Genomic DNA, 89,730 nt, shown 5'->3' on the forward strand with positions numbered 1-89,730 from the left:
TGAGAGTAGCACACTGCCAGGCTTATAATTCATTAAACATAAGAAAAACTAGAAATTACCCAGTTTTTCCTGATGACGATAGCATTGTGGCACCACCTGATCCATTTCGAACTCAGAAGTGAAACACAATAGCGGCGATGGTAGTGTGGGGTTTCCCATGTGAGAGTAGCACATTATCAGGTCCATATTAATAACCCAGCCCATTGGCTGGGTTTTTCATTGGCTGGGTTTTTTGTATATATAGCTGAAATTCCATTTGGAAGTGTATCGATGCACAACCGTGTTTCCCAAGATCCTATTTGGTATGTCTACATGATACGAGCAGACGATAATGATCTAACTTAAGATAAATAACCAATAAATTTGCGAAAAATTGCGGGAATATGTGAAATTAAGTGGGATTGCGTGTGACATAATATAATTAAAAAATAAAATACGTAACCATTGAAGGGCTGGCTAATTACCAGCCCTTTTTTGATTTTTGAGCTTGTTGAAGTGTTCTTGTTGTTGAGCTGCTAATTCAGCAGCAGTGTATTGGCGAGTAGTGGCTTGAATAGAGCCGACAGTTGATTGCGTTACACTGTGATAGTCATTTTTTCGAGTCTCTATCACGCTTTTTAAATAAGCGTGGTCTTTTAATGGTTTTGCACTTCCTTCGACGCGTTTAGCTCGTATTTGCTGTACCGTGGCGTCACACGATTCTGATAAGAGTTTGCGGTGTGGGTGCATCATTAATACCTCTTGTAAAAGCTTTAATGCTCTAGCGTTGTTTAAATCGCTTTTAGCTGGTTTAAATAACGAGAGATAGGACAGCAATGAGGGAGCTGCCCAACCTTCAAGCTTTGCCACTTCAATTAATAGATCTCGTCCCGCCTGGTCTTCAACTAGTGACAGCAAATCAATGTGGGTGTGGCATACAGGGCAACGAGCAAGTTTCATGCGTCCCCCTGATAGAACATATCAGCTTGTGGCAAGTCGTTATGCTCGCGTTTATGCTGCAAAATTTGTTTATAAATGCGGTAAATATGTTGGATAGAATAACCGTATTTTTTAGCCAGCTCTGCTTGGTTGTTGCCAGTAAACTCTTCAAAAATTTTCATTTGTTGCAGCACAGCGTCCAAGTTTTTGCCTTTTGGGATATATAACACCAAACCACCATGCTGTTTACGCACATAATCAACCGCATCCCACGCACATTTATTGGCCGTTTCTTCACTGACGCCAGCCTTTATTAAAGACTCAGCCAGCTGAGCAGACATACACATTAAAAACTCAGAACCTTGTTTTTCTTTTACGACAGAATCAGCCATTTGCAACCTCTTGCATGCGTCTTTTTTGCCATTTTTTAAGGCGGTTAACGATAGGATGAATGCATTTAGTTGGTATGTTGTTGAGTGTGCGTGGTTTAGCAACTTTCTCTGGCCAGTTGTCTTTTAATTGATTCCAAGTGTAATTAAAAATTGCTTCCTCAGAGCGAGACTCTATAAAACCAGCATCGCACATTTCAAACCAAACAGAACGTAGCTTGTCATGAACAGTTCCGCGACCTTTAGGGCTGAAATAGCCAGCAGGCTTTTTGCTAGTACGTTTTTTAGAGGTTGCTTTAAACCCAAGGTTTTTCAAATGTTCTAAGTAATTAGCCAATTCAAGCCGAGTCATTTTGGTTGTAGAATTGGTTCGGTTGCTGGAAAAATGCAAACAGTTCACGCGATGAACATCATCGTCAATTTTAAGCTGCGACTTGGCAATATGAATTAATTGTATATACTGGCTTTGTTGCTTCAAAAATGTCTTCATAAAATCCTGCCCTCAATCAGTTAACCGATGTAAATTAAATTTGTTTTTTGAAATGTGCCCAGTCTAGTTCTTTGATTTGCTCAACTATTTGGGCTATTGAATTAAGTTTTTTGTACGCACGAACAAAGTTTTGCTGCTGTACGTTATTGATATGAGCTGCATGGCTGGCCTTAAACCCTCTAACCAAGTGGTCATGCAAAGCTGCTTTTATATCCTCACTCTCAATTTTAGTGAGCTTTAAAAGCAACTCTAAACGTGCTGCAGATTCATTGCCTTGTACTAAATAGTTCATTGAAGTTCCAATGCCCCCGAAGGGGCAAAATTAAGATTAAGAATTCACCGCGTCTTTTAAGTTTTTGCCAGGCTTAAACTTGGGCAATCTAGCCGCTGGAATAGTGATGGCTGCACCTGTTGAAGGGTTGCGGCCTTGGCGTTCTGCACGTTCTGACACACTAAAGGTACCAAAGCCAATCAGTTCGACTTTGCCGCCGCTGGCCAATTCAGTTTGAACCGTTTCAATAATTGAGTTTAAAGCACGTGTTGCACTGGCTTTAGAAATATCAGCACCTTCAGCGATAGCAGTGATTAATTGAGATTTATTCATAATAGATTTCCTATTTTTGGTTTATGTAAAAGATTTAAAATTTAAGCTGGCACTTACGCGCCAGCCAGGTCTAACGAAATTGGTACATACTGCTGGCTGTCGCCAACACGTTTGTACAAACGTATGTAACTTTTGCTGCCAACAACTTGCAAAGCTTCAGACACAGCGGTCATTGCAGTTAACCAGCGTTTGTCTTTAATATCTAAACGACGTAACCCCAAAACACGAGCCGTATTAATTTTGCCTTCTTTGTCTACATCAAAGGCGCGATCAATAATGGCTTTAAGCTCTGGCACACTGTCTTTTGTCCATTCTTTAAGGCACTCGTCAATCAATTCGCGAGCTGCTTGTAAGCGTTCATCAAAGGCGATGTGTTCTTGTATTGCGCGAACAATTTTGAATTGACCATCAAAGCTGTGCAAAGTCACGTTGCCTTTTTTACCACCCAACTTAACGTCATATTGTTCAGCAGATAGCTCAACAAAAGCGTCAATATCCGCAAACGTTGAGGCTCTAAATTTAATTAGAGCCTCTTGCAACTCTAAAGCTTTGCTAACAACTTCTAAAACTAAATCATTGCGTGCTTTATCTATGGGTTTAACCATGTTTTCGGGTACAAGCGAACCCTTAGCGTCTTGCCAGTAACCGTCAGGTATTTCTTTTTTATCTAACATCTGAGTCCTCACGCTTTTTATTTTGATCTTCACCGTCACCGCAGCAGCTCGGGCAAGTTAACTCATTATCAACAATAACCAACTCGCCTGTAACACCGTGCCAGCCGCACAAATCACATTGCAGTTTCTCTTGAATAACACTCATGTTTGCCTCCCAAAGCGGCCTAAGCCGCGCCTCTACATTTACGAATAATTGCAGCCGACACCAAAGGTTCAGACACTCTAGCGGCTATATTCATAGCTTCATTACATAAATTGTTAACGTGCAGCTGATAAGTCATATCAACAATTGAATTGCTACGGTTAATGCCGTTGCTGCGTGAGCCACACAAACGCTGTTTTATTGCGGCAATAGCATCATCTGAAAACACATCACCAAACGACTTACGAGCGCGGCTTAATTTAAACTCAATATAAGCTTGGGTTTCGTCACCCAGGGCGCGGGTTTCCATACGCTTACAGCGCCAGCTGAATTCGCGAGTGTTACTGCCGCTCAAAGTTTCGTGTAGCTCAGGTTGGCCCAGCAAAATAACCCCAATCACCTTAGTTAAATTACCCGCGGCCTCGCGCAAACATTTAAGCTGTTTGATCACTGAATAATGCAGGGCATGCGCTTCATCCACTAAAAACACAAAGCGCTTACCTTCTTTGGCTAGCTTCTTAACTTCACGGCGAATTAACCGATCGCGTTGTTCAATAGACTGAGGCACCGAATCAATATGCAAAGCTTCAAAAACCGCAGCAGTTACCGAGCTAGTGGTAATGCGGTGTCTGTCTAAAGTAGCAGGCTCAATAATGTCACAATACGGATGCTCAATTTCCAACTCCTCAACAAACAACTCCTTTAAAATCGACTTACCGCTGCCGCACTCACCAATAATGCTGATCATGCCACCCGTTGTTGCAGCGCTTAGCATGGCTTCTTTATTCATTAATAAGCTTTGGTTTAAGTAAATGTCCTCTAAACAATTGATCTCGTTATCAAACGGCTGACCAGCTAAACCAAAATGTTTAAGTGTGTTTTGCTCCAGCATTTCATTCTCCGGTGCTATAAATTCAGTGGAAGGTGCCTCGGCTTGAGCCTTGGTTCGTTTCATATGCATGGCTTCGTGTACTTCAGTTACGGTTACGCCGCCTTTGGTATCTTCAGCCCAAATATCGCTAATGTTTTCAGCGGAGCACTCAAGCTTTTCAATAGCAAAAAGCTCACATGCATTTTTAATTTGAGCGCAAAAATTCTCACGTTTTGGCCATTCGTTGTTCTTAATAATGCGGTTAATAACCGCAGGGCTAACTTGAACCCCTATAGTTTTGGCAAACGAGCAAATATCTTTTTGATTAATGCCTCGTGCAGCCAATAGTCGCCCAAGCTTTAAATGCCAGGTCTTAGGTATTGCGGACATCTAGTGGTCTCCAACTACTTTTAGTTGAGGTCGCGATAACGCGCCCGATTTAACATACTGTGCAATTTCGTTTAATTTCGATGGGTAAACCTCCTGGTCGTTAATCCACTCTGCCTCGGCAACACTGAGTGGTCGGTCGATAATTTCGCTAATTTGCATACGAGCATCTAAAGCATCTAAGCGTTTTTCACCTTTTTCAGGTATAAACATTTCAGGTACATCAATTTCATGCCCCTTAGTTGCAAAAGCGGCTGTGTGCTGAATATCTTTTAAATGACTATGCGCATTTATCTCGCCGTTAAATGGTGTGTCATGTTTTTTGCGGGCTTTCTCTGCATCTTCTTGGCTCAAGCCAGCGTAAGCCAACGCATTGGCGGCTTTCTTATTGCCGTCAATTTGGTCATCTGCTAAAGCCGCGTAACCCTCACCAATCACACTGCCAGCTAAACTAAAGCCAAACTCGTCTCGTTCGTCTACTTGCACCTGGTGCACAATCTCTTTGCCAGACAAAGGATCTTTAGTGAAAACTAAAATGTCGGTAGAGCCGTCCAAAATAATCGGCGCAACTCTGACCTTTTCACCAATTAACACCCCGAGCAAACCCTCCAACAAATAAGGTACGCTTGTGCCAATAGCCGGGTGAACAAAGGTGATCACATAATTGTTTTTAACCTTTCGCTCAACTGGTTCGTAGCTCAACATATAGCGGCAAATTTGCTCAGGTGGGCAAATACGCAAATGCTTGCTGTAAGCTGCAGTATGAATTGTGCGCCATACATCTAGGCGGCTTTTATTGGTTCTACTTAGTTTGGCGTCGTAGTTAGGAATAAGGTCTGCGTTGTAAGCGTTTTGCCAAGCAAATACAGCATCGTTCATTTCATCTACCGATTTAACTGGCTCTAGCAGCAAACGGCTCTCGAAGAGTTTTTCAACAATATTGTTGGCATTTTCAACCTGACCTTTTGCGCGTGAGTTACCAGTGTCATGCGTTCGCAGGTCAACATTCAGCGAATCACACAAACGCTTAACTGGTTTAGCAATATTGGCCGTGCCTCGGTCTACATATAAAATGTACGGCAAACCATGTGCTTCACGTTCTTGCTGTTTAATCCAACACCATAGGATAAAGTCAGCAACAAGCTGCATACTTTCGCCCGCCGCGCTGTAATACTTAACCCATATATGCCCGCTGGTGTGGTCAGTACACACATAACGCCATACACGTAATTTGGCTGTTTTACTAAATGAATCAGGCTTATTCTTATAAAAAGCAGATTCATCCGCCAAGTTTTGAAATACGTTTGAACCTTTCACCTTTTTGCTTTCAGGATCGTAGTAAATCACACAGAGCGAAGGGTCAATTTGATGCACATGATTTGGATGCAAACTGCGCAACTGGGTAGCAGCTGAATCGCGCTGCATTGCCTTAGCATTCATATTACGTTCACGCAGCAGCCTATTCACAGTGCTTTTACTCATAAAGTTGTAACCGTTTTGGCTAAGAATAGAAATAGCATTAGGTACTTCCATCATCTGTTTACCGTTGCTTCTACTGCCTGTATGCAAAGTCGCGGCAACCATTTCCAGTGCGGTTTCGTCTTGAGCCGTTTTGCCCTTGTCGCTTCTGGTTTTACGCTTGCTGTATTTCAGCCCATGTTTATCCATTTCTCGGTACAGCTTGTGGTGATTCGACCAGCCAAAATAAGCAAGCGCATCACTAATGATGCTTTGTTTTGTGCCGTGGGCAGCTTTTTCTAACTTCAAAGCAAAGTTGCGTAAGGCATCAAAATATTCATGGTTTAAAGTGGCTGACATGGTGGCTCCTTACTCAGCATTTACAGGCGTAGCTAACTGTTTAATTAATTCCCAGTTTGCTTTCGGTTGGTTGGCAAAGTTACCCATGCTGTGATCAAACTCGTCAAACAAGGCAGCAGCTCGTTGCAGAGCTTCAAAAAAAGCAGTGTGCGCTTGTGGTATGGCAATCTCTAACGCTCGTTCAAAAGCGGCCTCTTGTACTGGGTTATTGCATTCCATCAGCTTGGTGTTTAGCTGTAGCGCTAAATCCGACATTTGCATACCAGCCTCAACCACTCTTAACGCAGCTTTTTTGGCTATTTCTTCAATGTCTTTGGTCAACTGCGAATAGTCGTTAGGCTTGAGGCGCTTTTCTTCTAACTTAATTCTTAGTGCTTCAGATTCTTGCTGGGCCTTACTATACAAATCGCGGTTGGCATTAAGGTTGGCTTTTAAACTGTCTATTTCTTTAGATTTATTCGCCAGTTCAGACTCTTTATCGTCTAACACCTTTTGGTGTTTTTCGTCCAAATCATTTATAAGCTGTTGGACGTCTTCTTTAGTCACTTCTGGTTTAGACGTATATTCAGCCACAATCGCTTGTTCGTCTTCTGGCAGTTTGCGAGCTAGGCGCAGAGTTTTGGTAGAAACTCCTATACGTTCGAACGTTTCCGCAGCTTCAATGCCAAACTGATTGGCGTTTTGTAGACGTTCATTTACTGTATTTTTGTGTGTGCCAATGAGTAAACAAAATTCATCAAAAGAACCGACCATCGGCCGTTTCTCGCCGTCAATGTCAACAATTCTTCCCTTTAAAGCCTTGTAAAGCTTATGTTCTTTGATGTATTGCAATTTTTGCAAAGAGACGACGTCGGTCATTTTTGAAAACGCCTCGGCCATTTGAATCTGGCCGATAAGCTGGTTTATTTCATCTCGGCCTTCACCATAACCATCGTTTAATTTTTGGTACAAAGCCGCTTCTTCGGCCGTGGTCATTTCCATTACATCTTTGTTATCTGTAGTCATTATTACCCCCTAAAAGCCAGCGTATGTAGACGCATCCTGGCGCAATTGCTCACGTGCAACACGCAGCGAATGTTCAACTTTATGTGAAAGACCACCCACTCTAGGGGTTAAACGATATAAACGATTATTGTGAGGGGTTTTCTCTGCCCACTCGGCTTGCATAAGGTTGGCAAGAATGCGGCCAGCCTCGGTGCTTTGTACGCCTAAAGCTCTGGCCAATTCAGCTTGGCTAATGCCGTGGCAAATATGCTCAGCTAAAAGTTCGATAGCAGATAAGGTTCTAATTATTTGATTGCTAGCCATTGTGATCTCCTAACAAGCTAGGTTGCTTAAAATGTTCTAGTTCAGACTTGTGGTAAGCTAAATCTTGCAGCGCAGCCATAATCATGTTGGTTGTTTCGTCAACGCTGCATTCACCGTTGTAAAAGTTAATAATTTGGCTGCCTACTTGAGCCAGTGCGACTTGTAGCTCAGCCAGCTCTTTGGCTTCGGCTTTACGCCCTGTAGGGATTTTTACCAACATAAACCCCTGCGAAGCAGCGCTATACTTAGTAAACAAAGGAATGCCACAAGTTTGCTCAAACGCTATCAAACGGTTTACCGGTAATTTTGCATCCGCTAGGTAGCCATACATCTGCGACTTACTAGCCATTCCGAGCCTGTCCATAATGCGTTCTACGCTTAAATTGTGTTTCTCTTTGGCGTGCTGTAGGCATTTGTCTAATGCATCTACCGGGTCGTGGCCTGATACATACTTCCAATTGCGTCTAGGCATGTTTGCCTCCAGACATACTAATAACTGTTCGTCCGTTATCGTTGCGCTCACGCACAAAAACAAATTCGCAAATGTCCTGTTTCGATGTCACCAAACTGTTGCTTAAATTAGCTGCATACACATACAACGAAAGAGCATCAAAATGGCTACCCGAATCGAAAAACCAACACAACTTCAACGTGAGCAAATTGGCTGGCCGAGTCAGCTTGGCTTTGTAAGGTTTACACAAACTCGCAATGTGTTCATCAGTGGCAAGCAAATTAGCGAAGTTAGGTGTTTGCTCAATACTTTGCTGAGTTACGCGCCACAGCAACGTGTGCTCTGTGTTCAATTGGGTTTGAGCGCTAGGTGCAATGTAATGCTTGCGTTGCAAACTTTGGTTTGGCGTAAGTGGTGTACAAATAGCGCTAGCCATATTTCACCTCCGTGTTGGTGCAGCTACTTACTAGCGCCAATCGAACTGACGGAAAACACACAGCGGTTTTTTGTCGGCTCTCTAAGCAATGCGGAGGCGTAACCATGCCAAGTGATTCAAGCTTGCGTCGTAACTCGCGGCAGTACCTTTTGCTTACGCCAAGGGCGGCGGCCATGTCTTTAAACTTCATGTCGGTTTGGCAAAGTTTGGTTAAATTTCGCATTAAGCGGCGGTGCTCTGTGCTAATACGTTTTGCCAAAATTAGCGAGTGGCATGCTTGCAACTGTTGCCGTTGCTGGTTGCATAAATTAATCAACTCAGCGTGGCTTAAATTATTTAAGTCGGTCATTGGGGGCGTCCTTGTGGTTAGCTGGCTTGTGCGAATAATTCGCGCAATTCTGCAACTTTGGCTTTGCGGGCTTTGCCTACGCAGCGTTTTGAATTGGCAATGGCGGGAAATACTTCTTCCAGTGGCTTTTCAATTATTTTGCAAACGGCTTCTGCAATGGTGCGAGACTTGTTATGGCCACCAATTAAACCAGACACAGAGCCTAAGCTTACGTCTAACGCATCGGCGATCATGGACAAGGTGTAGCCTTTATCACTAATGGCTTGTTTGATTTCTTCGGAATTCATAGTAAATTACCTCTTTGGTTTACCCTGTTGCGTGGTTTTGGCGAACGGTTGCAGCAGGGTTTGATAAAGTTCGAGATAAATATAGGGTGCATATTTGCACCTGTCAATATAAAAAGGTGCAAATATGCAATCTTTTTTGTTGTCTGAGAGAGAACGTCTCGGTTTAAAACAGAAAGACGTTTTTGAATTTATAGGTGTAAATAAGGCGACTTATTACCGCTGGGAGTCTGGTAATCCAATTCCCTCAGACAAATTAAATGAATTGTCAAAGCTAGGCTTTGATGTGAATTACGTGGTAACAGGCCAGCGTGATTCGGTGGCTATAAACAAACAAAACTACGACAGAGCAATGCGTATAGTGATGTTGTACGTCATTAAATCAGGCCGAGAAGTGGCCGACCCAGACATGTTTGTGCAAGTGGTAAACGAGGTATATCAAGTTATTGAGTTTTGCGAACAAAATAACAAAGAAATTGATCAAGTCGAAATTGGGGCAAAGGTAATAAATTTATTCGCAGCATAACGGAAAAGGAGCAGTAATGGACAACGATAATAAGATTGTTGAGGAGTTATTAAAAAACAACAACGTTCTATCGTTTGAAAAAATGTTGAAGCAAAAAAGGGCTAGCGGTGAGCGTTCGGGTACAACCATAGGCAACGGCAATATCATTGCCGGAGGTAGTATTTCCATTAACCAGCCGCCAGCTATTCAACAGATTATGGTAACGCCAGGCGAGCAACATATAACAGATGCTCAAGCGTATGAAATAAAAGAGTTGGTGCGTCAAATAGTTGTACTCGAAGCGCACGTAAAAGAAAAGCCCCGCGGCTATGCCGCTGTATGGGCTAGCTTTAAGCGCAAATTTAAATGCACTAAATACCAGCTATTAACGCAAGAGCAATTCGACCCTGCCATTAGTTATTTACGCCAAACAATTGGCCGTTTAAGTCGCTCTGTAAAAGCCAAGCAGTCGCCAGAATGGCGAAAGCGTAAGTATTCGTTTATTCATACCAATGTTAAAAAGTTAGGCATTGAGCAAGAACGAAAAGATTACATGGCCATTAACTTTGGAGCCGAGTCGATGAAAGAGCTGAGCGATAGAGAATTGGAACAGCTGTACAATTGGGTTGCTAAGTTGAAGTGAACTGAGTTTTACGTTTATAAATTACAAGGATTAAACATGGCCGTTAAAGTAATAGAGTGCCCTGAATGTGGTAAAAAAAATGTCGCTAAGGCAGCAGAATGCATTAAATGCGGAACAGTATTAAATGAGAATACGTATCAAAATAGGTTTAAACGCAACAAGCAAGGAAATGGAGTTTTTGCCAAATTGATACTTGGTGTTTGTGTACTTGCTGTAAGTGTTATGGCTGGGTTTATTTCAAATAAAATTTTCAGCTCTAATATATCGTTTTTCTCGGGTGAATATCAGCCGCTCGCTGAAATTGTGCAAATGTATTTGAAAGATCCTTCAAGTTACAAGCACTTGGAAACTCAAATTGTTGAATTAACGGAATATAAAATTTTAGTTACACTCACATACAGTGCCACTAATTCATTCGGTGCGCGGTTGAAAAGTTCTGCCAAGGCTACTTTTAACCTGAATGGAACGCTGATTGAATACCAAGAATCCCCGTTTTTTTGTAATTTGGATTTGTTGGATTGTCAGAATAATTATTAAGGGGTATAAAGTAATTACATTTTCAATTAGCAGCATTGGAAAGTGCTGAGAGATTAAACGATAACTAACGGCTGTTTTATATGGTTTAACAATTGATATGAGGGTACGGTAGTGACTAATCTTTTGAAAAATCTTCTACCCCAACAGGGTGAAATTTTAACAATCAAGGAATTGCTAAAGCACTTCGAAGACAACAATATTGTTGTATACAAGAAAAAAGGGCACGAAGTGGTTTTTGATGATTCATTTAGAAAGGATTTGGAAAGTTTATTGGAGAGCCAGTGCATCACGAATTTACAAGGCCAAGCATCAATGCAGGAAATTGGTCTAAGAATTGGTGTCAAAGGGTCTTTAGTTATTGAGGATAATACACAGGTTCAAATTAATTAGGTTTAATTTAATCAGCTCAAAAGGGCAAGAGCCACGTGGTATAGGCAACGCAAAAGGTTTGTATGAATAGTAAAGGGCTATTAATTTTTTTGGTTTCATCAGGAATAGTGTACTTTCTTTTTGCAATTATGAAAATCTCGCAATGTGTATCGGTTGAATTAATGCAGTCGTTTGTCACTAGCTTGGCTGTTGGTATGCTTGCGTTGGGGGGGATTGTATATGCTCAATGGCAATTTAATATCCGCCAGGAGAAGCAGTTTGCAATGGACCACCAGCAAAAACTTGATGATGAGTTAAGGAGGCATTTGTATACGCTGTATAAGGCTTTGGGTGAATTGGAAATTGTTATTTCTGACCAATGTGATATTGGTTTATCCAATCCAAACGTTACTGCTAAGGTTGCCAATAAAGTCGATGCTGCTAGGCGTGTACTGGAAACACAATTATTAGAATGCGAGAGTATAATAACAATTTTATGTTTTGATGAAAGGGCGCTCGGCTTACACAATTATATTGACGAACTTCGGACTATGGCCTCCTCTTATGTTAATTTATACGCAAGAAGCAGTAATAATAATTCGTTTTATGCTTTTGTTGGTAGCGCGTATACCACGATGCTATTTCGTTGGCAATCTACCTGCTACGCAACCTTAACAGACATAAGGCTAAGTATTGTGAGTACTGGGCGAAATATAAACGAATTTAAGCGCTGATTTTTATTTTATAAACTCAGTCGGACATAAAAACACTGTTACATAGTAAAAACCTTTAACCCAAGTTACATGACCAAAATTAGCTAGCTATTCCATTCTATAGCCACGTTTTTAAACAAACTCCGTGGCTATAATGAATCCCCCAAAAAAACACCAAATTTTACAAGCTGAAAACCCAGGGTTTGATATTTCAAACTATCGGTTTTTAATGCAATACCCTAGTGCGTTTGTTGACGCAATACTCTTTGTATTGGTTGTTGAAGGCGCTTTAAAAAGTAATGGTGGCCAAACCAACCAGCATAACGACAAAGGCGGTTTAACTCGCTTTGGCCTTAGCCAAAAATATAACCACGAAATTGACGTAACCAAGCTCACGTTAGAAAGCGCAGTGGCGCACTATCACAAAAAATATTACCTATACCCACGCATAAACCTACTACCTGTTTACCTGCAGCCGTCTGTATTTGGCGCATACGTTAATGCGGGTGTAGATGAGTCGATTAAATTTTTGCAAATAAGCTGCGGTGCCGCGGCTGATGGTGTTATTGGCCCTCAAACCGTTAGCCATGCCAGCGGGCGAACGCCAAGCGCTTTACTGGCCGATTTTTTAAGCCGTCGGGGGGCGGATTATAGCCTGACTGCTGCGAGCGATTGCAGCCAGTCGGGCTATTTACGTGGTTGGTTACGCCGTACCTATTTGCAGTTGCAATACTCCATTGCCATTAGCGAAGAACAGGAGGCCACCCATGGCTAAAGTATTTCGCGCTGTACTTATTGCGGTATTAGAAAAACTACTTATGGCCGCCATTACCGTTGATGTGTTGCTGCCATTGGCTATCAAGCTATTACGTAAAGCCGCAAAACTTTCTACCAACAAAGTGGATGACCAATGGGTTGATGGCATTGAAAACAAGTTAATTGAAAACGGTGATTTACCACCCAAACCACACACCAAGGACACGCCAAATGGATAACGCCGACAGAGCGCAAGACTTAATAGAAATGCGTACAAACCATGCCTTGCAAGCCAATAAAGCTAAATTTAAAGGCGCGGATATAGACGAACCCTACTGCCTAGCGTGCGGCATTGAAATACCCCAAGCAAGACGCAAGGCCGTACATAACTGCGAATACTGCATTGACTGCCAGCAAGAACAAGAGCTGCGCCGTCGCCAGCAACTCGGGGGCTAACATGGACTTTATTATGGAATGGTGGAAAGCCTTTATTGCCATAGCCTGCGCCATTGTTGGAGCAGGCGCACTGGCTTGGCTGCGTAGCACCTTTGTTAGCAAAAAAGAATTTGAGCAGCACAAGCAGCGTTTAACGGATATTGAAAAAACCATTGAAGACCTGCCCAGCTCAGAAGATTTACACGAACTGGACAAGCGCTTAATTGAAGTGGGCGGCAAAATAGACTCGCTCACCCCGCAATTAAACGACGTTAAAAAACTAACTGATTTACTAATGGAAAACGAATTAAGAGGTGCGCGCAATGGCGATTAACCAAATTAAGTCTGAGCATGTTCGGCTTAGCATTTTAATTGCATTAAGCGAAGACGCTGGCTATCAACTTAACAGCAGCATGATTGGCGACATACTCAAACACTATCACTTAAAAAGTAGTCGTGACGAAGTGCATACCGAGCTAGCTTGGTTAGAGCGCAATGGCTATGTAAAGCTTGAAAAACTCAGTGCCAACACATGGCTTGCAACTATTAGCCAGTCAGGTGTTGATGTGGTTGAAGGTTCAATTGTCGTGCCTGGTATAAAACGCCCAAGCCCGCGGAGCTAACCATGACCGAATCAGTGCGCCGCGGTAAACCTAGCAAAGTAGATTTACTGCCAGAAGATATTAAAAAGCGGCTAGACGAAATGCTGCGCGACAAGCGTTTTAGCCAAAGCGAAATATTAGAAGAAGTAAACCAGTTAATTATTCAATCGGGCCTTGACGATGGCGCAACCATTAGCCGCAGCGGATTAAGCCGCCATGCGCAAAAAACCGAAGCCATAGGCCAAAAGCTGCGCGAACTGCGTGAGTCTACCAAAGCATTAACTGCAGAGCTGGGCGACAAACCCACAGGCGATACAACAAAGCTGATCCTTGAAATGGGACGGTCTCAATTGTTTAAAGCCATGCAAAAGCAATTAATGAACCCAGATGATGACGATGATGTAGACATCGGCATGATTAAAGATGCCATGCTGGCTGCACAACGACTAGAAGCAACCGCAATGGCCGCGCATAAACGCCAGCAAGAAATTGAAAAAGCCTATGCCGAAAAACTAGCCCAAGAGCTAGATGAAAAAACCAGCAACGAGTTTGTGCCGCAGTCGCGTGAAGAAATGCTGGCGTTCTTTAAGCACGACATTTTGGGTTTAAAACATGACTGAGCAAGCCCCACTTTCTAAAATTGCGGGTTCGTTAGCAATTGCGCTGCAATCAGACATTTTATTTGGCTACCAAAAAGAGTGGATGCAAGACAAATCCGTTATCAAAATAGCGGATAAATCACGCCGAACAGGTTTAACCTTTGCTGAAGCTTGTGATGATGTAATGTGTGCATCGCAGCCGGTTAACGCGCAAAACACTTACTACCTTGGCTCAGATAAAGAAATGGCCAAAGAGTTTATCGATGCCTGTGCTTTTTGGGCGCGTAAACTCAATATGGTTATGACCGAAATTGAAGAAAGTATCTTTGAAGACGAAGATGAAGACGGCAATAAAAAAAGCATTAAGTCGTTTGAAATTAAGTTTCCACACACGGGTAAAAAAATACTCGCGCTAAGTTCAAACCCGCGCAACTTGCGTGGCCGCCAAGGCAATGTGGTTATTGACGAAGCGGCATTCCACGACAGATTAGACGAAGTATTAAAAGCCGCCATGGCTCTCACTATGTGGGGCGGCAAGCTGCGTATTATCTCAACCCATAATGGCGTTGATAACCTGTTTAATACACTTATCACCCAAGCCCGTCGTGGCGAGAAAAACTACTCGGTACACCATATACCCATTGATAAAGCCCTCAAACATGGGCTGTATAAGCGTATATGTTTAATTAGCGGTCAAGAATGGTCGCAGCAAAAAGAAGATACCTGGCTAAAAGAGCAAGTTAACTTTTACCCAACCGAAGAAGCCGCCAACGAAGAGCTGTTTTGTGTACCCAGCCAAGGTGCAGGGCAGTATTTAAGCCGTAGAGTACGTGAGCGTGCATTATCCGAACATTGCAAAGTTGTGCGCTATACAGCACCACAAGACTTTGAAATATGGACAGAGGAGCAGCGCGTAATCGATGTACAAAAATGGTGTGAAGAGCAGCTGCTACCATTGCTGGAAAAACTCAGCCCTGATTTAAGCCACGCATTTGGTGAAGACTTTGCGCGTAAAGGCGATTTGTCTGTATTCAGTATTGGTGAGATTAAACAGGACACCAAGCTTGAAGTGCCCATTATGGTTGAACTGCGTAATGTAACTTACGACCAGCAGCGGCAAATTATGTTTTACATAACCGAGCGTTTACCTCGTTTACGTGGTTTGGCTTTTGACGCCACAGGTAATGGCGGCTATTTAGCTGAAGCGGCCATGCTGAAATACGGTACAGAATTGGTTGATTGTGTTCACCTTTCGCAAAACTGGTACCGCGAATGGATGCCAAAAGTTAAAGACTACTTTGATATGAACAATATTGTTCTACCCAAAGATCAGGATGTGTTAGACGACCTTGGCCAAATCAAACTTAAAAACGGTATAGCGCAAGTTGATAAGGGCAAAAACGAAGGTAGTGATGGCAATAAGCGCCATGGCGATGCCGCGATATCTATAGCCATGTTAGTACGTGCCGCTGAAATGGACGGCAGTGCAATTGAATACACCAGTCTACCCGGCAAAGGCGGTTTGTACGGCCAAAATGATGACGATGATTTAGACGACCTACCAGCAACAGGCTCAGATGGCTGTTACTAAAGCAACAGGAACCCACCATGAAAACCAGCAAAATAGTAGATAAATGGGGCAACCCCATTAACCTTGAATTAGAAGAGGTTCAAACCGAATCTAGTGCCAAGCTCGCGCAATTACATAATCATTATGGCGATCACCCAAGCGGCGGTTTAACCCCAGCTAAAGCTAACCCCAGCTAAAGCCGCCAGTATTTTACGCGAAGCCGAACGAGGCCAATTAATTGCTCAGTGTGAATTAGCCGAAGACATAGAAGAAAAAGACGCGCATGTACAATCAGAGCTAGGCAAACGCCGTTTAGCCATGCAGTCAGTGCCGTGGAATATAGTGCCGCCCCCTAATGCCAGCGCAGCAGAACAACGCGACGCACAAATGATAGAAGAACTCCTACGCAATGCCACCTGGTTAGACGAAGCCATATTTGATGCAGGCGATGGCATTTTAAAAGGCTTTAGCAACCAAGAGCTGGTATGGGACTTTTACGACAACACCCATATTATTGAGGCGTGTGAATATCGCGACCCATCTTGGTTCCAGGTTAACCCAAATAACCGCAACGAGATAACTTTGCGCGACGGTTCGCATGAGGGTGAAGCCCTGCGGCCGTTCGGTTGGTTGGCACATCAACATAAATCAAAATCGGGTTACGTATCGCGGCATGGTTTAATTCGGGTGCTTGTGTGGCCATTCTTATTTAAAAATTATTCAGTGCGCGATTTAGCCGAGTTTTTAGAGATTTATGGTTTACCGCTGCGCCTGGGTAAATACCCAGCAGGTGCCAGCGAAAAAGAAAAACTGACATTGCTGCGTGCAGTTATGAGCATAGGCCATAACGCAGGCGGTATTATACCCCAAGGCATGGCACTTGAATTTGAAAAAGCGGCAGACGGTGCAAGCGACCCTTTTATGGCTATGGTCAATTGGTGTGAAAAATCGCAGAGTAAAGCCATATTAGGCGGCACACTGACCAGCCAAGCTGACGGTAAAACCAGCACAAATGCGTTGGGTAATGTACACAACGAAGTGCGTACAGAAATACGCGATGCCGATTTAAAACAACTGCAAAACACCTTAACACGCGATATTGTTTACCCGCTGTATGCACTGAATGGTAAGTCGTTTAACGGCCCAAGACGCCACCCACGCTTTGAATTTGACACAACAGAGCCAGAAGAAATAGCGCAATTAGCTGAGCCACTGGCTAAGTTTGTTGAAATGGGCATGCGTATACCCACCCAATGGTTACACGAAAAAACCAAAATACCAGAGGCAGGCAAAAACGAAGCCGTATTAAGTTTTAACAGCGGCTTTAACAATGCAAAGCCAGCAATAGACCCTGCACAACTCAAAGGCTTTGCCGCTTTGCGCCGCGAAAGCATAGAGCCGTTTGCCGACCAATTGGCGATAGAGCAAGCGTTAGATAGTTTAAGCGCAGGCGAATTTGACCAGCAAATGCTGGGTATTTTAAAACCCTTATTTGATGCAGCAGAGCAAAACCCCGAAAGCTTAAAAGCGCAGTTAAGCCAGGTATGGCCAGCAATGGACGATGCCGAGTTTACCCAACGTTTAGCGCAAGTGTTATTTGTGGGCGAGCTGTGGGGGCAAATAAATGCCGACAGTTGATTTGCAAACAGCGTTTAAACAACCGCCAAAAGATGCGGTGGCTTATTTTCGCTCAAAAGGTTTTACCGTATCGGACAACTGGTGGGAAGTATGGCAAGGCGCACATGCTAAAGCTTTCACTGTGGCTAAAGCCATGCGAATGGATGTGCTAGAAGATATACGCAAAGGGTTAGATCAAGCACTCGCGCAAGGTAAAACCGCAAAACAGTTTACTGATGAGCTTGCACCGCTTTTAAAAAACAAAGGTTGGTGGGGCAAACAAATATGGGCGGATAGCGAGGGCAATGCGCGTGAAGTGCAACTGGGCAGCTACCACCGCTTACGCAATATTTACCGCATTAATTTACAAACTGCGTATATGTCAGGCCGTTATCGTCGCCAATTGGAAGGCGCTAAAACTCGCCCATACTGGATGTATGTTGCCATATTAGACGGCCAAACCCGCCCAACGCACCGCACCCTAAACGGTAAAGTGTTTAGGTTTGATGACCCAATATGGCAAGTAATATACCCACCTAATGGCTGGGGCTGTCGTTGCCGCGTTCGTGCCTTAACCGAGGCGCAAGTTAAACGCATGGGCCTACAAGTTGAACAAGGCGAGCAATACATACAAGACATTCAAGCTGAAGCAGGCACAGACAAAACCACAGGCGAAGTGATAGAGGTTGACCACAAACAAATAAACTTACCCAACGGCAAAAGTATGCGCCCTGATGTGGGGTGGGCACATAACCCAGGAGAAGCCGCCTTTGGAACAGACATGGCCATAGCGCAAAAAATTGGCCGTGTGCAAGATATTGATTTACGTAGCCAAACCATACAGGCGTTAAATAATAGCCCTGAGCGCGAGGCAGTGTTTAGGCAATGGGTGTCACAAAAATTACAGAAAATAGAAAAGCATCAAGAGCTGCAAGCAGCCAGAGAGTTTGATCGTTTGCGTGAAATAGGCATGACACCAGAAGCCTCTGCAGTAGTGGGCTTTTTGCCCGATGATGTATTTAATTATTTAGCTGATAAAAAGGTAAATGCATCACGAGTTGTGATGATAAGTGAGCGACAATTAGCTCATGCAAATAGACCTAAGCACAAGCGTGATGATGTTGATGTGCCATTGCATGAATACGAAAACCTTGTTGACTGGATAAACAACAGCAATGCACAAATTTTGTTTGAACCTGCAGGTAAAGCGTTAATTTATGTAATTGATAAGGGAGATGAGGCAATTAAAGTGGTTGTTAGTTTTAATGCAAAAAACAGCAAAGGTTTAGACATGTTTATTACAACGTATCGTACGCCAATGGATTCGGTAAAAAGTGACATATTAGGTGGAAAGCTTGAGGTTATACGGTAGGGTGAGACTCGAACTCACATCACAGCGCCAAAGGCACTGCCCCTTTCCCATCGGGGAACACTACCGCTTTAGTAATTATAGTTTAAATTTTAGGAGCTAACAATTGATACGTGTATACAAAAGAGATGTAATATGTGCGGTGGACAGGAATTGAACCTGCCTACGCTAGCAATGCTAGCCCCATCACCAGGTTTAGGCACACACCGCACAATTACAAAGTATCGGTAGTGCAGGAATCGAACCTACATCAATACATGGCCTCGTCAGGCTTGTACCCCGTTACCAGTCCGGGCAACTACCGCGTGGATAAATCATAGTTTAAAAAGTAGGCTTTAACAATATGAGCAATCAAATACAGGTAGAACACAATAGCACAGCCGTTATTGATGTATTACAGCAAATAGCCGACAAAATGGACGACTTAACCCCAGCTATGCAAGAAGCAGCAGCAACGTTGGAAGATGCTGCCGAGCAAGCTTTTTCCGATGAACGCGCACCCACAGGCGAGCCTTGGGAAGCGTTAAGCGACAATTACTTAAAACAAAATCCCAAACGTGTGGGTGGTCAAATACTGCAGGTATCGGCTGGCGGCTTAGCTGCAAGCATAGAATCAGACTATGGCGATACCTGGGCCAGTATTGGCAGTAACAAAGTATATGCGGCTATTCATCAGTTTGGTGGAACGCCTGAAATGCCAGCTGGCCCACGCAATATTCCAGCTCGCCCTTACCTTGGTTTAGATAGTCAGTCAGAAAATGATTTATTAGAAATATTAGGCGGTTTTTTACTAGATTGATAAAATGCGCTAAAACGCCCTAAATCGCCTTTTAAGCGCACCATTTATTTTTTGCTTGTCATTGAGTGTTTTAAGATGAAACAATAGCTCAGAAATCGACAGAAATTAAACCAGCAATATTCCCGCAGCCAATTTTTACCAAACCCCGCAAAAATTACAAAATACCCATTAAAAAACCTTTAACTCAGGTTATATGACCTAATCAGCTTTAGCCCATTAACCTACAGCTCAATCGAATTGATTTTGTTTAATCAACTTGGAGCTGAACCATGTTTGAAAACCCGCTTGCCATATTAACCGCAACTCAAATGCCAGGTATGGCTGTATTAACCAGTGAGTTAAATACAGCAGATAACGACGGCTGGGTGCAGTTGTTACCAGATGGCGAGTTTAGTGCAATTGATGGCCGCCCACATGATGTGCCCAATAAAAAATGGAAGCTCACACCAGAGCGCGCACAGCAGCTTATTAGCCAAGCGCAATTACGCGCAAACGACTTAGTAATTGACTACGAACACCAAACCTTGCAAGCCGACAAAAACGGCAACCCAGCGCCCGCCAGTGGCTTTTTTAAAGATATGGAATATCGCCCAGGCAAAGGTTTGTACATAAAACCTAAATGGACAGAGCGCGCACAGGCTTTTTTAAAAAATGGTGAGTATCGCTATATCTCGGCGGTTTTTCCCTACGACAAACAAACAGGTGAGCCAACAGAAATACGCATGGCCGCGCTAACCAATTACCCAGGACTTGACGGCATGGATGCTATTGCTGCGCTGGCGGCTGAAAAATTTACCCAACACCCATCCAACACGGGAGCACCCGAAATGAACCAACACTTAAAAAACTTACTGGCCAAACTTGGTATTGAAGTTGGCGATGAAATGACAGACGAACAAGGTCTGGCCGCGTTAACTGCGTTAGCAGGTTTGCAAGCTAAAGCCAAACAAGCAGATGAGTTAACCGACCAAGTTGCTGCGTTAAAAGCCAGCCCAGGTAATGTCGATTTAGCCCAATATGTGCCTATTGCAACTTACAACGCAGTGGTTGGTGAATTGGCGGTATTGCGCCAAGACTCAAACACCCAATCAATTGAAAGCTTAATTGCTGACGCTCAAGCCGAAGGCAAAATTGTAGCTGCCGAAACTGACTATTTAACCAAGCTAGGCAAAGAAAACGGTGTGGCCGTTTTAAAAGGTGTATTAGATGCCCGCCCAGCTATTGCAGCGTTAAAAGGCAAACAAACCACACAAACCAAACCGCCTCAAGATGATAACGCCAAGGGCAATTTAACCGCTGAAGATTTAGCTGTACTTAAAGCAACTGGTTTAAGTGAAGACGAATTTTTAGCCGCACGCAAAGCTCAGGCGTAAGCGCGGGTTTTGTTTCATTAACTTAATTTAAAGGTTTAAAAAAATGCCAGCAAAACGATTAAGCGGGAAACGCGCCTACCCAGTAAAAGCAGGTGCAGTGTTAACAGGTAATCGCCCCGTGTTATTGGCCGCAGGTTTGGCTATTGCGGTAACGGATAACAACTCGGCGTTAAGCGCAGGTGTTGCAACCATGCTTGCAGACAATGCCAATGGCGCAGATAGCGCAATTATGGTGGAAGTAGACACAGGCGAGCATAAGTTTGTATCGGCGGATATCACTATCGATGACGTTGGCAGTGATGCCTATTTTGTTGACGATTTGAATGTGTCGATAGACAGCGATACCGATGGTCGTGCCAAAGCCGGAAAGATTACCCAAGTCGACTCTGACGGCGTTTGGGTTGAGTTAGGCGTTTAACCGCTTAACTAAAACTGTAACCAAATTTACAAATTTAGGAGCCAGCAATGGACATTACTAAACAAACCTTATCGTCACTTTATACTGCAGTAAACGCCGCTTTTGCGCGTGGTATTGCTATGCACTCACCGCAGTGGGAGCGTATTGCAACCGAAATGCCAAGCTCAACCAGTCAAGAAAATTACGAATGGCTGGGGGAGTTTTCTGCACTTAAAAAATGGATTGGTGAACGTCAAATCAACAAAGCCAAAGCGCACAGCTATGCCATTAAAAACGAAAAGTACGAAGGCACCGAAGGTATCCCAGCCGACTACATTGAAGATAACCGCTACCCAGCGTTAATGAAAAAGTTTGAAGATATGGGTTATGCGGCACAAACCCATCCTGATCAGTTGGTGTTTGCTTTGCTGGCCAATGGATTTACCCAAACTTGTTACGACGGCCAATACTTTTTTGACACTGACCACCCTGTTGGTAAAGAAGGCCAAGAACAGTCTGTTTCAAACATGCAAGCAGGTTCAAACGCCGCATGGTTTTTGTTAGACACGCGCCGCCCATTAAAACCACTCATTTTTCAAAAACGCCGCGACTATCGCCTACAAGCTAAAACCGATGCAGGCAATTCAGATCATGTGTTTATGACAGATGAATACTTATACGGTGTTGATGCGCGGGTAAACGCTGGCTTTGGTTTTTGGCAATTAGCCTTTGGCTCAAAAGCTACGCTTGACGAAAGCAACTTTAACAGCGCAATGGAAACCATGATGGGCTACGAGTCAGACCAAGGCCGCAAGCTGGGTGTAATGCCTAACTTGCTTGTAGTTGGCCCTAAAAATCGTGCTAAAGCAAAAGCTGTGATTGAAGCCGAAAACAAAGCCCAGGGCGAGAGCAACACCAACTTTAAAGCCGTTGACGTGTTAGTTGTGCCTTGGCTTGATTAATACCCTGTGCTCGCAAGGATGAACCTTGGGCAAGGCAGCCCATTTTTATTAATACCTATCATTTTGTACAAACCTAACTAGGGGAAACCATGAGATGGCGAAGAAAATTATTGTTATTAGCGGCGCACACGCTGGCTATCGTCGGGCGGGCGTTAAGCTCAATCAAGGTCGTAACGAGTTTGATGAAAGCTGGTTCTCAGCGCAGCAACTGGCACAGCTTAAAGCAGATGAAAAACTTAGCGTATCTGAAGTTGAAGATAAACCAGATTCAAGTACAGATACGTCGGGGAAGCTGGACGCTAACCCATCACCAACCGGTGTAACTGGTAAGTCTAAGGCGAAAGCGGAGTAACACACTATGTATGCGACTTTAGTGGATATGGTGGCGCGTTTTGGTGAAGACGAGCTAATGCTATTGGCTCAGCGCGACGACAGCAGCGTTGAATTTAACGAAGTTGTTGACCAGGCATTACAAGACGCAACCGCCGAAATAAACGGCTATATCGCGGGTCGCTATACATTGCCATTGGCCAATACACCTGAAGTTTTAAAGCGCAATTGTTGCGACATAGCGCGCTATTTGTTAAGTGACGACCGTGCACCTGAGCAAGTCGAAAAACGCTATAACGCAACCATTAGCTTTTTACGCTCTGTTGGTAAAGGCGAGTTAAGTTTAGGGCTTGCCAATAACCAACCTAGCGAAAGTGTTGGCACTGTGGCTGTGATGATGTCAGACGGCCACACCTTTAGCCGCCAAAAGAGCAAAGGGTTTATCTAATGTTGGATATTGGCGACGACTACTTAGCCGCAGAGCCGCATTTAATCAGCGTGCTTGAAAAGGTTGAAGGCTTTAAAGATGTTTGTTCAACAAACGACTTAGCCGAAGTTGAAGAACGCAGCCAAAAAGCACCTTGTGCCCATGTTATTTATTTTGGCGACCGTGTACCCGATGTTTCAAATGGCGGTATACAAACCCAGGTCATGCAAATTTGGCTTGTGGTAATAGCGGTTCGCCAAGGTCGTGACACCAATGCAGAGGCTGGAAAGTTAATACGTGCAACGTTAAAGCAACTGCAAAAAGACAGTTTTGTGCCAAATGTTGGCGCACTTAACCGAATTAATTCACCCGCAAGACCACGATATACCAAAGGTTTTGCATATTACCCACTGGCGTTTAGCGTCAATTTTAGACTAAGAGGATAACCACATGAATGGTTTATTATTATCAGGCGACATCTTTATTGATCGTTTAAGCGACACGGGTGTAAGCCAGGGCAAAATTGGTCCGATTAACGTGACTCAGTTAGCAATTAATACGCCTAGCGAGCAAATGACTCGAACATCAAAGAAAAAGCGACATTTGGCCAAGCGCTTGATTCGGTTTCAATTGCTCAGCCGTCAACCGTGTCAATTTCAATTGATGACCAGCCAGCAGAGTTATTAGCAATGGCCTTACTTGGTGATATTGCAACGGTAAACGAAGGTAGTGGTAATGTAACCGATGGTGCGGTAACTATTTTACCCGGTGGTCGTTGGACTCAACTGCCGAACAAAAACTTAGCTGCAGCAGGTATTAGCGCGAAATTAGCCAGTGATGACAGCCCAATCACCGAAGCAAATTACGAAGTTAACTATGCGTTAGGTTTAATTCGTGCAACCGCAGGCGGCTCGTTGGAAGCTGGAGCGGATATTAAATTAACCTACCAATACAACGCAGTAACCGGCACAAAAGTTAAAGGCGGTATTAAAAGCCAAATTCGAATGAACATCACTGGAGATATGAAAAACCTAGCAACGGGTAAACCAGGTCGTTTAGAGATTTTTGAAGCGACGGTGGCACCAACTGATGCGGTTGATTTTATGGCCAGTGAATTTGTTAGCACAACTTTGTCAGGTAACTGCAAATTGGTGTCCGGTAAAGACTCACCATTTGAATATACCGACATTACCCCGTCTGAGTAACACATTTAATTTTTAAAATAAATATGTAACTAATGAAGGGCTTTTGCCCTTCATCTATTCCGTTAAAACTTGCGCAGGGTGAACTATGGCTAAAAATCTAGCGTTAGAAATTGCAATTAAAGCTAAAAACTTAGCAAGCACTGCATTTGATAAGGTTAAACAATCATTAGAAAACACCTCTAGCACAGCAGATAAAACTGAAAAATCGTTAGACGATTTAAGTAAAACTCTTGATGGCATTGGTGAAAACTCTGCCGCGATAGATGAATTTAAACAACTTAATACTGAAATAGAAAACTCAGAAAAAACCACTAAAGAATTAAAGGCGGAACTGGCCGAATATGAAAAACAAGCGGCTGAATCTGGCAACGACACCGCTGAGTTTAAGCAAGAAATTACTCACCTAAAAACCGAAATTGAAAAAGTTGAAGCAGCAATAAAAGGCAAGCGTGTTGAACTGGATAAAACCGTTAAATCGCTTAAAAATGCTGATGTAAACACAGATGAACTCAAGCGTGCTGAAAAAGAATTAGCAGCTGAAGCCAAAGATGTACGCCAACAAATAGCGGCAAAAAATAAAGCTTTAGGCGAGCAAACACGCGCTTTAACAGGAGCAAACGGCGGCATTGCCAGCTTAACCAAAACCGTTGTGGGTTTAGGCGCAGCTTATGTTGGCTTAGATAAAGTACGTGATAGTTTGGTGGGTATTTTGGGCGCTGGTGATAAAGCGCAGGCTTTTGCCAGCCAAATGACAGCATTAATGGGCAGTATTGAAAAAGGCGACCAAGCAACCAAATGGATTACTGATTTTGCAAATAACACGGGGACCAGGTTAGAAAATGCCCGCGAAGCTTTTACCAGTTTAAAAACCTTTGGGTTAGATCCAATGAATGGCTCTATGCAATCATTGGTAGATTACAACGCCAAATTAGGTGGCAGCCAAGAAAAGTTAAACGGCATTATATTAGCAGCTGGCCAAGCCTGGGCTAAACAAAAGCTGCAAGGTGAAGAAATATTGCAAATGGTTGAGCGTGGCGTACCCGTGTGGGACTTGCTCGCCAAAGTAACAGGTAAAAACACGGTTGAGCTGCAAAAAATGTCGGAAAGCGGCGAACTCGGCCGCGAGACAATGCAAAAACTGTTTGACGAAATGGGCAAACAAGCCGAAGGACAAGCCGCAAAAAGCCTAGATAGACTCAGTGGCCAAATTGCGTTAATCAGCAATAAGTGGGAAGGTTTTAAAGTAAAGATGGCTGATGCGGGTGTTTATAAAGTTGCTATCGACTTTATGAAACAACTGAATCAAACATTTGACTCATTAGTTAAAGACGGAACTATAGACCGCGCAGCCAAAAAAGTGAGTGACTTTTTTTCAGGTATGGTTGCAAACGGCGGCCAAGGCATTAAAGCCCTGCTTGATAACATTAATGCGTTTTTAACAGGTGCTGAGCGCATAGTTGCGGGTTTTAAATTTGTTTTTAATAGCTTTACCGCGGGCTTAAAAGGCATTGCCCAAGCCTCTACCTTGTTAATTAGTGAAGTATTGGCAGGTTGGGCAAAAGTATTTGAGTTTATGGGCGCAGATACTTTAGCGCAAAAAGCTCAGCAACAATCAAAAGCTTTGCTTGCTGTTTCTAACGCGTTTAAAACCGAACTTGAAAAAGATATTCAAGACGTACACACAGCCTGGGAAACCATTACCCAAAGCAGTAACGAAACTGTTACTAAAAATTACCAACAAACGGCTGAGCAACTTAAAAAAACAACAGAAGCTCAAAAACAAAGCATTGAAACCGTTGACGAGACAGCTAAAAAATCAGTTGAAGATTTAAGCTTGGTTATGAGCAAAGCAGGCATTGTGACCACTAAATCCTTACAAGACACCGAAGCAAAAGCAAAAGAAACCTATGAGCAAATTAACAAAGCTCACAAAAACGGTGAAGTTGGCGTATACGAGTTAGAACAAGCATATAAAAAGTGGGAAGAAGCTGCCAATGCAACAGCCAAAGCAACCAAAGGAATTGTTGACCCAGCATTAAAAGCTGCGCGTGCAAATTTAAACTTAAAAGATTCAAATGAACAAGGTGCAGACTCTGCCAGCGCAAACGCCAAAGAAATTGCAAGGTTGCGAGAGGAACTGCGTTTACTTCAACTGCAATTGCAACAAACCAACGGTGGTTTGCAGCAGCAATTAGATATACAAACCCAGCTAAACAACCAACGCAGACAATACAGCGCCGAAAATAGCCGCAATAACTTAACCGAGTCGCGCACCTTAACAACAACCAGTGGCGAGTCAGTTGACATTGAAAAGCTCAGTGCTCGTGAATTATCAGACTTACGTGCTCAGTACAATAAGTCGGCATCTACCACTAAATTTGCCCATATGCGTGACCACTACGCCAAGCAAATTGCCATTGTAGACGAACAATACAACAAGGTTACCGATGCCGCACGCAAACAGCGCACAAACAGTAATTCCAACAATAGTTCAAGCGCTAGCAGCTCAAATAACCAAAGTTCAAACGCAAATTCAAACAACAGTGCCCGTGTTGTTGGTGCAGATAGCAGCACAATAACAGACAACACCCGCGCATTGCGCCAGCTTACTGAATCACTTGATTTATTGCGTTTTAGCATGGAAGGCCAGTCAGATTTTATCAGCGAGTTAGAAAGAATTAAGAGCACATCATGATCATCATAGACGGCACTATAAATTTACCCGAATTCGTTTGGCAAAACCGCTACGGTTATAGCCCAGTAAACGCGCAAAACACCTATGCAACCGATGGCGCTTTATTTGTTGAACAGTCGCAAGTGCTAGCTGGTCGACCCATTATTTTAACCAGTGATAGCGAGCCAACGACGGTGTTTAACCAGTTAGAAAACCATGCCGCGGCGAATGCTGCAAGCGAATTTACCCTCAGCATTAATGGCACCAACTACAACGTAATGTATGACTTTAGCCAGCAAGCTGTTAGCGGTAGCCCAGACATTAATTTTGCAGATGCAGAGCCTGATTACATAAACAACATTATTCTAAGATTTATTGAGGTTTAACCATGACGATTACGCGCTCAGACATCAAGCTAGCCAAGTCACAAAAAATGACGGATGAAACCGACGCGGGCGGATTTCGCACAAGCAATATAGTTGAAGACGGTAAGCTTAATGAGATATTTGATAACGTTGGCACAATAGATCACGCTGCGGGTAATGTGAGTTTTCGCAAAGTATTTGCAACGGTTGATACTGCAAACACATCTACCTATGGCAACGCCCACATCATTATCGCTAAACCACCAGAAGATAACCGAGTTTCAGTAATGGCTTTTGTTGGCAGCACGGAAGCCGAGCAAAACTCAGGTGCAAAAGAACGAGCCGAGGGGTATGCAGGCCGTACCTTGGTGATTACCGATTCGCAAACATTAGACGACCAGTTCGCCAACGCAACCGCACTGTATTTAACAACGGGTTATGATTTTGAGATAGACCAGGTTTACTACATTGGCATTGAGTACAGCCAACCAGAGGCAAACAACTTACCCAAGGGGGGGCAGTATTTTAAAGTAACTAAAGTCACAAACTTTGGCACATATCAGCAAGTTGAAATTGACCCACCACTCAATAAGGATTACCCCAAAACAGCCAATGTGTTTGACCCAACCGTTGGCCAAGCTGGTGCTATGGTTGAAATTCAGCCGACGGTATTGCGCCAAACATCCGAGCTGGTAGACAACGCACAATATGCAGGCGTGACTATTTTAGCCGACGACATAACCGCGGGTGATGATGTTATTACGGTGAACGATACCCAAACTCAGTTGGTGCCTTTTATTAAGGGTGTATTTACTGAAGATTCAGCGGTTAGTGTGGAAACGTCTGATGCGTACAAACCGTTAAATGATGATGGCACGGGTAAAGTGCGAACCGCGAGTATTGTTGAAACCGTGTTTGCACAAACTAAAAACGTTACAGTTGAAATAGCCGACGTACCTAAGCTAGGTAGCATTACAGCCGTTGCAACTTGGTCTGAAACTTATAGTGGTTTTTTGGGGTCGAGCACACACAAATTTATTTTAAAAGTAAACGAAGAAGGCACGAGTAACGGCACGGTTAGCTATACAAACGGCCAGCTTAAAGCTGTTTTTAGTAACAATGTACCAGGCAATGCAAAAGTTACATTTAACTATATAAGCCAGAGTGCCTACCCGCCGACAACAACCGACGACGTAACACCAGATGCCAACGACGCCAATTTGTATAATTACGACTTGCCAGCAGACACCGCCATTGTTGAAGGTAGTTTGTTGTTTGAACAAGTCACCTCGGCAACATCTACCAGCAAAACCATAGAACGTTTATACGATAAAGCAGGCGATATTTTGAAAAAATCGACTGTGCAAAACTTTGGTACCTACTTTAGTCAAACCACAACTTTAACCAATGTGGGCAGTATAGATTACCAATCGGGTGATATTCGCTGGACTGAAAATAACACCAGTTTGCCGCTTGAGTTGTTTAACAATATGTACTTAAAAAACTTGTTAGCAACAACCAGCAACTTAACGTTCAACATTACAACCGATGAATTTAAGCGTGAATCACTTAATATTCGTGCGACTTTGCCGAATGACAATTTAGTTAGTTTATCGGCTGATGCGAATGGCGACATTACAGGTACTGGCGGCTCGGGCACCGTGTCGCTAGATGGTTTGGTCAGTGTTACTTTTGATTCGCCTGTGTTGGCTGAGTCTATCCAATACGATTATGTTTTTTATAAAGATACGGCGGTACCAGAAGCATTAACTGGAATTGATCCTGTTCGTTTGCCGACAAATGGTCGTGTGCCTTTTATCCGTCAGTTTGATGTGATCGTTATTCACAACACTCAAGAACAAGCATTAGCCACGCCAGCCATTAACGATACCATTGATTTAGGCCGTATTAATGTCGGCTGGGTAGATATTGTGGATGCAAACGGCATTAGTTTATATACCGCCGACGATCAGCATTATTCACTCGACCAAGCCACAGGTATTGTAACTGTTAATACTGATTGGTTAGCCCAAGGTTTCACCGCTCCGTTTACCGCCTTTGACATGATAGAAGAAACTGTTTTAGTCAGCGGTGTGCAAGGCAACCGAGTGTATACCGCATTGCCGATTAGCCGCAATTATACCGCTGGTGATACCTATATTAGTACCGCACTGCAGCTTGGTGATTTATTCGCTCAGGTTAAACATGTATTTGACCAAAATGTTTGGCTAGGTAACTGGACGAATGACGTTTCAGGCGAACCAGCCGACGCGGGTTTTGACAACATCAATAATCCAATCACGGTAAATAACCGCAGCGCAATAACAGAGCGTTGGCGCATTGAGTTTTTAGATTCTGATAATTTTGAACTGTATGGCGAGCAGCTTGGTTTAGTTGGCACTGGTAATAAAACGGTCGACTTTAGCCCAATAAACCCACAAACCAGCTTGCCATATTTTACAGTGCCCAGCGCTGGTTGGTCAGGCGGCTGGAGTATCGGCAATATTCTGCGGTTTAACACAATTGGTGCAGCCAAACCCATATGGTTTGTACGCTCGGTGTTGCCAAGTATTGCATCTATTGAACAAGACGATATCCGCGTGCAGATACGCGGCAATATTACACAAGCTTAATTGGGGAGTTTTTACGTATGGCTTTAGATACAACAAAGTTTTTGGGCGGTGATGGCTCAGCGGTTAATCCTTACATTATTCATAATGAAGATGCGTTGTTAGCTTTGATTGGTGATGAGCATTCGGATGGTAGTGCACAGAGTAAGTATTTTGAAGTTGTTGCAGATATAGACATAACCTATCTTTCTATTTTTACGCTGAAAATCGCTAGCATTGATGGCAGTGTGATTAATGGTAACGGACATAGCCTATATTTTCCGATACTGCATTCAAATAGCGGATTTGACTGTTTATTTATAGGGGTAAATACAGCTGAGATTTACAACCTGCATATAGACGTTGAAGGAAAATCCGGTGTATCGTCTTATGGCCCAGTTCGTCGTTGTAAGTTATACAATTGCATGTTAACCGGAAATTATGGTGACATTCGAGGGGCTACGCTTGATACGCCACCTCAAAATTTACAAAATTGTTTGTTCAATTTGCAAGGGTCTACGCTTGATAAATTATCAACGAGTTCAAGCTATTCGAGTGTTACGTCATATTATGTTGAAGGCTCGGCACCTATTACGTCAACAGCCTCAGAAGGACTTGTTTTAAATGCAGATAAATTGTTAGCTGCATCTTACCCAAATCTAGCTCCAGAACACTGGAACGTTGTTGACGGAGCATTACCCACATTAAAAATAAAACCATACAGTGGTTTACCAGTCACCCGAGTTGCAGGCATATCTAAATTAGACGGCGTACCTGCCAAACGCCGAATTACAGTGCAAGACTTCAATGGTGGTCGTATTGCTCGCACTTATAGTGACGAGTTAACAGGCGAATTTAGTATTCAAACCAGTCCTTACAAAACAGGCGTCACTGTAATTGTTGACGATGAAATTGGCACTGAAATTCAATCTAGTAAAGCTTACACAGTCGGTCAAATTGTTCACCACGCGGACTATGCAGGCATTGCTTATGTTTGCACGACAGCTGGTACAACAGGTGCAACATTGCCAGAAACCAACACTTACCCTGAAAGCGGCACCGTTACCATTGGCACAGCCGTATTTGCTGCCAAGCCAATAAACAAGCCGCAAATATTTAGCCCTGTTAAACCTGAAGTTATTTTGGAGTAAACATGGGCTTTAAGTACTTATACAACCCGCAAAGCTTAGACTCAGATAGCACAGAGCGAGCATTTAGTTTAACTGGGTGCATTGAGTTTCTAGGTGAGGCCGCGGAGGACTTACGTGAGCCATACAATCCAAGTGCAAGCCAACTCGAAAGTGATAACAGCGCTATTACCGAATTATTTACCAGTGTTGAATCAAACGTTATTGGCTCAGGCGAACCCGCTTTATATTTACTTGGTGGTCAAACACAAGAGCAAAACCAAAACGTATCGCGGCCAATTGTGGTTAATCAGTATTTAAACGGCAATATTACGCAGGTTGGCGCTGGACAAAGTCGTTCGGGCGATGGTGGTTTTACCATAGGTTTATACACAACGTCGGCAACACATTTAATTGCGACAAGTTGGCAGCAGTTTGGTGATGTATTTGGGGCGTTAAAATTGGTGATAGTTGGTGAGGTTGTTCGGCCAAGTATCGCCAACGGGTTTGTTTACCATGTTTTGAATAATGGCAGTTTGGGCGCAGTAGAGCCGAACTGGCCAACACAAGCAGATGAACAAATTACCAGTGGCAGTGTGACGCTCAAAGCGGTTGTGTATTTTCAGCCTGTTGCACATGCGCCATTAACAGCTGAAAAGAATTATGCATCAGGTGCGTTTCCTGCCGAGGTTCGACAAGCTGACTCATGCCCTGTGTTTGATCCTGATAGTTTTGAGCTATCAGCCGATGTACGGGCGATGTTCGCATGATATTTAATTTCACTAATCTCAGCTATCAACCACCTATACCTTTGTTATTTAACTTTGGTGTGGATGATGTTGTGGTTATTGAACCAGCAGCGCCACCACCCAATACAATTACCCCTTTGCTATTTAGTTATAAACAAAACCAAGGTATTGATGCTGATTTAAACGTGCAATATTTGCAGCCAATGGAGCAAGCAAACGATTTGGTAAATACTTTTTGGCAAGAAATTGCGCCTGCTATTGTCTATTTAGGGACTGACTTTTTACACATTGAGCAGACCAATTCAACAGCGGTAAAAATGCAGTGGAGCCATAAAGCCGATGACGCAACCGATTTAACTTCTATATATAGAGAAGTAGACGCATTGGTAAATGGCGTTGTATCTTTGTTTAAACATAGCAAGGTACTCGCTGCTAAATTACAAACCACTTATCAGCTACCACCCAAATTTGAAACCGCATTTAAATTTGGGTACCAGGATTTAAAAGCACAAAGTGTTCACTATAACGCACGCTTTAATCATGTAGAGCAAGTAACCGACACCACCACAATTTTGTGGGGGCCTGTACCGTACTTTCATATCTGCCATTATGAATATATTCCTCCAGGGCCAAGCCAGGTTAAATTCAACTTTTGGGATAACTCATTGTCATCACTCACATTTAACTTTGATGGCCAGCAAAACCCGAAAGTCTGTGTAACGGGTGGTAGCTATTTTGTGCCAACCACATCAGTACCCACAATAGACAAGCCAATCATAACAACGGTTTATCGCAGGAGAGTTCACAAAGTGATCCACTCATTAAAATGTTTTAGAGATTCTGATAATGCGCCTGTGCATATCACTTCTTTCAATATGAATACCAGCCGTGACCAGTGGGGCTTTAGTTTTGCAATGCAATGCGCCAGCAAAGGCGAAGCAGCTAAACTTGCCCACGTAAATGGCGAACCTGTGGACGTTCGCATTGAGTTAAACGGCCATGTTATTCGCGGCATTGCTGAAAATATAAGCCGCAGCAAAGCATTTGGCAGCAACAAGTTTAGCGTTTCTGGTCGTTCTATTGTTGCAAGGCTCGCGCAGCCTTTTGAAATTCCAACCGCTTATGCGAACTCAAGCGCAATGAATGCAACGCAAATTATTAATGACGTGCTTACTGGTACGGGTTGGACGTACACATTTGATTTAACCGATTGGCTTATCCCCGCAGGCGCATTAAACCTACAATCAGCATCAACCATTGATGTTATCACTACTATCGCAAAAGCCGCAGGCGGCATAGTAATCGCCGATACTGACTTTAAAGACATTCAGTTATTGCCGCGAAATAAAGCACCGTACTGGACACTTGGCCAAGCAACCGAAGACCACCAGATTAATGATTCAGTGATATTTAGCCAGAGCGACAACCCAGCCAATACACCCTTATATAACGCGGTTTTTGTACGTGGTGAGCAGCAAGGCGTATCAACCAAAATTAAACGTAATGGCACATTGGGCGACAAATTGGCCACGGATGTTGTTGACTCACTCATTACCCATATAGATGCCGCAAGACAGCGCGGTACCAGTGAGTTAGCCGAAGCTGGCAAAGGCGCAAATTTTAGCTACACAACCACCATTATGGATGGCTTGCCCATTATTAAACCAGGTGCGCTGATTGCGGTGGACGAGTCAGCCGAGCAATACAAAGTTATTTGTGATGCGGTGAGTGTATCGGCCCAAGTTTCTAACAAAGGGCTGTTAACCGTGCGCCAATCAATTACAGGGTATCGAAGTTATGAGCAATAACTTACAGCGCTTAACCGCCCTAGTTGGCGATAACCAAAGTAAAACGGTTGCGACTGTAACCGCGGTAAATGCTGATGGTACCTGCAAAGTGCAGCTAAACAGTGGCGTGGCAATAACTGTATTTGGCGAAGGTTACGCCGTATCAGACAAGGTTTATATAGAAGCTGGCAGAGTGTTGGCGAAAGCCGCCGATTTGCCTTATACCGAGATAGAGATATGAAAGTTGATTATGAGTTTGAAGAGATTGGCCATTTTGTTCGACTTAACCTAGACAGTGATACATTCAATGGCACGCTATTAGTCCAGTACGGCATATATGATGAAGCAACGATTAAAGGCCTATCATGCCAAGGCTTAACAATCAGCTTACTACGCCCATTAATCAAGTTCCTAGCCCAACGCGGCATCAAAACAATCCACTACGAACGCCGAAAGCACGGCAAGACAATCAAAAAATCACAATCGATAGAGTTTTTTATAAAACGGTTTAAAAAGATAGGCAGTTAAGTTATGTTGTTCTGTCTTAACTTTTGTAAAGGACAGTAAATTAATACTGCTATTGATTCTAATGACTCTAACACCCTCAGACGTAACCGCTATATGCGCAACTTTTATAGCTTTATTAGCACTAGTTGTATCTCTTGTTCAACTTAAAATACAGAGAAAGCATAATCAGCTTTCTTTGAGACCGTACTTAAATTGCAATTTTAGGTTTGATACTGCTAAGCCAATATCCTTTCGGGTTGAAAATAAAGGCCAAGGGGTAGCTATAATCAAGGCGCTTGTTATGGTTAATTTAGGTAAGAGGAAAATAATAAAGAATCACTTCGATATGGAAAGTGCTTTTCTTGAAGCAGGCATTGATCTTAATAAAGTTTCTTTTTCAGGTTCTATTCCCGCTCGAGAGGGCTATCTAATGCCTGGAGATAGCCTTACTTTGATAGAGTTTCATGAATCAGCAAAGGATACCGGTTTGTATAAATTTTTAAATGAGAAGTTAGACCCTGTCCATTTTGAAATTGAGTATGAATGTGTGTATCAAAAACGGTATAGTACCCATTGATTTTGTTTTGCGAGTATTTTTCTAGTTACATATGTTACTTTTTGATGATATTTTGATTTTTTAAATTTTCGCACTTATCGCAGTTTAAAGGTTGTTTTTTCGCGGCTTGCATCACGATAACAGCCTATATACAGGCGTTACAACCAATGTTGAACGCCGTTTTCAAGAACACATGTCCCAAGCTAAACCTGCTGCTAAATACTTCAGAGCTAGAAAGGCGATTTCAGTTGAACTATCGCATGCCTGTATATCCAAAAGACAAGCTTATCAACTTGAATACAAAATAAAACGTTTAAATAAATGCTTGAAAGAACAACTGGTGAGAGGTTTATTAGATATAAACCAGTTATTGTAACCACGTTAATCGTTAGCTGTTTCGCTCTCTTTTATTATCAATTGTTGGCTCACAGCCTTGTAACAATCTTTTGATATTTGGAATATGTCTAATAATGATTAAAGCAGTTAACATACACACAGCGTAAGTATATTTAGGTTTTAGCAACCATACAAACAGAGGTGCAAGTGACACTGCAACAATAGATGCAATAGAAGAGTAGCGTGTTTTATAAGCAGTCACTATCCAAGTTAATGCCAAAGCGACTCCAAGCTCCAAACCTATAGGTAGTAATACTCCAAAGGCTGTCGCTACGGCTTTTCCTCCTCTAAATTTGTGATAGATTGGGAATATATGGCCAATACAGCAACTGATCGCGATTAAACCTAATTCCAATGGTTGGAAGCCTAAAAAATAAGCGCCCCACAATGGGATAGTCCCTTTAAATACGTCAATAGTGAAAGTACAGATAGCAGGTTTAAAACCAGCTATTCGATACATATTGGTCGCTCCTGGGTTTTTTGAACCGTGTTCAATTGGACTAGATGTATTGAATAGGCGGGATGTTATGCGAGCGCCAGACATCGAACCGATTAAATAGGCAGCAACTAGCATAATTAATAGGGATGTTGACATAGAGTTAGGTTTTTTCCAAAGATAAAACAGGGTAAACTGCACAAGCTTAGAGCTTACAATATTTCTTAACTCAATTCACCAAGCTGTCATAATTAATTTAGGTGCAAAAATGAAGGACATTGTGTTTATTCACAATTTGACCATAGAAACCATTATCGGGGTTTTTAATTGGGAGCATAAAATTAAACAAAGTTTAATACTTGATTTAGATATTCAGTGGGATAATTCAGCACCTGCTGCTAACGATGATTTATCATTAGCACTTGACTATTCAGCAGTTGCCGACTTTACACAAATCTATTGTAGTGCTCGTCAATTTGAGTTGATAGAAACCTTAGGTGAAAAGTTGTGTCAGGTCTTGTTCAAAAAATTTCCAATAGAAGAGATCAGGTTAAAAATAACTAAGCCGGATGCGCTTGAAAACGCTCGTGTAGGAATAGTAATTGAGCGGGCGCGTTAATGACATTAGTAGCAGTTAGCCTAGGCACAAACAAGCAAACTGAATTTCATCTAAAAAAAGCAATCTTCTTGCTTCGGCCTTTTATTGAAGATATGTCTATATCTCCAGTATATGAGAGCGAGCCGGTGAAATTCGGCGGAGAGAATTTTAACAACATCGTTTTTGGTGGTAATACTGAATTGACTCTAAACCAATTGGTAAGATTACTAAAATCGGTAGAGAATCAATATGGACGTAACCGGAGTGCGCAAAACAAATCTGAGATCACCTTAGATTTAGATTTATTGTTTTACGGGAATGAAGTCACAGAGCAACCTTTGAGTCTACCAAGAGGCGAAATAACAGAAAATGCATTTGTTTTATTTCCACTGTGTGATATTTACCCTAGTCAACTTCACCCTAAACTGAATAAAACTTATAGTCAGTTAAAGGCTGAGTATAACAACCCACAACAAAAACTTTGGACTATTAACTTTCATTGGGATTGATAGATGTCGATTATAGAAATTATTGTTTTAGCATTAATACAGGGACTCACCGAGTTTTTACCCATATCAAGCTCAGCGCATTTGATTTTACCTTCACAAATTTTAGGGTGGCATGACCAAGGGTTAGCGTTTGATGTAGCTGTTCATGTTGGCTCTCTTGCCGCGGTTGTTATTTATTTTAGAAAAGAAGTAAAAACTATATTGGCAGCCATGCTACGGCAACTAACGAATAAAACATCTTCAGCGGATGCTAAACTTGGCTGGTTAGTCGCGCTGGCGACAATTCCTGCTTTATTATTTGGACTCGCTTTTAAAGATATAATAGAGGTTTACGCTCGCTCTACCGCTGTTATTGCAACCACAACTATAGTATTTGGTTTATTACTTTGGTGGGCTGATGCAAAAGCAAAACAAACACTATCAATGAATCTGTTAAGTTGGCAAAAGGCTTTAATTATTGGCATTGCTCAAGCGATTGCGATGATACCTGGAACATCTCGTTCCGGCATAACTATAACGGCTGGATTATTGCTAGGGCTAAGCCGCAGTGAAGCGGCAAAATTTTCTTTTTTGATGTCGATTCCAATTATTTTAATTGCTGGTTCTTATCAGACACTCAAATTAGCCACAGGGACTGAGCTTGTAGATTGGAATGCTATTATTTGGGGAACTTCTTTATCTTTTGTTAGTGCTTATGCATGTATTTACTTTTTCTTGTCGGTAATCGAAAAGATGGGCATGTTGCCTTTTGTGGTATATAGACTGATTTTGGGTGGGATACTAATAGCGCTCATGTTCTAGTAGCGCTATTAGCTGGTTAATGCAATTGTTGTTTGGTTATTGCTCTTTACGACAAAAAACAGGCTTGATGTCCGTAGAGAGCTCTGGGCTATACTGATAACCTGCCATTTCAAATTTGCGTAATCCATCGAGCGTTTCAATTTCGTTTTCAATTAGGTATCGAGCCATCAACCCCCGAGCTTTTTTAGCAAAAAAGCTGATAGTTTTGTACTGTCCATTTTTCCAATCTTTAAATTCTGGGCTAATAATTTTTCCGTTAAACTCTTTAGCTTTTACTGATTTAAAATATTCATTCGAAGCTAGATTTACCAAGGTTTTTCCGTTTACTTCATCAGCTAACTCATTTAGCTTATTAGTAATAATATTGCCCCAGAATTGATACAGATTTCGCCCGCGCGGGTTTTCAAGTTTAGTCCCCATCTCTAAACGATAAGGCATCATTAAATCGAGTGGTTTTAGCAGGCCATACAATCCAGATAATATCCTTAAGTGTTGCTGAGCATATTCAATTGCAACAGGTTTTAAGTTGTATGCATCTAACCCCGTATAGACATCACCATTAAACGCAAACAGAGCTTGTTTGGCATTGTCTAAGGTAAAAGTATCGGTCCAGTCGGCAAAGCGAGCAGCATTCAAACCTGCTAATTTGTCGCTAATGCCCATTAGGTTTGACAAATCAAGCGGTGTTAACTTTTTGCATACATCAGCAAGGTCTTTACTGTCGGCTAATAGCTCAGGCTGAGTATATTCTGATGTGGGCACATCTGTTTCGTAATCTAAATTTTTAGCTGGAGAGATAACTATAATCATAAAACAACTAGACTTTAATAAACTAAAGTCTAAGTGTAACTCGAAATACCGTTAGTTTACAGAGGCTTTCGACTTAGAATTCGTCGGGGTTTAGTTCTCGTATAGTGGTAAATAATTCATAATTTTCCAACATGATATCAACGAGTCTGGGCTCAAATTTTTTCCCAGATTCTTCTTTTAATAATGCTTTAATTCTGTCATCACTCCATGGCTCTTTGTAGCTGCGCCTTGAGCCTAATGCATCAAACACGTCGGCTATTGCGACTATTCTGGCTTCAAGTGGGATTTTCTCCCCAATGAGTCCATCTGGGTATCCAGTTCCATCCCAATTTTCATGATGATGCCTGGCAATTTTTGCGCCCGCTTTGGTTATTGGTTTGCGAGAGTTTTTCAGTAAATCACCTCCTATTTCTGCATGCCTGAGCATAATGCTCCATTCCTTTGCATCTAACTTGCCGGGTTTATGCAGAATTTGCTCTGGTATCGCAATTTTACCAACATCATGCAGTGGCGCTGCGTGGGTTAGAGTGCTAACAAATTTTTCATCGCAGCCATACAAACTCGCTAGTTCATGGCAAATTAAAGAAACGCGTTTAACATGTGCGCCAGTTTCTTTACTGCGCATCTCAATAGCATCGCCTAGTATATATATCAATTCAGCTTGTGTAGTTGTCAGGTCTTCTCGGTAGGTTACATTTTCGAAAACGAGCGCTATATTGGTCGCGTAGATTTCTAATAAACGAATATGGAATTCATCAACTGGCTGTGTAAATTGTGCCAAAAGTACTGACTCAGTTAGATCAGCTGTTTGATAGTAGCCAACATAAATATTCTCATCTATGTACGTTTTTTTATTGGCGAACGCACTGTCTATAAGCGCTTTAGATTTATCCGAAATATTGATACTGCTGTAGTTGTGACCGTAGCCAACGTAATTACCTGTTGCACCGAGTATGATTTTATCGTCGTCGGTATATTTGTCAGTTGAAGTGTGAGCGACATACAGTGATGAGCATTCAATTTCTAATAAATCGAAAAGTTGTATAAGTGAAGCGGAACCAAATTCGATTATAGAGTGCGTTTTTAGAATGTTAGTTGACGCTGACACTAGCCGTTGGAACCCGTTTAGACTCTTTTCTATGGTGACTATGTCTCTGTAAGACCTTATGCCTGAAAAAACACATGTTGCAAGTTTGCGAGCGGTTAGCTCTGTTTTTTCCTTGTAATCGTTAATGTCGTAATCTCTAATAACTTGCTCTTCAGGGGCTGTTCCTGCTTGGCCGGTGCGTAAGATAAGGCGGATAGATTTGTTTTGTAATTCGGTTCTTATCCAATGGACTAAGTCTAATCCGGCGTGATCGGTTTCCATGACAACATCAACAAAAGCCAGTGCGATATCTTGCTCTTGTTGTAAGATTGCTTTAGCTTCCGAGCCGCTATATGCGTTGAGTAACTGGAGCTTTCTTCCTTCGATTTCCAGATCGTTTAACACTAACCCTGTAACCTGATGAATAAAGTTATCATCGTCAACCACTAATATTTTCCAATATTGTGTTTCTTTTTGTTCAGTAATCGTGTCTTCGGCAAACTCAAATAAGTCGTTATCACTCATGTTTAACAAGTGTCAATTATTAAAACTTATTAAAAGTGTAGACCAATTTATTAAGATGCGACTGTAAATCAATAGATTTAATTAAGGCCAGATAGACACTGGCCTTAGATTGGAGAGTTGAAAACTAGAGGAGGTTTTTAATGAAATCGAAAACTTGATCAATTTCAAGTGACTGTTTTTCACCAGTCATACGGTTTTTATATTCAACTTTGCCTTCATCTAGGTTGCGTTCACCAATAACAACCACATGTGGTACACCCACTAGTTCCATATCAGCAAACATAACACCTGGGCGCTCCTTTCTATCATCGAATAAAACATCTATACCCGCATCTTGAAATGCTTGGTATAACTTATTTGCAACTTCAGGAATACGATGCGATTTGTGCATGTTCATTGGTAATATACCCACTTGGAAAGGGGCTATTGCAGCAGGCCATTTTATTCCATATTTATCGTGGTTTTGCTCGATCGCTGCGGCAACTATGCGTGAAACACCTATACCGTAACAACCCATAGTCAGTGTTTCATGTTTACCTGATTCAGTTAAAACACCGGCTTTCATAGCTTCGCTGTATTTGGTGCCCAATTGGAATATGTGTCCAACTTCAATCCCTCGTTTAATACTGAGTGTCCCTTGGCCACATGGGCTTGGGTCACCTTCAACAATATTGCGAATGTCTGCTGTTTTATAGTTATTGATATCTCTATCCCAGTTTGCGCCAGTTAAGTGAAAACCTGTTTCATTTGCACCGCAAACAAAGTCTGCTAAATGCGCAGCGCTATAGTCAACAATAACAGGGACACTTAAACCTACAGGGCCGATAGAACCCGCATCACAATTAGCTGTTTGTTTAATTTGTTCTTCGGCAGCAAAGGTTAATGGAGCAAAAACTTCTGGGAACTTTTCTGCTTTAACTTCGTTTAACTCGTGATCACCACGCAGTACTAATGCAACAACACCTTCAGCTTCACCTTCGTCATTTGCTCCAACAACTAATAGCGTTTTAACGGTTTGTTTATGGTCGACTTTTAATAATTCGCTTACTTCTGCAATACTATGGGCATTTGGCGTTGCTACTTTGTTTAATTGTTCGTTTGCTTGTGGACGTTCACCTTCAGGTGCCAGTGCCTCGGCTTTTTCTATGTTGGCTGCATAGTCGCTGCCATTACTGAAGACGATGGCATCTTCACCTGACTCGGCTAAAACATGGAATTCGTGTGATGTACTTCCACCAATTGAACCTGTGTCAGCTAGCACTGGCCGATACTCTAAACCTAAACGGTCAAAAATATTACAGTATGCTTGATGCATTGTTTGGTAAGTTTTTTCTAAACAATCGCTGTCTAGATGGAATGAATAAGCATCTTTCATTAAAAACTCACGTGAACGCATAACCCCAAAACGAGGGCGAACTTCATCACGGAATTTAGTTTGCACTTGATACAGATTAATCGGCAGTTGTTTGTAACTGCTTATTTCCTTACGAACTAATTCGGTAATAACCTCTTCGTGAGTCGGGCCTAATAAAAAAGGTCGTTGATGTCTGTCTTGTATACGAAGTAACTCTGGCCCAAATTTATCCCATCGTCCTGATTCTTCCCACAGATCTGCAGGCTGCACAACTGGCATCAAAACCTCGATGGCTCCAGCTTTGTTCATTTCTTCGCGGACGATGTTTTCGACTTTGCGTAAAACTTTTAACCCCGAAGGTAGCCAAGTGTATAAACCTGATGCAAGTTTGCGGATCATACCCGCTCTAAGCATAAGCTGATGGCTGATTACCTCAGCATCGGAAGGGGTTTCTTTTTGTGTAGCTAATAAATATTGAGTAGTGCGCATTTAAGCAAATTCCATGAATAAAACGAAAAATGAGTATCTATATCTGTTAGGTGTATATTTTATGCCAGTAAATCTATTTGTCATCTAAATACTGTTCGTCGTAAAAGGTCCTTACCCAAGAAGGGGCATAAATTATCCCAATTGTCATGGTCATACCATTTAAAAGTGCTTCAGGGAAAGCGAGCAAAACCAGTAAAATAAGGTAATTGTCGAATACAAGTTCCCAGCTATATTGGCCTGTTAGTGCCAATATGCCAGAAATACTGAGCATTTTTAAACAAATCGATAAGGCACCAGCAAAAAATCCACAAATAAATACATAGATAAAAAAGTGCCGCGGCAATTTATGATAGCTAATAACATAAACCAGGTAGGTTGTTAGTGCCGGAATACATACACCACAGATTAGTTGCATATAGGCATTATCCCATTGATAGCTGCCGAGCATGCAATTGATTAATGTTGCAATAAAACCTGCATAAATAGCTAATCGGGGGCCAAGAAACAATGTGCAGGCCGACATCCACAAAAAGTGAACTTCTAAGCCATCATAGATACTCGCTTGAATTGACCATAATATGGTAAGCAATGCTGTATAACCGAAAAGAAGGTGTTGTTTGTTTTTCTCTGTCATTAAAAGCCGAAGTGTACTTTTATCAAAAGCTAAGTAAGCGACAGCAAAAAATACCAAGAGGTTTAACAGCATCATTTTACCTTATTTAAAAGTTGTCCAAATTGGCGCGTGGTCAGAGGGTTTTTCGATACCACGCAACTCGTAGTCAATGTCACTTTCAACCGCTCTCGCACTCAATGCTGGAGTGGCTAATACTAGGTCAATTCGCAGGCCTCTGTTGTCGTCAAATCCTCTAGAGCGATAGTCAAACCAGCTATATCTCTCAGTCGTTTGTGGATGTAAGTTTCTGTATGTGTCAGTAAAGCCCCAAGCTAATAAAGTATTCAACCATGCTCTTTCTTCAGGTAAAAATGAACACTTACCAGTCTTTAACCATCTTTTGGCGTTGGCTTCACCAATACCTATGTCTAAGTCTGTATGTGAAATGTTCATGTCTCCAATTATGGCAATGTTTTGCTCTGGTGAATAATTGTTATTAAGCTCAGCCATTAAATCTTGATAAAATTTTTCTTTTGCTGGAAATTTTATTGGATGATCGCGATTTTCACCTTGTGGGAAATAACCGTTAAATACAGTCACATCTTGTCCTTGCTCGTCTTGGTACGTAGCAATGATCATTCTTCTTTGCGCATCTTCATCGTCGGTTTTAAAGCCTTTTTGCACAAAAGTTGGTTTTTGCTTAGACACTAAAGCTACGCCATAATGTGCTTTTTGACCGAAAAATTCGACGTGATAGCCCATGTCTAAAATTGCTTGCAAAGGAAAAGCATCGTCATGGACTTTTATTTCCTGCAGTCCAATCACATCTGGTTGATGTTTATCTATTACTGCTTGTAATTGGTGTAAGCGAGCTCTTAAGCCGTTTATGTTGAATGAGATAATTTTCATAAAATGCATTAATTAAATTTAGTTTGTGTGAAGTTTAGGGATTTGTTTTTGCCTTGGCAAACTTAAGGCGAGTCAATTTGTTCGAAAAAACGGCAAACGTAAGGTTATTTTTAATTTATTTGGCATTTGTGGCTTGAAAAGGCTAAATGCAGCCTTACTTATAGGTCAAGGCTATAAAGCAGACGACTTTTAGCAACAAATTTTTTTTAGTATGGGTATTGAATACTGAATAGAAAGACCCCACTAAAAAAGCAGGTTTTTAACACATTTAATTTATTCGGAGATTTTCCAAATGGGCAAAATCATCGGTATTGACTTAGGTACTACCAATTCATGTGTTGCTGTTTTAGACGGCGACAAAGCAAAAGTTATTGAAAATGCAGAGGGTGATCGCACAACTCCTTCAATTATTGCATATACAGAAGATGGCGAAACTTTAGTAGGTCAGCCTGCTAAGCGCCAAGCTGTAACGAATCCTCAAAATACGTTATTCGCGATTAAGCGTCTAATTGGTCGCCGTTTTACAGATAAAGAAGTGCAACGCGACGTAGATATTATGCCATTCAAAATTACTCAAGCAGACAATGGTGATGCTTGGGTTGAGGTGAAAGGCGAGAAAATGGCACCACCTCAGGTTTCTGCAGAAGTTTTGAAAAAAATGAAAAAAACTGCAGAAGACTATTTAGGTGAAAAAGTAACTGGTGCAGTAATCACTGTTCCTGCTTACTTTAATGATGCACAACGCCAAGCAACTAAAGATGCTGGTCGAATTGCAGGTTTAGAAGTTAAGCGTATTATCAACGAACCAACTGCTGCTGCGTTAGCGTACGGCATGGACAAAAAGTCTGGCGATAACGTTATTGCTGTATACGATTTAGGTGGTGGTACGTTTGATATTTCAATCATCGAAATTGACGAAGTAGACGGCGAGCATACGTTCGAAGTATTAGCGACTAATGGTGATACTCATTTAGGTGGTGAAGACTTTGATAATCGCTTAATTAACTACTTAGTTGATCAGTTTAAAGCTGACCAAGGTTTTGATTTACGCAAAGACCCATTAGCTATGCAGCGTTTAAAAGAAGCTGCTGAAAAAGCTAAAATTGAGTTGTCTTCTGCGCAACAAACTGAAGTGAACTTGCCATACATTACAGCTGATGCATCAGGTCCTAAGCATTTAAATATTAAAGTAACTCGTTCCAAATTAGAGTCTTTAGTTGAAGATATGGTTAAAGCATCATTAGAGCCAGTTAAGCAAGCACTTAAAGATGCAGACTTATCTGTAAGCGACGTAAATGACGTGATTCTAGTGGGTGGTCAAACACGTATGCCACTAGTTCAAAAAACGGTTACTGAGTTCTTCGGTAAAGAACCTCGTAAAGACGTTAACCCTGATGAAGCTGTTGCCGTAGGTGCTGCTGTCCAAGGTGGTGTGCTTTCTGGTGATGTTACTGACGTATTATTGTTAGACGTAACGCCATTGTCTCTAGGTATTGAGACTATGGGTGGTGTGATGACAGCGTTAATCGAGAAAAACACGACTATCCCAACTAAGAAGTCGCAAACTTTCTCAACTGCTGATGATAATCAATCTGCGGTAACGGTTCACGTTATCCAAGGTGAGCGTAAACAAGCGAGTGCGAACAAATCTCTAGGTCAATTTAACTTAGAAGGTATTCGTCCTGCACCACGTGGCGTACCACAAATTGAAGTTACATTTGATATTGATGCGGATGGTATCTTACACGTATCTGCTAAAGATAAAGATACTGGTACAGAGCAGAAGATTACCATTAAAGCTTCTTCTGGTTTATCAGATGAAGAAGTGGAAAAGATGGTACGAGAAGCAGAAGCTAATGCCGATGCTGATAAGAAATTTGAAGAGTTAGTGCAAGCTCGTAACCAAGCTGACGGTTTAGTGCATGCAACTAAGAAACAAGTTGAAGAAGCGGGTGCAGAATTAGCTGCTAATGATAAAGAAGCTATTGAATCAGCTATTGCTGATTTAGAAACTGCGCTTAAAGGTTCAGACAAAGATGAGATTGACGCTAAGTCGCAAGCTTTAGTTCAGGCTTCGCAAAAATTAGTTGAAATTGCACAAGCAAAAGCGCAAGCACAGGGCGGTGATGCAGGTGCTCAAGCTGGAGCAGAGCAACCACAATCTCAAGCAGCAGATGATGTTGTTGATGCTGAATTTGAAGAAGTTAAAGACGATAACAAGTAATTTGTAGTCGAGTCTTTACGTATGGAAACGGGTGCATGCACCCGTTTTGTACGTTTAGCCGTAAACATAACCTAGGCGAGATATATGTCTAAACGCGATTATTATGAAGTTCTGGGACTAGAAAGAAGTGCCAGCGAAAGAGATATCAAAAAAGCCTACAAGCGCTTGGCGATGAAATATCACCCAGACAGAACAAAGGGTGATAAAGATTTTGAAGAAAAATTTAGAGAAATTAAAGAAGCGTATGAAGTTTTAACTAACGCCGAATTAAAAGCCCGTTATGATCAATATGGTCATGCAGGTGTGGATCCGCAAATGGGCGGTGGTGGCGGTGGCCATCAGGACTTTTCTGATATCTTTGGCGATGTTTTTGGCGACATATTTGGCGGTGGTGGCCGCAGACAGTCTAGAGCGCAACGAGGTTCAGACTTAAGATATAACTTAGAACTTAGCCTTGAAGAAGCTGTTAAAGGCAAAAACGTCGAAATTAAAGTACCAACTTGGGTTAGTTGTGAGACGTGCGATGGTTCGGGTGCAAAACCGGGTAGCAAACCACAAGTTTGTTCTACTTGTCATGGCCAAGGCCAAGTACAAATGCGCCAGGGCTTCTTTGCGGTACAACAGACTTGTCCGACATGTCATGGCCAAGGCAAAATTATTAGTGATCCTTGTAGTAGCTGTGGTGGACAAGGTCGAGTTCAGAAGAATAAAACCTTATCGGTTAAAATTCCAGCTGGAGTGGATACTGGCGACAGAATTCGTTTAGCTGGTGAGGGTGAAGCTGGCGCTCATGGCGCACCAGCAGGTGATTTATATGTACAAGTACATGTAAAAGAACATGCTATCTTCGAGCGTGATGGCAGTAATTTATATTGTGAAGTGCCAATTGGCTTTGCGACTGCTGCATTAGGCGGTGAAATACACGTACCAACTTTAGATGGTAAAGTTAAACTGAAAATACCATCAGAAACGCAGACAGGCCGCATGTTTAGAATGCGTGGTAAAGGTGTGCGTTCTGTTAGAGGTGGTATTGAAGGCGATTTAATTTGTAAAGTTGTGGTAGAAACACCAGTTAACCTAACCGATTCACAAAAAGAGCTACTTCGCCAACTAGACAGTGAAATGGAAGAGGGCAGTGCCAAGCATAGACCAAAAGAAACTGGATTTTTTGACGGAGTGAAGCGATTCTTTGACGACCTTCGCAGTTAAATTGTTTATGATTAAAGCCACTTTTTAGTGGCTTTTTTATTTACATCTATCCAAGGGACAGTTGGCCCTTGATCTACAAACTTTGCTAGAATACAAAAAGTAACTCTCTTCAGCTATTAAGGGAAATTTTAAATGAAATTTGTTCGCTTGTTATCTTTGTGCCTGATTACCACTGTGTTATTTAGTTGTGCTAAATCACCAACTGGGCGTAGCCAATTTATCATGTTTGATGCTGACAAAATGTCGAAAATGGGGATTGATAGTTTTGAAGCCATCAAGCAAGAGCAAAAAATTTCTACCGATAAACAAACCAATCAATATGTCGACTGCGTTGCTGACGCTATCATTCGTGTTTTACCATCTGACTGGCAGCATGGGTGGGAAGTGGTTGTATTTGAAAGCGAGCAAGTAAATGCATTTGCATTACCAGGACGAAAAATCGGTGTATATACCGGCATATTGGGAGTCGCAGAGAATGCTGACCAATTGGCCGCTATTATGGGACATGAGGTAGGGCATGTTATAGCAAATCATGGCGGTGAGCGAGTTTCTCAAAATACCGCTGCAAATGTGGTGCTGCAAGGTGCGGCTGTTATGACACAAGGCTCAGAATACCAACAAGCGACTATGTCAGTGTTGGGCTTAGGTGCACAATACGGAGTTTTATTACCTTATAGTCGTACTCATGAGTCAGAGGCCGATGTTATTGGTTTGAAGTACATGATTGAAGCTGGCTTTAAGCCAGAAGCATCAATGAAGCTTTGGGAGAATATGAATAAGTTGGGTGGCAATAAGCCAATGGAGATTTTATCTACGCACCCTGCACCAGAAACACGAATTGATAACCTAGCTGAGCATATTCAGAAGTTCCGTAGCAATGGTGTAAAGCCTTTGCATGCAAGACCAAGCTGTTAGTGATATGCTCAATAGCAGTCGAACATATAAATTAATTCGCATTGTAACTTGGTCGGTTGGCATAACGTCACTGGCCATTTTTTACGTATGGTTTGAGTATTTACGTCCGTCAACTGTGGCTGACTTAAACCAAGGTATGGTTGAATCTAGCTTTAATCCTTTTGTATGGGCAAAAGGCCGTGCCGACTATTCAACAACAAATCCAAGACAAGCCTTGTATATAGATGTGTTGCGCAACCACATTGCAACTGGTTTGAGCGTAGAGCAAGTCGAAGCAAAATTGGGTTTGCCAGATTCTACCTCACAGCCCAGACAGCACAATTACCTACTGTCTTTTGATATAAATACAGGCATATACCAGTATTTAGTGATTCAGTTCGATGCGAATCAAAAAGTTGTTTTGTATTATCGCTATGAGGTCAATCACGCAATAAAGTAATGGCGCTGATGTTCGATTGCAGTGCTTTTCTGATTACTTTTGCTGAACCTTTAATCAATATTGCAGAGTCATTGCGCACGCCATCATTTTGTTTTGAAGCGGTTAAGTTCACCATGCCTCTTTCTCCGCCTGGTGCAAAGAGCTCTGACATTTCTTCCAATACGTCATCAAATGTTAAAGATTCAATCCACTGGCATATTTCTCGAGTGCGCCTAAAACTGTGATCTTTTAAACCGATAGACATCCAAAGTCTCTGAGCGCTTGCTCGCAAACTATTATCTTTTTCGTTTAACTGGTGGATTAAACCTTTCTGGATGTTTTGCCACTGATCTTCGTCTAACTGGCTTAGATAAGACGGTATTGACTGATAAAAATGTTCTAGTTGTTCTAATATGCTTGTTTCATTATGGTTGTCTGACTGAACATAAATGACAACGCCAGGCACAATGTTAATTGGAAAATAAGCACTACCAACTAAATAGCCCAATTGCTTTTGTTTTCTAAGGTCATGAAACACAATCGGTGACAATAATTGGTTAATCAGCATAAAGCAGGCTGTGGCTTTGGCGGAACTATCGTTTGCTTGAAAGTAATGAACTACAGCTGTGTCTTTGTTGTCAATCGGCAAGGTTAGGTGGCAATCAAATTTGTGTTCATTTAGCTGAAACACTTTGCGCGCCACTTCGGCAGAAGGTTTACTGCGCTGAAATATTATTTTTTTGATGCCTTCACCTAACTGCAGTGCTTGGGTTAAATCCCAATCACCATAAGCAAAAGCCTCTACATTCACTCTGTCAAACAACTGCACACTAAATTCGGCGTATTCACCATATTCAATGTCTTTTAATTGTTCTACCAACGACTCAGCAGGATATTGGTTGTTTTGCAAGCTTTGTGTGAGCAGGTTAAATGCTTGATTAGCTGGTTTGATTTTGCTTTGGTTGTACCATGCATTTAATAATTTAATTTTAGTTTGATTAAAATCTCGCTCGGTCACAGCACGCAGTCGAAGTTGACCGAGTAAATTTAGTACAAACTTTTGTTGTTTTTCAGAGTAGCCTTGGACATGCAATGTTAAGCCGCCTTGGTGAGGCGTAATGGTATAGCTCAAACCGGCTGTTTCTGCTTGATAATTCTCACCGAGGATATTGTCCAACACCAGTTCAACATAAAGTCGAGTGAGTGCCTGCTTTTTTGCACTACCTTGGCTATTGGGTAAATCTAACCCTATGTACACATGAGCGTGTGGTAATTTAAACACTTGGTCTTGTTTAAACCACAAGGTCATGCCTTTATCATTAATTATCTTCTGTGGGGTTGAGTCTATGTGTGAAGATTCAAGGGCCGTTGTACGCTCAGGAATATAAGGGTTTGGTGTTGGTAAAGTTAAACTGGTTAATTGATACGACTTTAATTGGGCCTGACGGTCAGACGAAATTTTTTCAGTTCGGTATGGCGCTTGGTACCATTGAGATAAATAATCGAAAGAGTGGTTTGGGTTTAATATAACCAATCTTAATTTTGAAGGGCAGAAGCAGGCTAATGCTTGATTTAGCCAGTCAGTATTGATGCCCGTCATGATAAAGTCACCAGATATTACGTCTTCAGCATCGTACACTTGAAGTTTTAGTGCAAGCTCGGCAACCCACTCAATGGTTTTCTTGGGTTCAAGATGCTCAAATGCTAACTGGTTCATCTTTGCTTTTTCAGCATAAATATATTCTACAAAGTCCGTTGTTTTTAACGCATTTAGGTAAGAAAAGATCACCTCAGAGATTTTTTTTGTGCACTCAACACCAGCCGGTGTCAGCTGTAAGCTAATGTTAAAGTCAATTGTTTGACCGTCGTCTATACCGCAACCAGCGGTTAAATTAACAATCAGCCCTTGTGACTTCAACAACGCAAATAAACTACCATGGCTTTCGTCACCTAAAATTGCTGACAAATAATGAACTGTTTTACTTTTGTAATCAGCCCCTTCACTTGGGAGTACAAAGGTGTAAATGGCTCTATATATCTGCTTAAGTGGTTTGACTTGAATGGTCAGTGCAAGATCTTGCGGTCGATACAAAGGTGGATAGTCAATTCTGTTGCGACTGGTTGTTGGGATCTGTGCAAAATATTGTTGAGCTTGCTGTTCGACAACTTCGGCTGCAAATGGAGAGGCAATTACTAGCTTCATTTTATCGGCGCTAAAACAATGATTAAAATGTTGCATTAAAGCGTCTTTGAGGGCGTTTAGATCTGAAGTTAAAAACGTTTGTTTGTTGCCGACACTAAATTTGCTAAATGGATGTTCTGGATTGCTAGTTTCTTTATGTACTTCATTGAGTCTACGTAATTCATCACGAACTTTTAATTTAAACTCCGCATCAATCGCATTTACTTCTTTTTCGAGTTTATTCAGCGCAAATTCAGGACAAATAAAAAATTGACTAAATTGATGTAGACTATTTTCAAAGGCACTTGCATGAGCATCATAATAGAAGTTCATTAATTCGCCACTTGTCCAAGCGTTTGCTTTACCGCCATATTGAGCAAGCATTTGACTGAAGTCTACTTGTTCGCTTGGAAAGGTTTGTGTGCCTTGAAATAGCATGTGTTCTAATAAATGAGTGAGCCCAGGGTATTCTTTAGGGTCGTCAAATTGGCCAGCGGCAATCGACATTGCAGCGGCAATCCGATTACTGTTTGGTACATGGACATGTAAAAGAGGTAAGCCGTTTGCAAGTGTGAACATTTGATACTGATAGGTATCTTGTTTACCTGTTTTAATCACTATAGTAGCCCCGTGAAATACGCTGAAAATTTATCTCAAATAATAAAACCATACCTAGGTATTATAAAAAAGTGTAATACGGACTACTCAGCTAGGTATGTTATTAAAATCCTGCTGTTTTTTATTGTAGCACCGAATTTTTCTTAAGTTTTACTATATTTTTTTATCTAACTGTTTTATTTTATCTACATAGCAGTTGTGTGTTGCAGATTGGTAATATACGTAAGTTGTATTAATTAGCAACCAGACTGACCCATGTTTGTATATGTTTTGGTCAGATAGAGTAGGGTATGCAGTTATTTATCGTTCGTCACGGGGAAGCTGACCTTATCGCATCGTCAGATAGCGTTCGCCAACTTAATGAAAATGGAGCACTTGAAAGTGCACAAATCGGTCAATGGATTGCGCATCAATGTAAGCAATTTGATTATGTATTGGTTAGCCCATACGACCGAGCAGTGCAAACTTGGCAAGCCATTGAAAAGCAAGGTATTGTTGCAAAAGAATTGCTTCAGTTGTCAGAGCTAGAGCCTGAAGCAGATGTGCAGAATTGTATCAATTTAATGCACGGTTATTGTTCTGAGGCTAATTCAGTATTGGTTGTGTCGCATTTGCCGCTTGTGTGCCATTTAGTCGATGGGTTAGTAGCGGAAACCTGCCCATTATTTGTTACAGGTGGCGCGGTTGAAATTGAATTGAATGACAATCTGGTTAGAGGTCATTTAAAATCAGTGGTTTCACCCGACCAAGCTGTAAACTTGTGTGCTTAGCTTAAATCTATCAGCACCAGTAAAGCGCCTTTTCCACCCCATTCTAAAGAAGCCTGGTGGATTGCCAATACGCTAGGGTGTTGCACTAGCCAAGCTGGTGTTTTTTGTTTGAGCACACCACTACCAAGCCCATGGACGATACAAACACATTCGACCTGCTGCTTGATCGCTTCTTTAATCAGCGCTGCAATTTCTATTTTAGCTTGTTGCTGAGTTAACCCGTGAAGATCCAAAATTAGATCTGGGTAATAGTGACCTTTTCTAAGTTGTTTTGCCAAATCTTTGGCATGCCCTGGTTGTACATAACTAATGCTATTTGGATCAGAAAAATGAGGGGCGTATTGATCCGAAAAGTAAAAGTTAGCTTCTCGACTGGCGTTTTTCTGTTCTAAAACCAGTTTATCTTTTTTTACTTTTTTAGACGACAACACAACCGTATCTTGTTTAAGCGGCTTTACTCCGCGCATTTGTTCAGCAAAGTTGTCGTTATCTTCTTCTGGGGAGTGTGATTTTTCCGTCATAAAACAAAAATCTAGTGTACAATAGCGCGCTATTATTCATAAGTTAGTGCGTTATTTCAATGTTAGAGTCTCAAGCGGCTGAACAAGCCTGTAAACAGTTGAATACAGTGTTCGATTTTGTCCGTTGGTTAGTGTCACAATTTAATCAGTCAGATGTTTATTTCGGCCATGGTACCGACAACCCATGGGACGAGGCATATAGCTTAGTATATCAAGCGATTGGGTTGCCTGTAGATCCAAAAGATAAAATAGATCAATGCAACTTAACCGATACTGAAAAACAAACGATCGTCGCTTGGGCCGAGCAGCGTATTAATCAACAAGTACCGTTAGCCTATTTAACTAATACCGCGTGGTTTTGTGGTAAAGCATATTACGTAGACGAGCGCGTTTTGGTGCCTCGTTCCCCCATAGGTGAGCTGATTCAGAATCAATTTGATGGTCTTATTCCTCAAGCACCCCAACGAATTTTAGATTTGTGTACTGGCAGTGGTTGTATTGCTATTGCATGTGCATATGCTTTCCCGCAAGCTGAAGTAGACGCAGTTGATATCAGTTCAGATGCGCTTGAAGTCTGTGAAATGAATATTGAGCATCATGGCATGTGGCAGCAAGTTATACCGATTCAGTCTGACGTATTTAGTGGTGTTGCAGAACAAAAATATGATGTGATAGTTTCAAATCCACCCTATGTTGATGCTGAAGATATGGCCGATTTACCCAGCGAGTTTCACCATGAACCTGAACTCGGATTAGCTGCGGGGGTTGATGGCTTATCAATTGTAAACACTATATTAAGTGAAGCTGCTGAGCATTTATCCGAAAATGGTGTACTAATTGTTGAAGTTGGAAATAGTCTAGTTCACATGGAACAAGCGTTTCCTGGTGTAGAATTTAATTGGATCGAATTTAAACATGGTGGTATTGGGGTATTTATGTTTACCCGCAGTCAATTACTGCAGTATCGCGATGCATTTGTGCAAGAATAAAAACAGAGGTTAAGATGTCTGGTAACTCTATTGGTAAATTGTTTAGTGTTTCAACGTTTGGTGAAAGCCATGGTAAGGCTTTGGGCTGTATTGTTGATGGTTGCCCTCCAGGAATTGAGATTACAGAAGAAGAGATTCAGTTAGAATTAGATCGCCGAAAGCCAGGTACTTCACGTTACACAACCCAAAGGCGTGAACCTGACCAAGTGCAAATTTTATCGGGGATCTTTGAAGGTAAAACCACCGGCACTTCCATTGGTATGATAATTCAAAATACTGATCAGCGAAGTAAAGACTACTCAAATATTATGGATTTATTTCGCCCGGGCCATGCCGATTATACTTACCATCAAAAATACGGTATCAGAGATTATCGTGGTGGTGGCCGTTCTTCAGCTCGGGAAACTGCAATGCGCGTAGCTGCAGGGGCTGTTGCTAAAAAATACCTGTTGCAAAAGTTTGGTATTGAAGTACGCGGTTATTTGTCGCAATTGGGCCCAATCAAAGCTGAAAATCTTGATTGGTCACAAGTCAACCAAAATCCATTCTTTTTCCCAGACGAGTCTAAGTTAGATGATTTAGACCAATATATGCGTGATCTGAAAAAAGAAGGCGACTCAATTGGCGCTAAAGTAACCGTATGTGCATCCAATGTGCCTGTTGGTTTAGGTGAGCCAGTATTTGATAGATTGGATGCAGAAATCGCTCACTCGCTGATGAGTATCAACGCTGTTAAAGGCGTTGAAATTGGCGCGGGGTTCGATTGTGTTGAGCAGAAAGGTTCGCAGCACAGAGATTTAATGACGCCAAATGGATTTACTTCAAACAATGCTGGTGGCATTTTAGGTGGCATTTCAACTGGCCAAGAAATCATTGCAAGTATTGCGTTAAAACCAACGTCTAGTATTTCCGTACCAGGCGAATCTATTAACACGAAAGGCGAAACGGCTGAAGTGGTCACCAAGGGTCGCCACGATCCATGCGTTGGTATTCGTGCTGTCCCTATTGCTGAAGCAATGCTGGCATTAACACTTATGGATCATGTTTTACGTCACCGCGCACAAAACATCGATGTGCAAACTGAGACTCCGGATATTGCACGTAAATAACTTTAATGTTTGCTAACTCTACCAAAGCGAGACTATCCCAAATATACTTTAGTTATTTCACGATTATTGGGGTGGTCTCTCATTATTTAGGTTTATATCTAGACTCTCTTCAGTTACCCGCAACGACTATTGGCAGCATATTAGCTGTCATGACTATTGGTCGCATCCTTGGTCCGAGCACATGGGCACACCTCAGTTGGCTAAATAAAAACACTCATTTACGTATTCAACTAGGTTGTTTATTCGCGTTACTATTTTTTAGTTTGCTGTTATTTAAACACAACACCCTATTTATCTATTTAGCTTTAGGGGGCTTTGCATTTTTTTGGTCGGCTGTGTTGCCGCAAATCGAAACCTTAACCCAAGCAAAGTTAGAGGGCGATGCGAGTGCGTACAGCCTAGTTCGAATGTGGGGTAGTATAAGTTTTATTTTATTTGTGATCATCGCAGGTTGGTCTTTTGAACATTTTGGTGTAACCCAAAGTGTTGAGTATATGACCATGGTTTTGCTTGTTATTCTTTTGTTTAACAGTGTACGTTTACCGCAACCTCAAGTGAAGCACAGTGCGGTTGTTTCTTCTTCAAAACTATCATTTCAAAAGCGACTAAAACAAAAACATGTCGTCGCATTTTTAGTTTGTTCAATGTTGATGCAGTTTAGTTTTGCACCATATTATGGATTCTTTTCCATTTATATGCAGGACATTGGCTATACAGGGTACCAAACAGGAATGTTTATTTCTGTGGGGGTTGTGGCTGAAATAGTGATCTTTTTCTATGCCGGCAAGCTTGTTAAACAGTTTGCGCTTAATTACCTAATTGCATTTTGCTTGGCACTAACAGCTTTGCGCTGGTTTACTTTAAACAGTTTTGCTGAACATGTATTACTGCTGATCTTGATTCAAACCATACACGCTTTCAGCTATGGGTTGTTTCATGTCTGCGCGCAAAAATTCATGCACAATGAGTTTGTTGGTGATGCATTATCAAAAGGGCAGGCATTTTATTTGTCGGTATCTTTCGGTATAGGTGGAGCGTTGGGCGCGTGGTGCGCCGGTTGGGGTTGGCACCTTATTTACGATGCTACTTACTATTTTGCAGCTGCTTTTGCACTGTTAGGGGCGGTTATTGGACTGCAAGCAAAAAGCATTGAGTCTAGTGCAACTACTCGGTAATTGCATCTAAACTCAGGCTAAACCCAGGTTCGAACATATTTAGAAAAAATTCGACTTCGGGCATTTCAAGTGCTTGTAAATTTTCTTGTAAACGCAGTTGAGCGCGACTAAATTCATGATTTCCCGCATTCAGCTCTTCTATGGTCTTTAAGTACGCGGATAAAATATCTGCGGCTTTCACAAGCTTATATTCTTCCGGATTGTGGTGTTCAGAACAAACTAATGGTTGGTAATATTTTTGCAATCGCTCTGGCAACAATCCAACTAATTTATCTTCGGCAATTTTTTCTATTTTTTTATATTCTTTGGCGATTTCGGCATTAAAGTATTTAACTGGGTTGGGTAAATCACCAGTTAAGACTTCAGAGGCATCATGGAATATCGCTAATGTTGCTATACGTTCAGGATTGGCATTTCCTTGATAGTATTCATTGCGAATGACTGCAAGCGCATGGGCAATCATAGCAACTTGCAAGCTATGCTCTTGTACATTTTCAATTTGGGTGTTTCGCATTAGTGGCCATCGATTTATTAATTTCATTCTGGCCATGTATGCGAAAAAGTGACTAGGGTTTATCGATTCATCCTTCATCTTATTTACACCTTATTGTCTATATCTTTTTAAGAAGCGCTCTAGCTTATCCAATGCAATTTCTAACTGCTCGATATGCGGTAACGTTACAATTCTGAAGTGATCAGGTTTGTGCCAATTAAATCCGCTGCCGTGAACCATTAAAATCTTTTCTTGGCGGAGAAAATCTAAGATAAATTTTTGATCGTCGGTTATATTAAATTTTTCAGTGTCGATTTTTGGAAATACGTACATAGCGCCTTTTGGTTTAACACAAGACAAACCTTCAATTTCATTAATTCTGCGCCAAGCGAACATGGTTTGTTCGTACAAACGACCACCTTCACCGATTAATTCGTTAATACTTTGATATCCACCCAATGCTGTTTGAATTGCATATTGGCAGGGTACATTGGCACATAACCGCATGGATGCAAGCATATCAAGCCCTTCTATATAGTTTTCGGCTAAATGCTTGGCACCGCTTAACATCATCCAGCCCGCTCTAAACCCTGCAATACGGTAGTTTTTTGACAAACCACCAAAAGTGACAGTTAGAATGTCGTTGCTAAAGCAAGCGGTTGGTTTGTGGGTGACATTTTCATAGAGCACTTTGTCGTAGATTTCATCACTAAACAAAATTAGTTCATGCTCTCTGGCCACTTGAACTAGTTGTTGTAAAATATCATCAGAATAAACGGCACCAGTTGGATTGTTGGGATTAATTAAGACAATGCCTTTGGTTTTGTCTGTTATTTTGCTACGAATATCTTGAATATTTGGGTTCCAGTCGTCCTGTTCGTCGCATTGGTAGTGAACCGGCGTACCACCTGACAATGCAACAGCAGCAGTCCAAAGCGGATAATCTGGACTAGGGACGAGTATTTCGTCACCTATATTAAGCAATCCCTGCATCGCCATAACGATGAGTTCACTCACACCGTTACCAACATAAATATCTTCAATATCTATGTCGCGGATACCTTTTTGCTGGTAGTACTGCATAATCGCAACGCGTGCTGAGTAGATCCCTTTTGAATCACAATAACCTTGAGCAGTTGGTAAATTACGAATAACATCTTTCAAAATGTCATCAGGCGCTTCAAATCCAAATGGAGCAGGGTTACCTATGTTTAACTTTAAAACCCGGTGCCCTTCTTCTTCTAGACGCTTTGCTTCTTTTAATACGGGCCCTCGTATGTCGTAACATACGTTATTCAACTTTGACGACTGCTCAAATAGTTTCATTCGTGCATTTTCCAATAACAACTAACGCAAAAATATAAGATACCGCCTGTTACAGGGGTTGTGAAGAGGTGGACATTTGATTTACGCATTTTTCTATAAAAGCTTGCATCAATTAGCTTTATTGGTTGATTTTTGAACACTTTGTATTGGCAGTGGCTGGCTGAGCAGCAATAAACTTATTGCAATAAGGTTAAAAAGGTTAATTTTTTTGTAACTTTGGCAATGCCTGTCTATATTTAAATTAGCTCAATCTTTATACACAAGATTTGTTGTAAAGAAGAGCACTACTTTCTTGGATGATTAAAAGACAATTAGAGTTGTAATTAGATGTGGTTGGACAGATTAAAAGCTATGGGGAATAGATTATGTCACATACAATGCGCAAAGAAGAAAACGCACTCCATGATAACGAGTTAGGTAGAGTTATCCCATGCAATGCGTTGGACTGGAGTGATCCATTTAATTGGTTACGCTTAGGTTTGATGGATATGACTAAAGCACCTTTGGTTACCTTGTTTTACGGTATTATTTTTACCTTAGTGCCGATCGGTATTATGTACTTAGTGTCGTTAACTGAGAATCATTTGGTTATTGCACCAGCCATTGTTTGTTTTATGCTGGTTGGGCCTTTTTTAGCTGCTGGTTTATATGATGTGAGTTGGGAGTTTGAAAAAGGTCATAAACCAACATTGTGGCATAGCATTAAAGCTATGAGTCGCAATAATGTTCATGAGTGGGCGTTTGCAATTTTGTTGTTAGTTATTATGATTTTTTGGTTACGCATTGCGTCATTGATTCATGCACTTTACCCGCCTTATATCTCTGACGATTTTAGCGAGTTGTTACCATTCTTAGCATTAGGAACGGGTGTTGGTGCTTTGTTATCCGCGTTTGTTTTCACGATAAGTGCGTTTACTCAACCAATTTTGGTTGAGCGTAAAGTAGATCTAATGACTGCAGTATTATCTAGCATCAATGCGGTGTGGAGTAACAAAGGGGTTATGGCTGTTTGGGCCGCAATAATAGGTGTGGGAGTGGTAATTGGTTTTCTAACTCAGTTTATTGCGTTTCTTGTTATTATGCCGTTGTTAGCATTTGCTACTTGGCATGGTTATATAGCCACCATCACGACTAAACGCAAACGCCGTTTTGAGTAAAAATGATTAAACTGTTTTAAATTGATAAAACCAGCTAGTTAATTGATTAACTAGCTGGTTTTTTATTATGGCAAAGCGATTTTGAAAGGCTTGACCGTAACTGATTTATACACACCAGCTTGGATGTATGGGTCTTTGTCGGCCCAAGCTTGGGCATCAGCTAAGCTATCAAATTTCGCGATAACAGTTGATCCGGTAAAACCAGCTTCACCTGGGTCTTCTGAATCAACTGCTGGATTTGGGCCTGCGACCAATAGTCGTCCTTGGTCTTTCAATTCATTTAAGCGGCCAAGATGGGCTGCCCGAGCTGTTTTTCGTAGTGGTAGGCTGTTTTCAACGTCTTGGCTATAAATTAAGTACCACATTATTGATTATCCTCTTTATTTTCTTTGGGTAGGTGAGGGTAGATATATGCAATGGTGGCTATCGTAAATGCAAAAGTTAACCCCATTAACCCGAATAATTTAAAGTTTACCCAAAAGTCTTGTGAAAAGTTGTATGCAACATATAGGTTTAACACGGCAATGGCTGCAAAAAAGCCAGCCCAGGCGTAAGAAATTTTCGCCCACAAAGCTTTTGGCAATGCCAGCTCTTTGCCGAGTAAAGATTCCATCGGACTGACTTTAAATACTGCCTGACTGATAAAAATACCCACAGCAAACAAGCCGTTTACTACGGTTACTTTCCATTTTATAAATGCATCATCTTGAAAGTATAATGTTAAGCCACCCATGATTAACACGATTAAAAACAACGACATTTGTTTTTTCGGCATGCTTTTTTGTTTAATCCATTCATAGATTAAATGCAACCCAGTTGTCCCTATTAGGGCGGCAGTCGCCCAATAGATATCAACCATTTTATAGACAACAAAAAATACGCCTATATGTAAAAATTCAAATATATTCGCCATAAGACTTTATTTTCCTGTCGCGGCTTTCATAACTCGAACAAAATCAGTTATCTCAGTAACCATTTTTGTTGGATTGTCTAAATTGGTTTCGATAAGCTTAACGACGGCTGAACCACTGATTGCGCCTGCTGCACCACTTTCAATTGCGGCTTTAACATGCTCAGGCTGTGAAATGCCAAAACCTAATAATGCTGGTGGTGCATTGTAATTGTTCAATGCAGCAATAACGGTTTCGATTGGCATGTTGGCTACGGTTTCTGTACCAGTAACACCCGCACGACTTAGTAGGTAAGTATAGCCTGAGCCTTGTTCAGCGATGTGTTTTAATGATTTTTCACTGCCGTTTGGTGGCGCAATAAATATGGCGTCAACATCGTGCTTCTCTGCCATTTGTTTAAATGGCGCACTTTCGCGTGCAGGTACATCTGCAACTAATACTGAATCGATGCCGACGTCAGCACACAATGCGTAAAAGTCATTGAGTCCTTTTGCAAAGATGAGGTTGCTGTATAAAAGCAACCCAATTGGAATATCTGCATTGTATTGACGTATTTGTTTGATTAATTCAAAACAGTCTTTTGGTGTGACTTTAGCTTCAAGCGCACGAATATTGGCTTTTTGAATAGTTGGCCCATCGGCAATTGGATCAGAATAAGGAATCCCTAATTCAAGTGCATCGGCACCACCGTCAATTAAACCTTTAATAATGTCTAAAGACGTTGCTAAGTTTGGATCACCAATAGTTACAAAAGGGACAAATGCACCTTGTTTTTGTTCTTTTAACTTGGCGAACATTTGATTATATCTATTACTCATAGTGACCCCCTTGCTCTAATACTCGGTGAACATGGGCAAGGTCTTTATCGCCACGTCCTGATAAATTAACCACGATAATTGTTTCTTCCGTTGCTGCTTTGGCAATGTCTAATGCATGCGCAAGCGCGTGAGACGATTCAAGTGCAGGGATAATACCTTCACAGCGACATAAGGTTTGAAAAGCTTCAAGCGCTTGTTCGTCAGTGGCTGCAACATATTCTGCACGGCCTGTTGCATGTAAATATGCATGCTGAGGGCCTACTGCAGGGTAATCTAAACCAGCTGACACTGAATATGATTCTTCAATTTGACCATCGTCATCTTGCATTATGTAGGTCACTGCGCCGTGTAAAATACCTTTGGTACCTTTACAAATGGTCGCGCCATGTTTAAGGGTCGATAAACCGTGACCGCCTGGCTCAACACCTATTAATTTTACGTCTTTTTCGTCAATGAAGTCTGCAAACATGCCAATTGCATTTGAACCTCCACCAACACAAGCAACAACATAATCCGGTAATCTACCTTCAGCTTGAACAATTTGCTCTTTTGCTTCAATGCCGATCATTTTTTGGAACTCACGAACCAGTGTTGGGAATGGATGAGGGCCAGCGGCTGTTCCTAATAAATAATGACTGTCTTCATAAGTTGCAGACCAGTCGCGTAGCGCTTCGTTTACCGCATCTTTTAATGTACCAGAACCTGCATCGACAGGGATAACTTCAGCACCCATCAATTTCATTCTAAAGACATTTGGTTGCTGGCGTTCACAGTCTTTTGCACCCATGTAAATGCGGCACTCTAAGCCTAATAATGCACAAGCTAGAGCTGTTGCAACACCGTGTTGGCCCGCACCTGTTTCGGCGATTACACGAGACTTGCCCATGCGTTTAGTTAATAACGCTTGGCCTAAAACTTGGTTAGTTTTATGTGCGCCACCGTGCAATAAATCTTCACGTTTTAAATAGATTTTTGCTAATGGATTTGGCGAAAAATTACGGGTTAAGGTTAATGGCGTTGGACGACCAGCATATTCTTTTAATAAGCTTTCGAATTCTTGTTTAAAAGCTGGATCGTTTTGTGCTGCAATAAATTCTTGTTCTAATTGCTCTAAAGCTGGAACTAAAAGCTCTGGAACAAACATGCCACCAAACTCGCCAAAATAGGCGTCTAATTTCTGTGTCATACTTTCCTCGGTATTATCGTAATTCGTTAAAAACAGCGGTTAATTTTGCTGGGTTTTTAATGCCTGGTGCGTCTTCTGCGCCTGAATTAATATCTAAACCCAATGCACCTTGTTTCGCGGCTAGTTTGGCATTTTCTTCACTAATACCGCCCGCTAACATAAATGGAATTTCAAAGTTTATTTTTGACAAAACTTGCCAATCAATACTTTTGCCTGTGCCACCTGGCTGTGCTTTTGTACCTGAATCTATCAACCAGCGATCAATTTTAGTTAATTTAGGCAAGGGTGAAAGAGTCGGGTTATGTGCTTTCCAAATTTGCACATCGTCTGGCAATTTAGGACGCAGTTTATCGATATATTCTTGCTCTTCTTCGCCATGTAATTGAATGGCTGTTAAGCCTAATTCTTTGCATGTATCGGCTACTTTTAACACGGGGGCGTTTACAAAAACACCGACGTAATTTAATTCGGCTGCAGCGATAACTTGCTTGGCTTTTTCAATATCTACACAGCGTGGTGATTTTTCCGCGAAAATCAAACCGCCATACACAGCGCCTGCTTGTTTAGCAGCTATGGCATCTTCTGTACGGGTTAAACCACACACTTTGTTTTCACCAACCACTAACTTATGCACGGCTTGTTTTAAGTTGGCTTGTGCCATTAACGAGCTACCGACTAAAAAGCCTTTTGCATAGTTAGATAGCTCAGATACATGGTCGTGGGTATAAATGCCAGACTCTGAGATGATAATTCGGTCTGCTGGAATTTTTGGTGCTAAATCGCGTGTCGTTTGTAAATCAGTCGATAAATCGCGCAAGTTACGGTTGTTGATACCAATAATTTTTGCATTCAGTTTAATTGCGCGCGCTAGCTCTTCTTCGTTCGATACTTCAGTTAAAATATCTAACTTGTAATTATCCGCTAGCGCAGCTAATTTTGCATATTCTTCATCGTTTAATACAGACAACATCAATAAGATGGCATCAGCATCGTAATAACGCGCTAAATGTACTTGGTATTCGTCAACAAAAAAGTCTTTGCACAAACAAGGTTGAGTTACCTTGGCTCGTACATACTTTAAATACTCATGATCGCCTTGAAAGTATTTTTTATCGGTTAATACCGAGATGCCACTGGCATAAGGCGAATATGCGTCGATAATTTCATCTAAATTGAATTCGGCTCGAATTAATCCTTTCGATGGACTGGCTTTTTTACACTCTAAAATAAAACCCTTTTGTGGTTTAGATAGCGAGTCAAATAAACTTCTATCAGATGGTGTTAAGCCTTCAACAAAACTTGCTAACGGTTTTGCTAGTTTTTGTGCGGCAACTTCTTCACGTTTATCCGCACAAATTTTTTCTAATACATTAGCCATTCGACAGCTCCACAAACTTGTTTAAGGTTGCTAGTGCTTTGCCAGATTGCATTGCATCCAGCGCGATTTGTGTGCCTTGTTTTAAATCAGTCGCTAAACCTGCCATATATAAAAGTGCAGATACGTTAATGGCTACTGCATTTAAATGCGCTTGTTCACCTTTGCCGGATAACATGTTGAGACAAATCTGTTTGTTTTCAGCTGGAGTGCCACCTTTAATGTCGCTTAAGGCACATTCGTTTACACCAAAGTCAGCAGGGCTTAGGCGATATTGACTGATTTGACCGTCTTTAAGTTCGCACACTTGTGTTTCGCCATGTAAAGCGATTTCATCTAAACCTGAACCATGAACCACCATAGCGCGTTTTAGACCAAGCTGTTTTAAAGTTTCAGCGATTGGCTTAAGCAAATCTGCCGAATACACACCTAGCAGTTGAATATCGGGTGCTGCTGGGTTAGCTAATGGGCCTAAAATGTTAAAGATTGTACGTGTTTTCATGGTTTGGCGCACTGGCATTGCGTGTTTTACACCCGAGTGATATTGCGGGGCAAAGAAGAAACAAATACCAGCTTCATCTAAACATTTGCGTGACTGCTCAGGGCTAGGTGTTAGATTGATGCCTAAACCTTCTAACAAATCAGATGAGCCTGATTTACTCGAAACACTGCGGTTGCCATGTTTTGTCATTTTTAAACCACAAGCAGCGGCAACAATAGCCGTAGTGGTTGAAATATTGATTGTGTCGGCACCGTCACCACCCGTACCGCAGCTATCAGCAATGAGATAATCAGGGCGGTTAAATTCAAGTGCATTTGCGCGCATCGCGCCTGCTGCGCCTGCAATTTCTTCAGGTGTTTCACCTTTTACTTTTAATGCACCTAACACGCCTGCTAGTAAAATAGGCTCGACGTCACCTAACATTACTTGGTTAAAAAATGCTTGAGTTTGCTGTTTGTCAGAGTTTTCTCCGGCAAAAGCGTTGTTGATAAATTCTTGCATAATGAATCCTTATTATTCTGCAGTGCGGGTTAGGTAGTTCAAACTCTGTTTAAGCAGTTTTGAACCAAAAGTGGTTAAAATGCTTTCAGGATGAAATTGATAACCTAATACGCGGTCTTGCTCGTTAATCACCGCCATTGGAATGTCATTTACTTCGGCGATCAATTCGAGTGAATCAGGTACTGTCGTTGCCATTAATGAATGATAACGGGCAACAAACAATGGGCTAACCATGTCTTCAAATACCGGATGGTGATTATGGCTAATGGCCGAAGCTTTACCATGCATAATTTCACCTGAAGTGCCCACAGTGCCGCCATAGGCCTCAACAATTGCTTGATGACCTAAACATATACCTATGATAGGAAAATTGCCTTTGCATAGCTGAATAAGCTCTGGCATACATCCCGCTTGCGAAGGGCTACCTGGGCCCGGTGACAACATCAGGGCTACACTGTTTTCGCAAGCCTGCATTTTTTCAAACATGACTTTGGCGTCAACATTATTTCGGTAAACCACAAGCTCAAAGCCCATGGTTTTAAGTTCATCTACGAGGTTATAAGTAAATGAGTCGAAGTTATCTAATAAAAATACGGTTGTGCTCATGTTACGCCTCCGATGCTGAAATAATTGCGTTTAATACCGCTTGTGCTTTATTACGGGTTTCGTCTGCTTCGGCTTGTGGTTTTGAATCGTAAACCACACCCGCACCAGCTTGCACATGTGCAGTACCGTCTTTTACAAAAGCTGAGCGAATGACGATACAGGTATCCATATCACCATCACTGGTTAAATAGCCGACAGCGCCACCATAACTTCCACGACGTTTTTGTTCGGTTAAACGAATCAGCTCGGTTGCTCTTACCTTAGGTGCTCCGGTTAAAGTTCCCATATTTAAACATGCTTGATAGGCGTGCAACGCATCTAAATCGCTACGTAATTGACCTTTAACACGTGATACCAAGTGCATTACAAATGAATATCTGTCGACTTTTTGTAGATCACAGACATAACGAGTACCAGGCTCAGAAACCCTAGCAACGTCATTGCGTGCGAGATCAACCAGCATCATATGCTCTGCCAGTTCTTTATGATCACTTCTAAGCTCTTGTTCTATGCGTGAGTCTAAATCAAGGTCAATGCTGCCATCAGCATTAAATCCACGTCGACGCGTACCGGCAATAGGATAAATCTCAACTTCGTTACTTGCTTTGGTGTATTTAACCGATGACTCTGGTGATGCACCAAATAACTCAAAATCTTGGTCACGCATATAAAACATATATGGACTAGGATTTTGTTTTTTTAGTTTTCGATAAGCGGCTACAGCATGTTTACAAGGCAAGCTAAAAGTGCGCGATGGTACAACTTGGAAAATATCGCCCAAACGAATATTTTCTTTCAATGCGACCACAGATTGGCAAAAATCTTCATCACTTACATCTACCTGTACATCTTGTTGGCTGACAGCTTGTAATTGAGGATGAAAGTCTTCAATTTGGCTTAGCGCTGTATGGTAGTTTGCTAAACTTGCTGCCGCCTTTGCAGCATGCTCTGTACAAAAACTATAGCTGGTCAATTCAGCGGTTTGTGTTTGATGATCACAGACCAAAATAGTTTCAGCCAAATAAAAAACATAATCAGGACAGGTGTTTTCGCCTTTTGGTACTTCGGGTAACTCTTCAACAACGCCAACTAAGTCGTAACCAAACACACCGCCTAAGAATACCGGTTGATTGTCGGTTGGAATGGTTAATAAACTGCGTAAAACTTCAAAAGGGTTAGCCGTTTTTAATCTTTGATCTTCTTCGAGGTTATTTATAGGTCGGCTAAAAACAAATTCGCTGTGACCCTCGTTACAATTGCGAATATGTTCGGCTAGTTTGTTGTTTAAATATTGTAGTGCGGGTAAACCATTGCTATTGAGCGCATCCACACTGACAGCCAATCCATTACATTCAACGCGCAAGCAGGCGTCCAATAATAGAATACTTTTTAAGTTATCTTTGCTATCAATTTCAGCCGATTCTAATAACAATGAGTTGGTATGATCCTTGGCCAAGTTATAGTAGACAGTTAATGGGTCTGCTATGTATTCAGTGGCTAGCTGATTGGTAATAAGTTTTGTTGTCATAATTTAAATTTCATATTGATTAAGTTTAAGAATATTTTTGTAAAACCTTAATCAATTTCGCCATCGTATTAGTAATCTAGTGCCAAATCTCATATTAACGCCTTTATTCATCCCGATATTATATCTACCTAAGATGTCTGGAGCTGTTTACTCCTTGCTTCTTGGGTAGGTATTGTACCTAAGCTTTAAAAACAAAAAAGCCCGCATTTGCGGGCTTTTTTGTTTTTGTATAAATAATACACAACCGACCCGCACTTTAAGTGAGGATCCACCACCATACTAATAATTTATTTGCAGTTAAGTTTGGCATAAGCTTGTGTATTCGATTCTTTTCTATAAAAAATATATGCATAATGAAACGCATATCTGTGATAAAGTCAACCGTTAATTCAAAAACAATGTGATTTACATGAAAATAGATTTACATAGTCATACAAAATGCTCGGACGGAGCACTGACACCGGAAGAGCTTGTACTTAGAGCTTTTAACAAAGGTGTAGACGTATTGGCTATAACAGACCATGACACTACGTCTGCACTGGCTGAAGCGCGCAGCGCAATACAACAGCATAATATTCCGTTGCAGCTTATCGCAGGCGTTGAAATTTCAACGCGCTGGCATGGTTTTGAAATTCATGTAGTTGGGTTAAATATTGATGAATCAAATAGTGCACTAAAGCAAACCTTAGCTTCACAAATACAAGCGAGAGACCTTCGTGCACAAAAGATAGCAACCAAACTTGCTCGAGTTATCGAAGGATATACAGCAGAAAGTATCCTGCGACGGGTTCAAGCCAAAGCACAAGGGAATAGTATATCCAGAGTTCATTTTGCCCAAGTGATACTCGAAGATGGTTTAGTCAGTAGAATCCAGCAAGCATTCGATAAGTATTTGGGACGAAAGGGGAAAGCTTATGCTGCACCAGAATGGATTAGTATTGAAAAAGCTATAGAGGTTATTCATGCCGCAGGTGGTCAAGCAACACTAGCTCATCCGACTCGTTACGATTTAAAAAATAAGTGGATTAGAAAGTTGGTTGACTATTTTGCGGCGGTAAACGGTGACGCAATTGAAGTTGCTTTACCAAGGCAAACTAATAATGAGTTGATTCAATTAGCTACTTATGCGCAACAAGCTAAACTTAAATCATCGCAAGGATCTGACTTTCATCGAGTTTCTTCATATACTGAATTAGGTAAGCTATTACCTTTACCTGAATTTTGTGAGCCTGTTTGGACTGACTGGGACCTTGTCATTCCAGCTTAAGGAGTATTTCATGAGCCAATTTTTTTATGTTCATCCAGACAACCCTCAAAAACGCTTATTAAACCAAGCATGTGAAATTATTCGAAACGGTGGTGTGGTTATTTATCCTACTGATTCTGGTTACGCAATTGGCTGTCAAGTGGGCAATAAGTCTGCGCTGGAGCGTATTTGTCAAATTAGACAAATCGAAATGGATCACGACTTCACGCTAATGTGTAAAGACGTTTCTGAACTATCAACCTATGCAAAAGTAGGCAATACTGCATTTCGAATGTTAAAAAATAATACACCTGGTGCGTATACATTTATTTTTAAAGCAACGCGCGAAGTGCCAAGACGTTTGCAAAACCCTAAACGAAAAACCATAGGTATTCGAATCCCAGATAACATTATCGCATTAGAATTGCTGGAAACATTGGGTGAGCCACTGATGAGTTCAAGCCTATTGTTGCCGGGTCGAACATTTGCCGAATCCGATCCAGAATCGATTCGAGATAGCCTAGAGCATGCTGTCGACTTGATAATTCATGGTGGATATTTGGCTGAAAGCCAAACGACAGTCATTGACTTATCAGAAGATCAAGCTGAAGTTATCCGTGTTGGTCAAGGTGATGCCGCGCCGTTTGAATAGCGTATATAATCGAATGAACAAATGAATACAGCCGTAGAATCTGTACCTATTCAGCATGAATTGCCGCTTGCTTATGTGAGAGGCGAAGCTGTTGTTGAAAAACCAGAAGACTTATTTATACCTCCTGAAGCGCTAGAGGTGATACTTGAATCGTTTGAGGGGCCGCTCGATCTACTTTTGTATTTAATTCGCAAACAAAAATTTGAAGTTGCAGATATTCCTATTTTTCAAATCACTTCGCAATATATGGAATACGTAGAAGTGATGAAAGATGTTAATTTAGAACTAGCTGCTGAATATTTGGTTATGGCAGCGGTATTGGCTGAAATTAAATCTCGAGTATTGCTACCCAAACTTAAGTCAGATGAACAAGAGGAGGAAGATCCACGCGCTGAGTTAATCAGGCGATTGCAAGAATACGAAGTGATTAAACAGGCCGCACAAGAGTTGGATAATTTACCTCGAGAAGAGCGAGATTTTTTTGCTGGTAGTGCAATGGTTGCGGATAATTGTAAACCTGTTGTGATTCAACCTGAAGTGGAATTAAAAGAACTGGTTTTAGCTTTTTCGTCGATTTTAAAACGAGCGGCCAATTTTCAACACCATCAAATCAAACCTGAGCTTTTATCAACGCGAGCAAGGATGAGCGCTATTCTAGAAAAATTAACGGCCGATTCGTATCAACCATTTGCAGACTTTTTTGATATTACAGAAGGCAAAAGTGGTGTTGTAGTTACGTTTTTGGCAATCCTTGAGCTTGTCAAAGAAAAGCTGGTAGTTTTAATTCAGAATCAAGTTTTTACCGATATTCATATTCGTTTGAACGAGCAGCCATATTGCGAATAGTTTTTAATCAGTCATAATTTAGACCAAGGTATTCTACCAATTGGATTGAAAAGTTGTGAATATTGGCTAGTCTTAACACATCATGGTAACGGAACAAGGTTGATATTTATATTCAACTCTAATTAAGTAGTAAAGGAGATGGTTAAATTATTAACCAATTAAACGATGCAAGAGTTACTGCAAAATATCATAGACTCGATTGATGATTTGGTATTTGTTAAGGATCGCAAGTTTAAATACATTGCGTGCAACCAAGCCTTTTGTGATTTTGTCGGCAAACAACCCAACCAAGTAATAGGTTTCTTTGATGAAGATTTGTTTGTAGATAAAAAAATTATAGATTGGTTTAGGGAATGGGATAGCAAATTATTTTATCAAGACACAGCGCAGCGTATGGAAGAATGGTGTACTTTGGCTGACGGAACAAAAGTCCTGTTTGATACTGTTAAATACCCATTTAAAAATGAGCATGGCGAAACCGTTGCTTTAGTCGGTATTAGCCGTGATATCACAGAGAAAAAACGCTGTTTAGAAAAGATTGAATTACTTAATCAAAAACTTCTTTATACCTCAAATCACGACGTTGTAACTAAAATTCATAACAGGAGATACTTTAACGAAACTTTTGAAGTGTCATTTATGAATGCGGTTATTTCGCAAAATCAAGTGGCTGTTCTGTTAATCGATATCGATTATTTTAAACAGTACAATGACAGGTACGGCCATCTCGCAGGCGATGATTGTTTATTAAGAGTTGCGCAAACCCTAGATGAAGTGTTTGCCGAATACGACAGTATAGTTGCACGTTTTGGTGGCGATGAATTTATTATTGCTTTAAACAAAGCTACTGAATTGGATGTTCAACAGCTGGCGAATCATTGCCATGAAACGTTAAAGCGTCTTGAATTAACCAATTCAGCTTCGTTGATTGATGATTTAATTACTTTAACGATAGGCGCATATGTAGCCATACCTGATGCGTGCGATACGGTTTTTAGTTTTATTGAAAGTGCTGATAAAGCTTTATACCAAGCGAAAAAACAAGGACGAAATCAATCTGTCATCTACTCGGCGATTCGCGACAATAATCAAGAACAACAGGTTAGTCGGCTTTTGTCGAACAAAGCTTAGCGTCGGCAGCTAATTTTCTATATAATTTGCACTCACTTAGCTTTGAGAGAAATTGATAGACAAATGATCCCACGTTTAACCCAAGTTGATGCTATTGAAACAATTTATTTAAATTTTTTAAAAGAGTTAGAGCAGTCTGGTTTCAAAGGTGAAATAGAAACCAGTTATGCCAGCCGGTTTTCTGTATCGACGGACAACAGTGTTTATCAGAGTTTGCCACAAGCCGTGGTATTACCGAAAGATGTTGCTGATTTACAATTGGTATCACAGGTTGCAGGTAAAGCTAAATACGATGCGGTTAAATTTTCACCTCGTGGTGGCGGTACCGGAACTAACGGTCAATCATTAACTCAAGGCGTTGTGGTGGACATGAGCCGCCATATGAATCAAATTTTAGAGTTTAATGCAGAAGAAAGTTGGGTTCGGGTACAATCAGGGGTGGTAAAAGATCAATTAAATGCATTCTTAAAACCTCATGGTTTTTTCTTTGCCCCCGATTTAAGTACTAGTAATCGTGCGACCATAGGTGGCATGATTAATACTGATGCTTCAGGCCAAGGCTCTTTAGTGTATGGTAAAACCAGCGATCATGTACTTGCACTTAAAAGCATTCTGTTAGGTGGTGATGTATTAGAAACAGCAAAAATGCCGATCGCAGATGCTGAAAACATTGCTAAACAAGACACAACCGTTGGAAAAATTTACCAGCAGGTGCTAAACAGTTGTCGCGATAAGCGAAAGCTAATCCTCGAAAAATTCCCACGCTTAAACCGTTTCTTAACGGGTTACGATTTAGAGCACGTTTTTAATGACGATTTAACCGAATTTGATTTGGGTCGAGTGATTACAGGCTCTGAAGGTTCACTCGCTTTTGTTGCTGAAGCTAAATTAAATGTTACACCTATTGCACCTTTCAAAACTTTGATAAATGTAAAATACGACAGTTTTGAATCGGCATTACGAAACGCGCCATTTTTAGTTGAAGCGAATGCCACATCGGTTGAAACAATTGATAGCAAAGTTTTAAACCTAGCGCGTGAAGATATTATTTGGGAATCTGTTAAACATCTAATTACTGATGTGCCTGGTAAAACCATGGAAGGCATTAACATCGTTGAATTTAACGCGGTAGAAGCAGCTGATAGTGAAGCCAAAATAACAGCGTTAACTGACAAATTAGACGCATTAGTTGCCAACAATGAAGCTGGCATTATTGGTTATCAAGTCACAGCTGATTTAGCCAGTATTCAAACCATTTATGAGATGCGAAAAAAAGCAGTTGGTTTATTAGGCAATACCAAAGGTAGTAAAAAACCACTCGCTTTTGCTGAAGATACTGCGGTACCGCCAGAAAATTTGGCCGACTTCATTATGGAATTCAGAGATTTATTAGACGGCTATGGGTTAAATTACGGTATGTTTGGCCATGTTGATGCCGGTGTTTTACATGTGCGCCCGGCTTTAGATATGTGCGATCCTGAACAAGAAGTAACTTTGCGCAAAATATCTGACCAAGTCGTTGCCTTAACTGCAAAATATGGCGGTTTAATGTGGGGTGAGCATGGCAAAGGGTATCGAAGTGAATATGGCCCAGAGTTTTTTGGCGACGAGTTATTTTTAGAACTGCGTAAAATTAAAGCAGCATTTGATCCATTAAATAGAGTTAACCCAGGTAAAATTTGTACACCAGTTGATTCGAGCGAACAACTCGTATCTGTTGATGATACTAAACGCGGATTTTACGACCGACAAATTCCGGTCAAAGTTAAAGAAAGTGTTGAAACTGCAATGAACTGTAACGGTAACGGTTTGTGCTTTAACTGGGATGCGAACAGTCCTATGTGTCCATCATATAAAGTTACTCGTGATCGCCGTCATAGTCCTAAAGGGCGTGCTGGATTAATGCGGGAGTGGTTACGCCAGCTAAGTAATCAAGGTATAGACTTTAACAATGAAGAAAAAGCACTGTTAAAAGGTGAAGACGATTCTTCTTGGTTTGCTCGTTGGCAAAATACCAAAAACAAAAATGCTGGTGAATACGATTATTCGCACGAAGTCATGGAAGCTATGGATGAGTGCCTAGCATGTAAAGCATGCTCTAGCCAATGCCCAATAAAAGTCGATGTGCCCGGGTTTAGAGCGCGTTTTTTACAGCTTTATTATTCTCGTTATAGCCGTCCGTTAAAAGATTATTTAGTTGCTGGGATAGAAAACAGCGCGCCTCTCATGGCAAAGGCACCGCGTTTGTTTAACTTCTTTTTAAATACTAAGTTAGTGCAAGGTGCAATTAAACGTACGTTAGGTTATGTTGATACACCAACTTTAAGTTACCCAACGCTTAAGCAACAGGTGGCTAAAGTAGGGGAGTTGAATGTTTTAGATTGGGATATTAATCGCATACGTAACTTAACCGAAGCGCAGCGCTTAAAAGTAGTTGCTATTGTGCAAGACCCATTCACCTCTTTTTATGATGCTGATGTAGTAGCGGATTGGGCAAAACTAATTAGTAAATTAGGCTACACGCCAATTTTGTTGCCGTTTGTACCAAATGGTAAACCGCAGCATGTAAAAGGTTTCTTAAAACGTTTTGCAAATACAGCTAAAACGGCCGCAGAGTTTTTAAACCAACTTGCCGAATTAAACATTACTATGGTGGGAACCGATCCAAGTTTAGTTTTATGTTACCGCGATGAGTACACTAAAGCATTAGGTGAAGACCGCGGCGATTTTGAAGTTTTACTGCCGCATGAGTGGTTAAAAGATGTTGCCTTCCCTGAAGCCAAACAATACAACATAGAGTTTAAACTATTCGGCCACTGCTCTGAAAAAACTGCCGTGCCAGCAAGTCAAAAAGATTGGCAAAACATATTTGCAAAAGTGGGGGCTAAATTAACCCCTGTTGCTGTTGGTTGCTGCGGTATGGCAGGCACATATGGGCATGAAGCATCTCACCTTGAAAATTCTCAGCAAATTTATCAAATGAGCTGGGGGGATAAAGTGTCTAAGTTGCCACAAGAAGTTGTATTGGCAACAGGTTATTCTTGTCGCTCACAAGTTAAGCGCGAAGATGGTTTTAAACCTAAACATCCTGTACAGGCTTTGTTGAAGTTATTAAGTAGCTAGATTTTGCTTATTGGTCGGATTGTTAAAAACGGGCGTAACGATACGCCCGTTTTTGTTTGCTAATTCTAATAATAAGGCTAACAAGTAACTATTTAAATCTTATGTAGTAATAGTCATTCCTAATATTTTTGTTGAAATACGCACCGACAGAGGGAGCACTGCGCATACTCTCATATACAGATAGCGGTACATTGTAATAACGATATTCCTCGCCAGCAGGGAATTTAATATCTAGTACTTCATCAAAGTCATTGTGGCCAGCGCTCTGCATTGCAGATGATGCTACGCTATATTGATAAAGTGGCATAGGTTCTAGTTCGTTTGCAATCTTAAGCGCGGTTTCGTGCATTCTTGCTTCAATTTCTGGTACACGGAGAAATGTCTCAATTAACCCGTGTGCTGATAAGTCTGAGGTTGGGGTGTCTACTGTCTGTTCACTCACCGAAAGACCTAATCCACTCATTAGGTTAAGAATAATATCGTCTTTATGACTTAAAATCGCCGTGATGGAATCTTCGTCTTTGATTGGCGTTAGACCGCCACCTATGGCACTTGTTGGCGCACCAAGGCTTAACTGACCAATTAACTTAAAGTCACTAATGTTGTAACCATTGCTCGACAGTCCGTATAAGGCTTGATATAGCGCATTTGCGTAGAAATTGCCTTGTGAGTGGGGCAGGAGTAGCACCTTGTAGCACTCTGAGTCAATGTCATTTTTGAGAAACGTCAACATGCTATATAAGTCTTCGTCATTTGCCCAATGAGAATTAGATTTATTTGCCAATGACATTAAAATTGATTGGAGATCTTCCGAAAACTCTAAATAGAAATCGGCAATGGTTGCGCGGAGGTTTTCACCAAATGTCGAATTTTCACCAATCATCTCTCCGCTCATTGATTCCATATCTGATGTAAAAGACTGCAACATCAGTACAAATTTAGAAGCTTGATCACTTGTTTTCTGGTCAATCAACTGTTCAACCTGATCAAGAATAGCTTCATCGTTGTTGTAGTGAAGAACCCATTTAGTACTATGCCCTGCACCTTCGAGTTGCGGCATTATGCTATTTGAAAGAGCTTCACTGTTGTTCAAGGCTCTATCTAGTGTTGTAATCATACCATTTATGTAACCAGCATGGAGCTTACTTCCCGAATTGCTGCACACTCCCGAACTTGCTTGATAGCTGCTTAACATAAGTGGAATCGCAATTCCTAATGTTCTGATTAATTTCATTACGTATTCCCTTACTTAATTAAACTATTACATTCTTCAACTGATGGAGTGATCATCACAATTGATTTTCCACCTGCCATAGCTTTATCTACACGCAGAGTTTGCGAGTATCGTTCAGGCGTATTTACAACCTTTGTGTGAGTTGAGGATAAACGCTTATTATGGTCTAAAGGTGCGATTTGCTTAACGCAACCACGCATTTTGATATAATCATCAAGAAATGAGTCTGGAACAGACCCAGTGTAAATATATTCAATGTAAGCATCACGTTTGATTGATACCAATTTGTTTAAAAATGGTACTACTTTAGGAAGGTCTTTATTTTCGGTAGCAACAAAACGCTCTACGTCATCACGCACTCCATTGCCATTGCTATCCACACCAAGTAAACCTTGGTCTGCATCTTCAGGAGGCTCAGGCGGAAGGCCATCATCTTCGGTCATGCCTGTGTACAACTGCCAGAAATATGGAGTCGGTTTTACTAGAGCAGGGTTGTGCCAGCCCTTGCTCTTGATATACATACTATTCTTAAACGTTACTACATCGCCTAGACGGTATTTATTAAATCGCTTCCATGATGTAACACTATCAAAGTCAACTAGCGCCCAAACTGTTTCATGTTCACTGGGTCGCTTGCTAATATTTTTCCATGATGTTTTGGCAACGTAAAGCGCATCCCCTTCTCTAACGATTGAAGAACGATAATATCGTTTGTCATCAGCCCAAATGTCAAATTCCTCAAATGGCTTGGTATAACCAGTAACACTCCAAAGCGCGACCAGTAACAGCAAAAAATTTTTCATGTTAATTGTCCATAATATTTGTATTGTGTATATATTCACCTTGTTTAGAGGTGTCATAAGTGAAAGTGTCTATTACGACATATTATATTTTAGTTCAATTGAGTCTCCTGTGTTTTGACGTTAGATTATTTCGCTTCAAAAAACAGAGAGCTACTAACCAAACCAAATCATTTATATGTTGGATGATATTTTATTGTTAGGGGTGAAGCTTTATTGTTCACCCTCTGTTGTTTAACCAACCAACAATTCGCGTGCATTTTCTAACGTATTATTGGTAATGGTATCACCACCTAATAAACGTGCTAGTTCGTAAATGCGCTCTTCAGTAGAAAGTTTACGCATAGTTGTTTGGGTGCTGGTTTCGTCGTTAGATTTACTCACCAACATTTGCTGATGACCACAAGCTGCAACTTGCGGCAAGTGAGTTACACAAATAACTTGGGTTGATTCACCAATTTTGCGTAACATTTGGCCGACTACTGCAGCTGTTGGGCCGCTTATACCTACATCCACTTCATCAAAAATGAGCGTAGGCGTATCAGATTTTTCCGCGGTTAATACCTGCATAGCTAAGCTGATACGCGATAATTCGCCACCAGATGCAACTTTATGCATAGCTTGTAAAGGTTGGCCTGGGTTGGCGCTGACTAAAAACTCAATCGCATCAGAGCCTAATTTTGATGGTTTTTCAATTGAGTTAACCGTTACTTTAAATTGGCCTTGTTTCATATTGAGCTTTTGCATACTTTGTGTAACTAGCTCTGATAATTGCTCTGCTACAACTAAACGGCTTTCACGCAATTGTTCAGCAGTTTGCCAATAATGGGCTTCTGCTTCTGCTACTTGGTGAATTAAAGCTTCGTTTTGTTCGTCGCAACGTTTTATTTCTGCAAGTTCAGCCGATAACTTTTCATGTTCAATATGCAATTCTTCTGGTGTTACTTTATGTTTACGTGCTAACTCTAATGCGGTCGACATGCGTTCTTCAATTTGCAGTAAACGTTCAGGATCTGGCTCTTGGCTATCAATGTAATCACGTAATTCATAACTGGCTTCTTTCACTTGAATTTCAGCTTCATCTAACATTCCAGCTATGTTGGATAGCGTTTCGTCGTAGCGGGATAAATCAGCTAGTTTATGTTGAACCAGTTGCAACATACTGACTATGGTTTGTTCATCATTTTCATATAACAAGCTATAACATTGTTGGCTGTCGGCTAGCAAAGTAACAGCGTTGGATAACCTTTTATGTTCAGCTTCAATTTGGCTAAATTCGCCTTCAGCTAGCGCGAAGTCATCTAATTCAGCAACTTGGTATTCTAATAACTGCAAACGTGCATCGCGTTGCGACTGCATTTCTTCTAATTGTTTTAATTCAGTTTTAAGTTTATTCCAGCCTTTATATGCCAATTCAGTTTGCGCTAATAGGTGTTTATGATCGGCATATTGGTCAAGCAAACTGAGTTGATAATCAGCCTTCATCAATAACTGATGTGCGTGCTGACCATGAATATTCACTAAATGAGGGGCAAAACTACGTAATTGTTGTGCTGGTACAGGTGCGCCATTAATGTATGCGCGTGAACGGCCTTCAGCCGTAACAACACGGCGAATAATGCACTCTTCTTGTTCTGGTTGCAGAAAATCTTGCTCGGCTAACCAGCTTTTAGCGGATGGAATATGCTGAATGTTAAAGGTTGCGCTGATCTCAGTTTTATCCGCACCAGGCCTAACCATAGCGGCTTCGGCTCTACTGCCTAAACATAATCCTAAAGCATCAATTGAGATAGATTTACCTGCACCTGTTTCGCCGGTAATTGTGCTCATACCTGCATCTATTTCGATATCTAAACTATCAACAATGGCAAAGTCTTTAACATATAAGTGAGTCAACATAATCCAATTTTCCAATTATCGAATTGTACTGTTCGTATAAACAGTATTAAAGATGACTTTTACTGTATAGTCAAACAGTATTTTATAGAAATAATTGTTTTATAGGGTTGAAAGGCTATATGTAACTTGGCCATTATTTAACAAGCTACCTTTTTGCCAGCCTTGTTTTTGATAAAAGTGTTCGGCTTGGCTATTTTGCCCAGTTGATAGGTAAACTTTATTTATGCCATTTTGGTTAAGCCAGTTAATTGCTTGAGTGAGTAGGGCAGAGCCAATACCTTGCCTATGATGAGCTTGGTCAACAAACAGCGCCCATATGCTGCTTTCTTTTTTTGAACAAATTACGTAACCCGTTATCAGGTTATTTTGCATTGCGACCCAACCTTTGCCATATTTAGTCAGGTAGTTTAGATAGCAGTTTTGAGAGATGGAAATGTCATCTGGTAGGGTGTTGTCACTTAGCTGGTTACGTATGCGATTAAAATCAACAATATCAAATGCTTGGGCTTCTCGTATTAGCATTGCGCCGCTCTGCTTTTAGGCGATAAAGTTAGTCTAATCTGTGTTCAAAAAAAATTAAACAAATTAATTAAAATTAATATTGTGATTTGAAAAATATGCCTTAAACTTCGCGAAAAAATGGATTTAGGCAAGAGTGCTGAGTGTCGTTTCTCCCATCTAGATCATCTGAAATTTAACTTTATTGTTATACCCAAACAGCGTCAAAATTTATGTTTATTGGGTATTATAGGAGCGACCATGATTAGCAGCTTTGTAGTTGCCGACCAACCAATTTCATTCGATGCACAAGCACACGAAGACTTTGTATTAACTTTTGAACAGTATCTTGCCGATCACCCTCGCAAAGACTTACGCAAAGTTAAAATCATTAACTTATGTGATATCGAACAATATTTGAGTAAAGGCTATTACTGCTCGTTATTAGCAGAAGCGCGTGGCCACAAGGTATTGCCATCGGTTAATACCATCAATGACTTACGCAACGAAGCTTTATACAAACCTCAGTTATCCGATACTGTATTGCCAAGTGTTGCGAAAAAAGTGCGCTCGTTGCACCCAGAGCAATTTACCTTATATATCTATTTTGGCACCCCTGATTTTGAAGGCTTTGAAGCTTTAGCGAAAAAATTATTTAGTCAATTTCCTGCGCCTATTTTGGCCTTGGATATAGACACAGCTAGCTGGAAAATTAATTCGATTTCTTGCCAAAGCTACAACAAGTTAAATGAACAACAGTACGCCAAATTTGCCGATGCATTGTTAAGTTTTAATCACAGGTTATGGCAGCCGAAAAAGCCGAAAAAACAACACCGTTGGGAAATGGCAATATTGGTGGATGAAAACGAACAATTGCCACCAAGTGACAAAGTTGCGTTAAACAAAATGGTAAAAGCAGCGGCCAAAGTAGGGATTAAAGCTGAGTTTATTGGCGAGCAAGATTATGCGCGATTAAACGAATACGACGCCTTGTTCATACGGGTAACTACAGCGATAGACCATTACACCTATAAATTTGCTCGCAAGGCAGAACTAGAAGGTTTGGTGGTAATAGACGATCCAACTTCTATTTTGCGCTGCTGTAACAAGGTTTTTTTACAAGATGCCTTTACTTACAACAAAGTACCAGCGTTAAAAACTTGGTCTGTTAGTAGTTCGAATGATGAAGATTTAGACAATATTGAAAGTAACTTTGATTACCCAATCGTATTAAAAGTACCTGAAAGTGCTTTTTCACGTGGGGTATACAAGGTTAAAAATCGTGACGAGCTTAAGCTTCGTTTGGATGAATTATTGCAACAAAGCGCTTTGGTGTTAGTGCAAACCTACTTATATACCGACTTTGACTGGCGCATTGGTATTCTAAACAACAAACCTTTGTACGCATGTAAGTACTATATGGTGGGCGGCCATTGGCAAATTTATAAACATGAAAATGCCACTGCTGATTCCGGCGGCTTTGAAACTTTACCAACGTTTGAGGTGCCACGAGTTGTATTGGATGCTGCCATAAAAGCCTCTAAAGTAATAGGTAATGGTTTGTATGGTGTTGATGTAAAACAGCATGGTAACCAAGCTTATGTCATTGAAATTAACGATAACCCAAGTTTGGATTGGGAAGTAGAAGATTTGTACCTAGGTGACGAGTTATACATGATGATAATGTCAGAAATGGCACGTCGTTTAGAAAACAGAGGTCGTTAATTATATGGAACTCGTGTGGATAGTGGGGTTAATTGTATTAAGTGCGCTATTCGCACTGTGCGAAATTTCATTGGCGGCAGTGCGCAAAGTAAAGTTACAACCTTTGTTAGATCAGCAAGACCCAAGAGCGCTTGCTGTGATAACGCTGCAAAATAACTCGAAAGACTTTATCGCCGCCGTACAAATAATGCTAAATGCGCTTGCGATTATTGCCGGTATTATCGGTGAGTCTGCCTTTACCCCGATATTTCAAAGCCTATTGCAAAATTGGGTAGGCGAAGCTTGGTTAAACCAAACAGCTTTTACCTTATCTTTTTTAACCGTAACAGGATTATTTATTTTATTTGGTGATTTACTGCCAAAACGCATAGGTTTTGTACTGCCAGAAGCCGCCTCACTTAGGTTGATTTATTTAATGCGTTTTAGTGTCTGGTTGTTCAAACCGATTATTTGGCTATTTAATAAATTAGCTGATGTATTGCTTAAATTGTTTAGAGTACCACTGCACAGAGACGACCAAATTACTTTTGAAGATCTAGTGGCAGTGGTTGACCAAAGCATAGAGCACGGCAGTATTGAGCAGCAACAGTATCACATGATAGGCAATGTATTGGAGCTACCGAGTACCAATATAACCCAAGCCATGACTTTGCCTGCGGATATTTATTGGTTAGATATAAATACTGAGCAAACTGACCTTAAACGGCAAATTGAACAAAGCTCACAGCGCTATTATTTAGTTTGTGACGGAGGTTTGTACAAGGTTTTAGGTTTGGTTGAATCAAGTGTGATTTTGAGCCAACTGCTACAAAACAAACCGTTGTTAGCTGATAAATCAGAGTTAATTCAGCCGCTATATTTGCTTGATACGCTAACTTTAGCCGATGCCATTACCAACTTTAAACAACAAGAAGTTGAAGTTGCGTTAGTCATCAACGAATTTACCACAGTTGTTGGTATGGTAACTTTATGGCAAGTATTGCAGTTGGTTGCGCTAAATGATGTTGAAGCAATTCAAAACCAAATAGCACAAAATGCAAATGGTAGCTGGACTGTGCCAGGCGATCTTGCGGTGCGCGATTTTCAACAAATAGCTGCAGACTTTGCGCCTGACTGTTATGAAAGCATAGAAACCTTGTCTGGTTTATTTATCCATGAATTTAAACGTATACCAAACTCAACTGATACGGTTGAAATTGATGGATATTTAATGGTTGCACTTGAGACAACAGAATTGACAGTGGAGTTGATTGAGATAAAGAAAAACCAGTAGACCCTAGCGTTTGACCACTATCCCACAGCTTAATTTATTTTTACCGTAGCGATTCATACGGCAAAATACATCGCGTGCGATCGGCATATATTGGCAGTTGAGTTGGTTGTCGTCTTCGTCTGTCGGGGCTGGATCGTGAATGTATACACACTCATTATCAATACCTGATACACAAACCCAGTGGGGAGCTTTGGTACCGTCTAGTTGATAGGTTGATATTAGAAGTATAATCATTGCGCCTTGGTTGAACCAAGTTTCTAAGTCTTGTAACTGGTAACCATAATATTCAACCGTAATCTGCTGTTCTTCGGCTCTTTGTTTAAAGTCTTTTTCGACCAGCTCGAGAATCGCTCGTTTATCTTTACTACGTACACCATCTAAAAACAAAGTATCACTTTGGTTTAAAAATACTTCAACGTTAAATTGGCGTTTTTGCAATGCTAAGGCTAAACCCACAGGGTGGCAGCCTCCATGGCCTGATGTCATAAATATGGTGGTTGCTTCACGCCATAAATGCAACTCGTCGTTTTGGTTAGGCGTGTAGTTGTTGTCTAGTGATGCCATAGCCATCATGGCTGCGGCTGGGCCACAAGTAAAAGGTGTGGTTTGTTTATACCAAGGCACAGCCATTAAGGGTTGTGAATTGTTAAATGCAACAATACTGTCGTGGGCGAAATATAAACGCTTTTGCATACGTAATGCTGCTTGATGATCATGATAATAGTCTTGGTAAAAACCAAATTCTTCAAATCCTAATTTGCGGTACAGCGAAATTGCTGCTTGGTTGTTTTCGGCTACTTCTAAACGTAAATATAATCGCCCTTGTTTATAGGCTGACTTTTCGCTTTTTTCAATCAGTTTGGCGGCTATACCTAAACCACGAGCAAGTGGCGAAACTGCTAACGAATATAATCGAGCAAGCGTGCTACCTTTATGCAAAATAGTTAAGGCGTAACCGAGAATATCTTGCTGATGTTTGGCGACAATAAAAATTGCATTTTGCGCTGATATCCAGTGTTTTAACCGACGTTTAGAAAGTTTGTCACCTTCAAACGCTTGGTTTTCTAGTGCCACTAGCGCTGTTAAATCGTCTATATTTGCACTTTCTATACGGATGTTTTGTAGAACAATTGAAGTATCTGTTGGGGATTGTTTGCTGGTAGATTCTGCGGCCAAATCACTAAACTCACAGCAGCAATTTGCTGCAAAATAACAATGGTTTATTCTACAGCGAAATTGCAAATTTCAATAGTGCTGGGCTAAAAATTATTGTTGGTTTTGGTTTCCAAAAAACCAAATCAATGAATCGTAATATCGACGTATATTTTCCACATAAGTCACCGCTTCTTTTCCTCTTGCGTAGCCGTAACGTGTCCACTTGTAGTATTTTTTCTTTTGCAGTAGTGGCAAATATTTTTTCACTTCGTGCCATTTGTCAGGATCGCCGCCTAAACTTTGACAGATACGCCGTGCATCTTCTAGATGTCCCATACCTTGATTGTATGCAGCCAGCGCAAACCAAGTCCGGTCAGGCTCTTGGATCCGCGCTGGAATGCGTTTAAGCAACGAAGATAAATAGCGTGCACCACCTCGAATGTTGTCTTCTGCGTCTAACCGGCTCTTGACGCCCATTTGTTTAGCCGTTGGTAGCGTCAACATCATAATGCCGCGAACACCTGTCGGCGATTTTGCTCTTGGGTTCCAATGGCTTTCTTGATAGCTCTGTGCGGCAAGTAATTTCCAGTCCAATTGATATTGTTCAGCGTACTGCTCAAACCAAGGGCGGTATTTAGGCAAAGTTTGTGCGATTTCTTTAATAAATACTCGGGTATCTACATAGTCAAAATCTCTTACGTGGCCAAAATATTTATCTTCTAAGTGAGCAAAATGGCCGCTAGCATGAACACTTCCAAAAAAGTCGATGAGCAGAGCGTATAAGCTATCGTCTTGTTCTCGGGCTAAAGCCCAAGAAATGCGCTGATCGTCGGAAACAGTAAAACCTATGCTTAACTCTGGGTAGATTCGGCGGTTAACCGCAAGCAAGTTAGAGTCGACTATGGTGTAATCTATTTCTTCGTTTAAAACAGCTAGGATAAGCTCTTCAACGTCTTGCTCTTTGGTTACTTGCCATTCAAATCCTTCTAATGCCAAAGATTCTAACGTTTCTTGGTGGCTGCTTTGTTCTGTTATTACTAGTTTGCCTGACAAATCTGTCCAATCACGTGGGCGAGTTTTGCCTTGTTTAAAAACTAATTTCTCACTGATGTCTTGGTAGGCTGGTGCAAAACGATATTTTTGTTCACGTGTTTGCGTGGCCGTTAATCCTGCTGCTAAAAAGTCGACCTTGTTGTTATCTAATAGCGGAAACAAATCAGATAAGTCGTAAACGGGAACAACTTCTAATTCTACATCTAGGTAGTCTGCAAACGAACGTGCGAGCTCGTACTCAAAACCTGCTGCACCATCAGGGGTTAAGTAATAAGTCGACGAGCCATATAAAGTACCAACACGAACTTTACCTGTATCATTTATATGTTCCGCTTTTGTTTTATAGCTGTCCTGCTCACATCCAATAAGGACAAAAGCAAACACAAAAGTGGCTATTTTTATTAGGTTCACTGCTTGGTTTTGCAAAGTTTATTTTTATAAATTTATTAGGTTTAGTGATAAGAGTAGCTGAATCTAGTTTAACTGGTCAATCAAAGCTTACAACTTGCTGTTATTCCTTTGATTCGACACGCTTGTCCGAATCGCCGTGAAACTGGTATTTTGATGTTTCTTGGGTATAATGTGCGCCTTTACATCCCATCGACATATTTTTCAGGTGAAACTGCTTATGGAAATCTTGCGTGGCGCTCCCGCATTGTCTGATTTTCGCGTTAAAAAACTGCTTGCCAGTTGCGAACAAAACACACTCGCTATTACCAATATTTACGCAGAATTTATGCACTTTGCTGACGTTTCTGCTCCGTTGACCGACGATGAACATCAAAAGTTATCGCGTTTATTAAAGTATGGCCCAACGATTGAAGAGCATGAGCCAGCTGGCACGTTATTGTTGGTAACACCGCGTCCAGGTACGATTTCACCTTGGGCCTCTAAAGCAACGGATATTGCCAATAACTGCGGTTTAGACAAAGTTAAACGCATTGAGCGTGGCATCGCTTATTATGTTGAGGGTGCTGATGCGTTAACCGCTGAGCAACTTGATGTACTAAAAGATTTATTACACGATCGTATGATGGAAACTGTATTTGCTGAATTTGACCAAGCAAATGCATTGTTTGAAAAAGCGCAACCAGCGCCGCATCGTTCGGTTGATATTTTAGCCGGTGGCCGCGAAGCTTTAGCCACTGCAAATGTTGAAATGGGCTTGGCGTTAGCGGAAGATGAAATTGACTATTTAGTTGAAAACTTCCAAAAGCTGGGGCGTAACCCGAACGACATTGAATTATATATGTTCGCGCAAGCGAACTCTGAGCATTGCCGTCATAAAATATTCAATGCTGATTGGACAATTGATGGGGTGGCACAACCTAAATCATTGTTCAAAATGATCAAGAACACTTTTGAAACGACACCTGAGTATGTTCAGTCTGCATATAAAGATAACGCAGCTGTAATGGACGGTTCATTTGGTGGTCGTTTCTTCGCCGATGCGGATACTGGCATTTATAACTATCATCAAGAAAATATCGAAATTTTGATGAAGGTTGAAACTCACAATCACCCAACTGCAATTTCTCCATACCCAGGTGCGGCAACTGGCTCTGGTGGTGAAATTCGTGACGAAGGTGCAACGGGTCGAGGTTCTAAGCCAAAAGCGGGTCTAGTTGGTTTTACCGTTTCTAACTTAAATATTCCTGATTTCACTCAACCTTGGGAAATTAACTACGGTAAACCAGAGCGCATTGTTAACGCATTAGAAATCATGCTTGAGGGCCCATTAGGTGGCGCAGCATTTAACAATGAGTTTGGTCGTCCTGCACTATTAGGTTATTTCCGTACCTACGAAGCTGAAGTATCTAGCTTTAATGGCAAAGAAGTTCGTGGTTATCACAAACCAATTATGTTGGCGGGTGGTTTAGGTAATATCCGTACCGATCATGTACAAAAAGGCATTATCCCTGTTGGCGCTAAGTTAGTTGTACTTGGTGGTCCTGCAATGAACATAGGTTTAGGTGGTGGTGCTGCATCATCTATGGCTTCTGGTCAATCAAGTGCTGATTTAGATTTTGCTTCTGTGCAACGTGAAAACCCAGAAATGGAACGTCGTTGTCAGGAAGTTATCGACAAATGTTGGCAAATGGGTGACGACAACCCAATCGCGTTTATCCATGATGTAGGCGCGGGTGGTTTATCTAATGCAATGCCTGAGTTAGTAAATGATGGTGAGCGTGGTGGTATATTCCAATTACGCGATGTTTTAAACGACGAACCTGGCATGTCACCATTAGAAATTTGGTGTAACGAGTCACAAGAGCGTTATGTATTAGCAATCCCTGCTGAAAAAATTGATATCTTCGCAGCAATTTGTAAACGTGAGCGCGCCTTATATGCTGTGATTGGTGAAGCAACTGAAGAGCGTCATTTAACCCTTAACGATAGTCATTTTGATAACCAACCTATCGATTTGCCACTAGATGTATTATTAGGCAAAGCGCCGAAAATGCATCGTGATGTTCAGTCAGCTCAATTAGCTGCTGAAGATTTATCGTTAGATGTTGATGTAAAAGAAGCGGCTTATCGTTTATTACGTTTACCGACTATAGCTGAAAAAACCTTCTTGATCACAATTGGTGACCGTTCGGTTACTGGTATGGTTGCGCGTGACCAAATGGTTGGCCCTTGGCAGGTACCAGTGTCTAACGTTGCGGTAACCACAGCATCTTTAGATAGCTACCACGGTGAAGCTATGGCAATGGGTGAGCGTACTCCACTTGCACTTCTTAACTATGGTGCTTCAGCGCGTATGGCCGTTGCTGAAAGTATTACCAATATTGCAGCAGCAAACATTGGCGAATTAAAACGCATTAAATTATCTGCTAACTGGATGTCGGCTGCGGGTCACCCGGGTGAAGACGCTGGTTTATACGAAGCAGTTAAAGCCGTGGGTGAAGAGTTATGTCCAGCACTTGGTTTAACCATTCCAGTTGGTAAAGATTCAATGTCGATGAAAACGGCGTGGAATGAAAACGGTGAAGACAAATCTGTTACAGCGCCAATGTCGTTAATTATTACTTCGTTTGCACGCACTGAAGATGTGCGCAAAACCGTTACGCCTCAGTTACGCACTGATCAAGGTGAAACGCGTTTAATCGCAATCGATTTAGGTAACAAACAAAACCGTTTAGGTGCGTCTTGTTTAGCACAAGTTTACCAACAACTTGGTTCTGTAGGCCCTGACTTAGACAAACCAGAATTATTGGCTAACTTCTACAATGCTATTCAAGCATTAATTGAAGATGGCAAATTGTTAGCTTACCACGACCGTTCAGACGGTGGTTTATTCACAACTGTTACTGAAATGGCATTCGCTGGTAAGACTGGTGTAAGTGTTGATGTATCTAACTTAGGTGCAGATGCGTTATCTACCTTATTTGCTGAAGAGCTAGGTGCGGTTATTCAAGTTAAAGCAAGTGATGCGTCTGCGGTTGAAGCTGTATTAGCTCAACACAACCTAACTGATCTAAGCACAGATATTGGTACATTGAACGACAGTGACCAAGTTGAGTTTAGCTTTAACGGTGAAACTGTATTAGCGGATAGCCGCGTAAACTTGCGTTTAGCTTGGGCGGAAACAACTTATCAAATGCAGGCGTTACGTGATAACCCTGAGTGTGCGAAACAAGAGTTTGATGCTAAAGCGGACGCGAAAGACCCAGGTTTACAGCCTTCATTAACTTTTGATTTAAATGAAGATGTTGCCGCGCCTTATATTGCTAAAGGTGTTAACCCTAAGATGGCGATTTTACGTGAGCAAGGTGTGAACTCTCATGTTGAAATGGCAGCAGCATTTGACCGTGCAGGTTTTGAAGCAATTGACGTACACATGAGTGACGTTTTAGCTGGCCGTATTTCATTAGACCAATTTGCAGGTTTAGTCGCTTGTGGTGGTTTCTCATACGGTGACGTGTTAGGTGCGGGTGAAGGTTGGGCTAAATCAATCTTATTTAATGACCGTGCACGTGAGCAATTCCAACAATTCTTCGAGCGTGACAATACCTTCGCATTAGGTGTGTGTAATGGTTGTCAGATGTTAAGTACCTTAAAAGAGTTAATTCCAGGTACTGAGCATTGGCCTCGTTTTGTACGCAACATTTCTGAACGTTTTGAAGCTCGTTTCAGCTTGGTTGAAGTGCAAAAGTCTAACTCTGTATTCTTCCAAGGTATGGAAGGTTCGCGTATGGCAATTGCGGTTTCTCACGGTGAAGGTCGTGCGGAATTTGCTAACGATGCAGCATTACAAGCTGCGGAAAATAGCGGTACAGTTGCACTGCGTTATGTAAATAACTATGGTCAGCCGACCACTCAATATCCAGCGAATCCAAATGGTTCGCCAGCAGGTATTACTTCTCTAGCAAGTAAAGATGGCCGTGTGACTATTATGATGCCACACCCAGAGCGTGTATTTAGAACTGTAAGTAACTCATGGCATCCAGATGACTGGAAAGAAGATAGCCCTTGGGTTCGTATGTTCCGTAATGCGCGAGTATTTGCCGGTTAATAGTCGAATTTAGTAAACATTTTGGCTATGGTTAAAAGGCGGGATCTTGATGGTCGCGCCTTTTTTGTTTGTAAATACGTCAGTTTTGTTAGGTCGAATATATGTTTATCAAGGCTTGTTTAATTCTGTTAATTGTTATGTTTTCATTTGTGCCCTCGGCACAGGCAGATAAAAAGTTTACCTTTTTACAAACTGAATTAGGCCCTAAATATCATTGTGCAATCAATGCGTTGAATAGAGCTTACGCGAATCTTGGAATAGAAGTTGAATACTTAGTACAACCAAACCGGCGAGCCATTGATAGCAGTAATCGTGGAAAATTTGATGGTGAAATGCTCAGAGTTGATGGCGTTGAGCATCTCTTTCCAAATTTAATTAAAATACCTGTCCCTCTATGTGCGATTAAGTCGGTCATGCTTGCTGGTAATCATGTATCAGCAACGACAATCGAAGAATTAAAGACTTATCATTTTGGTATCATACTGGGGTTCATTGATCAGGAAAGATACGTTAAACAACACAATATAACCGCGACTAAATTGGTAAAGTATGACAGGCTATTTGATATGTTAGAGCTAGGAAGGGTTGATGTGATATTTTTGCCTTTGACCCAAGCACATCAGTGGTTAACCGATGAAAAAAAGAAACACTTTAAATTTCTTAAGAACTTTAACCGGGATCTTTATCTTTATCATTATTTACACAAGAAGCATAAACATTTACTTAGTGACGTGACTCAACAACTTAGAGTACTAGAGCAAAACGGACAAATTGAATTATTTAATATAAAGAATTAATAGGGGCTATTGATCTTTGTATTATTTTTCAGCAATAGGCAATTTTAATCATTAAAAAGACCAACAGGCCTTAGATACATGACAGAAAAATTAGTTTTAGATTGGCAAACTTTCCATAAAGCTTGTAAAAGATTGGCACAAATCATTCCACTAGAAAAATATGATGGTTTGGTTGCAGTAACGCGCGGTGGTTTGGTGCCTGCGGCCATTCTATCAAATGATTTAGATATACGTTTAATTGAGACAATAGGCGTTCAAAGCTATCAACAACAACAGCAGGGTGACTTGCAGTTAGTTAAACCCGCGTATTTATTAGAAAGCGAGCTAATTGAGCCACAGCGCTGGTTATTTGTGGAAGATTTGGTGGATTCAGGTTGTACGATAAAATTTTTAAAACAGTTTTACCCTCGCGCTGATTTTGCATGCGTTTATGCTAAACCTCAGGGCGCTGAACTCGTTAAATATAGTGTAGAACAAGTCGCTCAAGATATTTGGATTGATTTTCCATGGGAAATTTAATCGGTCATTTGTCTTAATATTTGAGCATAATCTATACCATTCCCTACCTTCATTTTATAGTATTTTAGACTATCCATATTGTTTAATTGTCTAGCATCCCCCTAATTTGGGGGGCGCAATCAATCTATGTCTCAGCTAAGATTTTAAGTAGCTCTCTGTGTAGAGCTAATTTGCAAATTACTGTTGTCTAATGAATAGATTGAGAAGGAAAATTACAATGAGTACAAAATTAACGTGGAATATGGCAAAAGCAGCGTGCGGGATACTTCTGCTCAGCGGTTTAGCTGGTTGCTTTGGTGATGACGATGATGACAAAGTTCAAGATATTAGCGTGCAAGGTAAGGCTGTAAAAGGGACCTTAGTTAACGCGGATGTGAGCTTGTACAATGCATCCAATATGAATACACCAATTGGCACTGGGACAACGGATGCTAACGGCGAGTTTGAAATTAGTATTTCAGGTGATTCGGCCGACAAGCCTGTGGTTGTTAAAGTGACCTCGAACGCAAATACTACAATGGTGTGTGATGCTGACAAATGTGGCTCAGTTAACCGCGGTGATGAAATGACAGGCTCAGAGCTTGATGGTTTAGAATTAACGTCACATTTTGTTGCACAGCAAGGTGACACAGAAGTTTCTGATTTGCCGGTGAATTCGTTGACGACCGCGGCGACAGAAGTCGTGATGGCACAAGCGGGTGACTTCGCCAATCTGACGCCTGAAGGGTTAAAATCACTGCAAGAAAAAGCAACCGAGATAGTAATGCAGTCTTTTGGTTTAAATTCGAGTACAGCGACGAATTTATTTGAAATTAATATTCCAGATGCGAATAAACTAGCGACTGAGTTAAGTGGTGATAGCAACGCCAGTTTTAAAAGTCAGTTAGCTATGCTGAACGCGGCCTTTGCTTCAGAGGCTGATATTAGCGCAGAAATTGAAAAATTTTATGATGGTATCAATGCATCTATTAATTCATCAGGTTTAACCTCGAACTTTTCGGCATACTTGAGTACATTAAAAACGCGTTATGAAGCCTTATACGCTGCATTGAATGCAGACGGTAGCTTGCCAACAGGTGTTAATATTCCTGATCTAGCACAATTTTCGTGGCCAGATAACATTTCATTTGAAGATGACGGTATCATTATAGATGGCGGCTCAGGCGGTGATGGTGATTGGACATTAGTCATTACTGGTACATCTACGGTGACCACGCCAGTTGAGGTGACGGTTGATATTCCAGAGGTTAAAGTTACTAACACTACGCCACCAACAAATACCGATGAGATAGGTACTCAATTTAAAGAAATTACTGAAGTTGACGGGGTTACCGTTAGTAATTATTCGTTTGAGGAAGTTGAGCGTAGCGCGAATAAAGTTGTTATTAAATATAGCGCTACTATTTCAGTCAGCTCAAATGGTATTACCGCCACGCAAACGCAAAATCTAACCTACACTTGGACCAAATAAATAGCTTGACTGTTTGGCAAATAGGA

The 89,730-nt window shown here is 41.3% G+C and carries 96 protein-coding genes, 3 tRNA genes and 1 rRNA gene; 58 read left to right on the forward strand and 42 right to left on the reverse strand.

What is annotated here, in order from left to right:
* Positions 1 to 68: 68 nt before the first annotated feature.
* Positions 69 to 182, forward strand: a 5S ribosomal RNA gene (rrf, locus tag DS2_RS10280).
* A 274-nt stretch (positions 183 to 456) separates the two neighbouring features.
* On the opposite strand, the gene DS2_RS10285 is transcribed toward rrf, so the two are convergent.
* Genes DS2_RS10285 through DS2_RS10350 form a run of 15 tightly spaced genes read right to left on the reverse strand, consistent with a single transcriptional unit; the run spans position 457 to position 9,124 of the window.
* Positions 457 to 939, reverse strand: coding sequence for a hypothetical protein (locus tag DS2_RS10285; protein ID WP_051479786.1), 483 nt, complete (start codon positions 937 to 939; stop codon positions 457 to 459).
* Positions 936 to 1,310, reverse strand: coding sequence for a Mor transcription activator family protein (locus tag DS2_RS19875; RefSeq protein WP_051479787.1), 375 nt, complete (start codon positions 1,308 to 1,310; stop codon positions 936 to 938). The genes DS2_RS10285 and DS2_RS19875 overlap by 4 nt, the downstream gene beginning before the upstream one ends.
* Complete coding sequence (locus DS2_RS10295) at positions 1,303 to 1,797, reverse strand: phage protein GemA/Gp16 family protein (protein ID WP_051479788.1); 495 nt, start codon at positions 1,795 to 1,797, stop codon at positions 1,303 to 1,305. Before DS2_RS10295 ends, DS2_RS19875 begins: the two co-directional genes overlap by 8 nt.
* 34 nt (positions 1,798 to 1,831) lie before the next feature.
* Positions 1,832 to 2,089: a PapB/FocB family fimbrial expression transcriptional regulator gene (locus DS2_RS10300; RefSeq protein WP_035014681.1), complete on the reverse strand. Its 258-nt coding sequence runs from the start codon at positions 2,087 to 2,089 to the stop codon at positions 1,832 to 1,834.
* 36 nt (positions 2,090 to 2,125) lie between these two features.
* Positions 2,126 to 2,401, reverse strand: coding sequence for an HU family DNA-binding protein (locus DS2_RS10305; RefSeq protein WP_035014682.1), 276 nt, complete (start codon positions 2,399 to 2,401; stop codon positions 2,126 to 2,128).
* 53 nt (positions 2,402 to 2,454) lie between these two features.
* Positions 2,455 to 3,075, reverse strand: a complete 621-nt coding sequence (locus tag DS2_RS10310; RefSeq protein WP_035014683.1) for a DUF3164 family protein — start codon at positions 3,073 to 3,075, stop codon at positions 2,455 to 2,457.
* Positions 3,065 to 3,220 (reverse strand): hypothetical protein, encoded by a 156-nt coding sequence (locus DS2_RS20570; protein WP_160168556.1) that lies wholly within the window; start codon positions 3,218 to 3,220, stop codon positions 3,065 to 3,067. Before DS2_RS20570 ends, DS2_RS10310 begins: the two co-directional genes overlap by 11 nt.
* A gap of 19 nt (positions 3,221 to 3,239) precedes the next feature.
* Positions 3,240 to 4,478: an ExeA family protein gene (locus DS2_RS10315; RefSeq protein WP_035014684.1), complete on the reverse strand. Its 1,239-nt coding sequence runs from the start codon at positions 4,476 to 4,478 to the stop codon at positions 3,240 to 3,242.
* Complete coding sequence (locus DS2_RS10320) at positions 4,479 to 6,293, reverse strand: DDE-type integrase/transposase/recombinase (RefSeq protein WP_035014685.1); 1,815 nt, start codon at positions 6,291 to 6,293, stop codon at positions 4,479 to 4,481.
* A 9-nt stretch (positions 6,294 to 6,302) separates the two neighbouring features.
* Positions 6,303 to 7,298 (reverse strand): hypothetical protein, encoded by a 996-nt coding sequence (locus DS2_RS19880; RefSeq protein ID WP_051479789.1) that lies wholly within the window; start codon positions 7,296 to 7,298, stop codon positions 6,303 to 6,305.
* A gap of 9 nt (positions 7,299 to 7,307) precedes the next feature.
* The gene (locus DS2_RS10330; protein ID WP_035014686.1) at positions 7,308 to 7,601 is read right to left on the reverse strand and encodes a hypothetical protein; all 294 of its coding nucleotides are present in this window, start codon (positions 7,599 to 7,601) and stop codon (positions 7,308 to 7,310) included.
* Entirely contained in the window at positions 7,594 to 8,073 is a 480-nt protein-coding gene (locus DS2_RS10335) for a hypothetical protein (protein WP_035014687.1), read from the reverse strand. The genes DS2_RS10330 and DS2_RS10335 overlap by 8 nt, the downstream gene beginning before the upstream one ends.
* A complete protein-coding gene (locus DS2_RS10340; RefSeq protein ID WP_035014688.1) occupies positions 8,066 to 8,488 on the reverse strand; it encodes a hypothetical protein in 423 nt (140 codons plus the stop codon). The genes DS2_RS10335 and DS2_RS10340 overlap by 8 nt, the downstream gene beginning before the upstream one ends.
* Positions 8,481 to 8,837 carry a hypothetical protein gene (locus DS2_RS10345; protein ID WP_035014689.1) on the reverse strand — a complete coding sequence of 119 codons (357 nt, stop codon included), beginning with the start codon at positions 8,835 to 8,837 and terminating at the stop codon, positions 8,481 to 8,483. The genes DS2_RS10340 and DS2_RS10345 overlap by 8 nt, the downstream gene beginning before the upstream one ends.
* A 17-nt stretch (positions 8,838 to 8,854) precedes the next feature.
* A complete protein-coding gene (locus DS2_RS10350) occupies positions 8,855 to 9,124 on the reverse strand; it encodes a transcriptional regulator (RefSeq protein ID WP_035014690.1) in 270 nt (89 codons plus the stop codon).
* 124 nt (positions 9,125 to 9,248) lie between these two features.
* Here DS2_RS10350 and DS2_RS19885 point away from each other — a divergent pair, with 124 nt between their 5' ends.
* The 15 genes from DS2_RS19885 to DS2_RS10420 all read left to right on the forward strand — a co-directional run bounded on the left by DS2_RS19885 (position 9,249) and on the right by DS2_RS10420 (position 18,839).
* A complete protein-coding gene (locus tag DS2_RS19885) occupies positions 9,249 to 9,647 on the forward strand; it encodes a helix-turn-helix domain-containing protein (RefSeq protein ID WP_051479790.1) in 399 nt (132 codons plus the stop codon).
* A gap of 16 nt (positions 9,648 to 9,663) precedes the next feature.
* Complete coding sequence (locus DS2_RS10360) at positions 9,664 to 10,269, forward strand: ORF6C domain-containing protein (protein WP_051479791.1); 606 nt, start codon at positions 9,664 to 9,666, stop codon at positions 10,267 to 10,269.
* A 36-nt stretch (positions 10,270 to 10,305) separates the two neighbouring features.
* On the forward strand, positions 10,306 to 10,806 hold the full coding sequence (locus DS2_RS10365) for a zinc ribbon domain-containing protein (protein ID WP_035014692.1): 501 nt from the start codon (positions 10,306 to 10,308) through the stop codon (positions 10,804 to 10,806).
* A 111-nt stretch (positions 10,807 to 10,917) separates the two neighbouring features.
* Positions 10,918 to 11,196, forward strand: a complete 279-nt coding sequence (locus DS2_RS10370) for a hypothetical protein (protein WP_035014693.1) — start codon at positions 10,918 to 10,920, stop codon at positions 11,194 to 11,196.
* Between the two features lie 62 nt (positions 11,197 to 11,258).
* Positions 11,259 to 11,909, forward strand: coding sequence for a hypothetical protein (locus tag DS2_RS10375; RefSeq protein WP_035014694.1), 651 nt, complete (start codon positions 11,259 to 11,261; stop codon positions 11,907 to 11,909).
* A 133-nt stretch (positions 11,910 to 12,042) separates the two neighbouring features.
* Complete coding sequence (locus DS2_RS10380; protein ID WP_035014695.1) at positions 12,043 to 12,663, forward strand: glycosyl hydrolase 108 family protein; 621 nt, start codon at positions 12,043 to 12,045, stop codon at positions 12,661 to 12,663.
* Positions 12,656 to 12,883, forward strand: coding sequence for a hypothetical protein (locus tag DS2_RS10385; RefSeq protein WP_035014697.1), 228 nt, complete (start codon positions 12,656 to 12,658; stop codon positions 12,881 to 12,883). Before DS2_RS10380 ends, DS2_RS10385 begins: the two co-directional genes overlap by 8 nt.
* Complete coding sequence (locus DS2_RS10390; protein WP_035014698.1) at positions 12,876 to 13,100, forward strand: TraR/DksA C4-type zinc finger protein; 225 nt, start codon at positions 12,876 to 12,878, stop codon at positions 13,098 to 13,100. The genes DS2_RS10385 and DS2_RS10390 overlap by 8 nt, the downstream gene beginning before the upstream one ends.
* Position 13,101: 1 nt before the next feature.
* Positions 13,102 to 13,413, forward strand: coding sequence for a DUF2730 family protein (locus DS2_RS10395; protein ID WP_035014699.1), 312 nt, complete (start codon positions 13,102 to 13,104; stop codon positions 13,411 to 13,413).
* Positions 13,403 to 13,702 carry a hypothetical protein gene (locus DS2_RS10400; RefSeq protein WP_035014700.1) on the forward strand — a complete coding sequence of 100 codons (300 nt, stop codon included), beginning with the start codon at positions 13,403 to 13,405 and terminating at the stop codon, positions 13,700 to 13,702. The genes DS2_RS10395 and DS2_RS10400 overlap by 11 nt, the downstream gene beginning before the upstream one ends.
* Positions 13,703 to 13,704: 2 nt before the next feature.
* Entirely contained in the window at positions 13,705 to 14,301 is a 597-nt protein-coding gene (locus DS2_RS10405; protein WP_035014701.1) for a DUF3486 family protein, read from the forward strand.
* Entirely contained in the window at positions 14,294 to 15,871 is a 1,578-nt protein-coding gene (locus tag DS2_RS10410) for a terminase large subunit domain-containing protein (RefSeq protein WP_035014702.1), read from the forward strand. The genes DS2_RS10405 and DS2_RS10410 overlap by 8 nt, the downstream gene beginning before the upstream one ends.
* A gap of 17 nt (positions 15,872 to 15,888) precedes the next feature.
* Positions 15,889 to 16,047: a DUF935 domain-containing protein gene (locus tag DS2_RS20840; RefSeq protein ID WP_235188579.1), complete on the forward strand. Its 159-nt coding sequence runs from the start codon at positions 15,889 to 15,891 to the stop codon at positions 16,045 to 16,047.
* 67 nt (positions 16,048 to 16,114) lie between these two features.
* Complete coding sequence (locus tag DS2_RS10415; protein WP_419177444.1) at positions 16,115 to 17,488, forward strand: DUF935 domain-containing protein; 1,374 nt, start codon at positions 16,115 to 16,117, stop codon at positions 17,486 to 17,488.
* Positions 17,475 to 18,839, forward strand: a complete 1,365-nt coding sequence (locus tag DS2_RS10420; RefSeq protein ID WP_035014703.1) for a phage minor head protein — start codon at positions 17,475 to 17,477, stop codon at positions 18,837 to 18,839. Before DS2_RS10415 ends, DS2_RS10420 begins: the two co-directional genes overlap by 14 nt.
* On the opposite strand, the gene DS2_RS20430 is transcribed toward DS2_RS10420, so the two are convergent.
* From DS2_RS20430 to DS2_RS20440, 3 genes are all read right to left on the reverse strand, one after another.
* Positions 18,832 to 18,906, reverse strand: a tRNA-Gln gene (locus tag DS2_RS20430). The two genes, DS2_RS10420 and DS2_RS20430, sit on opposite strands and share 8 nt — an antisense overlap.
* Positions 18,907 to 18,974: 68 nt before the next feature.
* Positions 18,975 to 19,046 (reverse strand) — tRNA-Asn (locus DS2_RS20435).
* A gap of 14 nt (positions 19,047 to 19,060) precedes the next feature.
* Positions 19,061 to 19,140, reverse strand: a tRNA-OTHER gene (locus DS2_RS20440).
* A 39-nt stretch (positions 19,141 to 19,179) separates the two neighbouring features.
* Here DS2_RS20440 and DS2_RS10425 point away from each other — a divergent pair.
* The 19 genes from DS2_RS10425 (at position 19,180) to DS2_RS21050 (ending at position 35,079) form a co-directional block, all read left to right on the forward strand.
* Positions 19,180 to 19,635: a phage virion morphogenesis protein gene (locus DS2_RS10425; protein WP_035014704.1), complete on the forward strand. Its 456-nt coding sequence runs from the start codon at positions 19,180 to 19,182 to the stop codon at positions 19,633 to 19,635.
* Positions 19,636 to 19,904: 269 nt separating this feature from the next.
* Positions 19,905 to 21,008: a phage protease gene (locus DS2_RS10430; protein ID WP_035014705.1), complete on the forward strand. Its 1,104-nt coding sequence runs from the start codon at positions 19,905 to 19,907 to the stop codon at positions 21,006 to 21,008.
* 43 nt (positions 21,009 to 21,051) lie between these two features.
* A complete protein-coding gene (locus tag DS2_RS19890; protein ID WP_051479792.1) occupies positions 21,052 to 21,426 on the forward strand; it encodes a hypothetical protein in 375 nt (124 codons plus the stop codon).
* Positions 21,427 to 21,473: 47 nt separating this feature from the next.
* Positions 21,474 to 22,367 carry a Mu-like prophage major head subunit gpT family protein gene (locus tag DS2_RS10440; RefSeq protein WP_035014706.1) on the forward strand — a complete coding sequence of 298 codons (894 nt, stop codon included), beginning with the start codon at positions 21,474 to 21,476 and terminating at the stop codon, positions 22,365 to 22,367.
* A gap of 94 nt (positions 22,368 to 22,461) precedes the next feature.
* On the forward strand, positions 22,462 to 22,719 hold the full coding sequence (locus tag DS2_RS10445; RefSeq protein WP_035014707.1) for an HI1506-related protein: 258 nt from the start codon (positions 22,462 to 22,464) through the stop codon (positions 22,717 to 22,719).
* A gap of 6 nt (positions 22,720 to 22,725) precedes the next feature.
* On the forward strand, positions 22,726 to 23,145 hold the full coding sequence (locus DS2_RS10450; protein ID WP_035014708.1) for a gp436 family protein: 420 nt from the start codon (positions 22,726 to 22,728) through the stop codon (positions 23,143 to 23,145).
* Positions 23,145 to 23,570, forward strand: coding sequence for a phage tail terminator protein (locus tag DS2_RS10455; RefSeq protein ID WP_035014709.1), 426 nt, complete (start codon positions 23,145 to 23,147; stop codon positions 23,568 to 23,570). The genes DS2_RS10450 and DS2_RS10455 overlap by 1 nt, the downstream gene beginning before the upstream one ends.
* 4 nt (positions 23,571 to 23,574) lie before the next feature.
* Positions 23,575 to 23,811 carry a hypothetical protein gene (locus tag DS2_RS20845; RefSeq protein ID WP_235188580.1) on the forward strand — a complete coding sequence of 79 codons (237 nt, stop codon included), beginning with the start codon at positions 23,575 to 23,577 and terminating at the stop codon, positions 23,809 to 23,811.
* The gene (locus tag DS2_RS10460) at positions 23,772 to 24,329 is read left to right on the forward strand and encodes a hypothetical protein (protein ID WP_235188581.1); all 558 of its coding nucleotides are present in this window, start codon (positions 23,772 to 23,774) and stop codon (positions 24,327 to 24,329) included. Before DS2_RS20845 ends, DS2_RS10460 begins: the two co-directional genes overlap by 40 nt.
* Before the next feature lie 85 nt (positions 24,330 to 24,414).
* Entirely contained in the window at positions 24,415 to 27,024 is a 2,610-nt protein-coding gene (locus tag DS2_RS19895) for a tape measure protein (protein WP_051479793.1), read from the forward strand.
* Complete coding sequence (locus tag DS2_RS10470) at positions 27,021 to 27,389, forward strand: hypothetical protein (RefSeq protein WP_035014710.1); 369 nt, start codon at positions 27,021 to 27,023, stop codon at positions 27,387 to 27,389. Before DS2_RS19895 ends, DS2_RS10470 begins: the two co-directional genes overlap by 4 nt.
* 2 nt (positions 27,390 to 27,391) lie before the next feature.
* On the forward strand, positions 27,392 to 30,001 hold the full coding sequence (locus tag DS2_RS10475; RefSeq protein ID WP_035014711.1) for a hypothetical protein: 2,610 nt from the start codon (positions 27,392 to 27,394) through the stop codon (positions 29,999 to 30,001).
* Between the two features lie 17 nt (positions 30,002 to 30,018).
* Positions 30,019 to 31,128 (forward strand): hypothetical protein, encoded by a 1,110-nt coding sequence (locus DS2_RS10480; RefSeq protein WP_035014712.1) that lies wholly within the window; start codon positions 30,019 to 30,021, stop codon positions 31,126 to 31,128.
* Positions 31,129 to 31,130: 2 nt separating this feature from the next.
* The gene (locus tag DS2_RS10485) at positions 31,131 to 31,874 is read left to right on the forward strand and encodes a hypothetical protein (protein ID WP_035014714.1); all 744 of its coding nucleotides are present in this window, start codon (positions 31,131 to 31,133) and stop codon (positions 31,872 to 31,874) included.
* A complete protein-coding gene (locus DS2_RS10490; RefSeq protein ID WP_035014715.1) occupies positions 31,871 to 33,661 on the forward strand; it encodes a hypothetical protein in 1,791 nt (596 codons plus the stop codon). The genes DS2_RS10485 and DS2_RS10490 overlap by 4 nt, the downstream gene beginning before the upstream one ends.
* A complete protein-coding gene (locus DS2_RS10495) occupies positions 33,651 to 33,881 on the forward strand; it encodes a hypothetical protein (protein WP_035014716.1) in 231 nt (76 codons plus the stop codon). Before DS2_RS10490 ends, DS2_RS10495 begins: the two co-directional genes overlap by 11 nt.
* Positions 33,878 to 34,168: a hypothetical protein gene (locus DS2_RS10500; protein WP_035014717.1), complete on the forward strand. Its 291-nt coding sequence runs from the start codon at positions 33,878 to 33,880 to the stop codon at positions 34,166 to 34,168. Before DS2_RS10495 ends, DS2_RS10500 begins: the two co-directional genes overlap by 4 nt.
* Before the next feature lie 280 nt (positions 34,169 to 34,448).
* On the forward strand, positions 34,449 to 34,724 hold the full coding sequence (locus DS2_RS20445; protein ID WP_152537591.1) for a hypothetical protein: 276 nt from the start codon (positions 34,449 to 34,451) through the stop codon (positions 34,722 to 34,724).
* 106 nt (positions 34,725 to 34,830) lie between these two features.
* Positions 34,831 to 35,079 carry a GIY-YIG nuclease family protein gene (locus DS2_RS21050; protein WP_160168557.1) on the forward strand — a complete coding sequence of 83 codons (249 nt, stop codon included), beginning with the start codon at positions 34,831 to 34,833 and terminating at the stop codon, positions 35,077 to 35,079.
* A gap of 12 nt (positions 35,080 to 35,091) precedes the next feature.
* Here the strand turns inward: DS2_RS21050 and plsY are convergent, their stop codons facing one another.
* Positions 35,092 to 35,694 (reverse strand): glycerol-3-phosphate 1-O-acyltransferase PlsY, encoded by a 603-nt coding sequence (gene plsY / locus DS2_RS10515; protein WP_035014720.1) that lies wholly within the window; start codon positions 35,692 to 35,694, stop codon positions 35,092 to 35,094.
* A 109-nt stretch (positions 35,695 to 35,803) separates the two neighbouring features.
* On the opposite strand from plsY, the gene folB reads away from it, so the two are divergent.
* The 3 genes from folB to DS2_RS10530 are packed head-to-tail and all read left to right on the forward strand — an operon-like array spanning position 35,804 to position 37,443.
* A complete protein-coding gene (folB, locus tag DS2_RS10520) occupies positions 35,804 to 36,154 on the forward strand; it encodes a dihydroneopterin aldolase (protein ID WP_035014721.1) in 351 nt (116 codons plus the stop codon).
* The gene (folK, locus tag DS2_RS10525) at positions 36,154 to 36,642 is read left to right on the forward strand and encodes a 2-amino-4-hydroxy-6-hydroxymethyldihydropteridine diphosphokinase (protein ID WP_035014722.1); all 489 of its coding nucleotides are present in this window, start codon (positions 36,154 to 36,156) and stop codon (positions 36,640 to 36,642) included. The genes folB and folK overlap by 1 nt, the downstream gene beginning before the upstream one ends.
* Positions 36,643 to 36,645: 3 nt before the next feature.
* Positions 36,646 to 37,443, forward strand: coding sequence for an undecaprenyl-diphosphate phosphatase (locus DS2_RS10530; RefSeq protein WP_035014723.1), 798 nt, complete (start codon positions 36,646 to 36,648; stop codon positions 37,441 to 37,443).
* 36 nt (positions 37,444 to 37,479) lie between these two features.
* On the opposite strand, the gene yaaA is transcribed toward DS2_RS10530, so the two are convergent.
* The 5 genes from yaaA to xthA all read right to left on the reverse strand — a co-directional run bounded on the left by yaaA (position 37,480) and on the right by xthA (position 43,230).
* On the reverse strand, positions 37,480 to 38,253 hold the full coding sequence (gene yaaA, locus DS2_RS10535; protein ID WP_035014724.1) for a peroxide stress protein YaaA: 774 nt from the start codon (positions 38,251 to 38,253) through the stop codon (positions 37,480 to 37,482).
* Between the two features lie 73 nt (positions 38,254 to 38,326).
* Entirely contained in the window at positions 38,327 to 39,865 is a 1,539-nt protein-coding gene (locus tag DS2_RS10540) for a DUF3369 domain-containing protein (protein WP_035014725.1), read from the reverse strand.
* A 124-nt stretch (positions 39,866 to 39,989) separates the two neighbouring features.
* On the reverse strand, positions 39,990 to 41,708 hold the full coding sequence (locus tag DS2_RS10545) for a proline--tRNA ligase (protein ID WP_035014727.1): 1,719 nt from the start codon (positions 41,706 to 41,708) through the stop codon (positions 39,990 to 39,992).
* Positions 41,709 to 41,781: 73 nt separating this feature from the next.
* Entirely contained in the window at positions 41,782 to 42,417 is a 636-nt protein-coding gene (locus DS2_RS10550; protein WP_268745625.1) for an energy-coupling factor ABC transporter permease, read from the reverse strand.
* Positions 42,418 to 42,423: 6 nt separating this feature from the next.
* On the reverse strand, positions 42,424 to 43,230 hold the full coding sequence (xthA, locus tag DS2_RS10555) for an exodeoxyribonuclease III (RefSeq protein ID WP_035014729.1): 807 nt from the start codon (positions 43,228 to 43,230) through the stop codon (positions 42,424 to 42,426).
* 292 nt (positions 43,231 to 43,522) lie between these two features.
* On the opposite strand from xthA, the gene dnaK reads away from it, so the two are divergent.
* The 4 genes from dnaK (at position 43,523) to DS2_RS10575 (ending at position 48,017) form a co-directional block, all read left to right on the forward strand.
* Complete coding sequence (gene dnaK, locus DS2_RS10560) at positions 43,523 to 45,454, forward strand: molecular chaperone DnaK (RefSeq protein ID WP_035014731.1); 1,932 nt, start codon at positions 43,523 to 43,525, stop codon at positions 45,452 to 45,454.
* An 84-nt stretch (positions 45,455 to 45,538) separates the two neighbouring features.
* Positions 45,539 to 46,663 (forward strand): molecular chaperone DnaJ, encoded by a 1,125-nt coding sequence (gene dnaJ, locus DS2_RS10565; RefSeq protein WP_035014732.1) that lies wholly within the window; start codon positions 45,539 to 45,541, stop codon positions 46,661 to 46,663.
* Positions 46,664 to 46,795: 132 nt separating this feature from the next.
* Positions 46,796 to 47,578 (forward strand): M48 family metallopeptidase, encoded by a 783-nt coding sequence (locus tag DS2_RS10570; RefSeq protein WP_035014733.1) that lies wholly within the window; start codon positions 46,796 to 46,798, stop codon positions 47,576 to 47,578.
* Complete coding sequence (locus tag DS2_RS10575) at positions 47,559 to 48,017, forward strand: hypothetical protein (protein ID WP_235188583.1); 459 nt, start codon at positions 47,559 to 47,561, stop codon at positions 48,015 to 48,017. The genes DS2_RS10570 and DS2_RS10575 overlap by 20 nt, the downstream gene beginning before the upstream one ends.
* Here DS2_RS10575 and DS2_RS10580 read toward each other — a convergent pair.
* On the reverse strand, positions 47,998 to 50,796 hold the full coding sequence (locus DS2_RS10580) for an insulinase family protein (RefSeq protein ID WP_035014734.1): 2,799 nt from the start codon (positions 50,794 to 50,796) through the stop codon (positions 47,998 to 48,000). The two genes, DS2_RS10575 and DS2_RS10580, sit on opposite strands and share 20 nt — an antisense overlap.
* 290 nt (positions 50,797 to 51,086) lie before the next feature.
* Between DS2_RS10580 and sixA the strand changes: the two genes are divergently transcribed.
* Positions 51,087 to 51,566 carry a phosphohistidine phosphatase SixA gene (sixA, locus tag DS2_RS10585; RefSeq protein WP_035014735.1) on the forward strand — a complete coding sequence of 160 codons (480 nt, stop codon included), beginning with the start codon at positions 51,087 to 51,089 and terminating at the stop codon, positions 51,564 to 51,566.
* Here sixA and smrB read toward each other — a convergent pair.
* Entirely contained in the window at positions 51,563 to 52,087 is a 525-nt protein-coding gene (gene smrB, locus DS2_RS10590) for an endonuclease SmrB (RefSeq protein WP_035014736.1), read from the reverse strand. The genes sixA and smrB overlap by 4 nt on opposite strands.
* A gap of 59 nt (positions 52,088 to 52,146) precedes the next feature.
* Here smrB and prmB point away from each other — a divergent pair, with 59 nt between their 5' ends.
* The 3 genes from prmB to DS2_RS10605 are packed head-to-tail and all read left to right on the forward strand — an operon-like array spanning position 52,147 to position 55,360.
* Entirely contained in the window at positions 52,147 to 53,076 is a 930-nt protein-coding gene (gene prmB, locus DS2_RS10595; RefSeq protein ID WP_035014737.1) for a 50S ribosomal protein L3 N(5)-glutamine methyltransferase, read from the forward strand.
* 14 nt (positions 53,077 to 53,090) lie between these two features.
* On the forward strand, positions 53,091 to 54,185 hold the full coding sequence (gene aroC, locus DS2_RS10600) for a chorismate synthase (protein WP_035014738.1): 1,095 nt from the start codon (positions 53,091 to 53,093) through the stop codon (positions 54,183 to 54,185).
* A 5-nt stretch (positions 54,186 to 54,190) separates the two neighbouring features.
* Positions 54,191 to 55,360: an MFS transporter gene (locus tag DS2_RS10605; protein WP_035014739.1), complete on the forward strand. Its 1,170-nt coding sequence runs from the start codon at positions 54,191 to 54,193 to the stop codon at positions 55,358 to 55,360.
* Here the strand turns inward: DS2_RS10605 and yfbR are convergent.
* Together yfbR and DS2_RS10615 are read right to left on the reverse strand one after the other, a co-directional pair.
* Positions 55,350 to 55,952 carry a 5'-deoxynucleotidase gene (gene yfbR, locus DS2_RS10610; RefSeq protein WP_200870134.1) on the reverse strand — a complete coding sequence of 201 codons (603 nt, stop codon included), beginning with the start codon at positions 55,950 to 55,952 and terminating at the stop codon, positions 55,350 to 55,352. The two genes, DS2_RS10605 and yfbR, sit on opposite strands and share 11 nt — an antisense overlap.
* A gap of 12 nt (positions 55,953 to 55,964) precedes the next feature.
* A complete protein-coding gene (locus DS2_RS10615) occupies positions 55,965 to 57,179 on the reverse strand; it encodes a pyridoxal phosphate-dependent aminotransferase (protein ID WP_035014740.1) in 1,215 nt (404 codons plus the stop codon).
* 365 nt (positions 57,180 to 57,544) lie between these two features.
* On the opposite strand from DS2_RS10615, the gene DS2_RS10620 reads away from it, so the two are divergent.
* Positions 57,545 to 58,336 carry a DUF2189 domain-containing protein gene (locus tag DS2_RS10620; RefSeq protein WP_035014741.1) on the forward strand — a complete coding sequence of 264 codons (792 nt, stop codon included), beginning with the start codon at positions 57,545 to 57,547 and terminating at the stop codon, positions 58,334 to 58,336.
* Positions 58,337 to 58,401: 65 nt separating this feature from the next.
* Here DS2_RS10620 and DS2_RS10625 read toward each other — a convergent pair whose 3' ends face one another.
* From DS2_RS10625 to DS2_RS10660, 8 genes are read right to left on the reverse strand one after another with little or no spacing between them, the layout of a single operon-like run.
* Positions 58,402 to 58,701, reverse strand: a complete 300-nt coding sequence (locus DS2_RS10625) for a YciI family protein (RefSeq protein ID WP_035014742.1) — start codon at positions 58,699 to 58,701, stop codon at positions 58,402 to 58,404.
* Positions 58,701 to 59,249, reverse strand: a complete 549-nt coding sequence (locus DS2_RS10630; RefSeq protein WP_035014743.1) for a septation protein A — start codon at positions 59,247 to 59,249, stop codon at positions 58,701 to 58,703. The genes DS2_RS10625 and DS2_RS10630 overlap by 1 nt, the downstream gene beginning before the upstream one ends.
* A 6-nt stretch (positions 59,250 to 59,255) precedes the next feature.
* A complete protein-coding gene (gene trpA, locus DS2_RS10635) occupies positions 59,256 to 60,065 on the reverse strand; it encodes a tryptophan synthase subunit alpha (protein ID WP_035014744.1) in 810 nt (269 codons plus the stop codon).
* The gene (gene trpB, locus DS2_RS10640) at positions 60,058 to 61,251 is read right to left on the reverse strand and encodes a tryptophan synthase subunit beta (RefSeq protein ID WP_035014745.1); all 1,194 of its coding nucleotides are present in this window, start codon (positions 61,249 to 61,251) and stop codon (positions 60,058 to 60,060) included. Before trpB ends, trpA begins: the two co-directional genes overlap by 8 nt.
* Before the next feature lie 13 nt (positions 61,252 to 61,264).
* Complete coding sequence (gene trpCF, locus DS2_RS10645; RefSeq protein WP_035014746.1) at positions 61,265 to 62,629, reverse strand: bifunctional indole-3-glycerol-phosphate synthase TrpC/phosphoribosylanthranilate isomerase TrpF; 1,365 nt, start codon at positions 62,627 to 62,629, stop codon at positions 61,265 to 61,267.
* Positions 62,622 to 63,629 carry an anthranilate phosphoribosyltransferase gene (trpD, locus tag DS2_RS10650; protein WP_035014748.1) on the reverse strand — a complete coding sequence of 336 codons (1,008 nt, stop codon included), beginning with the start codon at positions 63,627 to 63,629 and terminating at the stop codon, positions 62,622 to 62,624. Before trpD ends, trpCF begins: the two co-directional genes overlap by 8 nt.
* Positions 63,630 to 63,641: 12 nt before the next feature.
* The gene (locus DS2_RS10655) at positions 63,642 to 64,235 is read right to left on the reverse strand and encodes an aminodeoxychorismate/anthranilate synthase component II (protein ID WP_035014749.1); all 594 of its coding nucleotides are present in this window, start codon (positions 64,233 to 64,235) and stop codon (positions 63,642 to 63,644) included.
* Between the two features lies 1 nt (position 64,236).
* Positions 64,237 to 65,763 carry an anthranilate synthase component 1 gene (locus tag DS2_RS10660; RefSeq protein ID WP_035014750.1) on the reverse strand — a complete coding sequence of 509 codons (1,527 nt, stop codon included), beginning with the start codon at positions 65,761 to 65,763 and terminating at the stop codon, positions 64,237 to 64,239.
* A 409-nt stretch (positions 65,764 to 66,172) separates the two neighbouring features.
* Here DS2_RS10660 and DS2_RS10665 point away from each other — a divergent pair, with 409 nt between their 5' ends.
* The 5 genes from DS2_RS10665 to DS2_RS10685 all read left to right on the forward strand — a co-directional run bounded on the left by DS2_RS10665 (position 66,173) and on the right by DS2_RS10685 (position 72,761).
* On the forward strand, positions 66,173 to 67,030 hold the full coding sequence (locus DS2_RS10665; RefSeq protein ID WP_035014751.1) for a PHP domain-containing protein: 858 nt from the start codon (positions 66,173 to 66,175) through the stop codon (positions 67,028 to 67,030).
* Between the two features lie 10 nt (positions 67,031 to 67,040).
* The gene (locus DS2_RS10670; protein ID WP_035014752.1) at positions 67,041 to 67,661 is read left to right on the forward strand and encodes an L-threonylcarbamoyladenylate synthase; all 621 of its coding nucleotides are present in this window, start codon (positions 67,041 to 67,043) and stop codon (positions 67,659 to 67,661) included.
* A gap of 21 nt (positions 67,662 to 67,682) precedes the next feature.
* Positions 67,683 to 68,507: a segregation and condensation protein A gene (locus DS2_RS10675; protein ID WP_035014754.1), complete on the forward strand. Its 825-nt coding sequence runs from the start codon at positions 67,683 to 67,685 to the stop codon at positions 68,505 to 68,507.
* 165 nt (positions 68,508 to 68,672) lie between these two features.
* The gene (locus DS2_RS10680) at positions 68,673 to 69,638 is read left to right on the forward strand and encodes a sensor domain-containing diguanylate cyclase (RefSeq protein WP_035014755.1); all 966 of its coding nucleotides are present in this window, start codon (positions 68,673 to 68,675) and stop codon (positions 69,636 to 69,638) included.
* 63 nt (positions 69,639 to 69,701) lie between these two features.
* Complete coding sequence (locus DS2_RS10685) at positions 69,702 to 72,761, forward strand: FAD-binding and (Fe-S)-binding domain-containing protein (protein ID WP_035014756.1); 3,060 nt, start codon at positions 69,702 to 69,704, stop codon at positions 72,759 to 72,761.
* Between the two features lie 88 nt (positions 72,762 to 72,849).
* Here DS2_RS10685 and DS2_RS19905 read toward each other — a convergent pair whose 3' ends face one another.
* The 4 genes from DS2_RS19905 to DS2_RS10705 form a co-directional block, all read right to left on the reverse strand.
* Positions 72,850 to 73,878 (reverse strand): KTSC domain-containing protein, encoded by a 1,029-nt coding sequence (locus tag DS2_RS19905; protein ID WP_160168558.1) that lies wholly within the window; start codon positions 73,876 to 73,878, stop codon positions 72,850 to 72,852.
* A 128-nt stretch (positions 73,879 to 74,006) separates the two neighbouring features.
* Positions 74,007 to 74,798, reverse strand: a complete 792-nt coding sequence (locus DS2_RS10695; RefSeq protein WP_035014757.1) for a hypothetical protein — start codon at positions 74,796 to 74,798, stop codon at positions 74,007 to 74,009.
* A 231-nt stretch (positions 74,799 to 75,029) separates the two neighbouring features.
* Positions 75,030 to 76,694 carry a DNA repair protein RecN gene (gene recN / locus DS2_RS10700; RefSeq protein ID WP_035014758.1) on the reverse strand — a complete coding sequence of 555 codons (1,665 nt, stop codon included), beginning with the start codon at positions 76,692 to 76,694 and terminating at the stop codon, positions 75,030 to 75,032.
* 99 nt (positions 76,695 to 76,793) lie between these two features.
* Positions 76,794 to 77,216 carry a GNAT family N-acetyltransferase gene (locus DS2_RS10705; protein ID WP_035014760.1) on the reverse strand — a complete coding sequence of 141 codons (423 nt, stop codon included), beginning with the start codon at positions 77,214 to 77,216 and terminating at the stop codon, positions 76,794 to 76,796.
* 237 nt (positions 77,217 to 77,453) lie between these two features.
* On the opposite strand from DS2_RS10705, the gene DS2_RS10710 reads away from it, so the two are divergent.
* Together DS2_RS10710 and DS2_RS10715 are read left to right on the forward strand one after the other, a co-directional pair.
* Entirely contained in the window at positions 77,454 to 78,917 is a 1,464-nt protein-coding gene (locus tag DS2_RS10710) for a RimK family protein (RefSeq protein WP_035014761.1), read from the forward strand.
* 4 nt (positions 78,918 to 78,921) lie between these two features.
* Complete coding sequence (locus DS2_RS10715) at positions 78,922 to 80,190, forward strand: hemolysin family protein (RefSeq protein WP_035014762.1); 1,269 nt, start codon at positions 78,922 to 78,924, stop codon at positions 80,188 to 80,190.
* A gap of 3 nt (positions 80,191 to 80,193) precedes the next feature.
* On the opposite strand, the gene DS2_RS10720 is transcribed toward DS2_RS10715, so the two are convergent.
* Both DS2_RS10720 and mltF read right to left on the reverse strand, forming a co-directional pair.
* Positions 80,194 to 81,366: a GNAT family N-acetyltransferase/peptidase C39 family protein gene (locus tag DS2_RS10720; protein ID WP_051479796.1), complete on the reverse strand. Its 1,173-nt coding sequence runs from the start codon at positions 81,364 to 81,366 to the stop codon at positions 80,194 to 80,196.
* Positions 81,367 to 81,456: 90 nt separating this feature from the next.
* The gene (gene mltF / locus DS2_RS10725; RefSeq protein WP_035014781.1) at positions 81,457 to 82,782 is read right to left on the reverse strand and encodes a membrane-bound lytic murein transglycosylase MltF; all 1,326 of its coding nucleotides are present in this window, start codon (positions 82,780 to 82,782) and stop codon (positions 81,457 to 81,459) included.
* A 244-nt stretch (positions 82,783 to 83,026) separates the two neighbouring features.
* On the opposite strand from mltF, the gene purL reads away from it, so the two are divergent.
* The 4 genes from purL to DS2_RS10745 all read left to right on the forward strand — a co-directional run bounded on the left by purL (position 83,027) and on the right by DS2_RS10745 (position 89,704).
* Positions 83,027 to 86,917 (forward strand): phosphoribosylformylglycinamidine synthase, encoded by a 3,891-nt coding sequence (purL, locus tag DS2_RS10730; protein WP_035014763.1) that lies wholly within the window; start codon positions 83,027 to 83,029, stop codon positions 86,915 to 86,917.
* Between the two features lie 101 nt (positions 86,918 to 87,018).
* Positions 87,019 to 87,714, forward strand: coding sequence for a transporter substrate-binding domain-containing protein (locus tag DS2_RS10735; protein ID WP_035014764.1), 696 nt, complete (start codon positions 87,019 to 87,021; stop codon positions 87,712 to 87,714).
* 78 nt (positions 87,715 to 87,792) lie between these two features.
* A complete protein-coding gene (gpt, locus tag DS2_RS10740) occupies positions 87,793 to 88,233 on the forward strand; it encodes a xanthine phosphoribosyltransferase (RefSeq protein WP_035014765.1) in 441 nt (146 codons plus the stop codon).
* Positions 88,234 to 88,450: 217 nt separating this feature from the next.
* Positions 88,451 to 89,704, forward strand: coding sequence for a hypothetical protein (locus tag DS2_RS10745; RefSeq protein WP_035014766.1), 1,254 nt, complete (start codon positions 88,451 to 88,453; stop codon positions 89,702 to 89,704).
* Positions 89,705 to 89,730 lie beyond the last annotated feature (26 nt).

The organism is Catenovulum agarivorans DS-2, assembly GCF_000568405.1.
Lineage (GTDB): Bacteria > Pseudomonadota > Gammaproteobacteria > Enterobacterales > Alteromonadaceae > Catenovulum > Catenovulum agarivorans_A.

Coding starts and splice junctions, on each gene's coding strand:
- DS2_RS10285 (WP_051479786.1), bottom strand. CDS start 939: ATGAAACTTGCTCGTTGCCCTGTATGCCACACCCACATTGATTTGCTG.
- DS2_RS19875 (WP_051479787.1), bottom strand. CDS start 1,310: ATGGCTGATTCTGTCGTAAAAGAAAAACAAGGTTCTGAGTTTTTAATG.
- DS2_RS10295 (WP_051479788.1), bottom strand. CDS start 1,797: ATGAAGACATTTTTGAAGCAACAAAGCCAGTATATACAATTAATTCAT.
- DS2_RS10300 (WP_035014681.1), bottom strand. CDS start 2,089: ATGAACTATTTAGTACAAGGCAATGAATCTGCAGCACGTTTAGAGTTG.
- DS2_RS10305 (WP_035014682.1), bottom strand. CDS start 2,401: ATGAATAAATCTCAATTAATCACTGCTATCGCTGAAGGTGCTGATATT.
- DS2_RS10310 (WP_035014683.1), bottom strand. CDS start 3,075: ATGTTAGATAAAAAAGAAATACCTGACGGTTACTGGCAAGACGCTAAG.
- DS2_RS20570 (WP_160168556.1), bottom strand. CDS start 3,220: ATGAGTGTTATTCAAGAGAAACTGCAATGTGATTTGTGCGGCTGGCAC.
- DS2_RS10315 (WP_035014684.1), bottom strand. CDS start 4,478: ATGTCCGCAATACCTAAGACCTGGCATTTAAAGCTTGGGCGACTATTG.
- DS2_RS10320 (WP_035014685.1), bottom strand. CDS start 6,293: ATGTCAGCCACTTTAAACCATGAATATTTTGATGCCTTACGCAACTTT.
- DS2_RS19880 (WP_051479789.1), bottom strand. CDS start 7,298: ATGACTACAGATAACAAAGATGTAATGGAAATGACCACGGCCGAAGAA.
- DS2_RS10330 (WP_035014686.1), bottom strand. CDS start 7,601: ATGGCTAGCAATCAAATAATTAGAACCTTATCTGCTATCGAACTTTTA.
- DS2_RS10335 (WP_035014687.1), bottom strand. CDS start 8,073: ATGCCTAGACGCAATTGGAAGTATGTATCAGGCCACGACCCGGTAGAT.
- DS2_RS10340 (WP_035014688.1), bottom strand. CDS start 8,488: ATGGCTAGCGCTATTTGTACACCACTTACGCCAAACCAAAGTTTGCAA.
- DS2_RS10345 (WP_035014689.1), bottom strand. CDS start 8,837: ATGACCGACTTAAATAATTTAAGCCACGCTGAGTTGATTAATTTATGC.
- DS2_RS10350 (WP_035014690.1), bottom strand. CDS start 9,124: ATGAATTCCGAAGAAATCAAACAAGCCATTAGTGATAAAGGCTACACC.
- DS2_RS19885 (WP_051479790.1), top strand. CDS start 9,249: ATGCAATCTTTTTTGTTGTCTGAGAGAGAACGTCTCGGTTTAAAACAG.
- DS2_RS10360 (WP_051479791.1), top strand. CDS start 9,664: ATGGACAACGATAATAAGATTGTTGAGGAGTTATTAAAAAACAACAAC.
- DS2_RS10365 (WP_035014692.1), top strand. CDS start 10,306: ATGGCCGTTAAAGTAATAGAGTGCCCTGAATGTGGTAAAAAAAATGTC.
- DS2_RS10375 (WP_035014694.1), top strand. CDS start 11,259: ATGAATAGTAAAGGGCTATTAATTTTTTTGGTTTCATCAGGAATAGTG.
- DS2_RS10380 (WP_035014695.1), top strand. CDS start 12,043: ATGAATCCCCCAAAAAAACACCAAATTTTACAAGCTGAAAACCCAGGG.
- DS2_RS10385 (WP_035014697.1), top strand. CDS start 12,656: ATGGCTAAAGTATTTCGCGCTGTACTTATTGCGGTATTAGAAAAACTA.
- DS2_RS10390 (WP_035014698.1), top strand. CDS start 12,876: ATGGATAACGCCGACAGAGCGCAAGACTTAATAGAAATGCGTACAAAC.
- DS2_RS10395 (WP_035014699.1), top strand. CDS start 13,102: ATGGACTTTATTATGGAATGGTGGAAAGCCTTTATTGCCATAGCCTGC.
- DS2_RS10400 (WP_035014700.1), top strand. CDS start 13,403: ATGGCGATTAACCAAATTAAGTCTGAGCATGTTCGGCTTAGCATTTTA.
- DS2_RS10405 (WP_035014701.1), top strand. CDS start 13,705: ATGACCGAATCAGTGCGCCGCGGTAAACCTAGCAAAGTAGATTTACTG.
- DS2_RS10410 (WP_035014702.1), top strand. CDS start 14,294: ATGACTGAGCAAGCCCCACTTTCTAAAATTGCGGGTTCGTTAGCAATT.
- DS2_RS20840 (WP_235188579.1), top strand. CDS start 15,889: ATGAAAACCAGCAAAATAGTAGATAAATGGGGCAACCCCATTAACCTT.
- DS2_RS10420 (WP_035014703.1), top strand. CDS start 17,475: ATGCCGACAGTTGATTTGCAAACAGCGTTTAAACAACCGCCAAAAGAT.
- DS2_RS10425 (WP_035014704.1), top strand. CDS start 19,180: ATGAGCAATCAAATACAGGTAGAACACAATAGCACAGCCGTTATTGAT.
- DS2_RS10430 (WP_035014705.1), top strand. CDS start 19,905: ATGTTTGAAAACCCGCTTGCCATATTAACCGCAACTCAAATGCCAGGT.
- DS2_RS19890 (WP_051479792.1), top strand. CDS start 21,052: ATGCCAGCAAAACGATTAAGCGGGAAACGCGCCTACCCAGTAAAAGCA.
- DS2_RS10440 (WP_035014706.1), top strand. CDS start 21,474: ATGGACATTACTAAACAAACCTTATCGTCACTTTATACTGCAGTAAAC.
- DS2_RS10445 (WP_035014707.1), top strand. CDS start 22,462: ATGGCGAAGAAAATTATTGTTATTAGCGGCGCACACGCTGGCTATCGT.
- DS2_RS10450 (WP_035014708.1), top strand. CDS start 22,726: ATGTATGCGACTTTAGTGGATATGGTGGCGCGTTTTGGTGAAGACGAG.
- DS2_RS10455 (WP_035014709.1), top strand. CDS start 23,145: ATGTTGGATATTGGCGACGACTACTTAGCCGCAGAGCCGCATTTAATC.
- DS2_RS20845 (WP_235188580.1), top strand. CDS start 23,575: ATGAATGGTTTATTATTATCAGGCGACATCTTTATTGATCGTTTAAGC.
- DS2_RS19895 (WP_051479793.1), top strand. CDS start 24,415: ATGGCTAAAAATCTAGCGTTAGAAATTGCAATTAAAGCTAAAAACTTA.
- DS2_RS10470 (WP_035014710.1), top strand. CDS start 27,021: ATGATCATCATAGACGGCACTATAAATTTACCCGAATTCGTTTGGCAA.
- DS2_RS10475 (WP_035014711.1), top strand. CDS start 27,392: ATGACGATTACGCGCTCAGACATCAAGCTAGCCAAGTCACAAAAAATG.
- DS2_RS10480 (WP_035014712.1), top strand. CDS start 30,019: ATGGCTTTAGATACAACAAAGTTTTTGGGCGGTGATGGCTCAGCGGTT.
- DS2_RS10485 (WP_035014714.1), top strand. CDS start 31,131: ATGGGCTTTAAGTACTTATACAACCCGCAAAGCTTAGACTCAGATAGC.
- DS2_RS10490 (WP_035014715.1), top strand. CDS start 31,871: ATGATATTTAATTTCACTAATCTCAGCTATCAACCACCTATACCTTTG.
- DS2_RS10495 (WP_035014716.1), top strand. CDS start 33,651: ATGAGCAATAACTTACAGCGCTTAACCGCCCTAGTTGGCGATAACCAA.
- DS2_RS10500 (WP_035014717.1), top strand. CDS start 33,878: ATGAAAGTTGATTATGAGTTTGAAGAGATTGGCCATTTTGTTCGACTT.
- DS2_RS20445 (WP_152537591.1), top strand. CDS start 34,449: ATGGTTAATTTAGGTAAGAGGAAAATAATAAAGAATCACTTCGATATG.
- plsY (WP_035014720.1), bottom strand. CDS start 35,694: ATGTCAACATCCCTATTAATTATGCTAGTTGCTGCCTATTTAATCGGT.
- folB (WP_035014721.1), top strand. CDS start 35,804: ATGAAGGACATTGTGTTTATTCACAATTTGACCATAGAAACCATTATC.
- folK (WP_035014722.1), top strand. CDS start 36,154: ATGACATTAGTAGCAGTTAGCCTAGGCACAAACAAGCAAACTGAATTT.
- DS2_RS10530 (WP_035014723.1), top strand. CDS start 36,646: ATGTCGATTATAGAAATTATTGTTTTAGCATTAATACAGGGACTCACC.
- yaaA (WP_035014724.1), bottom strand. CDS start 38,253: ATGATTATAGTTATCTCTCCAGCTAAAAATTTAGATTACGAAACAGAT.
- DS2_RS10540 (WP_035014725.1), bottom strand. CDS start 39,865: ATGAGTGATAACGACTTATTTGAGTTTGCCGAAGACACGATTACTGAA.
- DS2_RS10545 (WP_035014727.1), bottom strand. CDS start 41,708: ATGCGCACTACTCAATATTTATTAGCTACACAAAAAGAAACCCCTTCC.
- DS2_RS10550 (WP_268745625.1), bottom strand. CDS start 42,417: ATGATGCTGTTAAACCTCTTGGTATTTTTTGCTGTCGCTTACTTAGCT.
- xthA (WP_035014729.1), bottom strand. CDS start 43,230: ATGAAAATTATCTCATTCAACATAAACGGCTTAAGAGCTCGCTTACAC.
- dnaK (WP_035014731.1), top strand. CDS start 43,523: ATGGGCAAAATCATCGGTATTGACTTAGGTACTACCAATTCATGTGTT.
- dnaJ (WP_035014732.1), top strand. CDS start 45,539: ATGTCTAAACGCGATTATTATGAAGTTCTGGGACTAGAAAGAAGTGCC.
- DS2_RS10570 (WP_035014733.1), top strand. CDS start 46,796: ATGAAATTTGTTCGCTTGTTATCTTTGTGCCTGATTACCACTGTGTTA.
- DS2_RS10575 (WP_235188583.1), top strand. CDS start 47,559: ATGCAAGACCAAGCTGTTAGTGATATGCTCAATAGCAGTCGAACATAT.
- sixA (WP_035014735.1), top strand. CDS start 51,087: ATGCAGTTATTTATCGTTCGTCACGGGGAAGCTGACCTTATCGCATCG.
- smrB (WP_035014736.1), bottom strand. CDS start 52,087: ATGACGGAAAAATCACACTCCCCAGAAGAAGATAACGACAACTTTGCT.
- prmB (WP_035014737.1), top strand. CDS start 52,147: ATGTTAGAGTCTCAAGCGGCTGAACAAGCCTGTAAACAGTTGAATACA.
- aroC (WP_035014738.1), top strand. CDS start 53,091: ATGTCTGGTAACTCTATTGGTAAATTGTTTAGTGTTTCAACGTTTGGT.
- DS2_RS10605 (WP_035014739.1), top strand. CDS start 54,191: ATGTTTGCTAACTCTACCAAAGCGAGACTATCCCAAATATACTTTAGT.
- yfbR (WP_200870134.1), bottom strand. CDS start 55,952: ATGAAGGATGAATCGATAAACCCTAGTCACTTTTTCGCATACATGGCC.
- DS2_RS10615 (WP_035014740.1), bottom strand. CDS start 57,179: ATGAAACTATTTGAGCAGTCGTCAAAGTTGAATAACGTATGTTACGAC.
- DS2_RS10620 (WP_035014741.1), top strand. CDS start 57,545: ATGTCACATACAATGCGCAAAGAAGAAAACGCACTCCATGATAACGAG.
- DS2_RS10625 (WP_035014742.1), bottom strand. CDS start 58,701: ATGTGGTACTTAATTTATAGCCAAGACGTTGAAAACAGCCTACCACTA.
- DS2_RS10630 (WP_035014743.1), bottom strand. CDS start 59,249: ATGGCGAATATATTTGAATTTTTACATATAGGCGTATTTTTTGTTGTC.
- trpA (WP_035014744.1), bottom strand. CDS start 60,065: ATGAGTAATAGATATAATCAAATGTTCGCCAAGTTAAAAGAACAAAAA.
- trpB (WP_035014745.1), bottom strand. CDS start 61,251: ATGACACAGAAATTAGACGCCTATTTTGGCGAGTTTGGTGGCATGTTT.
- trpCF (WP_035014746.1), bottom strand. CDS start 62,629: ATGGCTAATGTATTAGAAAAAATTTGTGCGGATAAACGTGAAGAAGTT.
- trpD (WP_035014748.1), bottom strand. CDS start 63,629: ATGCAAGAATTTATCAACAACGCTTTTGCCGGAGAAAACTCTGACAAA.
- DS2_RS10655 (WP_035014749.1), bottom strand. CDS start 64,235: ATGAGCACAACCGTATTTTTATTAGATAACTTCGACTCATTTACTTAT.
- DS2_RS10660 (WP_035014750.1), bottom strand. CDS start 65,763: ATGACAACAAAACTTATTACCAATCAGCTAGCCACTGAATACATAGCA.
- DS2_RS10665 (WP_035014751.1), top strand. CDS start 66,173: ATGAAAATAGATTTACATAGTCATACAAAATGCTCGGACGGAGCACTG.
- DS2_RS10670 (WP_035014752.1), top strand. CDS start 67,041: ATGAGCCAATTTTTTTATGTTCATCCAGACAACCCTCAAAAACGCTTA.
- DS2_RS10675 (WP_035014754.1), top strand. CDS start 67,683: ATGAATACAGCCGTAGAATCTGTACCTATTCAGCATGAATTGCCGCTT.
- DS2_RS10680 (WP_035014755.1), top strand. CDS start 68,673: ATGCAAGAGTTACTGCAAAATATCATAGACTCGATTGATGATTTGGTA.
- DS2_RS10685 (WP_035014756.1), top strand. CDS start 69,702: ATGATCCCACGTTTAACCCAAGTTGATGCTATTGAAACAATTTATTTA.
- DS2_RS19905 (WP_160168558.1), bottom strand. CDS start 73,878: ATGATTACAACACTAGATAGAGCCTTGAACAACAGTGAAGCTCTTTCA.
- DS2_RS10695 (WP_035014757.1), bottom strand. CDS start 74,798: ATGAAAAATTTTTTGCTGTTACTGGTCGCGCTTTGGAGTGTTACTGGT.
- recN (WP_035014758.1), bottom strand. CDS start 76,694: ATGTTGACTCACTTATATGTTAAAGACTTTGCCATTGTTGATAGTTTA.
- DS2_RS10705 (WP_035014760.1), bottom strand. CDS start 77,216: ATGCTAATACGAGAAGCCCAAGCATTTGATATTGTTGATTTTAATCGC.
- DS2_RS10710 (WP_035014761.1), top strand. CDS start 77,454: ATGATTAGCAGCTTTGTAGTTGCCGACCAACCAATTTCATTCGATGCA.
- DS2_RS10715 (WP_035014762.1), top strand. CDS start 78,922: ATGGAACTCGTGTGGATAGTGGGGTTAATTGTATTAAGTGCGCTATTC.
- purL (WP_035014763.1), top strand. CDS start 83,027: ATGGAAATCTTGCGTGGCGCTCCCGCATTGTCTGATTTTCGCGTTAAA.
- DS2_RS10735 (WP_035014764.1), top strand. CDS start 87,019: ATGTTTATCAAGGCTTGTTTAATTCTGTTAATTGTTATGTTTTCATTT.
- gpt (WP_035014765.1), top strand. CDS start 87,793: ATGACAGAAAAATTAGTTTTAGATTGGCAAACTTTCCATAAAGCTTGT.
- DS2_RS10745 (WP_035014766.1), top strand. CDS start 88,451: ATGAGTACAAAATTAACGTGGAATATGGCAAAAGCAGCGTGCGGGATA.